Source organism: Xanthomonas fragariae, from assembly GCF_017603965.1.
GTDB classification, from domain to species: domain Bacteria; phylum Pseudomonadota; class Gammaproteobacteria; order Xanthomonadales; family Xanthomonadaceae; genus Xanthomonas; species Xanthomonas fragariae_A.
The window spans coordinates 3,910,171-3,992,500 of sequence record NZ_CP071955.1; the positions used below are offsets into that span (position 1 = coordinate 3,910,171).

55 protein-coding genes, 1 tRNA gene, 2 rRNA genes, 10 other RNA genes and 16 pseudogenes (2 of these 84 running past the window's edge) are annotated in these 82,330 nt (G+C 61.9%); 37 read left to right on the forward strand and 47 right to left on the reverse strand.

Annotated features, from left to right (window positions below):
- From J5I97_RS18645 to J5I97_RS18655, 3 genes and pseudogenes are all read right to left on the reverse strand, one after another.
- Positions 1-2,183, reverse strand: the 5' portion of a protein-coding gene (locus J5I97_RS18645; protein ID WP_238135586.1) for a type III effector. Its footprint begins 1,945 nt before the window's first position; 2,183 of the gene's 4,128 nt are visible here — the first part of the coding sequence; its start codon is at positions 2,181-2,183; its stop codon lies beyond the left edge, outside the window.
- Between the two features lie 681 nt (positions 2,184-2,864).
- A non-coding RNA gene (locus tag J5I97_RS18650) (sX9 sRNA) lies at positions 2,865-2,928 on the reverse strand.
- A 76-nt stretch (positions 2,929-3,004) separates the two neighbouring features.
- Positions 3,005-3,924: pseudogene (locus J5I97_RS18655) on the reverse strand (transposase).
- A 569-nt stretch (positions 3,925-4,493) separates the two neighbouring features.
- Between J5I97_RS18655 and J5I97_RS18660 the strand changes: the two are divergent.
- Both J5I97_RS18660 and J5I97_RS18665 read left to right on the forward strand, forming a co-directional pair.
- On the forward strand, positions 4,494-5,375 hold the full coding sequence (locus J5I97_RS18660; RefSeq protein WP_208588109.1) for a hypothetical protein: 882 nt from the start codon (positions 4,494-4,496) through the stop codon (positions 5,373-5,375).
- Entirely contained in the window at positions 5,372-6,301 is a 930-nt protein-coding gene (locus J5I97_RS18665) for a hypothetical protein (protein ID WP_208588110.1), read from the forward strand. Before J5I97_RS18660 ends, J5I97_RS18665 begins: the two co-directional genes overlap by 4 nt.
- A 24-nt stretch (positions 6,302-6,325) precedes the next feature.
- Here J5I97_RS18665 and J5I97_RS18670 read toward each other — a convergent pair.
- The 4 genes and pseudogenes from J5I97_RS18670 to J5I97_RS18685 form a co-directional block, all read right to left on the reverse strand.
- A pseudogene (locus J5I97_RS18670) lies at positions 6,326-6,463 on the reverse strand (IS5/IS1182 family transposase); the annotation flags it as partial.
- A 22-nt stretch (positions 6,464-6,485) separates the two neighbouring features.
- A pseudogene (locus tag J5I97_RS18675) lies at positions 6,486-7,836 on the reverse strand (IS5 family transposase).
- A 400-nt stretch (positions 7,837-8,236) separates the two neighbouring features.
- A complete protein-coding gene (locus tag J5I97_RS18680; RefSeq protein ID WP_208588112.1) occupies positions 8,237-12,094 on the reverse strand; it encodes a translocation/assembly module TamB domain-containing protein in 3,858 nt (1,285 codons plus the stop codon).
- Positions 12,091-13,872, reverse strand: coding sequence for an autotransporter assembly complex protein TamA (locus J5I97_RS18685; RefSeq protein WP_208588114.1), 1,782 nt, complete (start codon positions 13,870-13,872; stop codon positions 12,091-12,093). Before J5I97_RS18685 ends, J5I97_RS18680 begins: the two co-directional genes overlap by 4 nt.
- Before the next feature lie 245 nt (positions 13,873-14,117).
- Here J5I97_RS18685 and J5I97_RS18690 point away from each other — a divergent pair, with 245 nt between their 5' ends.
- From J5I97_RS18690 to J5I97_RS20235, 5 genes and pseudogenes are all read left to right on the forward strand, one after another.
- A complete protein-coding gene (locus tag J5I97_RS18690) occupies positions 14,118-16,808 on the forward strand; it encodes a TonB-dependent receptor plug domain-containing protein (protein ID WP_208591828.1) in 2,691 nt (896 codons plus the stop codon).
- A gap of 156 nt (positions 16,809-16,964) precedes the next feature.
- Positions 16,965-17,040, forward strand: a non-coding RNA gene (locus J5I97_RS18695) — sX9 sRNA.
- 21 nt (positions 17,041-17,061) lie between these two features.
- Positions 17,062-17,733, forward strand: coding sequence for a hypothetical protein (locus J5I97_RS18700; RefSeq protein ID WP_208591848.1), 672 nt, complete (start codon positions 17,062-17,064; stop codon positions 17,731-17,733).
- A gap of 218 nt (positions 17,734-17,951) precedes the next feature.
- Positions 17,952-19,067 (forward strand): annotated as a pseudogene (locus J5I97_RS18705) (IS3 family transposase).
- A 26-nt stretch (positions 19,068-19,093) separates the two neighbouring features.
- A pseudogene (locus tag J5I97_RS20235) lies at positions 19,094-19,342 on the forward strand (hypothetical protein); the annotation flags it as partial.
- A gap of 106 nt (positions 19,343-19,448) precedes the next feature.
- Here the strand turns inward: J5I97_RS20235 and J5I97_RS18710 are convergent.
- From J5I97_RS18710 to J5I97_RS18740, 7 genes are all read right to left on the reverse strand, one after another.
- Positions 19,449-20,099 carry a DUF4124 domain-containing protein gene (locus tag J5I97_RS18710; RefSeq protein WP_208588116.1) on the reverse strand — a complete coding sequence of 217 codons (651 nt, stop codon included), beginning with the start codon at positions 20,097-20,099 and terminating at the stop codon, positions 19,449-19,451.
- Entirely contained in the window at positions 20,096-20,839 is a 744-nt protein-coding gene (locus tag J5I97_RS18715) for a DUF4124 domain-containing protein (RefSeq protein ID WP_208588118.1), read from the reverse strand. Before J5I97_RS18715 ends, J5I97_RS18710 begins: the two co-directional genes overlap by 4 nt.
- A 91-nt stretch (positions 20,840-20,930) precedes the next feature.
- Complete coding sequence (locus tag J5I97_RS18720) at positions 20,931-21,494, reverse strand: Sua5/YciO/YrdC/YwlC family protein (RefSeq protein ID WP_208588120.1); 564 nt, start codon at positions 21,492-21,494, stop codon at positions 20,931-20,933.
- A gap of 8 nt (positions 21,495-21,502) precedes the next feature.
- On the reverse strand, positions 21,503-23,995 hold the full coding sequence (locus J5I97_RS18725) for a DNA topoisomerase I (RefSeq protein ID WP_208588122.1): 2,493 nt from the start codon (positions 23,993-23,995) through the stop codon (positions 21,503-21,505).
- A gap of 904 nt (positions 23,996-24,899) precedes the next feature.
- Entirely contained in the window at positions 24,900-25,373 is a 474-nt protein-coding gene (locus J5I97_RS18730) for a DUF494 family protein (protein ID WP_208588124.1), read from the reverse strand.
- A gap of 43 nt (positions 25,374-25,416) precedes the next feature.
- Positions 25,417-26,553, reverse strand: coding sequence for a DNA-processing protein DprA (gene dprA / locus J5I97_RS18735; protein ID WP_208588126.1), 1,137 nt, complete (start codon positions 26,551-26,553; stop codon positions 25,417-25,419).
- A 74-nt stretch (positions 26,554-26,627) separates the two neighbouring features.
- Entirely contained in the window at positions 26,628-27,764 is a 1,137-nt protein-coding gene (locus tag J5I97_RS18740; protein WP_208588128.1) for a LysM peptidoglycan-binding domain-containing protein, read from the reverse strand.
- Positions 27,765-27,895: 131 nt separating this feature from the next.
- On the opposite strand from J5I97_RS18740, the gene def reads away from it, so the two are divergent.
- From def to J5I97_RS18765, 5 genes are all read left to right on the forward strand, one after another.
- Entirely contained in the window at positions 27,896-28,408 is a 513-nt protein-coding gene (def, locus tag J5I97_RS18745; protein WP_208588129.1) for a peptide deformylase, read from the forward strand.
- A gap of 359 nt (positions 28,409-28,767) precedes the next feature.
- Positions 28,768-29,691, forward strand: coding sequence for a methionyl-tRNA formyltransferase (gene fmt, locus J5I97_RS18750; protein WP_208588131.1), 924 nt, complete (start codon positions 28,768-28,770; stop codon positions 29,689-29,691).
- Positions 29,691-31,001, forward strand: coding sequence for a 16S rRNA (cytosine(967)-C(5))-methyltransferase RsmB (gene rsmB, locus J5I97_RS18755; RefSeq protein WP_208588133.1), 1,311 nt, complete (start codon positions 29,691-29,693; stop codon positions 30,999-31,001). The genes fmt and rsmB overlap by 1 nt, the downstream gene beginning before the upstream one ends.
- A gap of 49 nt (positions 31,002-31,050) precedes the next feature.
- Positions 31,051-32,772, forward strand: a complete 1,722-nt coding sequence (locus J5I97_RS18760) for an ArnT family glycosyltransferase (protein WP_208588135.1) — start codon at positions 31,051-31,053, stop codon at positions 32,770-32,772.
- Positions 32,773-32,935: 163 nt separating this feature from the next.
- Entirely contained in the window at positions 32,936-34,213 is a 1,278-nt protein-coding gene (locus J5I97_RS18765; RefSeq protein WP_208588136.1) for an O-antigen ligase family protein, read from the forward strand.
- A gap of 124 nt (positions 34,214-34,337) precedes the next feature.
- On the opposite strand, the gene J5I97_RS18770 is transcribed toward J5I97_RS18765, so the two are convergent.
- Positions 34,338-35,162 (reverse strand): glycosyltransferase family 2 protein, encoded by an 825-nt coding sequence (locus J5I97_RS18770; protein ID WP_208588137.1) that lies wholly within the window; start codon positions 35,160-35,162, stop codon positions 34,338-34,340.
- Here J5I97_RS18770 and J5I97_RS18775 point away from each other — a divergent pair, their 5' ends adjacent.
- Positions 35,163-36,221: a CDP-glycerol glycerophosphotransferase family protein gene (locus J5I97_RS18775; protein WP_208588138.1), complete on the forward strand. Its 1,059-nt coding sequence runs from the start codon at positions 35,163-35,165 to the stop codon at positions 36,219-36,221. It abuts the gene before it with no gap.
- A 71-nt stretch (positions 36,222-36,292) separates the two neighbouring features.
- Here the strand turns inward: J5I97_RS18775 and J5I97_RS18780 are convergent, their stop codons facing one another.
- From J5I97_RS18780 to ribA, 3 genes are all read right to left on the reverse strand, one after another.
- Positions 36,293-37,795, reverse strand: a complete 1,503-nt coding sequence (locus J5I97_RS18780; protein WP_208588139.1) for a PH domain-containing protein — start codon at positions 37,793-37,795, stop codon at positions 36,293-36,295.
- Positions 37,792-38,268: a PH domain-containing protein gene (locus tag J5I97_RS18785; protein WP_208588140.1), complete on the reverse strand. Its 477-nt coding sequence runs from the start codon at positions 38,266-38,268 to the stop codon at positions 37,792-37,794. The genes J5I97_RS18780 and J5I97_RS18785 overlap by 4 nt, the downstream gene beginning before the upstream one ends.
- Before the next feature lie 362 nt (positions 38,269-38,630).
- Complete coding sequence (ribA, locus tag J5I97_RS18790; RefSeq protein ID WP_208588142.1) at positions 38,631-39,764, reverse strand: GTP cyclohydrolase II RibA; 1,134 nt, start codon at positions 39,762-39,764, stop codon at positions 38,631-38,633.
- 242 nt (positions 39,765-40,006) lie between these two features.
- On the opposite strand from ribA, the gene J5I97_RS18795 reads away from it, so the two are divergent.
- Positions 40,007-40,528, forward strand: a complete 522-nt coding sequence (locus tag J5I97_RS18795) for a GNAT family N-acetyltransferase (protein ID WP_208588144.1) — start codon at positions 40,007-40,009, stop codon at positions 40,526-40,528.
- Between the two features lie 66 nt (positions 40,529-40,594).
- Here the strand turns inward: J5I97_RS18795 and J5I97_RS18800 are convergent, their stop codons facing one another.
- Positions 40,595-41,611 (reverse strand): lauroyl acyltransferase, encoded by a 1,017-nt coding sequence (locus J5I97_RS18800; protein WP_208588146.1) that lies wholly within the window; start codon positions 41,609-41,611, stop codon positions 40,595-40,597.
- Between J5I97_RS18800 and dtd the strand changes: the two genes are divergently transcribed.
- The 3 genes and pseudogenes from dtd to J5I97_RS18815 all read left to right on the forward strand — a co-directional run bounded on the left by dtd (position 41,610) and on the right by J5I97_RS18815 (position 44,526).
- Positions 41,610-42,050, forward strand: a complete 441-nt coding sequence (gene dtd, locus J5I97_RS18805; protein ID WP_208588148.1) for a D-aminoacyl-tRNA deacylase — start codon at positions 41,610-41,612, stop codon at positions 42,048-42,050. The genes J5I97_RS18800 and dtd overlap by 2 nt on opposite strands.
- Before the next feature lie 105 nt (positions 42,051-42,155).
- Positions 42,156-44,030, forward strand: coding sequence for an RNA polymerase sigma factor RpoD (gene rpoD, locus J5I97_RS18810; RefSeq protein ID WP_208588150.1), 1,875 nt, complete (start codon positions 42,156-42,158; stop codon positions 44,028-44,030).
- 173 nt (positions 44,031-44,203) lie between these two features.
- Positions 44,204-44,526, forward strand: a pseudogene (locus J5I97_RS18815) (hypothetical protein).
- A gap of 119 nt (positions 44,527-44,645) precedes the next feature.
- On the opposite strand, the gene J5I97_RS18820 reads toward J5I97_RS18815, so the two are convergent.
- Positions 44,646-44,721, reverse strand: a non-coding RNA gene (locus tag J5I97_RS18820) — sX9 sRNA.
- Positions 44,722-44,957: 236 nt separating this feature from the next.
- Here J5I97_RS18820 and J5I97_RS18825 point away from each other — a divergent pair.
- Positions 44,958-45,033, forward strand: a tRNA-Ile gene (locus J5I97_RS18825).
- 159 nt (positions 45,034-45,192) lie between these two features.
- On the opposite strand, the gene J5I97_RS18830 is transcribed toward J5I97_RS18825, so the two are convergent.
- A non-coding RNA gene (locus J5I97_RS18830) (sX9 sRNA) lies at positions 45,193-45,268 on the reverse strand.
- Between the two features lie 59 nt (positions 45,269-45,327).
- Here J5I97_RS18830 and J5I97_RS18835 point away from each other — a divergent pair.
- The 3 genes and pseudogenes from J5I97_RS18835 to J5I97_RS18845 form a co-directional block, all read left to right on the forward strand.
- Positions 45,328-45,589: pseudogene (locus J5I97_RS18835) on the forward strand (cupin-like domain-containing protein); the annotation flags it as partial.
- A 2-nt stretch (positions 45,590-45,591) separates the two neighbouring features.
- Positions 45,592-46,400 (forward strand): annotated as a pseudogene (locus J5I97_RS18840) (tryptophan 7-halogenase); the annotation flags it as partial.
- Positions 46,401-46,506: 106 nt separating this feature from the next.
- Complete coding sequence (locus tag J5I97_RS18845) at positions 46,507-47,517, forward strand: energy transducer TonB (protein ID WP_208588151.1); 1,011 nt, start codon at positions 46,507-46,509, stop codon at positions 47,515-47,517.
- A 105-nt stretch (positions 47,518-47,622) separates the two neighbouring features.
- Here the strand turns inward: J5I97_RS18845 and J5I97_RS18850 are convergent, their stop codons facing one another.
- The 4 genes and pseudogenes from J5I97_RS18850 to J5I97_RS18865 form a co-directional block, all read right to left on the reverse strand.
- Entirely contained in the window at positions 47,623-48,816 is a 1,194-nt protein-coding gene (locus J5I97_RS18850) for an ABC transporter permease (protein WP_208588153.1), read from the reverse strand.
- Positions 48,813-49,559, reverse strand: a complete 747-nt coding sequence (locus tag J5I97_RS18855; RefSeq protein WP_208588154.1) for an ATP-binding cassette domain-containing protein — start codon at positions 49,557-49,559, stop codon at positions 48,813-48,815. Before J5I97_RS18855 ends, J5I97_RS18850 begins: the two co-directional genes overlap by 4 nt.
- 31 nt (positions 49,560-49,590) lie before the next feature.
- Positions 49,591-51,153 (reverse strand): alpha/beta hydrolase, encoded by a 1,563-nt coding sequence (locus tag J5I97_RS18860; protein WP_208591830.1) that lies wholly within the window; start codon positions 51,151-51,153, stop codon positions 49,591-49,593.
- Positions 51,154-51,215: 62 nt separating this feature from the next.
- Positions 51,216-51,314, reverse strand: a pseudogene (locus J5I97_RS18865) (helix-turn-helix transcriptional regulator); the annotation flags it as partial.
- On the opposite strand from J5I97_RS18865, the pseudogene J5I97_RS20715 reads away from it, so the two are divergent.
- A pseudogene (locus J5I97_RS20715) lies at positions 51,310-51,490 on the forward strand (GH39 family glycosyl hydrolase); the annotation flags it as partial. The pseudogenes J5I97_RS18865 and J5I97_RS20715 overlap by 5 nt on opposite strands.
- Positions 51,491-51,493: 3 nt before the next feature.
- Here J5I97_RS20715 and J5I97_RS18870 read toward each other — a convergent pair.
- A complete protein-coding gene (locus J5I97_RS18870; protein ID WP_208588155.1) occupies positions 51,494-52,327 on the reverse strand; it encodes a ferredoxin--NADP reductase in 834 nt (277 codons plus the stop codon).
- A gap of 74 nt (positions 52,328-52,401) precedes the next feature.
- On the opposite strand from J5I97_RS18870, the gene J5I97_RS18875 reads away from it, so the two are divergent.
- The 5 genes from J5I97_RS18875 to J5I97_RS18895 all read left to right on the forward strand — a co-directional run bounded on the left by J5I97_RS18875 (position 52,402) and on the right by J5I97_RS18895 (position 56,712).
- On the forward strand, positions 52,402-53,415 hold the full coding sequence (locus J5I97_RS18875) for an ABC transporter ATP-binding protein (RefSeq protein WP_238135746.1): 1,014 nt from the start codon (positions 52,402-52,404) through the stop codon (positions 53,413-53,415).
- Positions 53,412-54,221 carry an ABC transporter permease gene (locus J5I97_RS18880; protein ID WP_208588156.1) on the forward strand — a complete coding sequence of 270 codons (810 nt, stop codon included), beginning with the start codon at positions 53,412-53,414 and terminating at the stop codon, positions 54,219-54,221. Before J5I97_RS18875 ends, J5I97_RS18880 begins: the two co-directional genes overlap by 4 nt.
- Before the next feature lies 1 nt (position 54,222).
- Complete coding sequence (locus J5I97_RS18885) at positions 54,223-54,801, forward strand: hypothetical protein (protein ID WP_208588157.1); 579 nt, start codon at positions 54,223-54,225, stop codon at positions 54,799-54,801.
- Between the two features lie 122 nt (positions 54,802-54,923).
- Positions 54,924-55,862: a 2-dehydropantoate 2-reductase gene (gene panE / locus J5I97_RS18890; RefSeq protein WP_208588158.1), complete on the forward strand. Its 939-nt coding sequence runs from the start codon at positions 54,924-54,926 to the stop codon at positions 55,860-55,862.
- Positions 55,863-56,196: 334 nt separating this feature from the next.
- Entirely contained in the window at positions 56,197-56,712 is a 516-nt protein-coding gene (locus tag J5I97_RS18895) for a hypothetical protein (protein ID WP_208588159.1), read from the forward strand.
- A 221-nt stretch (positions 56,713-56,933) separates the two neighbouring features.
- Here the strand turns inward: J5I97_RS18895 and J5I97_RS18900 are convergent.
- The 6 genes and pseudogenes from J5I97_RS18900 to hppD all read right to left on the reverse strand — a co-directional run.
- A pseudogene (locus J5I97_RS18900) lies at positions 56,934-57,177 on the reverse strand (IS3 family transposase); the annotation flags it as partial.
- A 143-nt stretch (positions 57,178-57,320) separates the two neighbouring features.
- A complete protein-coding gene (gene hmgA, locus J5I97_RS18905; RefSeq protein ID WP_208588160.1) occupies positions 57,321-58,625 on the reverse strand; it encodes a homogentisate 1,2-dioxygenase in 1,305 nt (434 codons plus the stop codon).
- A gap of 242 nt (positions 58,626-58,867) precedes the next feature.
- Positions 58,868-59,722 (reverse strand): hypothetical protein, encoded by an 855-nt coding sequence (locus tag J5I97_RS18910; RefSeq protein ID WP_208588161.1) that lies wholly within the window; start codon positions 59,720-59,722, stop codon positions 58,868-58,870.
- A 32-nt stretch (positions 59,723-59,754) separates the two neighbouring features.
- Positions 59,755-60,207, reverse strand: coding sequence for an SDR family NAD(P)-dependent oxidoreductase (locus J5I97_RS18915; RefSeq protein WP_208588163.1), 453 nt, complete (start codon positions 60,205-60,207; stop codon positions 59,755-59,757).
- Between the two features lie 563 nt (positions 60,208-60,770).
- Positions 60,771-60,845, reverse strand: a non-coding RNA gene (locus J5I97_RS18920) — sX9 sRNA.
- Positions 60,846-61,088: 243 nt separating this feature from the next.
- A complete protein-coding gene (gene hppD, locus J5I97_RS18925) occupies positions 61,089-62,204 on the reverse strand; it encodes a 4-hydroxyphenylpyruvate dioxygenase (RefSeq protein ID WP_208588165.1) in 1,116 nt (371 codons plus the stop codon).
- A gap of 122 nt (positions 62,205-62,326) precedes the next feature.
- On the opposite strand from hppD, the gene J5I97_RS18930 reads away from it, so the two are divergent.
- Both J5I97_RS18930 and J5I97_RS18935 read left to right on the forward strand, forming a co-directional pair.
- Positions 62,327-62,815 carry a MarR family winged helix-turn-helix transcriptional regulator gene (locus J5I97_RS18930; RefSeq protein ID WP_208588167.1) on the forward strand — a complete coding sequence of 163 codons (489 nt, stop codon included), beginning with the start codon at positions 62,327-62,329 and terminating at the stop codon, positions 62,813-62,815.
- Between the two features lie 304 nt (positions 62,816-63,119).
- A pseudogene (locus tag J5I97_RS18935) lies at positions 63,120-63,266 on the forward strand (IS4 family transposase); the annotation flags it as partial.
- Between the two features lie 49 nt (positions 63,267-63,315).
- On the opposite strand, the gene J5I97_RS18940 reads toward J5I97_RS18935, so the two are convergent.
- The 3 genes from J5I97_RS18940 to J5I97_RS18950 all read right to left on the reverse strand — a co-directional run bounded on the left by J5I97_RS18940 (position 63,316) and on the right by J5I97_RS18950 (position 66,562).
- Positions 63,316-63,906, reverse strand: a complete 591-nt coding sequence (locus J5I97_RS18940; RefSeq protein WP_208588169.1) for a thioredoxin family protein — start codon at positions 63,904-63,906, stop codon at positions 63,316-63,318.
- A gap of 11 nt (positions 63,907-63,917) precedes the next feature.
- Positions 63,918-65,438 carry a peptide MFS transporter gene (locus tag J5I97_RS18945; RefSeq protein ID WP_208588171.1) on the reverse strand — a complete coding sequence of 507 codons (1,521 nt, stop codon included), beginning with the start codon at positions 65,436-65,438 and terminating at the stop codon, positions 63,918-63,920.
- Between the two features lie 260 nt (positions 65,439-65,698).
- Positions 65,699-66,562: a tryptophan 2,3-dioxygenase gene (locus J5I97_RS18950; RefSeq protein ID WP_208588173.1), complete on the reverse strand. Its 864-nt coding sequence runs from the start codon at positions 66,560-66,562 to the stop codon at positions 65,699-65,701.
- Between the two features lie 777 nt (positions 66,563-67,339).
- Between J5I97_RS18950 and pdhA the strand changes: the two genes are divergently transcribed.
- The 4 genes from pdhA to J5I97_RS18970 are packed head-to-tail and all read left to right on the forward strand — an operon-like array spanning position 67,340 to position 71,342.
- Positions 67,340-68,428, forward strand: coding sequence for a pyruvate dehydrogenase (acetyl-transferring) E1 component subunit alpha (gene pdhA / locus J5I97_RS18955; RefSeq protein WP_208588175.1), 1,089 nt, complete (start codon positions 67,340-67,342; stop codon positions 68,426-68,428).
- A complete protein-coding gene (locus J5I97_RS18960) occupies positions 68,421-69,491 on the forward strand; it encodes an alpha-ketoacid dehydrogenase subunit beta (RefSeq protein WP_208588176.1) in 1,071 nt (356 codons plus the stop codon). The genes pdhA and J5I97_RS18960 overlap by 8 nt, the downstream gene beginning before the upstream one ends.
- A gap of 1 nt (position 69,492) precedes the next feature.
- Positions 69,493-69,876 (forward strand): SH3 domain-containing protein, encoded by a 384-nt coding sequence (locus J5I97_RS18965; RefSeq protein ID WP_208588178.1) that lies wholly within the window; start codon positions 69,493-69,495, stop codon positions 69,874-69,876.
- Positions 69,873-71,342, forward strand: a complete 1,470-nt coding sequence (locus J5I97_RS18970) for a dihydrolipoamide acetyltransferase family protein (RefSeq protein WP_208588179.1) — start codon at positions 69,873-69,875, stop codon at positions 71,340-71,342. The genes J5I97_RS18965 and J5I97_RS18970 overlap by 4 nt, the downstream gene beginning before the upstream one ends.
- An 83-nt stretch (positions 71,343-71,425) precedes the next feature.
- On the opposite strand, the pseudogene J5I97_RS18975 reads toward J5I97_RS18970, so the two are convergent.
- Positions 71,426-72,366, reverse strand: a pseudogene (locus J5I97_RS18975) (IS481 family transposase).
- Positions 72,367-72,773: 407 nt separating this feature from the next.
- Positions 72,774-73,091 (reverse strand): hypothetical protein, encoded by a 318-nt coding sequence (locus J5I97_RS18980; protein ID WP_208588181.1) that lies wholly within the window; start codon positions 73,089-73,091, stop codon positions 72,774-72,776.
- A gap of 295 nt (positions 73,092-73,386) precedes the next feature.
- Here J5I97_RS18980 and J5I97_RS18985 point away from each other — a divergent pair.
- The 3 genes from J5I97_RS18985 (at position 73,387) to J5I97_RS18995 (ending at position 75,254) form a co-directional block, all read left to right on the forward strand.
- Positions 73,387-73,463, forward strand: a non-coding RNA gene (locus tag J5I97_RS18985) — sX9 sRNA.
- Positions 73,464-73,678: 215 nt separating this feature from the next.
- Positions 73,679-73,754, forward strand: a non-coding RNA gene (locus tag J5I97_RS18990) — sX9 sRNA.
- 207 nt (positions 73,755-73,961) lie between these two features.
- Positions 73,962-75,254, forward strand: coding sequence for a DEAD/DEAH box helicase (locus J5I97_RS18995; protein WP_208588182.1), 1,293 nt, complete (start codon positions 73,962-73,964; stop codon positions 75,252-75,254).
- Between the two features lie 113 nt (positions 75,255-75,367).
- Here the strand turns inward: J5I97_RS18995 and J5I97_RS19000 are convergent, their stop codons facing one another.
- From J5I97_RS19000 to J5I97_RS19030, 7 genes and pseudogenes are all read right to left on the reverse strand, one after another.
- The gene (locus tag J5I97_RS19000) at positions 75,368-75,700 is read right to left on the reverse strand and encodes a DUF6172 family protein (RefSeq protein WP_208588183.1); all 333 of its coding nucleotides are present in this window, start codon (positions 75,698-75,700) and stop codon (positions 75,368-75,370) included.
- A gap of 361 nt (positions 75,701-76,061) precedes the next feature.
- Positions 76,062-76,137, reverse strand: a non-coding RNA gene (locus J5I97_RS19005) — sX9 sRNA.
- 62 nt (positions 76,138-76,199) lie between these two features.
- Positions 76,200-76,388 (reverse strand): annotated as a pseudogene (locus J5I97_RS20240) (hypothetical protein); the annotation flags it as partial.
- A gap of 30 nt (positions 76,389-76,418) precedes the next feature.
- A non-coding RNA gene (locus J5I97_RS19015) (sX9 sRNA) lies at positions 76,419-76,492 on the reverse strand.
- A 62-nt stretch (positions 76,493-76,554) separates the two neighbouring features.
- Complete coding sequence (locus J5I97_RS19020; RefSeq protein ID WP_208591831.1) at positions 76,555-76,989, reverse strand: VirK family protein; 435 nt, start codon at positions 76,987-76,989, stop codon at positions 76,555-76,557.
- 210 nt (positions 76,990-77,199) lie between these two features.
- Positions 77,200-77,279, reverse strand: a non-coding RNA gene (locus J5I97_RS19025) — sX9 sRNA.
- A gap of 222 nt (positions 77,280-77,501) precedes the next feature.
- Positions 77,502-78,911, reverse strand: coding sequence for an FAD/NAD(P)-binding protein (locus J5I97_RS19030; RefSeq protein ID WP_208588184.1), 1,410 nt, complete (start codon positions 78,909-78,911; stop codon positions 77,502-77,504).
- 292 nt (positions 78,912-79,203) lie between these two features.
- On the opposite strand from J5I97_RS19030, the pseudogene J5I97_RS19035 reads away from it, so the two are divergent.
- Positions 79,204-79,314: pseudogene (locus J5I97_RS19035) on the forward strand (3-oxoacyl-ACP reductase); the annotation flags it as partial.
- Between the two features lie 10 nt (positions 79,315-79,324).
- On the opposite strand, the pseudogene J5I97_RS19040 reads toward J5I97_RS19035, so the two are convergent.
- The 3 genes and pseudogenes from J5I97_RS19040 to J5I97_RS19050 form a co-directional block, all read right to left on the reverse strand.
- Positions 79,325-79,444 (reverse strand): annotated as a pseudogene (locus J5I97_RS19040) (IS5/IS1182 family transposase); the annotation flags it as partial.
- Between the two features lie 207 nt (positions 79,445-79,651).
- A 5S ribosomal RNA gene (gene rrf / locus J5I97_RS19045) occupies positions 79,652-79,766 on the reverse strand.
- A gap of 170 nt (positions 79,767-79,936) precedes the next feature.
- Positions 79,937-82,330 (reverse strand): 23S ribosomal RNA (locus J5I97_RS19050); it runs 487 nt beyond the window's last position.

Consider the following 82,330-nt stretch of genomic DNA (forward strand, 5'->3'; position numbering starts at 1 on the left):
GCATAGGAACGATTCAGCGTGGATTTTCCGAAAGGCGTCTTCTCCAACGTGGGAATCATTCTGCGCGGCACTGGAGCTTTCTTTATGGCTGTCTCCGTCTTGTCTTGGGATGCACCGGACGCGGCGGCGCGCATCACCCAGTGAGTGGTCGCTTTTCTCAGGCGCCGGTCGTGCTGGTCATAGGGCGAGCCCGGAGCGTTGCTGAAGTATCCGTTACGAACTGCGTTGAAAGCAGCATGATGGACATCGTCGAAAGTCTGCTGGCGTCCAACCACCGTCGCAAGGGCAACTTTTTTGGCGGTCTGCAACCATGCTTTGACATTTGAGTCCGATTCGCTCAGTTGGGCGTCGTCGGCGTTCCAAAATACCCGCAGCGCCTGTGCATTATCTGCTGGCGCAGGCGTGTCGCCTTGGTTGGACAGCAGTTGCATGATCTCCACGCCACGCGGAATCTTGGCTAGCTTCCGGCAAAGCGCCACGATGTCGCGATGGGTGTTATTGGAACCTATCGGGCGCGTTCTCGACGATTTGGACAGATTCTCTGCGATACGCGGCCAATGCCCGGCACTGTGCTGATACAGCGCATCCAGAACGCTTTTCGCACGCGCCGCATCGTTGCCGGTGAGCTCTGTCAAGGCTGAGGTAAGGATGTCGATGACGGCAAATGCCGGTAATGGCGTTGGCGTGTCTGGACCGGACAGGCGGGTGGCGATGCGCTGCAGTGGAGCCTGCATGTCAGCCGCATCCCGTAGCGCGACGTCCTGCGTCGCTGCGATCTGATTGGCCAGATGGTGCTCGCGCACCTGCTTGACCGCCACCTGGTCGCACCGCTCTTCGGCAGCCAATTGCTCGGCGATGAGTTGCTGTCGCGTGCGATGCAACTGTCTTTCAGCTGCGTTGATCCCAACGCGCTCACCCGCGTCCGCAGCACGTTGCCGATGCAGTGTGCCGATCTCGTCATTGAGACCAGCACACTCGGCTTCCACATGCACCAGGAGCTGCGCCAGCTGCAGATGCGTCTGCAGATTGCGTGCGTGCATATCCTGCGTCTGCGCAATAGCCGCTTCCAGAACAGCTATTTGCGCTGGATCGTCGCAAGCTTGCAGTTGATTGCGCAAGGTCTGCAGACGTGTCTCGGCCTGCACCACGGCGCGCTCGGCGATGCTCCTGTCGCGTTCCTGGGACATCAACGCACGGGTCTGTGCGACCTTGGCTTCCAGGTTCTGCGTGGTGGCCGCTTGCCGGTCCATGATGCGTGCGTCCACTGCGCACAGGCCAGCTTGAAGATCGCCCAGCAATTGCCGGGAAAGGTCGGCCTGCTGCCTGGTCTGATCCTGTCGCTCGCTCAGCGCACACACCCGCATGACCTCTTTGCCCTGCACCGAATCACGTAATCGTTGCAGACTCAGGCGTGCATGCGTTTCGGCCGACTGCAGGCGAACCTGTGCCTGTTCCAGGCGCTGACGGTTGTTTCGTAATTGCGCTGGATTGGCCAGAGCGGTGGCAAGCGAGGTTGGCCGGGTCGCATGCCGAATCGCCTCAAACTCTGCACGTGCCTGGGCAAGCGCAGTGAGTGCGGCATCCAAGCCTTGGCGCTCATGATCCAGCCGCTCGATCAACCTAGCGGCCATGTCAGCAACGTTGGCGGGGTTATGCTGCTGGCTCGCAGCCTCGGGTTTGACCGGTTTTTTGCCCACAATGGTGCGCAGCGATGCAGGCTTGAGCCAAGAGCGCAGCTGGCCCCCAACACTTCGCTTGGCTGGAGGCGCCGGGCGATCCCATACTGCTGTCGGCGCTGCTTCCAGACTCGCCAGTGTCGAATCGGCGAGCTTTTTTAATTGACGGGCTTCTAGCACCAATGGATCCAGATCAGCACTGTGTGTATCTGCAGATGGCTGGCCATTTACTGGAACACCGCTGCGCAGCGGTCGATCGATCGTCCGTCCGGTGCCTGGAATGCCGAAGTTGAAGACCGTCTTTCGTGCGGACATCTTGCTGGCGATACGTTCTTTCAACGAACGCGGCCGATTGGCATCCGGCCTGGGTCGCAGCTCCGGCGGCGGGGCCGACGCGGTAAATTCAGACCGAATATCTTGGGCAGGTCGGGCAATCGGTTCCGATGTCGATCCAACGTCGAGAGAAGCCGAAGGTGCAGTGGAAGCAGGCCCGACTTTCGATTTCATGAAGTCTCCTTCGAACACGCGTTATTCCATTCATTGCATTCAGGTCAGTAAAGTGCGCAACGCACCTCAGACCGACATTATGTTGACTTGCAGAACTTGCAACCGGGCGCTCGTGTCGAATCGTCTGGCAGACCAATGCGATGCGCAAATGCGTTCGGCCGGGCTAATCCTTGTCGAAATAACCCGGGTTGAGAGCGCGCAACCAACCTTGCTGTCGGGCAGTGGCGCGGACTAGGGCAATGCTGGGAATTCTCAAATGTCGGCGTGCGTTGCGTTTCCCCGCGCCACGCGCTCCTGCGCGATCGCGACGTGCGCGATTTTGTCAGCAACAGTCGGGCAGCCGGAATTTTTTGAAACCGCAGACGTCAGGGTGCAATTCTGGAGCGTGCGCGTATGGCCGTTGAAATACCGCGTTAAAAGTGCATCTAACCAACGGACCAGACCGCAAGTTGGCAAGGACTGTCACGTTTGACTCCGCTCTAAGCTCTAAATGATGTGTGCAGCCACTGCGTTATCAATCAATCTGCACGCACAGATGCAATCTAACGACTGAAGTAACCCCTGCGGATCGATAAGCGAAGGAAATTTGCGCCAATGCGAAGTTCACTTCATGAGCAAAAGGTTTCAACTCATGCCAGAAGGTTTGGTATCGGTCATTGCCTGGACACCAACACTGAGAGTGGCTAACGCAGTCGCCAGGTGCGTGCGGACGGCGCGGAAGAACCGCAATGTACGAGTGGTACATGCCGATTCCAAGCACCGGCCGCGCCCGTCTGGCGGTGAGCACAGTAGTTTTGTTAGTCGTCCCTGAAAAACCCTTTTCAAGTGCCAAGTGCCGTCGGTGACAGCGGCACGGCGCTAAATGACGACCATCCCATCGCCCGCCTCCAGGCACGCAAAAACGCGATCCAGCGCAGCAGCCAGCGCAGGGTGTAGCCAGCGGCGCAGCCGAGCACGTGCAGCGCATCGCCTTGTGCACCTTTCAGCCTGCAGCGAGGCAACCTGCAGTCGTCTTTCAGATGTCCGATCACCGGCTCCACCGCCTGCCGTCGCTTGATCCAGCGCCATTGCCGTCGCGTCAGCGTCTTGGCCTTGCCGCGATGCAGGACCTGCACGCCATCGACTTCGCGCCCGCGATCGCCCAGGTCCACGATCGCCAACGTCGGTTCTACGCGCACATCCTGCAGCAACCCGCGTGTCTGCTCCAGCTGCTCGGCCAAGGTATCCCCGTCGTACGGGTTGCCCGGGAAGCTGCGCGCACCCACGCCAATCCCTTGCAGGCGGTGACCGCAATGCCGACCTTGACGCCCACCGCCTGCATCGCATGTGCGACGTTGATGGTGTGCGCCAGCAGCTCTTCCATCCCGGCCTCACCCAGGCGCTGCCGCCACCGCGTCAGCGAGCTGACATCGCACGGCAAGCGCGTCTGGAACACCACCTCGCCAGTGAAGAACTGCCAGTACGGATTTTCCAGCCAACGCTCGCACACCGCTTCATCGGACAGGTCGTCGGCGTGTTTGAGGTAGAGCAAACCGGCGATCAGCCGCACCGGCAGCGCGGGACGACCGCCACCGGCTGGCGTGGCCGGAAAATGTGGCAAAAGCGCCTGCTCCAACGCGGCCCACGGCATGCATTGGCTCAATTGCGCCAGCGGATGACGCAGATCGATCTGATTGTCCAGCCGCGAACGAAACAATTCGTCGGCGGGTCTGTCTTCGGCAGCAGGACGGCGTGTACGCATGAGTGGAAATTGCCAGAAACCAACCTTCAGCGTAGCGAAAACTGGTAGCTCTGGCACGCCGGTGCAGACATCAAGGCCTTGCGGTCGTTGGGTGGTTGGGGTTTTTCAGGGGCGACTATGTAACGCTTCGGACAGATAGAGCCGTATTCGGCCCAAGGCCTGAAAGTTGGTTGAGGCTAAGGGGCAATCAGAAGTTTTTTAAATTTCACACGGCTTTTCCGGAGCTATACGCATCGCGAAAAAGAACATAGCTGTAAATGCAGCGTTCGCAAAACGAGAAAATTTTTCGCAAGGGCCAGATGTTACACAAGGCGACATGATAGCGTGAGTTCTCCATAAGGCATTTGTCTATTGGCGCTCTGAAATAAAAGACCCAGTTTTTTCAACTACGAGGCTAATCATGAATATCGCTGAAGAAATTGAAAATATCGAAATCGAATCGGCTGTCGATAGCTGCGAGTCGGGCTTCCCCGTTATCATCATTCCCGTGTACATCTATACTCATAGCTGATTACAGCTGATTGAGGCGGGCGAACATAAAATCGCCTGCCTCTTTTGCTGGAGAACATATGCACTCGCTTTTCACCATCAGAGATGAGGTCATGGCAGTCTGCGATGACGATTCCGCGTTTATCGATTACTGTAATTATAAGTTCGACGCACTTGGAAACATCGATCACTGGCAATTAGTGGCAGATACAGCAGCCGCCATTCAAGCCGACGCGGGCTTGAGCTACTTGGTGACGCAGCAGGCGATACCTCTTGTGACAGGCGAAAACTACAAAGAAATATTTGTCTGCCTCTTTTTTGCCGGGTGCACATCTGCAAACATTCTCCACCTCGATCCATCGCTTGGCATGACACATTTACATGACTCAAACAATATCGTCTCGACGCCCAACTTTTCGATTGTGAGCAAGGTGCTGCAGGGCAGCCCATCGCATACGCGATACACATCAAACATTGAGTTTCCAAGCGAAATCAGGAGTCCGAACATCTATGAAGAAATTAAGTTGTCGGCGCCTGAAAATACAGAATTAAAAACAGGAGATATCATAGTGCATGACCGACGAAACACGATCATCGTGCATGACGATATTTATCCATCGGTGATGCTTGCGATCTGCAACCCAAAAAAGAGATCGAAATACCAATATGCCTTCCACAAGGAGACCCGACGACTCTCCAGCATCTCAGAATTCGAACCTAAAATCAGCAGGAAGGAGAAAGCGATTCGCATACTTGAAAAATATGGAAACGCATCTTCTCTGCCCGCCCTCATGGCCGCGTCAGAAAATGACCGTCATACGATTCGCTGGCTTGCCCTCAGAGCGATGATCTGCCTGGATCCAGACAAGAAAGACATCTACCTTCAGAAAGGCGCTTGCGATGACAACAAAAATATCCGCGAGACATGTGAAAAACTAATCGAAAAGTACAGGCGAGTATGAGCACGGAATTTTTTGAAGCAAAGGTGCACAATACGATTTCGCTGGAAGAATTATCCGAAATCATACAGACACATGGAGATGACTTGGATGTAGAAACAATAAAATCAATGAGCCACCTGCTGCAAGGCTTATGCTTGAATCCCCAGTGGTTCCTTGAATACCTGCACCAACAACTCAAGAGCAACTTCGATAGCGATGAAACGCATGGTAACTTATTCTCGTCGAATTCGTTTGTTCTCGATCGAAAATTGCTGAATAAAAAGTCAGGGCCATACTCGTTTTTGGTGAGAGCAAACGTTTGGCTACCGGTAGCGGATTCCTTACGAAAGAATACTAGGAAAAATTTATTCGCCGAAGACCTATGGCATGACCATTCATTTCATCTTCTTACCGCAGGATTGCTTGGGCCGGGATACGGAACCGAGATCTGCGAGTACGACTTCAACGCCTGCACCGGATTAAGAGATGAAGAAGTAGATACTTCAGCATACCGAGAGCTTCGGCTGACGCAGGGAAGCGCCTTGTTCATGGAAAAGAACAAGACAATTCACACACAGCTCCCTCCCGAGCAGCCTTCTGTTTCGCTCAACCTAATTTTTCAACCTTATTCAGCGCTCACAAGGCAATACATATTTGACAGGATCGACGCTCACAGGCTGAGAATAAAATCTATTCATTATACATCCCAGCTGAATTCAACAGCGACCCAAAATCTGGTGAATATATGCGGCTCATTTGCGAATGATAATACCAAACAGATAATGCTGGATCTTTATCGAAGACTGCTCGACCATGTCGACCAGAACGAGCCTAGTCTGCTCATTCTGCTGGGATGGTTCAAGCAACTCGGAATCGAGTATGAAGCGATTGACCACCGTAATCGGAAACTTTCTCCGCTTATGAAGCATGCGTTAGAAGTCCTCTGACTAGCGTCGATTGCTAATTATAAATCATCCGTAAACTATATTAACGCTCAAAAGCACCTTGCGGAACGCGATGATCGCCGCGGCGAGATGGTTGAGTGCGAGGAAACTGCGTTCGCGTTTTTCGAAGCGCACGAGCAGTTTGCGGAATCGTCTGAACCAATTAGTCGTCCCTGAAAAATCCCCTTCAAGCGCCAAGTGCCGTCGGTGACAGCGGCACGGCACTCAAGAATGACCATCCCATCGCCCGCCTCCAGGCACGCAAAAACGCGATCCAGCGCAGCAGCCAGCGCAGGGTGTAGCCAGCGGCGCAGCCGAGCACGTGCAGCGCATCGCCTTGTGCACCTTTCAACCTGCAGCGAGGCAACCTGCAGTCGTCTTTCAGATGTCCGATCACCGGCTCCACCGCCTGCCGTCGCTTGATCCAGCGCCATTGCCGTCGCGTCAGCGTCTTGGCCTTGCCGCGATGCAGGACCTGCACGCCATCGACCTCGCGCCCGCGATCGCCCAGGTCCACGATCGCCACCGTCGGTTCTACGCGCACATCCTGCAGCAACCCGCGTGTCTGCTCCAGCTGCTCGGCCAAGGTATCCCCGTCGTACGGGTTGCCCGGGAAGCTGCGCGCACCCACGACCAATCCCTTGCAGGCGGTGACCGCAATGCCGACCTTGACGCCAAATTCGTACGCTTGACGCGCCTTGCCCTTGCCGATGCATTCCACTTCCGGGGCATGCAATGCGTACAGTTTTTGTTTGTCCTTCGGACGCTGCGTGTACAGCCGTTGCGCACGTTCCAGCCAGACCGCGATGCGCTCGCGCACGCCGGTGTTTACCTGATCGAGTTTGCGTTGGATGTCGCGCATGAGCCGTCCCAGCACTGTGCGTTGACGTCGCAGCACGCGCCGCATGCGCTTGAACTGGCGCGCATGCGCATACCGGCCCGCCTTGCGGCTCAGGCCAGGCCTTGCCGCGCGTCGCTCTGCCGCAATCCGATGCCGTGCCGCTTGGCCAGTAACACCAGCTTCTTGCGTGCTACCTCCAGCAAACGGCTGTCGGTCGGATAGGCGATCGCCTTCTCTTGCACCGTGGTGTCCACGATCACCCGCGACAACTCGCGTGCGTCCACCGCCTGCATCGCATGCGCGGCGTTGATGGTGTGCGCCAGCAGCTCTTCCATCCCGGCCTCACCCAGGCGCTGCCGCCAGCGCGTCAGCGAGCTGGCATCGCACGGCAAGCGCGTCTGGAACACGACCTCGCCAGTGAAGAATTGCCAGTACGGATTCTCCAGCCAACGCTCGCACACCGCTTCATCGGACAGGTCGTCGGCGTGTTTGAGGTAGAGCAAACCGGCAATGCCGGCCGACCGCCACCGGCCTGGGTGGCCGGCAAGCGCGATGAAAGTGCTTGCTCCAACGCCGTCCACGGCATCCGTTGGCTCAGCTGCGCCAGCGGATGACGCAGATCGATCTGGTTCTCCAGGCGCGAACGCAACAACTCCTCGGCGGGCATGTGCTCGGCAGCAGGACGGCGTGTACGCATGAGTGAAAATTGCCAGAAACCAGCCTTCAGCGTAGCGAACACTGGTAGTTTTGGCACGCCGGTGCAGACATCAAGGCCTTGCGGTCGTTGGGCGGTTGGGGTTTTTCAGGGGCGACTTGTTAGCCACTCTAAAACGCAGCCCTACAACGTCAGGTCTGAGGCAACCAGCTGCGCCGAGTGATGTCATCGGCCGGATCGCCCAACGGCGTCGCTTGCCTGGACGCAAGCGCGCGCCAGCCAGCAGCCGCGCTGGCTGTGAGCGGCATGCCAGCGCAGTGTTCAAGCAGACGCCTGCGTCACGCCATGTCACGCCATGGAGACGTTGGGCGTCGTGGCAGTGCCACACACAGCACGCTCCGCTGGGTGACGAAGATAAGCGCTGCGGCCAATACGACCCGGGCTATTTCTCCCGCCGCCAGTTCACCGACCCCTTGGTCTCCACCGTGCTGGATTCGGCTTCGACATCGAAGCCGCGGCTGAGCAGGTATTTGAGTGTCAGTACCGATCCGCTGCCAACCATCGAGACGCCGTAGCCGACATAAAGTTTCGGCGAGAGATATTTACCGAAGCCCACGACAGATCCACCGAGCGTGCTGGATTCGCTGACGCCGGCTTCGTCCAGGCCGAGCTTGGCACCGATCTGCGAGGCGATCAGGCTGCTGCCTGCCGACAGTGCGGCCGAGGCGGCGCTGACCTGCTGGGTTTCGTCGCTGCTAGCGGTGGACAGACCGCGGCCAAGCACCAGGTACGACAGCGCTTCGGACTGCGACATGGCCGGCTCCGACCATACGTCCGCACGTGGCGATTCGGCGCGTCCGCTGACATCGATACCGGCGGTGACATCGCCGATCTTGCGCTCTGCGCGCAGGCTCACGCGCGGGTCGGAGACAATGTTGGAGTTCCAGGTCAGCTGACCGCGTCTGATGGTCAGATCTTGGCCGTACGCCTTGTAGCGACCACGCACATCCAGTCCGCCGTTTGCGGTCATTTCGCGGCCCGGGCGCGCGCGAATCTGCATTTGCCCGCTCAGCCCGCCCTTCAAGCCGAAGCCGCTCATGTTGACTTTGTCGCCGAGCACGATGGCCAGATCCATATCCAATGGCGAGGACGGCGTTGCTTCCGGATCCACCGGGTCAAGCACCACCACGTCTTCGGAGACGGAGGTGCCGCGATCCAGGCGTTCCAGGTCGATATCGGCTTCCGGCACGGTGACCTTGCCGCGCAGCTGCATGGTGTTGTCGGTGATGCCGAACTGCATGTCGGGGTTGGCGATGATGCGCAACTCGCTGGTGTTATAGGCCAGCACATTCTCGCCGCGGATATTCAACAGCAGTGGCGTGGTGGTCCCAAACCACGACAGGCCGCCATCGATCGTGAGCGTGCCCTCGCCCGACTTGGCCGCAGCGGTGATCTTGGCCGAGCCATCCGGCAATGCGTCGAAACGGCCTTTGCCTTCGCTCAGGGTCAAACCCATCGACGGATATTCGGCAGTGAAGTTACTCAAGGTCGCATCGCCACCGAGCAGCGGTTTGTCGCGGGTGCCGTGCAGGCTCACATGGCCTTCGACCAGGCCCTTGGGCCCCACCACATCGGCTACCACCAGCTCCAGCCAGTACAGCCGCGACATATTGAGATACAGCTCGCCGTTGAGCGGTGCGTACGCGTCCCAACCGGTGTTGAATTTGGCATCGACAAAGCCCGCACCCTGAAAGCCGATACCGAGCTTGGCCTGGATCTGCTGCGGGGTGAAATCGGCTTGCACACTGAATTGGTCGTAGCGCAGCAATTCGCCACGATTGGGATTGCCGGCGACCGCGGCGTAGCGCGTTTGACCGAGACGAATACCACCTTCGGGCGAGGCAATACGGAACGCGCCTTCCCACGCATTGCCGCGTGGCTTGAAGCTGCCATCCAGCGAGAGCTCGCCGCGCAAATAAATCTGTCGTCCTTCCTGCTTGGGCAGCCACGGTTGCACCAACGACAGCGGCAGTGCATCGGCGTGTACCACCATTCCCTCGCTCGGCCAATTGGCGCTGGCGCACAGCGCGCCACCAGTGGCGGAGCTCACACAGGTATCGGACAAGGTAAATGCCGCGCCGTCGGTGCTGAACTGCGCCGGCCGACGCAGTGCCCAGGCATCGCCCTTGGCCGGTGCGATCCGCAAGGTGCCGACCTGCCCCTGCCAACGCTCGCCATTGCGGCGTACATCGCCCTGCAACGCGACAGTGGCCATGCTGTTGGCGATGTCTGCATCCAGTCGCAACGCTTCCACTGCGCCGCGTGCCTGCACGCGGACGCTGTCCAGCACCAGGCCGGCTTCAATGGCGGTGCCTTGCAATGCCAGTTGTCCATCGCTGCCGCGCCACGGCAGCCGGCCGCGCAGGCTGATGCTTTGGGCGCTGTAGTCGTTCCAGCGCAGCCCGCTACCGGTGATGTCGGCGGTAATGTCGGGTGCGTCGCGACGGCCGCTGACCTGCAGTTGCCCACGCACGATACCGGTGGCGCCAGGCAGCAAGTCGTCCAGTTGCAACGGCTGCAACTGCGCGGCGATGTCGAGCTGGTTGCCGAGCTTGCCCTTCGCATCGATGCGGCTATTGCCCAACGCCAGCTGCAATTCACCCTCGCCTTGCTCGCCGCGCAACGCGAATTTGCCATTTGCAGAAAGCGCGCGCTGACGCAGTTGACCGGTCAAGCTCGGAATATCAGCAGTGGCCTCCAAGCCGGGCGACACGCCGCCGGCCGGCGCCGGCAGCTGGCGACCCTTGGAGGCGATCTTGCCGGACAGATTACCGTTCCAGCCCGGTGCGAAATAGCCCGGATCGAACTTGGACAGCTGCGCGTCGATATCCCATCGCAGCTCCGGCATCCAGCCCAACTCGCCGGTGAGATCCAGCGAGCCGCCCGGTGTTTTGGCTTGCACGTGTTTGAGCTGCGCGCGCTGATCGTTACCGCGGCTGTCGAACACCAACTCGGCCTGTTGCCCATCGCGTTCCAGCGTGGCGCGGCCGATCGCCGCCCACGCCTTCAAGGTGCCGGCCACGCCCAGACGCGCGTCGGTCAGCTTCACCGGCACCAGCGGCGCATCCGGAGTGGCCGGATCTGCAGTCGGAGTGAAACGCAAGCCACTGGCATTGACCGCGAAACGGAAGCTCGGATTCTGCGTGTCGCGGAAATCGGCGGTGCCGCGTAATTGGGTGCGGCCTTGGAAGGTATCGATCAGCAACGGTTCGACGGTCAGCACCTGATCTCGCAGGCTGATATGCGAGGGCTGCAGCGTGGCGCTCAATTTGCCCTGTTCGACACTGCCGTGCAGATCGGCGTTGCCGCCCTTGCCGGAGGCCTGCAGGTTCAGCGCGATCGGTATGGCCGGCGCAGTGGTCTGCCCGTCTGCGGCCGGGAGCAACAGGGAAGTCTCCAGCGCCTCAGTCACCGCCTTGAACACCCAGGTGGGGTCGTCGCGCCCGGTGAACACCAGGCTGGCGTGCAGCGGTGCCGGCGCGCGGCCGGCGATGGCCACTTCCATCTTGTCCAGATCGCCGCGTGCGACCAAACCGAGGCTGGCCGGCGTGCGCCCACGTGCGGCCGGCAACACGGCGGTAGCGGTGAGATCGGCGCGGTAATCGTCGTTGGGAAGATAATCGCCATGCAGGCGAAAATCGCCCATGTCGGTGTCGACTGCCAAATCGCGCGTGCGCAGCTCGCCGGTGGCTACCTCCAGCCCGCCCTGCACCTTGTGCAGGACGATCATCGGCTGCTGCAGTTGGGTGATGCGCAGATTCTCCACGTCGATCTTGTCGGCCTGGATCGCCAGCGGCACGTTGATCTGCGGCAGCGATTCGGGCCAGCTCGGCAGCGTGAACGGCTCTTCGCTCTTGCCCAGATTCAAGGTGGCATTGCTGACCTGCACCGCATCCAGTTGCAGCTTGCGACCAAGCAGCGGGCGCAGATCCGGTTCCAGATACACGCGCTCGGCAGTGAAGTGGATGTCCTGATAACGGAAATCGACATCGCGCAAGGTCAGCGGGCCGGCAACCGGGCCTTCGACCTTGCCGTAGGTAAATGTGGCGCCAACCGGCAAACGCGCCACCACCTGCGCCAGCAACACATCGCGGCCGGCCACGGTCTGCAGCAACCAATACACCGCGATCAAGGCAACCAACGCCAGGCCCAACACGGTCAGGCCGGAGCCCGCCCAGAACCGGCGTCGGCGATAGAAACGCGCGCGGCGCGGTGCGGGGGGCGGCGTGGGTGTGCTCACAGGTTGGCCCCGATATCGATGTAAAGCTGGATCTGCGAATCCGGGTCGTTCAGGCCATGCGCGATATCCACGCGCACCGGTCCCACCGGCGAGCGCCAGCGCAGACCCAAGCCGATGCCGGTATGCCAGTTGCGGGTGTCGTCGAAGGCACTGCCGCTATCGACGAACACCGCGCCGCCCCACGGGCCGCCGTTGAAGTAATGCTCGTATTCGGCGCTGGCGGTGACCACGTTCTTGGCACCGAGCGCGAATTCGTCCGGCTTGGGCGTGCGCGGGCCGACTTCGCGGAACGCATAGCCACGGATGCTGCTGGCGCCGCCGGCGAAGAAGCGCAGGCTCGGCGGTATCGCGACCAGATCACTGGTCCAGGTGGTGCCACCTTCGCCGCGCAGGATCACCCGGCCGTTGTCGCCGGCGCCCAGGAACCAACGCAGCTGGCCATAGACCTGGCCGAAGTTGGTATCCGAACCGACCCCTTTGGCGCCGCCACGGATGAACATCTGCCCCGACACGCCGCTGCGTGGAAACAGGCGGTCGTCGACATTGACGTAATTGGCCTGCAGCTGCGGATAGATCAGCGTGGAGGTCTGGTACACAGCATCGGTGAAATCGCTGCCGCTGCTGAAGCGCCAGCGCTCGCGCAACGCGTTGATGGAGGCGATCGCACTCCAGCGCTCGTTGATCTGGCCACTGCGGCTGCCGGTGAGTTTGACGTTGCGCAGGTCGATGTAGTCGGTCTGTTCGTCGTACAACCGCGCCGAGGCGGTGTACCAACCGTCCAGCCAACGGAACGCCGGCACGCGGTAGCTGGTGGTCAGGCTCTTGCGGTTCTGCGCGTAGTCCAGCTGGGTGTCCATCTTGTGGCCGCGCGAGTTCATGTAGCGCCGCTCCACGCCACCACGCACACCGGCCCCGCTCTCGCTGCCGTAGCTCAGACCGGAGGTATAGACGGTGCGCTTAGCGCGGGTGAGCTTCACATACACCGGCACACGGCCCTGGTCATCGGCTTGTTCCGGCTTGGGCTGGATATCGATGGTGCTGAAATAATCCAGCTTGGTCAGCGACTCGCGCAAACGATCCAGCTTGCCCTCGTGGTAATAGCTGCCCTCATCCCAGTACACCAACGGGTCGAACAGGCCCTGGCGAAAGTAGTCGTAGTCAAAGCGCACCTGGCCCATGTCGTAGCGGCGGCCGCTGTCCCAATTCAGATCGATATCGGCGGCATGCTCGGCACGCGTAACGGCGACGCGGCGCTGGGTGAAGTCGGCATCGAAGTAACCACGCTCGGCCAGACGACGCGTGATGCGCACCTTGCTGGCTTCGTACTGTGGATGACTGAAGACCTGCCCTTCGCGCGGTTCGAACCGCTTAAGGTCCTGGCCCAGGTAGCGATCTTGCTCGGCCCAGCCGGTGATCGAGATATGCGACTGCCGCACCCGCACCGGCTCGCCGCGGTCCACCGTGATCACCACGGTCACCTTGTCGCCAGTACGTGGCGCTGCCAGTTCGATGGTCGGCGAGTAATAGCCGAACGGTTCCAGCGCCTCGCGCGTCTGCCGCTCGGCCTGCGCCAGCAAATACTCCAGTCGCGACTCGCCCTGCTCCTTGCCAACGGCCTCATATAGAGACAGGGAGACCTCGATATTTTCGATCATCTCGGCGTCGTCGCCGTTGTCCAAGCCCTTGATCTCGATCTTGTCGATGGTTGCCCGGGCAACCGCTTGCAACGGAACGAACAGAGTGCACAGCAGGGAAAGAGCAAACGCGACTTTAAGCATCGGCGAAGGATACCTAGCCTAGGCGTGAAGGGACAAAAAATCTAAGCAATCTCGACTATACGGACGCGCAGACGCTGGTTAGAGTCAGGGTGTTGTTAACGTTTTGTTGACAGCGATTCCACGCGGCCCTCCCCGCCCCCGGTGGCCGCACTCCCTGTTTCACACCTTTGGAGAAAGAGGTCTTCATGAAGCGCCATTTATTGGTCAATGCCGTGTGCGCCGCCTTGGCAATACCGTCGCTTGCAATGGCACAGAGCCAGGACAACGTGACGCAATTGAACAAGGTCACCGTGACAGGCTCGTTGATTCCCAGGGCCCAGGTCGAAACCGCCACCCCGGTGCTCTCCATCACCGCCCAGGACATCCAGCGGCGCGGCTTCAAGGACGTCTACGACGTGCTGCGCTCGCAGCCAATGGCCACCGGCTCGGTGCAGGACGGCCAGTTCAGCAACGGCTTCACCGCTGGCGCCAAATCGCTGAGCCTGCTCGGCCTGGACCCTGGCTTCACCCTGGTGCTGATCGACGGCCGGCCGATGGCCGATTACCCGCTGCTCTACAACGGCCAGAGCAACTTCGTCGATCTGGCCAGCGTGCCGGTGGGCATGGTCGAACGCATCGATGTGGCGCCCGGCAACCAGTCCTCGATCTACGGATCCAGCGCGATTGCCGGTGTGGTCAACATCATCTTGAAAAAGCACATCGACGGTGTGCAGATGAATTACCGCATGAGCACCTACGACGGGGGTGGCGGCAACAACCAGCGCGTCCAGCTCACCGGCGGCAGCACCATCGGCAAGGCCGATATCGTCTGGGGCCTGCAGCTCAACAATCAGGACCCGATCTACGGCTACCAGCGGCGCCATTTCGATTCCACCTCCGACAACCCGGACCCGACCTTGCGTGATGGCTCGCGCATCGCGCTACACAGCACGCTGACCACCTACATCGACCCAGGTTCGGCAAACTGCGATGCGCTGGGCCCGCTGTTCAACGGCTCGGTGCAGTACGACAACGACAGCAATCGCGGCAACTTCTGCAGCAGCCGCACCGAGCCCGGCTACGCCAGCATCCTCAACAAGGAACGCAGTGCCAGCGGCTATGCAAATCTGTCCTACGCCTTCAACGACAACACCGAAGGCTACGCGACGCTGCTGCTCAATCGCACCAAGGTGGAGGTCAACAGCGGTCCGCGCTTCTGGCAGGCCTCGTCCGACGCCGGTGGCTTGTTCTACAACCAGGACAGCCAGCAGCTGGAAGGTTACCAGCGCGTCTTTGCGCCTGAAGAGACCGGCAACCTGAACTTCAACAACGATCGCCAAGCGGCCGATTCGTACAACATCGCCGCCGGCGTCAAGGGTGGGCTGGGCAGCAGCAACTGGACCTACGATGCGTACTACGCACGCGCCGAATACCGCATCGACAGTCGCCAGCAATGGCCATTGGCCGACCGCATCGAAGACTTCTTCCGCGAACAGTTCCTTGGCGCCCAACAAGGCGAGTACTCCGGCTACCCGATCTATTCGCCCAACGATGCCAACTTCTATCGCGCGCTGACGCCGGCGCAGTACCGCAGCTTCAACGACGAGATCCGCACCAAGTCCAGGACCTGGACCCAGAACCTCAATCTGCAGCTCACCAACACCGAGCTGTTCAACGTGCCGGCCGGTGCGGTCGGCGTGGCCGGCGTGCTGCAGGCCGGCAACCAGTATTGGGAAAACCCGACCGACCAGCGAGTGATCGCTGGCGACTTCTATCAGCTGACCGGCACCCAGGGCAGCGGCAAGCGCGACAACTGGGCGGCGGCGTTCGAGATGCGCGTGCCGATCCTCAGCACGCTGACCGCCAATTTGTCCGGTCGCTTCGACGACTACAAGAACCAGGGCGGCGGTGGCGATTCCAAGTTCACCTACAAGACCGCTCTGGAATTCCGTCCGATCGATTCGCTGTTGTTCCGCGGCAACTACGCCACAGCGTTCAAGGCCCCGGACATGGCGTTCTCCTTCGCTGGCGATGGCGGCTTCTTTCAGTACGTCAACGACTATTATCGCTGCGCGGTGGAAGAACCCGGTGTGCCGATTAACGACTGCACCTACAGCGGCACCAGCATTCAGGGCCGCAGAGCCGGTAACCCGGACCTGCAGTCGATCACTGCCAAATCCTGGGGCTATGGCGTGGTGTGGTCGCCCAGCGCACGCTTCAGCGTCAATGCCGACTACTACAACATCAAGATCCACCAGAAAGTCAGCGACCTGAGCACCGACAATCTGCTGCAGACCGAGTCGGCCTGCCGCCTGGGCAGCCTGAATATCAGCTCGCCCACCTGCGTGGACGCGCTGTCGCGTATCGATCGCACCGCAGCCGATACACCGGTGCCGAACCGTTTGAGCCGCATCCGCATCAACCCGGTCAACATCTCCAACGAGGAGATTTCCGGCCTGCTGGCCAAGGGCACCTACAACTGGGCCACCGAATCGTGGGGCCTGTTCGTGTTCGATGCGCAATACAACCTCACGCTCAAGCACGAAAGCCAGCAGTTCCCGCAAGACCCGGTGCGCGATCTGCTCAATGAGCCTTTCTTCTCCTCCGAGTTCCGCAGCATCGCCAATGCCTCGGTGACGTGGCAAAAGGGCGCCTGGACCACCACGCTGTTCGGTCAACGCAATGGCCGCACGCCCAATGTCGCGGCCCAGCAAAGCATCGATGGGTATGCAGCGGAAGACGCAGGCAAGCTCGGCGCATGGACCACCCTCAATGCAACGGTGGACTATGCGGTCAATGACGATATATCGCTGACCATGACGGTCGACAATGTGGCCGACACCCGGCCACCGCGCGACCGCACCAACACCAGCTACCCCTACTACAACATTTTCAACTACACCGGCTACGGCCGCTCCTACATGCTGGAATTGAACTGGCGCTTCGGCGCGCATTGAGCCACCCGGCGTCAGTATCCACCGGCAGCTGACATGGCTGCCGGTGGTGCTCTCGATGCGGGATGTTTGGATCAGGCGAGCGTGGTCAGGCTGAGAGCGGCTATCAAAACGACTGCGCTTACCGCCAGGCGGGCGCGGCCGGTGGTCGGAATCGGCATGTACCACGCGTACACTCCGGTTCCTCCGCGCCGTCCGCACCCACCCGACGACTGCTCGCTACGTTTTGTTAGCCGCTCTTAAGAACCGGATATTTATGAAGAGAATTCGTTGGGCTTTTCTAGTATTGGTAGCTATTTCATGGGTGACGAGTGCAGCTGATAAGAGTGTCTATATCGAATTTCTCTGGGATGCCCGGCCACCTCATTCGATCGCCCGCCAGCAGACCATCCAGTTCCTGACTGATAATAAGCACGATCATCAGGTCTGCGTCGCGACCGACCTTACAGATACCGACGTGCGTGGCTTGGTGTTGACGGTACTCGATGCGTCTGGAAATAAAGTGTCGAGCCACGAATACATCGACTATAGGGGCATCAAGCGTTGCTACAGCGCCGACCTGGGCGAGAAGGGCAAGCTTGGCCTCTGGACGTTCCAGGCAAAGACAGGCAATGGGCACGTTGGGGAAAGCACGATACAGGTCAATGCCAGACTTGAGGACTCACCACTTTCCAATGATCTTGGAACACCTTATGTCGTAGGCCGCCCGAACTATGATGCTTCGATTCCACCACGGGAATGGCTTGGCAGCCTTGTGTGGGACATGAAAGTCAACGCACAAGGCAAGGTAACCGAGGTGTCTATCGTGAAAGCAGAGGGGGTGGGTTTGAAAATCCGCGACCGAGCGGTCGCCGCAGGCTACCTTTCGCTTTTCTTCCCGGACAAGCGGAGAGAGATCAAACCACTGGTCTGGAGACGCGAGCTTTGATTTGCGCCCAATTAGCGTGGAGGGACTGAAGTTCCAATTGCAAGACTCCCGGTTGCCCAGAGCTTCTCGATTGATTTTTTAAGGAATGATAAGTGGAGCTTTTCCGTAGTGAAGTTTTGGCTGCGAAGAAGATAGACCAGCTAGCTAGCGCGACGTCCCCCCGATTTTGAGTAGCACCCCAGTGTGGAGTCCAATTCCCTACCCCGAGGAGATTGGACGTGAAGAAGCGTTTTACCGAAGAACAGATCATCGGCTTCCTGCGCGAAGCCGAAGCGGGCGTGGCGATCGAGGACCTGTGCCGTCGCCATGGCTTCCGCGAGGCCTCCTACTACCTATGGCGCAGCAAATTCGGCGGGATGAGCGTGCCCGATGCCAAACGGCTCAAGGACCTTGAGTCCGAAAACGCGCGTCTGAAGAAGTTGCTAGCCGAGCAATTGTTCGAGAACGACCTGATCTAAGGATGCGCTGCGAAAAAAGTGGTGAGCGCACCGGCGTGTCGTACGCTGGTGCGCGAGTGGATGGGGCGTGGCGCCAGCGAGCGCCGCGCCTTGGCGGCCATTGGCATGAGCGCTAGTGCGCTGCGGTACTGCCCGCGCGAAGACCGCAACGTTGAGCGACGCGAGCGCATTCTTGCGCTCGCGCATCGCCATCGTCGCTATGGCGTGGGGATGATCTATCTCAAAAGGGTGCATGGTGAACTACAAGCGGGTGGAGCGGCTGTACCGCGAGCAGCAGCTACAGGTCCGGCGTCGCAAACGCAAAAAGGTGCCAATAGGAGAGCGTCAGCCGCTGCTGCGGCCATCGCAGGCCAACCAGGTGTGGTCGATGGACGTCGTGTTCGACCGCACTGCCGAAGGGCGGGTACTCAAGTGTCTGGTGATCGTGGACGATGCAACCCACGAAGCGGTCGCCATCGACGTGGAGCGCGCAATCTCGGGCCACGGGGTGACGCGCGTGCTGGACCGACTGGCCCACAGTCGCGGTTTGCCGCAGGTGATCCGCACTGAGCGCGAAGCCTGCCCTCGGGGCACAACGGCAAGGAGTTTTGCGGTAAGGCAATGGTCGCCTGGGCGCATGCCCGTGGCGTGCAGTTGCGGCTGATCCAACCCGGCAAGCCAAACCAGAACGCCTACGTCGAATCGTTCAACGGCCGACTACGCGACGAATGCCTCAACGAGCACTGGTTCCCAACACTGCTGCATGCACGCACCGAGATCGAACGCTGGCGGCGCGAATACAACCAGGATCGACCCAAGAAAGCAATCGGCGGCATGACACCGGCTGCTTATGCCCAACATCTGGCAAACACCGATATCATTAGCACTGGACTCTAAACCCGGCCGCTACTCAGGACGGAGGGACGTGGCGGCAATGGCGCTGGATCAAACGACGTCAGGCAGTGGAACCGGTGATCGGACATCTTGACGACTGCGTCGTTGCAGGCGTAAAGGCGACCAGGACAATACGCTGCAAGTGACTTGGCTGCGCTGCGGGCTACAACCTGCGTTGGCTGATGTGCTGGATCGCGTTTTTGCGCGCCTGGATCCGGGCGACGGGATGGGCATCCTTGAGCACCGTGCATCGATCACCGCTGACGACTGCTGCTTGAAGGAGGTTTTTCAGGGAAGGCCAGTTATTGTGCCTTCGGTGCCTGACGTGACACTGCGCGCTGCCGTCACACGCATGGAAGTGCGCTGTCAAGTCTGCGACTGCACTCAAGGCGTGGTAGATGGATTTGCGCAGCGGCTCTCGTCCAGCACCCGCCGCATCTGCTCGTAGCGCCGCTTGCGCTCGGCCGATTGTGTTTCGTCGGAGAAGTGCCAGGTTGCTTCGGCTTGCTCGGCACGTTTGCGCCAAGCCTCGCACAGGCTTTGGTCCGGCACTGGGGCGCAGCGGTCGGTGACCACTTCGCACGCACTGCCGCCACCGGTCGCCGGCCCACCGGCCAGGTTGGTGGTCTGCATAAGCAGACAGCGCGTGGCCGGCTCGCGGTCTTCGGTAAGGTAGCGGCCGTTGTCGTGCGCAGTGCATTCGAATAACGGCGGCGGAGGCAGCGTGGATGCAGAGGTCATGGCCGGCGGCGTCGCGGCTGCTGGCGCTTGAGTCGCCAGCGAAGCCGCCGCAGGCATCGCAGCTTGCGTAGCAGGGCGCGGCCGCTCAGGCGATGGCGCACTCGATCCACCCGGCGCGAATGGCACCGACGCTGGCGCGGTCATCAACTTCTTTTGCTGCTGCATGCCTTTGGGGCACGGCATGTTTTGCACCGTAAGCGCACCGGCGGGATCGGTGCAGCGGTAGATGGCTACTTCCTGTGCGCCGGCCATCGAGGCACACGCTATCCATGGCACCAGCAGCCAGCGCCTCATGCGCCGCCACAATCGCGTTGCTGGCGCGCCTCGATGCCACGTTGTTCGCGGCTGAGATCCTCGCGCTCGCTCTGCAAGGCGCTGTTGTAGCGGCGGATCAGCTCCCAGCGACGGTCGGCCAGGCGCGCGCAGACTTCCTGTGCGGGCAGGGCATGGCATTGGTCGCGGATCTGCACATTGCCGTAGGGCAGGATCACCGTGCCGCCGTAGCCGCCGTCGCCGCCGCCGCCGTTGTCGCCATTGCCGGGATAGCCACCACCGTCGTAGTTGCCTCGGCCACCACCGATGCTGCCTTGTATCCCCTGGGCCGGACGTGGTTCCGGCTGGCGCGTTCCGTGCCGCAGGCCGCCGGACACGTAGGCCGAGACCCAGGTGGGCACCCAGCGCGGATTGCCCTCGGGGCTGTCGCTGGTGTAGCGACGGCCTTCTTCGGTCACGCATTCGTACATCGGCTGCGGCGGCTGCACGGTGATGATGCGCACCTCGCGCGGTGGCGGCTGCGACGGAGCTACAACAGCCGGTGCGGCGGAGCGCTGCGGTCGGGGCGGCGGATCCTGTGGGCGCTGCAGGTCCAGTATCTGCTGGCGGCCACTGCTGCATGGCGCATCCTGCAGCGCGACGGTGCCGGTGCTGCTCACGCAGCGATAGAGCCGCACATTCGGATCGGCTTTGCTTGCGGCGCTCGCCGTCGACGCAGGTAGCGCCGTGGCGAGCAACAGAAGGGTCAGGACGGAACGCATGGCCGCAGTTTGCGCGTCTGCCAAGCTACGGGCAAACGGACAACCGGCTTTTCGGGGTGAAGCGGACCGACAATCGGCGCGTGCCGACCGCTCAGTCGCGTAGGATCTGCCCGGTCCGTGCATCGCGGATCTGGGTCGGCTGCGCCAATGCGCCTACCTCGCCCTCCACCACGCCATCGATGCAGGCTAGCAGGGCGGGGTCCAGCGCCTGCCGGCTGCGCGCGGGCGGCTCACCGGCGAGGTTGGCGCTGGTGGATACCAGCGGGGCGCCCCAGGCCGCGCAGAGCGCCGCGACCACCGGGTGGGCGCTGATACGCACCGCCAGCCCATCATGTTCTCCAGTGACCCAGCGTGGGGCCTGGGCGATGACGGGCAGTATCCAGGTATGCGGGCCAGGCCAGCTGGCCAGAACCTCTCGCTTACGTGCAGGCTCCAGCGCATCGAAGTCCACCCAGTCGCGCAACGCCTCCACGCTGGAAGCCACCACGATCACACCTTTGTCGACCGGGCGGCGCTTGATCTCCAGCAGCCGCAACACGGCGACTTGCTGGCGCGGGTCGCAACCCAATCCCCACACCGCTTCGGTCGGATAGGCGATCACGCCGCCCTGGTTCAGGGCAGCGATGGCACTGTCCAAGCTGAGCGTGTGCTCCATGCTGCGCCTCAGCCCGCGGCGTTGCTGAGGGTCTTCTTGACCACGCGCTTGGTAGCTTTCTTGGCAGTAGTTTTCCTGGCCGTCGGCTTTTTATCAGCGGTCTTGGTCGTCGCAGTCTTGGTCGCGGTCTTCTTGACCGCAGGTTTCTTCGGCGAGGAATCCCTGACCGCGTTCTTGTTGAGCGTAGTCTTCTTCGCGCCAAAGCCCTTGCGCACCGGCTTGCCGGTGTCGGCCAGCAACTGCTGCACTTCTTCGAACGTCAACGAAGACGGCTCGCGATCCTTGGGAATCTTGCCATTGAGCTTGCCATCGCTAATGTATGGGCCGAAGCGGCCGTTGAGCACTTGAATGTCGCTGCCTTCGAAGTCCTTGATTACGCGGTTGCGCGCGATCTCTTCCTTCTCTTCGATCAGGAAAACCGCACGCTCCAGATCGATGGTGTATGGGTCGTCCTCTTTCTTCAGCGACGCATACACGCTGCCGCGGCGCACAAACGGGCCGAAGCGGCCAATGCCGACGCTGACGTCCTGCTCTTTGTCCTGACCCAGGGCGCGCGGCATCTTGAACAGTTCCAGCGCGTCTTCGATAGAGATCGAATAGATGCTCTGGCCGGGTCGCAGCGATGCGAAGGTGGGTTTTTCTTCGTCTTCGACGGTGCCGATCTGCACCATCGGACCGAAGCGGCCAATACGTGCGCTGACTTCCTTGCCGCTGACCGGATCGGCACCGAGCACGCGTACACTGCCGGCATCGGTCTTGTCCAGCGAATCCTTTTTGTCCTCGACCAGTTGCTTGAACGGGCCCCAGAACTTCTCCATCAACGGGATCCATTCCGCTTCGCCACGCGAGACTGCATCCAAATCGTCCTCGAGCTTGGCGGTGAAGTCGTAATCCACGTAGCGGGTGAAATGGCCGGACAGGAACTTGGACACCGCCCGGCCCACGTCGGTGGGGCGGAAGCTGCGGCCCTCCATGTCCACGTACTTGCGGAACTGCAGGGTCTGGATAATCGAGGCGTAGGTGGACGGGCGACCGATGCCGTATTCCTCCAGCGCCTTGACCAGTGCCGCTTCGGTGAAGCGCGGCGGCGGCTGGGTGAAATGTTGATCGGTGACGATGCGGTCCAACGGAATATTGTCGCCAGCCTTCATCAGCGGCAGCTTGCGGCCTTCGTCCTCGTCCTCGCTGCTCTTGGTGTCCTTGCCTTCTTCGTAGACTGCAAGAAAACCTGCGACCACCACGGTGGTGCCGCTGGCGCGGAACACGTGTTGACTGCCGGCCGACAGATCGACGCTGACGGTATTGAGCGTGGCCGGAATCATCTGGCAGGCGACCGCGCGGCGCCAGATCAGTTCATACAGGCGGCGCTCGTCGTCGGACAAAAAGCCCGCCACCTGTGCCGGCGTACGCAGTGCCGAGGTCGGGCGCACCGCTTCATGCGCTTCCTGCGCGTTCTTGGATTTGGTGGTGTAGGCGTTGGGCTGATCCGGCAACGAGGCGGTGCCGAAGTCGCGTGCGATGACGTCGCGGATTTCGGCCAGCGCGTCCTGCGACAGGTTCACCGAGTCGGTACGCATATAGCTGATCAGACCGACCGAGCCTTCATCGCCGAGCGCGACACCTTCGTACAATTTCTGCGCCACCTGCATGGTCTTGCGGGTGGTGAAGCCGAGCTTGCGCGAGGCTTCCTGCTGCAGCGTGGAGGTGGTGAACGGCGGTGCAGGGCGGCGCTTGCGCTCTTTGCTGGCCACATCGGTGACATGCAGCACGCCTTGTGCAGCCTGCTGGATGCGCAGCCGCGCCGCTTCGGCGGTGTCGCCGTCGGTGACGGTGAACTGCTCGAATTTCTGCCCGTCCAGCTTGATCAGACGCGCGTGGAACGGCTGCGACGGATGCCGGCAATGCGCATCGATGGACCAGTATTCGCGCGCAATGAAGGCTTCGATCTCTTCTTCGCGCTCGACGATCATGCGCAGCGCCGGCGACTGCACGCGGCCTGCGGACAGGCCGCGCTGTACCTTGCGCCACAGCACCGGCGACAGGTTGAAGCCCACCAGATAGTCGAGCGCGCGGCGCGCCTGCTGCGCATCGACCAGATCGGCAGCGATCGCGCGCGGCTTGAGCATCGCTTCCTTGATTGCGCGCGGGGTGATCTCGGTGAACACCACCCGCTGCATCGGCTTGCCCTTGAGCAGGCCGCGCTCTTTCAGGATCTCGGCGATGTGCCAGCTGATCGCCTCACCCTCGCGGTCCGGGTCGGTCGCCAGAAAGATGTCGTCGGCGCTCTTGGCGGCACGCGCAATGGCTTCGACATGTTTCTCGTTCTTTTCGATCAGGTCGTAACGCATCGCAAAGCCGTTGTCCGGATCGACCGCGCCCTCCTTGGGGACCAGGTCGCGCACGTGCCCATACGAGGCCAGGACGGTGAAGTCCTTGCCGAGGTATTTATTGATCGTCTTGGCCTTGGCGGGCGATTCGACGATGAGCAGGTGCTTGGGCATGGTGGCAAATTCTTTGGGCAGAGCCCGGGGGGCAGGTAGCGTGGCCTAATTGGCCGGTCGAGGGAAGCGGATCGGGCGTTTCCCACACGTTAACGCCCGGGAAGGTGGCCCGGGCGTTCAGTTCTGTTATTTAGAAAGATCACGGCGGACGCCGCCGTGTCAAGCGGGGGCGCCGCGAACCGCTTGTTCCGACTCATTCCGACGCGTCGAAATCCAGCCACAGCGCCTTGCCGTCGATCCTGGACGATTCCGGTGCATAAATCACCGCCTCGACGCCGCCCTCGATGGTCTCGAACCGGCCGATGCGCACGCTGGTCAGTGCCTCGTTCGCAGACTGTCAGAGCGCCTTGAAGCCGGAGTCGTCATTGACCGGACACGGGCCTTCCTGTGCGAGAAATTCGGCGATCCGCGGCTTCAATGGCGGTCACCGCAGTGACCGCCTGGGCGACCTTCGCGCGTGTTCAGGTAGTCTCCTTGAGTAGGTCGGAAGTGCGATCGCGTCGCGGATGCCGACTACCCCCGCGATCATTAAAGACGACGACCACAGTGCCCAGCACCACGACCAGCCACCAGCCTGAGCCTTCGCCGGCCTGGCAGTTCGGTGGCGCAGATGGATGATGAACAAGCGGAGTGCGGCCAGCCGATGGCTGCAACGGCGGACAGACCGCTGCGTGCTCAGATCAGTCGAGATAGATGGCCTGAGCGCTTCGGCGCAGGCGGACAACCGCAACCAGTTGGTCCAGACCTTCGCACCAGAAAGGTATCCGAGGCGATCACGTGATCGCGATACAGGCCCAGCAGGGCCTCTTACGCTACCGGATCGTGCCGATGGGGTTGCCATCGGCTAATACCAACTGCTTATCCCCGCCCCCTCGCGCGCGCTTTGCCGTGGCTTCTTCAAGCGTTAGTGTATGGGTTCAGGCTCGTCCAGGAACATCTGCGTTTCCATCCAGGCATAGGCCGCTTCTGCACCGGGCTGGTTAAACAACACCATCAACACCACCCACTTGAGGTCGTCCAAGTCAAGCTCGTCCTGGTCCAATGCCATGGCGCGGTCCAGCACCAACTCGCGCTGGTCGGCGTCGAGAATGCGGTATTGCTCGAGAAACAGCAGAAATCCGCGGCAGTCGACATCGAGCTTGTCCAGCTCGGGGCCGTGATAGATGCGGACAGGTCCATCAACATGCGGGCGCGCGACGCTTGGCCGCTGCTCGGAGAGCGCGTCCAGCCAATCGAAGGCTTTGCTAATTTCTGCGGGGCTGAAGCCGGCTTGGATCAAGCCGTTCTGAAGCGAGTCACGGTCACGGACCAAGTCCGCGTCCTCGCTGAAATAATGTTCGAACAGGTACAGCAGTACATCGAGAATGCTCTCTTTCATTGCTCCTCGGCCTGCGTCGCGCGACGCTGTGGAGGTGAAGAAACTAGGGATTGCGGGTATAGCGACCGTGCTCGGTGACCACGTCTCCCTCCAGTTCCATAATCAGTAGCATGGAGGACAGCGCGGCAGCCGTCAATCCGGTGCGTTGCACCAATGTATCCATAGGGGTTGGGTCGTAGCCCAGTGCTTGCCACAAGCGATGGTAGTCGGGGTCCGAACGCGAAGAAGTGGCTTTCGGCGTTGCTCTGGTCAACTCGGTGGGGGCGGCCAGACGCTCGCGCAAGGCGGCGGCCAATTCGCCTGACAGCAGGCCCAGGCCGTCGATGATTTGGGCAGGTTCCTGTGCAAGGGTGGCGCCTTGCCGGATCAAGTGATGGCAACCGCGCGCGAGCGGATTGTGCAGCGAGCCGGGCAAGGCGAATACCTCGCGCCCAGCCTCGGCCGCCAGACGCGCGGTGATCAGCGCACCCGAGCGCATCGCCGCTTCGACTACCAAGGTGCCCAAGGCCAGCCCGGCAATGATCCGGTTGCGGGCCGGGAAGTGCGCCGCAACCGGCTTGGTCCCGGGCAGGTACTCGCTAACCACTACCCCGCGTGCAGCGATGCGGTCGCGCAAGCGGTGATGGTTCGCGGGGTAGGCCACATCGGCGCCGGTGCCGACCACCGCTAAGGTGATGCCGTCAGGGCAAGAAAGTGCAGCCTCGTGTGCGACCGCATCCACGCCTGCCGCCATGCCGCTGACGATGCCCAGCCCGGCGCTCGCCAGACTGGAGGCGAACGCGCGGGTGTGGTCGCGACCTCCCGCGGTGGCCGTGCGGCTACCAACCACCGCGACGGCCGGATGCCACAGCGCATTTGGGTCGCCGTCGACGAACAACGCCAGTGGCGGATTGGCGATATGGCGCAGCAGGGCCGGGTAGTCCGGATCGTGCCAACCGATCACGTGATGCTGTGGCTGCTCGCACCAGCGCAACGCTGTGTCCAGCGTTTGTTCCTCAGGTGTTTGCAGGTTCGCCAATTGGACCTCGTTGCAGCCAGCGGCGCGCCAGACATCCGGCCCGGCCGCCAGGATCCCGGCTGGTGAAGCGAAAGACGTCAGTAGCGCACGGCGTGGCAGGGTACGGCCACCAGCCAGGAGCAGTATCAAAAGTGCACGCAAATCGGGAGCGGTCAGGGCCATGCATCCAGCCTAGGCTGCAAACGACGACGGCGCCCTCAGGCGCCGTCGCGTTACCACATCGGATTTTACCGCGCTTACCGCGCGTCTGGATGCTTGACGAAATAACCCAGGCCGGTCGGCTTGACGCTTTCCATCACCAACGCATAGCTGACCTTGTCGAAGGTGCGGAACACCATCGCATGCGAGGCGTATTCGTCGGGCAGCCCAACGGTGGAGCCGGCCGGGCCGCTGAAGTCATCATCGGTTCGCGAGAAGCGCGAGTGCTTGATCCGGTCGCTGACCGTGCGGCCTTTGCGCCAGATCGAGAACACCGTGCCGTTGTTGATGCCTTCGCGTGCGCCGCCGGAGATGGCGATCACGTCGCGCGTACCGCCGACGGTGAACGCATCGGAGATGGCCAGCACGCGCAACTCGGTCCGCAATGCCTGTTCCGACGGCGGATGCGGAATGAACTGCAGATCGTACGGCTGCGCTTCGACTGCGACGATGCGATCGCCGGCCCGCACTTCGCGACCGCTGTCCTGCAACAGCAGCGTTGCCGCCTTGGAGTTGCCGCCCGCTGCACTGCGGGTGATGGTGCCGACGTTGACCTGCGCCATTTCATAGCCGAGGAACTCGCCACGCGTGCTCGGCGCGATGTAGTCCTTCCAGACGTTGCCGGAGCCAGCAGTGATATCGCCGGCCGCATCCAGGTCCTCGTTGTGTTTGGGCAGGCTGAACTTCACCGTCGGGCGTACCACTGCAAAGCGCTGACCCGGCTGTGCGCCTTCCAGACCAACCACGTAGGCAACCTGGCCGGTGGTGGCACGCGAACGCCCGCCTTCCAGACCAACCACATACGGCAAGCCGTCGACGTTGTCGGTCACGCGCTGACTCTTCAAAAATGGCTCGACCTCTGCCAACGGAATCGCGTTGATCGGTGCTTCCTGACGCGGGCCGGGCTGAACAGTGCCCTTAGCGACGCGGTCCAGGTAGGCCAGGCTGATCACGTCACCCGGATAGATCAGATGCGGATTCTCGATCTGCGGATTGGCTTGCCAGATTTCCGGCCACAGCCACGGTTTTCGCATAAAACGCCCAGCGATGTCCCAAAGGGTATCCCCCTTGCGGACCACGTAAGTATCTGGATGTTCGCCCACCGCTTGCGCCGCAGCGTAGGTCGCGACGGTCAGCATCGCCACGGCGACGACCGTACGAAATCGGTTCAACATGAGTGCCTTCTTGCCTGATTCCCCAACAGGTCCTCGGACTATAGTCCAGAAACCGGGGTGCCACGCAAGCGTTGCGCTAGAATGGCACCGTCTTGCCGGCGCAGCGCCGGTGTTTCCAGACCGGTAATCCCATGGCTTTGCTCCCTATTCTCGAATTTCCCGACCCGCGGCTGCGTACCAAGGCAGTGCCTGTCGATGCTGCCGAGGTTACCAGCCCGGCGTTTCAGGCGTTGCTCGACGACATGTTCCAGACCATGTACGAGGCGCCCGGCATCGGCCTGGCTGCCAGTCAGGTGGACGTGCATAAGCGTTTCATGGTGATCGACGTCAGCGACGAGAAAAACCTCCCGCGAGTGTTCATCAATCCGGAAATCGTGAGCAAGCAAGGCGAGCAGCTGTATCAGGAAGGCTGCCTCTCGGTGCCGGGCATCTATGCCGATGTCAGCCGCGCCGATGCAATCACGGTGGGTTATTTCGACCGTCAGGGGCAGGCGCAGGAACTGAGCACCGACGGCCTGCTGGCGGTGTGCATCCAGCATGAAATCGACCATCTGGACGGCAAGTTGTTCGTGGATTATCTGTCGCCGCTCAAGCGCGAGATGGTGCGCAAGAAGCTGGCCAAACAGCGCAAGCATGTGGCCTGACGGCTGGGATTGGGGAGTCGGGATTGGAAAAGCGGGTTTTCTGACCGGTTACCGACTCCGTTGTTGCCAATCTCCAATCGGGAATCCCAATTCAATGTTGCGCGTGTCTTGAGGGGTATGGCGCATGCGTTCATTGCGACGCGCGGTCCGCGTGCCCAGATGGGTCTGAAAGCCGGCATTGATTCAGGATTGGACAAGCCATTTCCCGCAGAAAGCACCGGGTCTGGCGCCAATCGCGTCGGATCCGCCCTTGCGAATCCCAACTCCCGAATCCCGGCCTTACCGTTACGCCGAGTCTCACCCCGGTCGCCGCATCCGCCGTTGCGAATACCAAGTCTCCACTTTCGAATCCCCGCTCAATGAAAATCGTATTTTCCGGTACGCCGGATTTCGCCGTCGCTTCGTTGCGCGCTGCCGCGCTGCGGCATGAAGTGGTTGCTGTCTATACCCAACCGGATCGACCTGCCGGCCGCGGTCGTGGGCTGACGCCGTCGCCGGTCAAGCTGGAAGCAATCGCGCGTGGCATTCCGGTGTTCCAACCGCAGACCCTGCGTTCGCCCGAGGCGTTGGCCACACTGCGTGCGCTCAATGCCGATTTGATGGTGGTGGTTGCCTACGGTTTGATCCTGCCCAAGGCCGTGCTGGCCGCGCCAACCCATGGCTGCTGGAACGTGCATGCTTCGCTCCTGCCGCGCTGGCGTGGCGCCGCGCCGATCCAGCGCGCGATCGAGGCCGGCGATACCGAAACCGGGGTGTGCCTGATGCAGATGGAAGCCGGTTTGGATACCGGCCCGGTGCTGCTGTCGCAACGGCTGGAAATCGGCGAGCAGGAAACCGGCGGGCAGCTGCACGATCGCCTGGCCGCGCTGGGCGCGCAGGTGCTGTCCGATGGCCTGGGTTTGCTGCGTGCCGGCATTCGCCCGGTCGCGCAACCGCAGCCTGCCGAAGGCGTGACCTACGCGCACAAGTTGGACAAAGCGCAAGCACGCCTGGATTGGGCACAGCCGGCACAGGAACTGGCGCGGCGCGTGCGTGCATTCAATCCGTGGCCGGTGGCCGAGGCGATCCTGGCAGGCGAGCGCGTGCGCTTGCATGGCGCGGTGGCGCTGGATCTGGCCCACCAGCAGCCGCCGGGCAGGTTGCTCGCGGCCAGCAAGCAGGGCATCGACATCGCCTGCGGTGAGGGCGCGTTGCAGGTGCGCGTTTTGCAGCGCGAGGGCGGTAAGGCGATCACTGCTGCCGATTACCTCAACGCGCGTCGCGATCTCCCGGCGCTGCGCTGATGTCGGCCGATACCGCGACCGCTGGCGTTGCCTCGCGCCTGGCTGCGGCACGGGTGCTGACGGCAGTGTTCGATCAGGGTCGCTCGTTGAAGGCCGAACTGGCTGCGACCTTGCCCGGCGTGAGCGATCCGCGTGACCGCGCGTTAGTGGAGGCGATCTGTTTTGCGGTGATACGCCGCCACCCAGCCTACGACGTCGCATTGCGGCAGTGGCTGGAGCGCCCGTTGCCGCGACGCGATGCCGAACTCAAGGCGTTGCTGATGACCGGCTTCGCCCAGCTCGATGTGCTGCAACTACCCGCGCATGCGTCACTGTCGGCCACCGTGGACGCGTGCCGCGCGCTCGGCCGGCCGCGTCAGGCCGGCATGGTCAACGCGGTCCTGCGGCGCGCGCAGCGCGAAGGGTTTCCGGCGGTATCGGCCGATGCCGGCTGGCCATCGTGGCTTCGCAAGCAACTGCGTGCGGACTGGGGCGATCACGCCGAGACCATTTTTGTAGCGAGTGCGCAGGTAGCACCGATGTGGCTGCGTGTGCAGCGCTCGCGTACCGACCCCGCCGCTTACGTTGCACGTCTGGCCGAACTGGGTATCGGCGCGCAGACCGATACAACGTTGCCGGACGCGGTGCGCCTGCACAACGCGGTGCCGGTGAACCAGTTGCCGGGCTTTGCCCAAGGCGATGTCTCGGTGCAGGACGGTTCTGCGCAGCAGGTGGCCGATGCGCTGACGCTGACCCCATCGGCGCGCGTGCTCGATGCCTGCGCTGCGCCCGGCGGCAAAGCGGCGCATCTGTTGGAACGCCATCCCGGTTTGCAGCTCACCGCGCTGGACGTGGATGCGCGCCGACTGGAACGCGTGCAGCAGACCTTGCGGCGAACCGTACCGAGCGCGCAGGTGGCACTGCATGCCGCCGATACCGCCGATACAGAAGCTTGGTGGGACGGGCAGCGGTTTGATGCGGTGTTGCTGGACGCTCCCTGTTCGGCCACCGGTGTGGTGCGGCGTCAGCCCGACGTGTTGCTACATCGCCGCGCCGACGATATCGATGCCTTGTCTGGACTGCAGGCGCGCCTGCTCGATGCGACCTGGCGCACGCTACGGCCGGGCGGGCAGTTGCTCTACACCACCTGCTCGCTGCTTGCGCGCGAGAACAAAGCGCAGGTCGAGTCGTTTCTGCAGCGCACCCCGGATGCACAGGCGCGGCCGTTGGCTGCGCAGTTCGGTCATGCAGCAGGTCCGGGGCGTCAGCGGTTTCCAGGCGAGCAGCACTGCGACGGATTTTTCTACGCGCTTTTGCTAAAAGCCTCTTGATCGCGCGCTGAGTGTAGCGCTCCACCTTTTGCGTCCATTGCGGCCCGACATGCTCAAGACCCGTGCTTCCAAAGATTTCTGGCTGCTGGCCATCACCGCTGTGTTGGTGATCGGCGCAGGCCTGGGCTTGCGTGACCCGTGGCCGGCGGATGAGCCGCGCTTTGCGCTGGTCGCCAAGCAGATGGTGTCCAGTGGTGACTGGCTGTTCCCGCATCGCGGCAACGAGCTGTATTCGGACAAACCGCCGATGCTGATGTGGCTGCAGGCGCTGTGCTACACGCTGCTGGGCAATTGGCGGGTGGCCTTCCTGCTGCCGTCGCTGCTGGCCGCATTGGGCACGCTGGCCTGCGTGTACGACCTGGGGCGGCGGCTGTGGACCCGGCGCGTGGGTGCATATGCGGCCTGGATGCTGCTGTTTACGCTGCACTTCACCTTCCAGGCCAAGAAGGCGCAGATCGATCCGTTGGTGGTGTTCTGGATCACCCTGGCCAATTACGGGCTGCTGCGCCATCTGCTGATGGGGCCTGCCTGGCGCTGGTGGACGCTGGGATGGTTTGCCGCCGGGCTGGGCGTGATCACCAAGGGGGTGGGCGTGATCGCGCTGCTGATGCTGATTCCGGCCGGGATTGCCGCGGCGCGGCGCTGGCCAGGCGTGCGCGTGTATGTGCGCGATCGGCGCTTTTGGCTGGGGCCGCTGTTTTTCTCCGTCGCGATCGGGCTGTGGTTCGTGCCGATGATGGTGGCCGCACTGACCGCCGGCCAGCCCGAATACCGCGTGTATCTCAACGACATCCTGCTGCGCCAGACCGCCAAGCGCTATGCCAGTTCCTGGGATCACGCGCAGCCGATCTGGTACCACCTGCAGAGCATGGCCACGCTGTGGCTGCCGACCATTTTGTTGCTGCCTTGGGCGGTCCCGGCCTGGCGGCGCCGGCTGCGGCGGCGGGATCCGCGCTATCTGCTGCCGCTGGGGTGGTGGTTGCTGGTGCTGGTATTTTTCACCATTCCCAGCGGCAAGCGCGATGTCTATATCCTGCCGGCTCTGCCGATGTTCTGCCTGGCTCTGGCGCCGTTGGCGCCGGGCCTGCTGCGCCGGGTCGGCGTGCAGCGGCTGCTGTTCGGATTCGGATTGCTGCTGGCGGCGCTGTTCAGCGCCGGTGGCGCGGCGATGCTGATCGGGCATCCAGGCTTCGAGCAGAAGATCATGGATAGCCGCGGGGTCGGCAGCGAAGCGACCGGCCCGCTGGGTTGGCTGCTGCTGGCAGTCGGTCTGTGGGGTATCGCCAGCCTGCTGTTGTTGCAGGTGCGCCACTCCGCGCTTGCGCTGGTCTCGCTGCTTGGCGCGTGGTGGGTGGCGTTCGGTCTGGTCTGCTACCCCATCTTCAACGACTCCAGCTCGGCGAACGCGGTGATGCGCGAAGCCGGGCACCGCATCGGCCCGGATGCGCAGCTCGGGCTGGTGGCATGGAAGGAGCAGAACCTGCTGATGGCCGACCGCCCTGCGCAGACCTTCGGCTTCAAGGTGCCATGGGAAAAACAATTGCAGCAGGGTGTGGCTTGGCAGGCAGCGCAACCTGACCGGCGCTGGTTGATGGCGCAGGAGACCGCATTGCTGGCCTGTGTGGATCGCAGTCGCAGCCAATTGGTGGGTGTGGCCAATCGCCGCCGCTGGTGGCTGGTGCCGGCCGATGCAGTTCACGGCGACTGCGTGGCCGACTCCAATGAGCGCGCAGTTGAAGAAAAGGAGCAGGGCAACCTGGATTCCGAATGAGGCAGCGAACGAAGCGACCGAGCGCACGTCCGCGGTGCCATCTGTACTGCGTCAATGCCCGTGCTGGTTGCTGTCTGGCAAGGATTCATGCGGAGCATCGTTATCTTGGCAGGCTGCCGATGCCTGTCGCCTGCTTTGCCTCCCTTTCTCCACCGATGTTTCGATGAATTCCTTGCGCACTCAGCCCGCTTCTCTCCCGCAGTCTGCCCCTATCGCATCGCGGGTAGGCGTGGGTATCGCCGAGCTGGGCGTGTTCGCGTTGACCGCGCTGGTTGTCGGCATGCCGAGCGGGCTGCTGCCATTCGGCCTGTGCTTGTTGCTTGGCTCGCTGGTCGGTTGGCCCAGCCTGCGCGTGGGCATCGCCTCGTGTAGTTGGTCGCTACGCGCGCTGTGCTGGCTGACGGCAGCGGTGATCGCGATGTCGTTGCTGTCGATTGCGTTGTTCGAACACGGGCTGCGCGACGTCGACAACCGTTCGCGCTTTCTGGTGCTGCCATGGGCGGCTTTGTGGGCCTACGCATTGCAGCCGCGCCAAGTCTGGCTATGGCGCGGTGCGGTGGCCGGTGTGTTTGCGGCGATGCTGATTGCCATGCTGCAGGTGATGAACGGTGCCGACCGCGCGGAAGGTTGGACCAATGCGATTGTGTTTGCCGATATGGCGCTGATGTTGCTGGTGGTGGCGGTGTTCTGTCGCCCGGTCGGCAATGTGCGTTGGTTGGTTGGCGCCGCCATCGCCACGATGATGGTGATCGTGCTCAGCGGCAGCCGCGGTGTGTGGCTGTCGTTGCTGGTGACTTTGGGCGTGTTGATCTGGGGCGCGCCATGGCACAGCGCACGCATGCGCTTGCTGACTTTCGTGGGCAGCGCCGTACTGGGGGTGGGCGTGGTCGTCAGCGTGCCGGCGTTGACCGATCAGATGCGCTTTGGCGAGCTGCAAAGCGATTTGCAGCGCTACGAAGTCGGCGACAGCGATTCGTCTGCCGGTGCTCGTATCGAACGTTTGCATGTGGCGTGGGACACCTTGAAAGCGCATCCGTTGACCGGCGTGGGTGTCGGCCGTTTCGATGATGCGATGCGCGAACTGCCGGTATGCGCAGGCGATACTTGGTTGCTGCGCTGTCATCTTGGTCACGCGCACAACGATCTGGCCGAGTGGGGGGCGACCCAGGGCATCCCCGGGGTGCTTCTGCTGATCGCGGTCTATGGCGTGCCGCTGTTGGTCTTTGTACGTCTGCATCGACGCAGCGGGCAGCGTGAGTTCCGTGGCCCGGCAGCGGCCGGGGTGATGATCGTGATGAGTTACGCATTGTGCGGATTGACACAGTCGATGTTCGCGCACCAGGTATCGGCGAGTTTCTACACGGCGATGGTGGGTGTGCTGTCCGGCTTGGCGGCGCGCCAAGCGCAGCAGGCCGCAGCTGGCGCGGCTAACAAGGCCTAATCTGGTGGTTGCAGATCTCGTGCTGACAACCGGAATGTAGCCGGGTGCTGCGGATTGGAGGTACTGATCGCTGCCTGGCGTGAGTGCAGTGGTGGTGTTAGCCGCTCTTAGTCGTCGCACTGACTTAGTCGTCGCACTGATCGTCCGCCCGCGGCGGGTCCTGCACCGGTTGATCGTGCTGCAACAGCCACAGCACGATGGTCTTCTGGCGCACGTAATTGGCGCGCACATAGGCGTAGATCAGCCCGTGCCAGCCGTCGCGAAACCCACCGCGCAGCAGATAACCGCGCCAGAAACGCCAAGCCGGTGCTAGCACCAGCTTGCTCCAGGTCGCGCGTTTGCCGCGAGCGTACTCGTGCTCGGCCATCATCTGCGCGTAGCACTGGGTCTTGGCCAATTGCTGCGCCAGGGAGCGATACGGATAGTGGATCAAGTCGCCCGCCAGCGTCACCACGGCCCCATCGACACTGGCCGCCTCATGGATCTGGCGATTGCCGCGCCAGCCGCCACGGCGTCGATCGAACAATCGCAGCACCCGATCCGGATAAGCATTGCCATGGCGCAGAAATCGGCCGAAATAATCCGATAGCCGTGCGAACCGATAGCCGGCCGCATTGGCGAAGCCGGCATCGCGTGCGGCAACGATAGACGCGCGCAACGCGTCGCTCACGCGTTCGTCGGCATCCAGGCACAGCACCCAGTCGTGGCTGGCCTGCCCGACACAAAAGGCCTTCTGGCTGCGATAGCCGTCGAAGACGCGCTGCAGTACGCGTGCACCCTGCGCTGTCGCGATTGCCACGGTTGCGTCGGTGGAGCCGGAGTCCACCACCACGATCTCGTCGCAGAACGCCAGCGAGGTCAGACAGTCGCGTAGGCGATCGGCCTCGTTGAACGCGATAATGCAGGCGGAAATGCAAGGCCGTTCGTCGAGTGCGGTCGAAGAGGACATGTGATGGCCGAATACCTGCTGTTCGCAACGGAGCGTTACGCGTTGCCTATTCTGGCGCCATTGGCGCAGGCATTACAGGCCTCCGGTCACGCAGTGTCGGCCTGGTTCGAGGACGGTGCACGCGGGTTGGTGATGCCGGGTGTGCGCGAGGTCGGCCTGCGCGATGTGCTGGCCTTGCGTCCGCGCGCAGTGCTCAGCGCGGCCAACTGGGTGCCGCCGTTTATTTCGGGCGCCAAGGTGCAGCTCTTCCATGGTTTCAACGTGCAAAAACGCCAAGACAATCGCGGGCATTTCCGCGTGCGCGGCTTGTTCGATCTGTATTGCTCGCAAGGTCCGGCCACTACTGCGCCGTTCCGTGCGTTGGCGCAGCGCAAAGGGCATTTCGCGGTGGTCGAAACCGGCTGGCCCAAACTCGACCCGGTGTTCCGCGACGATGGCGGCCGTAGTGCCGCACTGCGCGCGCCAGCTAGCGGTCGCCCAGTGATACTGTTCGGCTCGACCTTCACCGAGCGCTTGAGCGCTGCGCCGACGCTCTACGATGACATCGCCGCCGATATCGCACGCGGTGCGCATTACTGGCTACTCACCTTGCACCCCAAGTGCGCACCGGAATTATTCGATCGCTATCGCGCGCTGGCCGGTGCCAACGCACGTTTTGTCGAGCCCGAACAAGTCATGGCCGCGCAGCGTGCGGCCGATGTGCTGGTCTCCGACACCTCATCGATCGTGTCCGAGTTCGTGGTGCAGCACAAACCGGTGGTGACCTTCCACAACCGCATGCCGCAGCCGCATATGCTGGATTTCCAGCAACCTGAGCAGTTGCCGCAGCAGCTGGCGCGCGCGCTGGCGCCGGATGCGAGGCTGCGCAGCGCGCTGGCCAGTTATGCCGACGCGATCCATCCGTATCGCGATGGGCAGTCTTCCGAGCGGGTGGTTGCAGCGACCGAGGATTTCATTGCCGGCAAACTCGGCATGCTGCGGCGCAAGCCGTTGGGTGCGCTATGGCGTGGGCTGCAGATCCGGCGCGAGCTTGGGTATTGGGGCCCGGCGCAGCGCTGAGCGTGATCGGCGACAACGCGCGTGTCGATATGTTCGCCCGCACTCATCGCCGACCTGATAGTGAACGCCGATCACCAAAGCAGCTTGCGGCGCGCCAGCGCCGCGTCCAGTTGCGCCTGCAGCGCCTGGGCCTGGGCAAACGGCACAAAGCGCAGCCGCAAGTTCGGCCCGGTCTGGCTCGCGCCGGCTGTGTCCAGCCAGAGCGTGGCGGTGCCTGACAGGCGATCCAAAGGCGAACGTTGCAGTTGCAGCGCCTGTAATTTGTCCAGCTCGGCCAGTCGCCACCAGCGCTTCCACCAGCCGCCACGCACGGCCACATAGCGCGCATCCACCGCATAGCCCATGTGCTGCATTTGGCGATGTGCCTTGAATACACTCCACGGCAGCCACAGCAGCAACCACAACGCTTGACTGCCCCAGTGCCAGGCCAGGCCGGCCACCAGCGGCGGCAGCAGTAACAGTGTTGGCAGACTCAATCGCCACCAGCAATGCGTGGCGATCGACTGCCACTGCGCGGGTGGCCAAGCAATGCCAGGCAGCAGGCGCTGCAACAAAGCATCGCAGCGTTGCGGATCGACGATCGGCGCGAGCTCTTTCAAGGCGCTGCCTTCGTTATCGCCGGAACCAACCACTGCGGTATCCACACGCAATCGGCGACGACCGAACAGGCGATGCAGGCGGCTTTCGTATAGCGTCCACGACTGGATACGACGCAACGCAACGCTGCTACGAATGCGCGTCAGCAGCCCGCGCTCCACGGTGAGGCGGCGCTCGGATTCGCTCAGACGAAAGCCGTAGTACTGCGCCGTCGCCAAGGCCACCGACAACACGCGCATCGCGATCAACAGTGCTAAAGAGCCGATTACCAGCAGCGCGGCAGTCACCGTGGCGCCCGGATGGATCTGGCTAACATAGTGATACGCCAGCTTGCCGTTGTGTTCGAGGAAGTTGGATACCGTGCGGCGCGGAATCATCTGGTAGCTCACACCGAAGCAGGCAGCCACCACCACCATACCGCGATTGGAAATCAGACCCAGCCGGATCACTTCGGCCATCGGCAAGCGCAGCAAGGTGCCGTCGTCGTCGATCTGCGGTGCAGTGGCATCGGCGTCATTGGCGCGGCGACGGATTAGATCTTCCAGCGCCAATGCCTGGTCCAGCCGCAGCACGCGCATTTGCGCTTCCGGCTTTTGGCCACCGGCCGATTCCAGCCGCACTTCGGCTACGCCAGCCAGCCGATGCAGCAGCGATTGATGCACCACCACGTTGTGGATGCGGGCGAACGGAATATCGCGCCGGCTGCGTTCCAGCAGGCCGCTACGAATCGCCACGCCATCGGTACCGATGCGGTAGCGATAGGTGAAGTAACGCAGCACCGAAATCGCCACCAGTACCGCGATGACCACACAGGTGACGATCTGATCGGCGAAATCGCGATTGCCGTCGCGGCTGCCGAACAGGATCAATGCCGCCAGCGGAATCAGGAATTGGCGGATCTGCTGCAGCAACACAAACACCCACGACAACGGATGCAGGCGCTGCTCGTCGCCCCCGCAATGTTCGATGGCACTCACAGCGCATCGTCGTCGTGATCGAGCTGGCGGGCCAGGCGGTCGCGTAACCGCTCGGCATCGCCCTGATCCAGCCCCGACAGCGCCACCGCGTTGAGCCGGCTGCCGGCGGTGTGCACCACCAGCGTGGTCAGCTGCGTGGCGCGTTCGATCGGGCCGCGGCGCAAATCCACGTGCTGCACGCGAGAGATCGGAATCCGCGTATCGCTTTGCCACAGGTGGCCGCGTTGCAGCGCTAGGCCGTGGGGGTCGAGTTTCCAATGGGTGAGCCGATGCCGTTTGACTGCGAACCAGGCACCCAGCAGTGCGGCGACCAGGGTCAGGCCGAGCATCACCGGCCAGTAGTGCCAGGCGTGCAGCACCGTGACCGTCACGCCGGCCGCGATCAGGCACGCGCATCCGCCGCCGAGCGCGCCGTTGACCGCCGCCACATAAGCGCCGCGTCGCGGTAGAGATTGCCAATGCGTGTGGTTCACAGCCTGCGCCTCTGCCGGAGCAGGGTGGACGATGACATCGGGGGGCGGCGGTGGAGCGTCGTGCACGAGGCGGGCCTGCAGAAGCGGTTCGCCGCAAGCATAGCCGGCTGCCAGGTGAGCGCGCATCCGGTGCAGGCAGGCTTGCTTCACCGATGCCCAGGTGTCGTGGACGCACACTGCTCGCTGTGCAAGCGGCGTAAGAAAACGCACGCAGGCAGGTGGTGAGCGGGCCTGACAGAGGCCGCACCATCATTCGGCACATGCACTCGCGCTGAAGAATGGCAACCACCACAGATGCGCTGCAGGTTGTGCAACTGGTCCGCGCTTATCGGCAAGGTGCTGACGACGATGCCGGAGCGAGCTTACCGAGCCGCCAGGAGCAGTGCGTCCACATCCAGCGCATGCCCGGCGCGCGCTGACTTTGTGCGCAGGTACTGTTCGTTTTCGGCGGTGACATCGCCGATGATCGGGATGCGGTCTTCGACCGCGATGCCGGCCGCGCGCAGGCGTTCGGCTTTGGCGGGGTTGTTGGTCAATAAACGGATTCGGCTGATGCCCAGGCCACGCAACATCGCGACCGCGCTGCCGTAGCGGCGCTCGTCAGGGCCGAAACCCAGTTGCGCATCGGCATCGATGGTATCCAGGCCTGCATGCTGATAACCGTAGGCACGCATCTTGGAGGCGATGCCGGTGCCGCGGCCTTCCTGGTCCAGATACAGCAGCACACCGCCGCCAAGCTCTTTCAACTTGGCCAGACCATGCCGTAGCTGGTCGCCGCAATCGCATTTGAGCGAGCCGAACAGATCGCCGGTCAGACATGACGAATGCACGCGCACCGGCACTGCGGCCGTCAGGTCCGGCTGGCCGACCACGATCGCTACTTGGTCGCGCTGCGCAACGCCGCCGCGGAACACCACGAATTCGCTCAAGCCCAGGCCGCGCAACGGCATCGATGTGCGGGTCACCAATTCGTAGCCGACCGCCGCGGATTTGGCGCAGCCGGTGCCCAGGTCGTCCAGCGCCAGCGATTGGCAGCCGGCGAAGGCGGCATGGTCGTCTGCGTCGCGCAGGTCAACTGCCAGCATCGCCGGCAGTAGCAATCCCAGCCGCGCGATCTCCACCGCGCCTGCGTCAAGCGCGTCGCCGGGCGTCCACTGCGTCAGTACCGGGGTATCGCGCAGATAGGCCAGCGCGGCAAGTTGCTCGTAGCTGTGGTCGACCAGGTCAACGCGCGCACCCTGCGGCGCGCTCAATCCCAGTACCTGGGCGCGGGTGGGCGTCACGAACAGGTAGTAGCGACCCTGCGCGGCGCATGCGAATGCCGCATACGACTGCGCCGTGCTGCTGTCCAACGCCAGCACCGCGCGCGCCTGCCCGTCGACCGCGGTCAGCAGCACTGGGCGGCCGGCGCGCAGTTCAAAAGCGGCGCGCTCGCAGCGTATTGCCGCCGGGTTGCCGAAGGCTTGTGCGCTGGGAGAGGGGACGGAGCTGCTCATGCATGACTCCAGATGGGGATTGCCACGGCCACTTCAAGGCGACCGCAGCCGCGGCCATGACGTGATCGCGCGTGCCATTGTCGCGTGGTTGGCAACAGGCAGTCGCCAGACCGGGTAGAACGCTGCATCCAGCCGCTGCAGATTGTGTGGCGGTGCAGATGCGAATTGGTTGCATGGCAGCCGCGTTGTTCATCGCCTGGCAATGCTTTTTAATCGGACGACTGCCATAGCTGATAGATCCCATGCATCTCATCGATTGCAGCCAAGCGCGTCATGCCAGTGCCATTCTGGACATCTTCAACGATGCCATCGCCAATTCGACCGCGCTCTACGACTACCGACCGCGGTCGCCGGAGAGCATGGTCGGCTGGTTTGCCACCAAGCGCGCGGCTGGCTTTCCGGTGATCGGGGTCGAGAACGCCGACGGCACCTTGATGGGCTTCGCCAGCTACGGTACGTTTCGCGCCTGGCCGGCGTTCAAGTACAGCGTCGAGCATTCGATCTACATACATCGCGATCATCGCGGCAAAGGGCTGGGGCGGACTTTGCTGCAGGGCTTGATCGCTGCGGCAGAAAAACATGGCGTGCACGTGCTGGTTGGCGGCATCGATACCAGCAATCAGGCGAGCATCGCCTTGCACGAACAGCTCGGCTTTACCCATGCCGGCACCGTGCGCGAGGTCGGTTTCAAGTTCGGTCGCTGGCTGGACCTGGCGTTTTATCAGCGGATTTTGACCACGCCGAGCGATCCGCACGACGATTGAATGTTCGGTGGTCGTTGCCGACGCCGACGCGGCGCTTTGCGTCATCGGACCTGCCTTCAACCGGAGTCAGTGAGGATGCCGCTCCGTTGCATAGGGATTGGCCTGGCCACTGCCCGGCGGGCGCAGCGTGTAGCGCTTGTAGGTCCACTGATATTGCGCCGGGTCGCGCCGGGCGATCTGCTCGATCCCCGCGTTGAGCGCGCTGGCCGCGCGCACCGGGTCCGGGTCGGCTACCGCCGGGTCGGCCGCTTGTACATGTAGTGCGAACTGCAGGTCTGCATCGGCACGTTCGCACCAGCCGTACAGCACGATCGCGCCGGTACGTTCGGCGAGCCGGTTGACCAGCGTCATCGTCAGGGCCGGAATGCCGAAAAACGGCGCGAACACGCCATCGCCCATCTTGGGCTGCTGGTCGGGCAAAATGCCGACCGCACCACCTTCTTTCAGCACTTTGAACAGCTGCCGCACCGCCGGGCCTTCGGCACGCACCTGGCGCACGTTGTCGCCACCGCGTGCCAGTTGCAGGAAGCCGTCCACCACCTCGGACTCTGGCGGGCGGTACACGATCGCGATCGGCCCGCGCTCGGACAGCCACTGATTGAGCAGTTCCCAATTGCCGAAGTGCGGCGCGGCCACGATCACCCCACGCCCGGAGGCCAGCGCCGCGTCGTAGAGCTCCTGGCCGTTGCGTTGCAGCCGCACCAGATTGTCGGCCGGCGGGCGGGTCCAGGTGCGCAGCACTTCCAGCGTCTGGCGCGCCGTCGATTGCAGGACTTGGGCATGCAACCGCGCACGCTGTTCGGCGCTCAGTTCCGGATACGCCAACTTCAGATTGCGACGTGCCACGCGTGCCTCGCGTGCATTGAGCTTGCGCCAGCTCCAGGCCAGTATGTCGGCCAAGCGTTTGAGCAGCGGCCACGGCAGGCGGCCTACGATGGCTGCGGAGGCGTAAAGCAGACGAGCGCGAACATCAGGTTTCATCGGCGCAATTCTAAACAGCGCGACCGGCGAAGGCCCGCGCGTGCCAAGGCCAGGAGCGCTGGGCATGCTGCGCGGCACAGTTTGCTCACTGGGAATGTCCATGCTTGCACTGATCCAACGCGTCACCCGGGCCTCGGTCACGGTCGATGCGCAGACCGTCGGTCAGATCGGCCCAGGGCTGCTGGCTCTGGTCGGCGTCGAACCTGGCGACAGCGGCGCGCAGATCAGGCGCCTGGCCGAGCGCATGCTCGGCTACCGCGTGTTCGCTGACGCCGCCGGCAAGATGAACCGCTCGCTCACCGACACCGCTGGTGGCCTGCTGTTGGTCAGTCAGTTCACTCTGGCCGCCGACACCAGCTCCGGCAACCGGCCTGGTTTCAGCACCGCCGCACCGCCGCAGGAGGCTGAACAGGTGTTCAATCAATTGGTGGCGATCTGTCGCGAAAAACATCGCGGCGGGGTGGAAACCGGGCGCTTCGGTGCCCATATGGTTATCGACTTGGCCAACGATGGCCCGGTGACCTTCCTTCTCAGACCCTAGCCAGCGCTTCACCAGCGGTCTCGTCTTGAACCCGGCAGACGGGGCTTCACGCTGGTATAATGCTAGGTCTTCTTTCCAATCTCAAAGCCGGTGGCGCGAGCACTCATGGCCAACGAACGTCCTGCCCAGCAATCCGACATCAAGCTACTGATCAGCAAGGGCCTGGAACAGGGCTATCTGACCTACGCCGAAGTCAATGACCATCTGCCCGACGACTTGGTCGACCCGGAGCAGATCGAAGACATCATCAGCATGATCAACGGCATGGGCATCGATGTCCATGAAGTTGCGCCCGATGCTGAAACTCTGTTGCTCAACGCTGGCAACAGCGGCAATCGCGAGGTTGACGATACCGCAGCCGAAGAAGCTGCAGCCGCGCTGACCGCGCTCGATACCGAAGGTGGCCGCACCACCGACCCGGTGCGCATGTACATGCGCGAGATGGGGACGGTCGAGCTGCTGACCCGCGAAGGCGAAATCGCCATCGCAAAGCGCATCGAAGAAGGCCTGAGCCAGGTCCAGGCAGCACTGGGCGTGTTCCCGCTGTCGACCGAAATGCTGCTGGCCCATTACGAAGCGCATAAGGAAGGTAAGAAGCGTCTGGCCGAGATCGTGGTCGGCTTCAACGACCTGATCGAAGAAGCTGATGCGGCCGCCACCGCACTGGCAGCCGCTGGCCCCGTCGCCGCTGCAGATGACGAAGCAGTGGAAGACGATGACGACGACGGCGATGACGACGCTGCCGAAGAAGAGGCCGGCCCGACCGGTCCGGACCCGGTGGAAGTCGCAACGCGCATGGAGAACTTGGCCAACGAATACGCCAAGTTCAAGAAGATCTATGCCAAGAACGGCACCGAGCACAAGCTGGTGGTCAAGGCGCGCGAAGACATGGCCGCCATTTTCACCACGCTCAAGCTGCCGCTGCCGCTGACCGACGCGCTGGTCACCCAGCTGCGTGGCGTGGTCAACGGCATCAAGGATCACGAGCGCAAGGTGCTACACCTGGCAACGACTGTGGCTCGCATGCCGCGCAAGGATTTCATTCGTTCCTGGGAAGGCAATCAGACCAACCTGGAATGGGTGGAGGACGCGCTCAAGCGCAAGCAGAAGTGGTCATCGGCACTGCGCGACGTCAAGGATCAGATCGTGTCCGACCAGCAGGGCTTGATCGAGATGGAGAACGCTAGCTACTTGACCCTGGCCGAGATCAAAGAGATTAGCCGCGCGATGGCCTATGGCGAAGCAAAGGCACGCAAAGCCAAGAAGGAAATGATCGAAGCCAACCTGCGTCTGGTCATCTCGATCTCCAAAAAGTACACCAACCGCGGCCTGCAGTTCCTCGACCTCATCCAGGAGGGCAACATCGGCCTGATGAAAGCCGTGGACAAGTTCGATTACCTTCGCGGTTTCAAGTTCTCGACGTATGCGACGTGGTGGATCCGTCAGGCCATCACACGTTCGATCGCCGATCAGGCGCGCACCATTCGTATTCCGGTGCACATGATCGAAACGATCAACAAGTTGAACCGCATTTCCCGTCAGATGCTCCAGCAGTTCGGCCGCGAGGCCACGCCGGAGGAACTGGCCAAGGAAATGGACATGCCCGAGGACAAGATCCGCAAGGTGATGAAAATCGCCAAGGAGCCGATCTCGATGGAAACCCCGATCGGCGACGACGAGGATTCACATCTGGGCGACTTCATCGAGGACACCAATGTGGAGTCCCCGATCGACAACACCACCAACATCAATCTCTCCGAGACGGTGCGTGACGTGTTGGCTGGTCTTACCCCGCGCGAAGCCAAGGTGCTGCGGATGCGCTTCGGTATCGATATGAATACCGATCACACGCTGGAAGAAGTCGGCAAGCAGTTCGACGTTACTCGCGAGCGGATTCGTCAGATAGAGGCCAAGGCGTTGCGCAAGCTGCGCCACCCGAGCCGTTCAGAACAACTGCGCTCGTTCCTGGATATCGACTGACCACAGTTTCAGTCGTGCAGCGATCACCCAGCAGCCCCGCACTCGCTGGGTTGTTGCGTTATGGGCGAAGCAGCTAGCTATGCTTGATCAGTCGTCACAGTAGGGCACGGCCGTCGGGGGCATGCGTGCTGCGGACTTTACGCATCGGCGACGAACCAACACCGCGCCGCAACATTGAACGGCGGTTTCTTCCAGGCTCACGTGGCGTTTTAGCCACGACTTCTAAGTTGGTGGACGAATGGAAACGGCATCGTCTTTATGAGTAGGCAAAGCCGCTTTGAAACCACCAAATACCGCGAGCATGAGATCCGCGTACGCGCCGCGCAAGTAGCGCCGGACGCCAAGTGGACGCTATGGGTCGACGTCTATGCCCTCAGCGGCAAGGGCGAGCTGCGCATCGGCGGCCAGTTGGGAGACCTATCAAGATGCCATTGCGCATGGGTTTCGTTTAGGTAAGCAGTTGATCGATGCGCAGCTTGAGATGGCGGATGCGTGAGGGGCTGCGATTTGAGATTCGTGGATTCGGGATTGCAGAGCTTAGATTTCTTGGCAAACTCGGGCCATGCACCGGAGGCAATGCGATACGCGAGTCCGCTTCGTTCGATGCTTTAGAGCGGCTAACAAAACGTAGCGAGCGGTCGTCGGGTGTGTGCGGACGGCGCGCAGGAACCGCAGTGTACGCGTGGTACATGCCGATTCCGAGCACCGGCCGCGCCCGCCTGGCGGTGAGCGTATTAGTTTTGTTAGCCACTCTAAGTGAACAGCATGACGGCATTGCCGGGCTTTTTACGCCCGCGCGGCGGGAGCGTTACCGTAGGACAGCGTGGCTACCTGATGCCACAGCAGACAACGATGCGCACAGACAGGTAAACTTTCGGGTCAGCTGGAAGATCCGAGATGCCCTCGCATCTCGCAACCAACCATGCCGGGCCTATAGCTCAACGGTTAGAGCAGAGGACTCATAATCCTTTGGTTCCAGGTTCGAATCCTGGTGGGCCCACCATATTGAATCTCCTATAGCGTCCTATGAAGGCTGCAATTCCTCAAGATATTAGGGATTCCGGCCTTCAGTGTATGCAATACAAGCTCGCGATCTGCTTGAAGCACTGCGGAAGATTGAGGCCCGTGGAGCCGTGTAAACCGCTCACCGCACCCTAAGAGCGGCTAACAAAACGTAGCGAGCAGTCGTCAGCTGGGTGCTCACGGCGCGGAGGAACCGGAGTGTACGTGTGGTACATACCGATTCCGAGCACCGGCCGCGCCCGCCTGGCGGTGAGCGCAGTCGTTTTATCAGCCGCTCTTACGCGGGTTGGTACGCGACTGGCCGCTCGCGCAGGCAGCGGCCGCATTATGTACTTGGCTTCGATCGCGGCGAGGCGATGATGGCGCAGGTCGGCACGCCGGAAATCGGTGGGCGCTTGTTCTACAACGCGGACATGAGCGGCTTGAATTTCCGCCCCGAGTGCGTGCCGCTGGGCGTGGTGCTGGAAACCTTGTTGCGCGATTTGAATGCTGCGCAGCCGCCGGCGATCTACATCGGCTCCACAACGCTGGACACCTAATCGAAGGCCGTATCGGCACTGTCCAAACGGATCCGCACAGCGGTCATCTCACCGCCTTGACGTTGCAAAACGGCACGCCGGTGGAAGGCGATCTGTTCCTGGATTGCACCGGCTTCCGCGGCCTGTTGATGGTCAGACGCTGGGCGTGGGCGCCGACGATTGGTCGCACTGGTTGTTTGCCGACAGCGCATTGGCGGTGCAGACCGAATCGGTCGGCGCACCGGTGGCTTACACCCGCATCCCGGTGCAGCACCGGGTCGGCAACGGCATCGTGTATTCCAGCCGCTACATGGATCACGACAGCGCCGCGCAGATGTTGCAACGCAATGCCGAGTACAACCGCCAGGCGACCGAGAAGATCACCCATATCCGCGATTTCGTGATCCTGCATTACCACCTCACCGATCGCCGCGACACGCCGTTCTGGCGCGACTGCGCAGCGACCGATATTCCTGACACGCTGCGGCATCGGGTGGAATCGTTTCGCCAGAGCGGGTGGGTGTTCCATCAGGCCAACAAGCTGTTTGCCGAGAACTCGTGGGTGCAGGTGATGCTGGGCCAGGGCATCACGCCCAGGCACCACCACCCGGTGGTCGACCTGATGGGCGATGCGGAGCTGCGCCACTTTTTGGAAAACCTCCGCACGCGGGTGGAAGCGGCGCTGCTACTGCCCGCGCATGCGGACTTCCTGCGTCGCTACTGCTCGGCCCCGTCGCTGCCCGATCCGGCAGCACGCGTGCCGGCCGATACGGCAATCGCCCCCTGGCGGGATGAAATCCGTCCCTACCCCGGCGCAGCCCTTGGCTGAGACCGCCCCAGCAATGCTAGATTGCCGCTTTGCCGTTCAGTGTGGGAACACTGGCCGGCGCTTGCTGCAGCAACGTTATCTTTCGCATTCGAGGTAATACAAACGCATGTTGGATCTGACACAGGGCCGTTTGGCACGCCGGATCGCGCCGGTCATGCTGCTGATTGGCCTGGCCGCCTGCTCCAGGCAAGAAGATAAGCCCGCTACCGGCGCCACGCCTGCGGCACCGGCTGCTGTGCCGACGCCCGCCACGGCGGTGTCGCCGCAGGTGCAGTCGATGGCCGCCGACCAGTTGCGCGCATCGGCCACCGAGGCGTTGCAGGACAACCGCATGTACGCCCCGGCCGGCGACAACGCGGTGGAGTACTACCTGGCCTTGCGTGAGAAGCAGCCGCAGGACGCCACCGTCAACAGCGCGTTGACCGATCTGCTGCCGTACACGCTGATCGCTGCCGAACAAAGCATCAGCCGCGAAGAATTTCCCGAAGCGCAGCGGCTGATCGCGCTGATCGAAAAGGTCGACCCCAAGGCACCGGCGCTGCCGCGCCTGAAGGCAGGCCTGAGCGCGGGCATGCAGTCCGCTGCCAACCGCACCGAGCACGATGTCGAGCAGGCCAGGAAGCTGGTCGAGGACAAAGCCAGGCAGGCCGCCGAGCAGAAACGTCTAGCCGAGCAGCACACCCGCGAAACCGCCGCTGCTGCTGCCCAGCAGCTCGCCGCGCAACAGGAAGCCGCTCGCCAGCAGACCGCAGAGACCGAACGCCAGGCCAAAACCCCGGCATCGGCATCGGTAACGACCCCGGCGACCCCGGCGACCCCGCGCCCGGCGCCGGCTGAAGCAGCGGCGGCTGCACCGCCTGCGCAGTCGCTGCGCCCGATCAGCACCCCGGCGCCGCGCTACCCACTCGAAGCCCTGCGCGATGGCACATCCGGCGAAGTGCTGATAGAGCTCACGGTCGGCACCGACGGCGCGATCACCTCCTCGCGCGTACTACGCGCCACCCCGCCGCGCGTGTTCGACCGCGAAGCCCTCAACGCGGTCAAGCACTGGCGCTTCGAACCAGTGGCTGCACCGGTGACGACGCGGCGTACGTTGTCGTTCAATTCGGGGGGGTGATCGGTTGATTGATTGCGCGGTTGCATCGTTGCAGGTGTCTGAGCCAAATGAACGTAAAGCACTCGCACAGACGACATAAAGCTCACCGTCCTTCGGCAAAGAAACTCACCCGGAAATCGCCAACCGCTCCTGATGATAACGCCGCACCGCCGCATACCACAACACGACAGCCACACCGAAGCCGGCACACAAATACACAGCCCAGGTCTGTGCGTTGATCTGCTCGTGGCGAATCACCTTGAGCAACATCTGGTTCTGCGCCAGGAACGGCACCGCGAACTGCCATAGCTGGGTCTTCAGCGGATACGCCATCAGCGCGTAGCCTGGCAGCATCGGCAGCAACAACAGCCAGGTCATGTGCGCCTGTGCTTCCTTCATGCTCCTGGCGGCGGCGGCGAGATAGGTCAGCAGCGAGGTGCCGACGAACAACATCGGCACCAGGATGAAGAGCATCTGCAGCATCGGCACGAAACCGACATTGAGCTGGCGTCCCAGATTCGATGTCGACAGCTGCGCACTCAGCTTGAACGCCAGCAGCGTGAGCAACAACGACACCATGCCGATCACGCAGGCGGCAGCGATCTTGCCGCTCACGATCGCACTGCGTGGCGCGGGCGTGGCCAGCAACGGTTCCAGCGACTGGCGTTCGCGCTCGCCTGCGGTGGCATCCAGAATCAACGACGCACCACCCAGGAATGAAGTGATCACCAGCAGCACCGGCAACAGCATCGCCATCATCTGGCCGCGCTTGGCTTCGGCGGTGGCCAGATCCTGCGCGGCGATTTCCAACGGCCTGCTCACCTGCGCATCGATGCCGCGTGCCAGCAGGCGCAGTGCACCGACCTGCTGGCTATAGCCGCTGAGCGCGGCCTGCAAGCGCATGCTGGGCACGTCGGCCTCGCGGCGGGTACTGTCCTTGATGATCTCCACCAACGCCGGACGGCCGGCGCGCCAATCGTCGGCGTAGCTGGCGCTGATACGCAGTGCCACATCTACATCCTGGTTGCGGATCGCAGCGGTCAGATCGGCCGGCGCATCCACCGCATCAAGCCCTTGCGCGGCCAGAAAACGCACAAGGTTGGGCGCGCGTTCGCGGCCAATCGTGGGGATGTCCAACGGCTTGTCGATCTGCGTGCGCACGCGGCTCTCGCTCAGTGCGCCCATGCCGAGAATCAAGATTGGATACAGCAATGGCGACAACAACAACGCCAATGCCAGGGTGCGACGGTCGCGCGAGATGTCGCGCAATTCCTTACGCAACACTGTCCACACGGTGGCGAACAACGATGTGGTGCTCATGCGTGCAGTCCCTCGTCCGAGCCGATCGCCTTGACGAAGGCGTCTTCCAGATTGTCTTCACCGGTGGCAGCGCGCAGTTCGTCGGCGCTGCCGCAGGCCACCACCGTGCCCTTGGCAACGATGACGATGCGATCGCACAACGCAGCCACCTCTTGCATGATGTGGCTGGAGAAAATCACGCAGCGCCCTTCCGCACGCAGTTGCTGCAGAAAACCACGCATCGCACGCGTGGTCATCACGTCCAGGCCGTTGGTGGGCTCGTCGAGAATCACATTGCGAGGTTCGTGCACCAGCGCGCGCGCAATCGCGGTTTTGGTGCGCTGGCCCTGGCTGAAGCCTTCGGTCTGGCGATCGAGAATGTCGTCCATGTCCAACGCGACCGACAGCAAGCGCGTGCGCTCTGCGATGTGCGTGTGCGACATGCCATGCAGCTCCCCGAAGTAAGCGATGTTTTCGCGTGCGGTCAGCCGCTTGTACACGCCGCGCGCATCCGGCAACACGCCGAGTGCGCGACGCACCGTCACAGGGTCGCGCGCGGCATCCACGCCATCGACGCTGACGCTGCCCTGGTCGGGCGACATCAACGTGTAGAGCATGCGCAAGGTGGTGGTCTTGCCGGCACCGTTTGGCCCGAGCAGGCCGGTGATCTGGCCATCGGCGGCACTGAAACCGACCCCATCGACCGCTTTCACCAGGCCGGTCTTGGTCTTGAACGATTTGTGCAGGTTGTCGACGACGATCATGCGAGCGCCTCCGTGGCGTGGTCGGTGCGGCTCATGGTTCCCATCCGTTGAACGAGGTAAACGCGGGCACGGTGTTGAGATCGGCAACGCAGTGCGCATCCAGCGCACTGGCATTGGCGGTTTCCATGAACTGGGCCATGAGCTTTGGTATGCAACCCAGCGCCATGACGCTGTGTCCCTGGCCGGGTGCAACCAGATGCCGTCCGTTTGGCAACCCCTTGAGCACCACGTCGGCATAGCGAGGTGGCGTGACCGGATCCAGTTGACCGGACAACAGCAGCGCCGGCACTTGCGAACGCAGCGGTGCGGTGAAGTCGTCGGCGCGCTTGCCGGCGGGCCACACCGGGCAAGCGGCAAAGACACTGCGCGGGACAGTTTCGCCCAGCAACAATGCCTGGTGCTCGGGCGCCGGACGATAGCGGTCGGCATCTTCGGCGCACACCACCGACCACTGCATGGGCTGGTTGATCTGCATGTCCATGTGCGACAACGCCATCAACGGCGCGTAGCGGCCCGCAGCGGCTTCATCCAGCACCAGCGGTAGCAAGGCAGCGCTCTGCGGTGCGTAGGAGAACGTAAACGCAAGACCGACCACGGCGTCGGCCGTCACCCGGTCGCGCTTGATGGCGTTGGTGCGCACATCGCGATACTCCACCTCCGGCGATTCGGTCTTCAGCCGGTCCATGACCGTGCGCAGTTGCGTGCGCACATCGCCTGGAAAACGTGCGCGGCAAGCGGGGATCGCTCGACATTGTTCGGATTGCAGTATCAGTGCGTCTTCGAACGTGCGTGCGAATTCTCCGCTGATTACCAGATCGCTTGACGCAACACCATCGAGCACGATGACGCGCGTGTGCGCGGGATAACGCTTGGCATAATGCTGCGCCACGCGCGTGCCGTAGGACACACCGACCAGGTCGATACGTGGCGCGCCCAACGCTGCTCTGACTGCATCCAGATCGCCAATGGCTTCGGCAGTGGTGTAGTAACGCGGGTCGGAATGGCCTTGCAAGCCTCGGGCACATTGGCGCGCGTAGGCCGTCAATTGCTCTGGACTGGAGGACATGGTGGCCTGCAGTGGCGCGCCATCGGCAGTCTCACAACGCAACGGGTGCGATCCGCCAGTGCCGCGCTGATCGACCAGAAAAATGTCGCGTTTCTTGCGAACTTCACGTAATGCGGCCGCTGCCATGACAGAAACTTCGGTTGCCGACTGCCCAGGCCCACCGGCGATAAAAAACACCGGGTCCGGCGCACTGCCTGCGCCTGCATCGCTTTCCAGCCAAGCGATTTTCAGCGCGATGCTGCGGCCTTTCGGCGCGTTTGGATTTTCCGGCACGCGCAAGCTTGCACACTGCGCTTGGATGTTGCCGGCAGCGCTACCGGAGCTCAGCGTGCATGGTGAAAATTGCAGAGTGCCGTAGCGATTTCCGACAGCGCTGCCGACCTGTGTTTTTGCAGCGGGCGGCGGCGTGGCGCGCGGCACCGCCGCACCGCTATTGTCTGCAGCAGGCGCATCGGCGCGCTGGCATCCGGTGGCCAGCAGCGCGATCAGCAGCGCTGTCGTCATTGTGGGTTGCTTCACCATGTTCACCATGTCTCTCCTGGTAGTCACTATCCCTTGACGCTGCGTCCGGTCGGTTGTGACCGACGCACCTACTGCCCGTCTTCGTAAAGAAAAACGTGTTCGATCGATTCCCCAAACAAACGTGCAATGCGAAACGCCAATGGCAGGCTGGGATCGTACTTGCCGGTCGATCGGTGTGACGATCTGCCGATAGGCCCGGATCTCCCGGGCAGCTTGATCGGCAGCGATACGCAGGCGCAGCCGGCTCCGGCTGTGCAAGAGCCTGGATTTGGCTAGCTCCGTTTCCACAATGTCTCCCACGATGTACTTGGCACCGTCCATTAAGGTCGACGGCAAACTCGTCAACTCACGCCGCAGGCTTGGACGGCGGTGAGCTGACGTACTTTTCGCGGCGGATCTGCGCGCTCGGCAGGCCGGCTTCTTTCAGGGCCTGTACGCAGGTGTCCACCATGTCCGGGTTGCCGCACAGATAAGCGATATCGCTTTCGGCATCGGGCGCGAATTCGGCCAGGTGCTGTTGCACGTAGCCGTGCCGCGCATCGGCGTGCGGCTGGTCGGGCAGCTCGCGCGAGAAGCACGGCACATAGCGGAACTGCGGATGGGCATCGGCAAACGCGCGGAAGTCCTCGCCGTACAGCAGCTCGGCCGGGGTACGCGCACCCTGCAGCAGCACCACCTGCACGCCGCGGGTGGCGATCGCCTGGGCCAGCAACGGCAGCATCGAGCGGTACGGGGTGACCCCGGTGCCGGTAGCGACCAGCACATAGCGCTGGTTGTGGTCGCCCGGCGGCAAGCAGAAGCGGCCGTAGGGGCCGCTGGCCTGCAACTGGTCGCCGATCTGCAAGCCTTCGAACAGGGCGGTTGCCGAGCCGCCGGACACGAAGCTCACCGCGATATCCACCGCCTCGCCCGGTCCCAATGCGTGGTCGTGGATGGTCGCCAGCGAATAGCTGCGCTTGGTTGCGGTGCCGTCGGCGTAGTCGAAATGGATCTGGATGAACTGCCCGGGCTGAAAATCCAGCGGCTGCCCGTCATCACGCACGAACTGGCAGTGGGCCACGGTGGGCGCAATCATGCGCCGGTCGACAAGCTTGAGTGGGAATTGAACGGGCACGAACGTATTCAGGACAGTCTGTGATCGGGGCAACCCCCAACGGGCTTCTATAATAACGGGCTGCAACTCGCTGCGCCGTCACCCTGGCGCGAAGGACCCTCTTGACTGCCCTCTCTTCAACCGCGGCACCCGCGCTGCGCGTGTACGATCTGCACAAGACCTACGACAACGGCACCGAGGCGCTCAAAGGCGTTTCGCTGGACGTGGCACCGGGCGATTTCTTCGCCCTGCTCGGCCCCAACGGCGCCGGCAAATCCACCCTGATCGGCATCATCAGCTCGCTGGTGAACCTGTCCAGCGGGCAGGTGGATGTGTTCGGCACCGACCTGGTCCGTCACCGCAGCGATGCGATGCGCCTGATCGGGCTGGTGCCGCAGGAAGTCAACTTCAACCTGTTCGAAAAGCCCTTCGACATCCTGGTCAACTACGCCGGTTTCTACGGCATGCCGCGTGCCGACGCCGAGCGTCTGGCCGCAATGGAGTTGCGCCGCGCGCACCTGTGGGAAAAAGCCCAGGTGATGAGCCGTACGCTGTCCGGCGGCATGAAGCGGCGATTGATGATCGCCCGCGCGATGATGACCCAACCACGCCTGCTGATCCTGGACGAACCTACCGCCGGCGTGGACATCGAGATCCGCCGCGACATGTGGCGCGTGCTCAAGGACATCAACGCGGCCGGCACCACCATTATTTTGACCACGCATTACCTGGAAGAAGCCGAGCACCTGTGCCGTAACCTGGCCATCATCAATCACGGCCAGATCGTCACCCAGGGGCCGATGCGCGAGTTGTTGGCCAAGCTCGATGTGGAAGGCTTCCTGTTGGATATCGATGGCGATTTGCCGGCGCAGCTGCCGGTGATCGAAGGCACCACGCTCACCGCCATCGGCGGACACACGCTGGATCTGGATATGCCGCGCGCGATGGACCTCAACCGCGTGTTCGCCACGCTCGGCAGTGCCGGCATCCGGGTGCGCTCGATGCGCACCAAGAGCAATCGCCTGGAAGAGCTGTTCATGCGGCTCACCGGGCCAAGCGATGCACGCGCGGCGGAAACCATTCACGCCTCTGCCGCGGCGCCGGGCGACCGACCGGCAATGGCCGGACCGGACACTCCCAAGCCACTGCCGCCGCGCCACGGGGGCCAGCCATGAACACCAACGAGATCCGCACCGTGAGCGAACCCACCAACGCGCGCCGCAACTGGATTGCGCTAGGCACCATCGTGCGCCGCGAAGTGCAGCGCATCCTGCGCATCTGGGGGCAAACCCTGGTGCCGCCGGCCATCACCATGACACTGTACTTTTTGATCTTCGGCGGGCTGATCGGCTCGCGCGTGGGCGACATGGGCGGCTACAGCTACATGCAATTCATCGTACCGGGCCTGGTGATGATGAGCGTGATCCAGAACAGCTACGGCAACATTTCCTCCAGCTTCTTCGGCGCCAAGTTCGGCCGCCACGTCGAAGAGCTGCTGGTCAGCCCGATGCCCAACTGGGTGATCCTGTGGGGCTATGTGTCCGGCGCGGTGCTACGCGGGGTGATGGTCGGCGCGCTGGTGCTGATCATCGCGATGTTCTTCACCCCGGTGCGCATCCCGCATCCGCTGGTCACGCTGACTACCGTGCTGCTGGGCGCGATCATCTTTTCGCTGGCCGGCTTCGTCAACGCGGTGTACGCCAAGAAGTTCGACGACGTCTCGATCGTGCCCACCTTCATCCTGACCCCGCTGACCTATCTGGGCGGCGTGTTCTATTCGGTGAAGCTGCTGCCCGGCTGGGCCGAGGCCGCAACGCATGCCAACCCGATCTTCTACATGGTCAACGCGTTCCGCTACGGCCTGCTCGGCAGCTCGGACGTACCGATCTGGGTAGCCTACGCGCTGATGCTGGGCTTTGTCGCGGTGCTCAGCGCACTGGCGCTTTGGTTGCTACGCCGTGGCGTGGGGTTGCGGAGCTGATATGGATCGCAAGCATGCGACGCAGAGCGTGGAGGGCTATTCGCATGCGCTTCTCGCGCAGGCAGCGCGTTCTTTTCTCGATAGAAGCGAAGATACTTCCGAGCAACAACCTAACCATTATGCGTTGGGCGCGATGATGATGTGCTGCTTCGCGTTGGAGGCCTACTTCAACCAACTCGGGCATGCGCTGCACCAACATCAAATGCTTCGACATTTTCAAGATATCAAGGATTTCGAGCGCCTTGCGCCTGATAAAAAACTTCTAAGTCTGATTAGCGCGCTGGATAGTCAGCTGCAAAACATCCCGCATGCATGGGTGAATGAGGTGTTCCGCTTTCGTAACGAGGTGGCGCACGCAAAGCCTTATTCGCGAGAAAATAAGAATAAAAATTGGAAAGAGCCAAGGCCACTTATCCCCAACACTGACCCACCCTGGGCTAGGCAGGCAAGACCGAACGAAGCGCGTAGATTCGTGGAAAATATGGAGAAAATCATAAGCCACATGAATCAAGCTAGCCTGCAAAAGATAAGGAAAGATTTCCCACTAGATATCTTTGGCACAGCTAGTCAGGTCTACTGATCCAAACAAAAGGCCCCGGCGATTCCGCCAGAGCCTGATGCCGACTCGAGAATCCCCGATCCGGTTCCGATCTTAACACACTGCCTGCCGCGCTCAAACTATCAAGCTGAACGGAGATTTCAATGCATATCCTCATACTCGGTGCCGGCGGCACCGGCGGCTATTTTGGCGGGCGCCTGGCGCAGGCCGGCGTGGATGTAACCTTCCTGGTGCGCGATATGCGCGCGGCGCAGCTGCAGGCCGATGGCTTGCGCATCCGCAGCCCGCTGGGCGATGCCGATCTGCAGGTGGCGCACGTCACCGCGCAGGGCTTGCCGGCGTTGGTGGCGCAGCAGCCGTTCGATCTGGTGGTGCTCAGCTGCAAGGCCTACGACCTCAGCAGCGCGATCGAGGCGATTGCGCCGGGCGTGGGCGAGCACACCACGGTGCTGCCGATCCTCAACGGTTTGCGGCATTACGCGGCATTGGATGAGCGTTTCGGCGCAGGGCGGGTGCTGGGCGGGCTGTGTTTCATCAGCGCGACCAAGGGCGAGCACGGCGAGATTTTGCATCTGGGCAAGCCGGCGGCACTGACCTTCGGCGAGCGCACTGGCAATGCGGCATCGGTGCGGGTGCAGGCGATTGCTGCCGTCTGCACGCAGGCCGGCATCGAGCATGTAGCCAGCGACCACATCGCGCAGGAGCATTGGATCAAGTACAGCTTCCTCACCGCCCTGGCGGCGGCCACCTGCCTGATGCGCGCGCCGCTCGGGGCGATCGTCGCCACCGACGACGGGCGTGCACTGATCAACGGTTTGTACAACGAGTGCTTGTGGGCCGCCGACGCGGCCGGGCAGCCGATCCCCGAGCCTGCACGGGCCAAGGCGCTGCAGACCTTGTTGCAGGTGGATTCGCCGTTGAAGGCGTCGATGCTGCGCGATCTGGAGGCCGGCCAGGATGTGGAAGCGGCGCAGATCGTCGGCGACATGCTGGCGCGCGTGCGCGAGACCGGACGCAATGCGCCGCTGCTGATGGCGGCCAATGTGCACCTGCAGGCGTATCAGGTGTTGCGGCAACGCTGAGGCTGTTGAGGTATGCGTATAAACAGTTGCCCATCCGCCCTTCGGGCACTTGCTCCGGTGGAGAAAGGGTTGCGCGTGCGTACAACTCCCACGCTTTAGCACCGAGTGGACCTTTGCAGGATTTTAGGCAAAGGCAGGCACGTGCTCACGCGCGTTTCGATCAGGTTGGATGCGCGGCACTGCCACCATGCATCGCCACGCGGGCAAGGGCCCGCAATTCAGAAAAATATGGTTGTGGCTGTGACTGCGCCGCCAACCTCAGCATTGCCGTGCATTCGCGCTGCAACGACGCGGTGCGCACGATGCTTTGCATCCCTCGCTCGTCGTGCTCGCCATGAAACTGCTCAGCCACTTGTTCCGTGCCGGTCACCTGGTGATTCTGGCGTTCTTCGTGCTGTGCGCGGCGGGTCTGGTGGCGATGGCCGGGTTGGAGTTGTGGCACGGGTTTACACCCGGCGGCGACATGGTGGTGCGCGATCGTTTCAATGTGGTGCTGGAGGCGATCGGCCTGCTCACGGTGGCGCTGGTGACGCTGGAACTGGGCCAGACTATTTTCGAAGAAGAGATTCTGCGCGATGTCAAAGTCAGCGGGCCCACGCGCGTGCGGCGTTATCTGTCGCGGTTTTTCGTAGTGATCGTGATTGCGCTGGCGATCGAGACGCTGGTGTCGATCTTCGAGCTAATGCACGACGACCCGGCCAAGCTGCCGTATGCGGCCGCAGTAGGTCTGTGCGCGGCGCTGCTGCTGATCGCCTGGGGCGTGTTCGTCAAACTTAATCGCAGTGCCGAGGAGCTGGAGCCCGAGGCGATGGAGGAGACCAAACGGGAGGACCGCCAGGTTCAGGAGTGAGCGCAGCCTGAAAACCCTCAATACCCAATCACCGCAACGCTTTATAGGCCGCACAGGCGTGCCAGAACTGCCGGTTTTCGCTACGCTAAAGATCAAGCGAAAACTCGACGCATTGCATGCGCCGGAAGAGGCCAAGACCGTGACGCGACGGCAATGGCGGTCGCTGACCGTGGTAACGAAACCGGTCATGGCTTGAAGCGGCGATCAAGCTCTGCCTGAGCGAAATACGCCGACGCCTTGCGCAAGATTTCGTTAGCCTGCCTCAGCTCCGGTACTTCGCGTTCCAGCGCCTTCATCCATGCGCGCTCGTCCGTCGTCAGGCCCGAACGCTGCCCCTCGATCACGCTCGGCTCGACGCAACCGCAACCGCAACCGCAACGTCTCGGCCGTGCAACCGATTTTCCCGGCAATCGAAGCGATCGCTGCCCACTGCGGGCCATGCTCATCCTGACGCTCCAGCACCATCCGAACCGCTCGTTACCGCACTTCTGGCGAATACTTCACTGGCTCGTTCATCACTCCATCCTCTCAAGAATTGGAGCCTCCAGGAATCCCAGGGCGGTAGTTGGTCCGGGTGCCGCGTTGCGCAGCGCACATGCAAAACAGCGTTACCGCGTGGCCGGTGGCGCGAACGCTGCACGCAATCCGGACCAGCACTGCTGATAGTCGGCTTGCCGATGCGCTGCTTGCAGTGCCTGCTGGGTGGGTCGCAGCACTGCACGCGTTTCGAACATGAAGGCCATGGTTTCGGTCATCACGTCCGGGCGCGACAGATCGGCCTGCGAGGCCTTGTCGAAGGTGGCCGCATCCGGGCCGTGCCCGCTCATGCAGTTGTGCAGCGAGGCACCGCCGGGCGCGAAGCCGTCGGCCTTGGCATCGTAGACGCCGTGCACCAGACCCATGAACTCGCTGGCCACATTGCGATGGAACCACGGTGGGCGGAAGGTGTGCTGCGCCACCAGCCAGCGTGGCGGGAAGATCGCAAAGTCCATATTCGCAGTGCCGTGCGTGTCGCTCGGCGAGGTCAGCACGGTGAAAATGCTCGGGTCCGGGTGATCGAAACTGATCGATCCGATGGTGTTGAAGCGGCGCAGGTCGTAACGGTATGGCGCGTTATTGCCGTGCCAAGCGACAACATCCAGCGGCGAGTGGCCGATGTCTGCGCGCCATAAATGGCCTTGAAACTTGGCCACCAGTTCGAATGTACCTTCACGCTGTTCGAAGGCCGCGTGCGGCGTTTGAAAATCGCGCGCGTTAGCCAACCCATTCGAGCCGATTGGCCCCAGGTCGGGCAAGCGCAGCAGGCCGCCGAAATTTTCGCAGACATAACCGCGCGCGGTGTCATCCAGCAGCTCGACACGGAAGCGCACACCGCGAGGAATCACCCCGATCTGCTGCGGTTCCAGCTCCAGCACGCCCAATTCGGTATGCACGCGCAGCCGGCCGAGTTGTGGCACCAACAACAACTCGCCATCGGCATCGTAGAAGAAGCGATCGTGCATCGATGCGTTGGCCGCATACAAATGCACCGCGACACCAGACATCGCCTCGGGCCCGCCATTGCCGGCCATGGTGTAGAGACCATCGACGAAATCCAGAGGCGTGGACGGTAGCGGCAACGGGCTCCAGCGCAGCTGATCCGGCGGCACCGGGGCGGTGCCGAAGTCGTTGTGGAACTGCGACTGCGTGATCAGCGAAAACGCGCCATGCACAGCTGCGGGGCGAATGCGGTATAGCCAGCTGCGCCGGTTCTCACCGCGCGGCGCGGTGAACGCCGTGCCGGACAACTGTTCGGCATACAGCCCATGCGCCACACGCTGCGGCGAGTTCTGCCCGACCGGCAAAGTGTCGGCCACCGCCTCGGTGGCGAACTCGTTGCCGAAACCGGTCATGTAACGCTGGTTGTTTTGCATGGGTACGTATCCGGACAGACCTCTGGCGAGGCGGAGACGGAACCCCTCTCCCACCGGGAAAGTGGTTGGGGTAAGGATACAGTGCCGCGCCATTCTTGAGGATCGCCTCGCTCACCACATCCGGCGAAAGCAAAAAGCAGCGATGTTCCAGAAACACAGCACCGTCCAGGACTGCACGAAGTTGCACAGGCAGATGGCCACCCGCAGCGGGCTGACGAGATAGGTCCTGCCATGCTCCCCGGTTAGACACCATCGGCGGCTGCGGCCGGTGTCGGCGCGCGCCCGCGCAGCCGCCTCCAGCGGTCTGCGCACCTCAGCAGGAAGTACTTCCAGAGGTGCGCGCGATATTCGGCAGCCGTCAGGCATTGGGCAATCAGCACGGCGTCGCCCGCATCCACATCGACATGCTCTGCCCAATACCGCGCCAACCCCGAGGCCTCGCTGCCGGCCTTGCTCAACGGCCGCCCATACAGGCGGCATGGGTAGGCCCGCTTGATCACCGATGTCTGCAGGTCATACTCGCGCCCGGGCAAGATCCGCGCCGCCATGGCCGTCAGCACCCGCTGGCTGCGCCCCGGGTCGCGCGGTTGTCCGCCGCGCAGCCGCGGTGCCACCGAATCCGGCTGCATGCTGAAGGCAAGGCGGTACACGTTCGGATTCTGCGTATGGAACACGAATGACATTGGCCGCCACCAGGGTGCCGCTGCGCGCCCCATTTCCAGCGTCAGCAATGCTCCCAGCGTTATCTGGCCCATCACCGGCCGTGCCGCCGGCCGCAGGTCCATCTCATCGATGTACAGCACGCGCTCACCGCCCTCATGGAAGTTGCGCGCAACACTGAAGCCAACCAACTCCTCGCCGAGAAACGCCAGCCAGACACCATGCACGCCGTCGAAGAAGTCCGGTAGGCTGGACCAATAGCACGAGGTGTCGACCTGATACAACTCATCGGTAACCGTAGCGAACGATTTCAGCAGGTGCTGCTGCAGGTCGCCGGGCAAGCGCCGATGCGGCTGGAGGATGACCACCAGGTGGTAACGTCCGCGGGGCAGGAACGGCAGCCCTTCCCGCTTCAGCGCTGTAGCAATGGATTCCACACGCAGCTCCTTAGTTATGTTGCGTCATTGATTCACCCTGCGGCGCGGACATTGCCGCGACGGCGACAACTGCCAATGTCGTGGTGCCAGTCGCGCACCAAGCGCCAGCAACCGGTTGCCCAGGCAATGGATATGCACGCGTTTTCCCGACTGCAACGCGCGATCAGCATGGGGCGCGACCTGCCCGGGTCGGCAAGGTCTCCCCGCAGCGTGAAGGTATCGGCCCCGTGCGCACGTATCGCCTGGGCGCGTTGTTCCAGCGCCGCCAGATCGCGGCTTACCAGCACCACATCACGGCTATCGCGCGCAAAGCAGTCGGCGCATGCGGCACCGATTCCCGAACAGGCCCGGGTGATCAAGGCAACCGGCCTGGAGCCCATCGTTGCGTCCGCCATCATGCCTGCTCCCACACCGATGAAGTCGGCGAACGTCTCGTGTGTGGTAACGGTGCCGTCGAAGTCGAACAGGGCAAGATCCATAGTCATCGGTGCGGATAAGGGCTACCCGCTGCCGGTGCGTGCACAGGCGGCGAAAAGAAGGACGGCCAGCAACAGTCGGCCGGAGATACCCCGTCAGTCACGCGCCGACCCTCTGCGCTGCATTCGCTGGTATGCAGTCATTTCCCGGCGACTTCCACTTGGAAGGGTCGCGGGAACACCAGCTGCACACGCTTGGCGCCGCTGCCGTCCACACGCACGCGCTCCTTGATGTCAATCATCGCCGAGCGTTAGATGCCACCTGGTACACCGACCTGATTGTGCTGCCACAACACCGAAAGCGCCGCTTCTCACGCGCGGCGTCGCTCTTGGTCTTGCTGGCGGCGTAACCGAGCTCGCCCATTGTAACAGAGCTCGCCCCCGTCACCGCCTCGGTGCCGGGATAGCTCTGCAGCAGGTCTTGCGCCGTACGAACACGCCATGTCCCGGTTACGTGCCGGCATCGCGCGGTCGTAGCGCTGCACCAGCTCGGTGACGGCGGCCTCCTTGCGCCAGGCCTCCGCGACCTGCCGACAGCCGCCGTCGTTGCATTGGCGGGCACACCTTAGAGCAGCTAACAAACGTAGCGAGCAGTCGCCAGGTGGGTGCGGACGGCGCGGAGGAACCGCAGCGTACGCGTGGTACATGCTGATTCCGAGCACCGGCCGCGCCCGCCCGGCGGTGAGCGCAGTAGTTTTGATAGCCGCTCTCAATTCTTGGCCGCACCAACTGTGCCTAGACCGAGCCTTACAACCAGCGGGACCAGATGCCGGTACCTAACTGAGGCGGCCTGCATTCTGCATTGGGGCTGACCTTTCAAAGCACCTTGCACTCAACTTCCCAAACGCACTGCGCTCAACCATCAAAGCGCCACGCACTCACCCAACGACTCAAAGCACCCCACGCCTCATCTGATCGCGTTCGATGCTCTCGAACAGCGCCTGAAAATTGCCTTCGCCAAAGCCTTCATTGCCCTTGCGCTGGATGATCTCGAAGAAAATCGGGCCGATGCAGTTCTGGGTGAATATCTGCAGCAACTTACGCTGCTTGGTGTCGACGTCGGCGTCGATCAAAATCTTGTTGCGACGCAAGCGTTCGACATCTTCACCGTGATCGGGAATGCGCAGATCCACCACGTCGAAATACGCATCCGGTGTATCGAGGAAGGCCACGCCGGCCGCGCGCATCTTTTCCACGCTTGTGTAGATGTCGTCGGTGAAGCAGGCGATGTGCTGGATGCCTTCGCCGTGGTAGGCGTCCAGGTACTCGTTGATCTGGCTCTTGGGGTCGGATGACTCGTTGAGCGGGATGCGTACGATGCCGTCCGGCGCCGTCATCGCCTTGGACACCAGCCCGGTCTTGGCGCCCTTGATGTCGAAGTAGCGGATCTCGCGGAAGTTGAACAGGCGCTCGTAGTAGTCCGACCAGCGCTGCATATTGCCGAAGTACAGATTGTGGGTCAGGTGGTCGATGAAAGTGAGTCCGAAACCAGTCGGGTGCTGATCGGCGCCCGCAATCGGCTCGAAGTCGGCGTCGTAGATGCTGCCCGCATCGCCATAGCGATCCACCAGATACAGCATGCAATCGCCGATGCCCTTGACCACCGGTGCAGGCACTGCGCGCGTATCGGCCTTGTCCTGGACCGCCTCGCCGCCGTTGTCCAGCACCGTCTGCAGCACGGTGTCGGCCGGGGTGCGGAAGCGGATTGCAAAACCGCAGGCACAGGGGCCATGCGCGGCGGCGAAGTCGGCGGCGAACGCATCGGGGTCTTCGTTGAGCAGGAAGTTGACCCCACCCTGGCGATAGACGGTAATGGCCCGGCTGCGGTGACGCAGCACTGCGCTGAAGCCCATCTTGCGGAAGTAGTCGTGCAGTTGCGCTACCTGGTCGGCCGGTGCGGCGAATTCGACGAATTCGAACCCGTCGATCCCCATCGGATTGTCGAAAGTGGTGACCTGCATGCCTGGATCTGGGCGGGTGACGCTGGTATTGGGTTGTGTACTCATCGTCGTTTCTCCACGCTGGACAGTCCGCAGGGCTATGCGGATTAGCAGAAGACCCGCGAAAATGCACAGGCCACTTTCAGCTTGTAGTTGCAAATGAAATCAAAATCAAGGCACAATGCAGCATGAGCGATCTCGACGCCCCCAGTCCGCCGCAACATCCTGTGCTGCTCGACCTCGAGCAGTTCCTGCCGTATCGTCTCAGCGTGCTATCCAACCGCATCAGCAGCAATATTGCCAAGGTCTACGGGGATCGTTATGGCATGGCCATTCCCGAGTGGCGGGTGATCACCATTCTGGCGCTGTATCCGGGTTCTTCGGCCAGTGAGGTCTCCGACCGCACGGCAATGGATAAAGTGGCAGTGAGCCGCGCCGTGGCGCGTCTGCTGGAGCGTGGCTTCATACGGCGCGAAACCCACGGCGATGACCGCCGTCGCTCGATGCTGGCGCTGTCGCCGGCCGGGCGCCAGGTCTACGAGACCGTCGCCCCGCTGGTCAACGAGATGGAGCAGCGGCTGATGTCGGTGTTCAGCGCAGAAGAACAGCAGATTCTGGAAAAGTTGATCGATCGCCTGGCCAAGGATGGGCTGCCGCGCATGGCCGGTAAGGACTAATTTTTTACGCACGGCGAGATGCCGCGTAGGCGGTCGGAAGTGCGTCGCGTTGGCACGTTGGGCGTACCAATGCACGCCGCGCGGCGAATCCGATGCTGTGGCGGCAGCGGGTCCCTTGTTTCGTTGCGCCTGCCGTTCGCACGCACTTCGAAGTCCCGATACGCTCCAACAAAAACCCCCGCATAGCGGTAATGCTGTTCACTTAAGCAAATGAGTCACCGAAAATCCGATACCAGACCTCTGGTATCGGATTTTTTTGTGTCCCTTCAACAGCAGCTGTTCGACCTTGGCGACCTGTCCGGCTTCCGCCACAGGAAGACGCCTATCCCAGCTTCGCTCAGGCATCGCGAGCCTGTTCCTCGATCACCGTCCAAGGCCTACGCGGCCAAGGACGGTGAAGATCTCGAAGACCCGCTATCCGGTAGATCGAAAGGCTGCTCCGCTTAAGTGAACAGCATTACCTCAGTGCGGGGGTTTTTGCATGACGCTGCAGCGAAGACTCACGCCTGCGGCGGCGCCCACTGCTTGAGGAAGTCGAACAGCTTCTTGCGATCGAAGCCCTCGCCTTTACGCAGTTCCGGGCCGGCCTGGGTGGTCAGCAGCTTGCCATCGTTGTCCAGCACCAGCAGCGACGGGTAGTCGTTGAGCTGAGCGAACTGCGACAGGAACGCGGCGTTTTCGTTGGCGGCATCGCGATTGATCTTGACCACCACGAAGTGCGCATCGCGGAAGCTGCGCAACTGCGCATCGCCGCCCATCAGTTCATCCAGCGCCTTGCACGGCTCGCAGGCCGCGTTGCCGACGTTGAGCACGATGCGCTTGCCACCACGCTTGGCCTCGACCTTGGCGGTTTCCAGATCGGCGGCGGGATCGCGCGAGGGATCGTACTGCGCGTTGAGCGCCGCGGCCGCCGCGATATCGGCTGCGGTCGGCGTATTGCCCGAGGACACCGGTTGGCTGGGATCTGCGCTCGGCGGCTTCTGCATCGAGGTGTCCAACGGCCGTGGCGCCTCCTGTGGGCTGGTGGTCTGCCCGCAGGCGCTTACCAGACCCGCCAGCAGCAGGCAACAGACAATGGGTTTGATCGACATTGCTGTTCTCCTCACTTCACGCCATGCATCAGTTTGTTGACCAACGGGGCAATCAGCAGAAGCAGCACACCCGCAGCGATCAACGACCAGAAGCCAAAAGTGTAGCCCTTCAGTGCAGAGGCCACGGTCATACCGGTTTCGCCACTGACCACCGAAGCGAAGATGCCCGACAGATTGTTGCCGATCGCGGTCGACAGAAACCAGCCACCCATCGCTAGGCCCACCACCTTGGCCGGCGCCAGCTTTGTCGTCATCGACAAGCCGATCGGCGACAAGCAAAGCTCGCCGACGGTTTGGATGACATAGACCATGAACAAGGTCCAGAAGGGAATCTTGCCGACTTCGTCAACCCGTTCGGACAACGCGTACATCAGTAGTGCAAAGGCCAGGCCGTTGAAGATCAGCCCTAAGCCGAACTTGCGCGGAATCGACGGATTGGCCGATTTCAGCGCGATCCACAGCCAGACAAACACCGGGCCAAGTACCAAGATTGCCAGCGTGTTGACCGATTGGAACCAGCCCACCGGGAACATCCAACCGCCCAGATCGCGTTCCACGATGTTCTGCGCGAGGAAATTGAATGAACTGCCCGCCTGCTCGAAAAACATGAAGAACATCACGTTGAACACAAAGACGATCAACATGGCGATGGCGCGGTCGCGGTGTACTTTACCCTCGCCAATGCCTTCGAACAGGATCAGCCCGCACAGGGCAAGGAACAAAATGGTCAGGATCCAACCGAGGATGCTGGCGTCGATCAGCAGCAGACCATAGGCGACCGGAATGGCAACAAGTGTGCCCACCAGTACCGCCAGGATTCGGCCCATGCCTTCTCCACCGGCCGGTGGCAAGCCGACCGGCCCGAGCTGGCGACGTCCCAACAAAAACCAGACAAGACTGATCAACATGCCTACGCCCGAAGCGATGAACACGTACTTGTAAGCCGGCATCGACTCTGTACCGAACAGCTTATCGGCAAGCAGGCCGGTCAGGATCGGCGCGAAGAAGCCACCGGCGTTGATACCCATGTAGAAGATCGTGAATCCGGAGTCCCGCCGCGGATCATTCAGCGGATACAACTTACCGACCATGGTCGAAACGTTCGGCTTGAACAGGCCGTTGCCGGCGATGATTGTCGCCAGGCCGAGTTTGAACACCTGATCGTTCGGTACCGCGATCAGGAATAGGCCAATCGACATGACCACCGCACCGATCAGCAGCGAGCGCTGGTAGCCGATAAGTCGATCGGCGACGAAGCCGCCGAACAGCGCCGAGGCATACACAAGTGCCAGATAAGCGCCGTAAAGTCGATTGGCCGGTGCTTCGCCAGCCCCAGAGCCCTGGCGGAACTCGGCCACGATATAAAGGGTCAGCGCCCAACGAATGCCGTAGAACGCAAAGCGTTCCCAGAATTCGGTCATGAACAGCATCCACAGCGGCCGGGGGTGGCCGAGCAATGTGGGGAACCCGGGAGGCGCAGACGGCTGCGGCGGAGTGGAAGCGGAAGTCGGCGCAGTAGCGTCAACACTCATGAGGTGCCCCTTGCGTATTCAGTGATGGCTGGGTGCAGCAGGGCGAGCCCTGGGCGACGCGCGAGGATCACTTAGACGTCACCTCGCGTCAAATTCGCCGGACTTGGAAACGTGACGGCGGCCGGTTGGATGCTGGGGGTTTTGGCTGGGTCTTAGCTGCCTTGGCTTCACCGACTTGCGCTTTCCCAGCCTCAAGCTCTACCAACGTCAGCTTTCTCTCCGTCTCTGCCTCGCGCAGCCTCGCCACTGCTGCCAACCGGCTAACGACTCTCTAAGCCCACCGACGTACGCACATCGAACAATTCCGGGAAGAACGTCAGCGCCAACGCCTGCTGCAAAAAGCCCACGCCACTCGACCCACCGGTGCCGCGCTTGAAGCCGATCACCCGCATCACCGTGCGCATATGGCGGAAGCGCCATAGCTGGAACTGGGTTTCCACATCGACCAGGTCCTCGCATAGCGCGTACTCGCGCCAGTAGCGATCAGTGTTCTCGTAGATGCGCTCGAACACCGGTCGCAGCGCATCATCGGCCACGTGCGCGCAGGTCCAGTCACGTGCTTGATACTGCTGCGGAATCGCATGCCCGAAGCGCGCCAGATAACGCAAAAATTCCTCGTAAAGGCTGGGCGCTTCCAGCACTTCGCGTAGCTGCGCCTGGCCCTGCGGGTCGTAGCCGAACACCTGCAGCATCTGCGGGTTCTTGTTGCCGAGCAGGAACTCGATGTAGCGGTATTGCAGCGACTGAAAGCCCGACGAAGGCCCAAGCACATCGCGAAAGCCCATGTACTCGCTCGGCGTGAGCGTCTCCAACACCGACCACTGTTCGGTCAGCTGGCGCAGCACCTGCTTGCTGCGCGCCAGCACCTTGCGGCACTGCCAGACCTGATCGTTCTGCAGATGCATCATCGCCGCGCGCAGCTCGTGTGCCAGCAGCTTCAGCCATAGCTCGGCGGTCTGGTGCTGGATGATGAACAGCATCTCGTCGTGGTGCGCCGGCTCCGATAGCGGCTGCTGCGCGGACAGCAATCGATCCAGCCGCAGATAGCCGCCGTAGGTCAGCCGCCCCTCCAGATCGGTGTGGATGCCGGGTTCCAGATCACGCAGGTTCTTGTCGACGGGCATAGCGTAGCGCTGACGATGGGGTCGGCCAGGGTAGCGCAGCAGCGGCCCGGCTTCAGCCGGCTGCCGCTGCTGCGGGATTGGTAATTGGGCAGCGGTTGAGGACCCAGGTTTCAACATAGATGCAGAAATTGGGGGCGAGGCATCAACCTTGGAAGTCGGAACTATTCGCGCGCAACAGACTGATGCGTGCGCCTGTATTGTGCCGCAGCTGCAGCGCCCGCTTTTCTCCAGGAACCTGCCAGCGTAGGCGACCGGTGCGTCAACCCTGAAAAACGCAGCCACTTCCAGCCAGGCAGTCGCAGCCGCTGCGAAAGTCTGCAAATTTATGCAGAGTCCAACCGCACTGCCGGCCAAGGACGTGGCCGGACCAGGGGAGCGTTTCAGTCTCAAGGATCAGGGGACTCTTATCTCGTGCATGTGTTGCAGCGTCGTGCACCTTGCTTATCTGTGCGCTGGCGGTTGCCAGCCGCACTGAGCGGCGTGCCCACCAGCAATGCCGATCCGGTCGGCTACGGCGGCAATGCCAGCGCGCCCAAGACAACGCGTCCACGCCGGCTCCCAGCAGCTGATCGTCGCCCTGAATCGGTGGAGGCACCGACCAGCTGATCGCAGCGCAACACGTCGTATTTTTTACTGCGACAAAGGGCGCGCCCTGGGCGCCCTTTTTTGTGCAACCCAGCATCATTGTGTGTTGCGGTGCAGAACGGCTTTTTGCATCGCCCTGCTTAACATCGCAACTCATATCATTTGCAACTTCCTGATGAAGGTATCGCAACAATGAGCGTAGCCGCGCAGTTCGAAATCGAATATCTGCACTACATGGACGCGGATGGCCAGTTGGTCCGCGACGACCTGCCGGCAGACGCCGCCAACTCGCAGCAGTTGCTCGCCCTGTTCAAGCGCATGGTGTTCGTGCGCACCTTCGACAGCAAAGCGGTCGCCTTGCAGCGCACCGGCAAGCTGGGCACCTATGCCGCGTGCATCGGCCATGAAGCCACGCATGTCGGCATCGGTGCCTCGATGCGCAGCGGCGATGTATTGGCACCCAGCTATCGCGAATACGGCACCATGTTCGAACGTGGCGTGCGTCCGCGCGATGTACTGCTGTACTGGGGCGGCGACGAGCGCGGCAGCGACTACCCGCGCGACGCCGATGCGGCGATCGACTTCCCGATCTGCGTGCCGATTTCCACCCAGTGCCTGCACGCGGCCGGTTCTGCGCTGTCATTCAAATTGCAGGGCAAGCCGCAAGTTGCGGTGGCCTGCTGCGGCGATGGTGGCAGTTCCAAGACCGACTTCTACGCTGCGCTCAATGCGGCCGGTGCGTACAAGCTGCCGCTGATCCTGTGCGTGATCAACAACGGTTGGGCCATCTCGGTGCCGCGCTCGGCGCAGACCGGCGCTCAAACGCTCGCACAGAAGGGCCTGGCCGGCGGCCTGCATTGCCTGCAGGTGGACGGCAACGATTTGATCGCGGTGCTTGAAGCGATGCGACAGGCACGCGCACGAGCATTGGCTGGCGACGGCGGCACGGTGATCGAGTTCCTGACCTATCGCTTGTCCGACCACACCACCGCCGACGACGCACGGCGCTATCGCGGCCAAGAAGAGGTCAAGCAAGGCTGGGCGCGCGAACCGCTGTTGCGCCTGCGCCGCTATCTCACTGCGCAAGGCCTGTGGGACGACGCCCAAGAAGCCGCCTGGAAAGCCGAGTGCGGCGCGCGCGTGGACCAAGAGATCGACGCCTATCTCAATACGCCGGTGCAACCGGTCAAAGCGATGTTCGATTACCTCTACGGCGACCCGCCGGCCGAACTGTTGGCACAGCGCGCCGAAGTGATGGCCATGGAGGCCCGTCATGGATGAGCTTAACCAGGTGCACGTCGCCGCTTCGCAGCACGCCAGCGCTCCCTACAACGCCGCGGCAACGCGCGGAGAGATCGCCATGAGTTCGCCCATTACCCTGATCGAAGCCATCACCCAGGCGCTGGCCTGGGAGCTGGAACACGACCCCGCGGTGCTGGTGCTGGGCGAGGATGTCGGCGTCAACGGCGGCGTGTTCCGCGCCACCGCCGGCCTGCAGCAGCGCTTCGGCAGCGACCGCGTACTGGACACGCCATTGGATGAAACCACCATCGCCGGCCTGAGCGTGGGCCTGGCCGCGCAAGGCATGAAGCCGGTGGCCGAAGCGCAGTTCGATGGCTTCGTGTATCCCATGGTCGATCATCTGATCTGCCACGCCGCACGCCTGCGCAACCGCACCCGTGGTCGCCTGCATTGCCCGATGGTGCTGCGCGTGCCGTGGGGCGGCGGCATCCGCGCGCCGGAACATCACAGCGAAGCCAACGAGGCCATCTTCACCAATGTGCCCGGCCTGCGCGTGGTGTTTGCGTCCTCGCCGCAGCGCGCCTATGGCCTGCTGCTGGCCGCGATCCGCGACCCGGATCCGGTGATCTACATGGAGCCCAAGCGCATCTATCGCCAGTATAGGGAAGTGGTCGCCAACGATGGCGAAGCACTGCCTCTGGATGTGTGTTTCGTGCTGCGCGACGGCACCGACGTCACGCTGGTCACCTGGGGGGCGCAGGTCAAGGAAGCGCTGGAAGCGGCCGACAAACTCGCCGGCGAAGGCATCAGTGCCGAGGTGATCGATGTGGCCACGCTGCGCCCGCTGGACTTCGACACGATTGCCGAATCGGTGGCAAAAACCGGCCGCTGCGTGATCGTGCAGGAAGCACCGCGCACGGCAGGCTTCGGTGCGGAAATCGCCGCGCGCCTGGCCGAGCAATCGATGTACGACCTGCTTGCGCCGGTCGAACGCGTCACCGGCTACGACACGCATATCCCGCTGTTCCGGCTGGAAATGAAGTATCTGCCAAGCGTGGAGCGCATCGTCACCGCCGCCCGTCGCGCGGTGGCCGCCGGCTGACATGCGCGCCCGTCTGCTCTGCGATTATGACGCCGCCTACGCCAACCCGATCCGCTTTCGCGCCGGTCAGGAAGTGACACTTGGCGTTCGCGATGAAGAGTGGCCAGCCTTTGCCTGGGTCAACACCGGCGCAGGCCATGCTGGCTGGGCGCCGGTGGCATGGCTACGCCCGTTGGGCCATGGCAAGGCCGAAGCCCTGCGCGACTACGACGCACGCGAACTCGATGTCAAACAGGGCGAGGACGTGTTGCTGCACTACGAACATGGCGGTTGGTGGTGGTCCGAGCGTGCCGATGGCATGCAGGGCTGGCTGCCGGCTGCCGACCTCGAACTCCTCGACGACGCCACGCCGCAGCTGCCTGCGGCGCAAGAGAATCTACAATGAGCAACAACAAGAATTTCCACCTGCCCGACCTCGGCGAAGGCCTGCCCGACGCCACCATCGTCGAGTGGTTCGTCAAGGAAGGCGACAACGTATGTCTGGACGACCCGCTGGTGTCGATGGAAACCGCCAAGGCGGTGGTCGAAGTGCCCTCGCCGTTCTCCGGCACCGTGGTCAAGCTCGCCGGTGCCGCCGGCGATGTGATCGTCACCGGCGGGGTGCTGGCGCAGTTCGCGCTGGATGGCTTGCAACCGCAGCGCGCCGATGGTCAGGACACCGGGCACTCGCACGGCCCTGCGCCGACGCACACGCCCAGCACGGGTGACAGCGCCGCCGGGAATACGACGCGCGTGGTCGCCTCCGATAACGGCGGCGAGATTGCCGATGCCAATTCCAGTGGCGAGAGCGAGCGTGACGACGCCGGCACTGTCGTCGGCGCGATGCAAAGTTCCAATGCCGTGCAGAGCGAGCAGGCAATTGCCGTCGGTGGCGTGCGCGCGATGCCAGCGGTGCGTGCGTTGGCCCGTAAACTGCGCGTGGACCTGAGTCAGGTGCGTGCTAGTGGCCCGGACGGCACGGTCACCATGGCCGATGTAAAGCAGGCCGCCGCTAACGGCACCGCGCAGCGCGCGCCGACCTTCCCTGCAAGCGGGGGAGATGATGGTGTCAGCGGTGCCACACACGCACACCAAGGCGCACCCCGCGCAGACTACGGTTACCTTCCTCCGCCTGTCCGACAAGGTACGCGAAGGGCGGATGAGGGCCAATCCCGCTCCACACTTTCGGCAGCCGGCAAACCGATGCGCACCCAGTCGCCGGGGGTAGCCGTCACGGGCCAGCCGGAACAGCTCAAGGGCGTGCGTCGAAACATGGCCCGCGTCATGGCCGATGCGCATAGCAAGGTGGTGCCGACCACACTCAACGACGATGCCGACATCCATGCCTGGCAGCCCGGCAACGACGTCACCGTGCGGCTGGTGCGCGGCATCGTGCGCGCCTGCCAGGCGGTGCCTGCGCTCAACGCCTGGTTCGATGGCCACGCACTGAGCCGCACCCTGCACACCCAGGTGGATATCGGCATCGCAGTGGATACCGAAGAAGGCCTGTTCGTGCCGGCGCTGCGCAATGCCGACATGCTGGATGCGCATGGCATTCGCGAAAGCGTCAACCGGCTGCGCCAGCAGGTCGAAAGCCGCAGCATCGCGGCTTCAGAACTCAGCGGCTACACCATTTCGCTGTCCAATTTCGGCGTGTTCGCCGGCCGTTATGCGACCCCGGTGGTGGTGCCACCATGTGTGGCCATCGTGGCCGCCGGCCGCGCGCGCTACCAGCTCACCCCGGTGATGGGCGGCGTAGAAACCCACAAGGTGATGCCGCTGTCGCTGACCTTCGACCACCGCGCCGCCACCGGCGGTGAAGCCGCACGTTTCCTGCGTGCGATGCTCGACGACTTGGCAGCTCCAAACTAGACGCCTTCCGCGGTGGCATCCCAAGACGCCACAACGCGGCGTGGAAGGGCAGCAGCAAGCGCTTCGCAGGCTACTCCGTTTGCCTAGGTGTTCAGTCCCGGCATTAGATGGATCGGATTCACCTTGAACCGCTCGGGCTCGGATGTCCACTGTTTGCAGATGAATTCGTACGGTGTCAGACCCTTCAGGGCTTTGAGTCTGCGAGCGAAGTTGTAGGCGTCGATGAAGTTGGCCAAATGCTGTTGCAGTTGTGCGTGGTCGTCGTAATGGAAGCGTTTGACAGTGGCTTGCTTGATCGTCCGATTCATCCGCTCGACCTGCCCGTTGGTCCAGGGATGCTTGACCTTGGTCAGGCGATGTTCGATGCCGTGCTCCTCGCAGAGGCGACTGAAGAGATGCACGAAGGCGTAGCGGTCGGAACTGCGGTTGGTGAACTGGATGCCGTTATCCGTCAGAACCGTATGCAGGGTGTAGGGCACCGCCTGAATCACATTGCGCAGGAACTCAGCTTGTTGGCCGAGGGATGAAGCTCGGTGAGCGCAAACTTGGACGTTCTGTCGATGGCCACGAACAGATAGAGCTTGCCCTGGGCCGTCTGCAGCTCTGCGATGTCGATGTGGAAGTAGCCAATCGGATAGTGCTTGAACTGCTTTTTGGCAGGTTTGTTGCCTTTGATGTCTGGCAGTCGCGAGATGTCATGGCGCTGCAGGCAGCGGTGCAATGATGAGCGCGTCAGATGCCGGATGCTCGGCTGCAGTGCGTGGAGACAGTCGTCCAGCGGCAGCAATGTGTGCCTGCGGAAGGCGACGATCGCCGCCTCATCCTCAATGGACAACACCGTGGAACGTGGGTGCGTCGGCCCAGTTGGCAGATCCGCAACCGAACTGCGCTTCTTCCACTTCGCCACCGTCTTTTGATTGATGCCGTAGCGCTTGGAAAGCGCTCTCAGGCTCTCTTGACTCTGTTGTATCGCTCGACGGATCGCCTCTGTCGTGGTGGCGCTCCCATGCAGAACCTGGCCCATAGTGCTTCCTTCCATTCGAGGGAAAATAATGCACCATCAAAGCCTGGGATCAAACACCTAGTTCAGTCGCGTGGACACGATGCAGACGCGAACATGATCATCAGGGCTCGCAGTTTACAGGCTGTCCCATTGGGCTCCTGGTGCTGATGGAAAAGGGATCGCCCCGTTTCTGACGCTACTCCTAGCTAGCCTTCTGACTTTGGCTTGTAGTTCTGCCAGATATTCGACTCTTGCTCCCAGGGCGGCGCGCACTGTTCAAATTCAAGTGATGCCTCGTGGGCGATTCTACAGCATGTTGCACTTCGCTATAGAACTGAACACGCTGCTGGTAGCCGGAATCGTCGCGATTGCGATAAAGGTGCCTTAGCTCCGAGCCGGTGACGCTTGTCCCAACGTAGTATCCATTTTTATAGAATGGGTTTTTGGCTGGCGCCGAGGTCATCTCGCCATGACCACACAGGCCACAAGGCGACATCGCGACCGGTCTCAACAGCGAAAGAAAGGGCACCTTTGGATTTTTTCTTGAAAACGTTGGTTTCATTGAGGGCCGCCTGCTTCTCTATCTCGCGGTAGTTTCTACCTGCCAAGGCTACTTGATCATCAAGCATCGACATCGCCCTGCTCATGTCAGGCGTTTCGTTGCTGAAGTTCTCTCTGTTGTGATCATTCACGGCGGACGCCCACTTCGGATTTGATCGCAAATGATCCGCAAAATTCTGATCCAATTCCGGACAGCGCTCCTCCGGGTCGAATGATAGATGACCACCCAATAACTGACGTCCAGTAATCGGGATATTTTACAAGCTATGCATCATGGCGGCTTCGTCGCCGTCATGTGCCCATAACACGAGTTTATCCTGTATCTCCTGGCGGCCAAAGAAAAGCGTATTTTCAGTCTCTCCAACAAGGCGACGCTTGGAGCTTTCTGGCGCTTGCGATCGCTTTGGCGCGGGCCTAAGAGCGGCTAACAAAACGACTGCGCTCACCGCCAGGCGGGCGCGGCCGGTGCTCCGAATCGGCATGTACCACGCGCGTACACTCCGTTCCTCCGCGCCGTCCGCACCCACCTGACGACTGCTCGCTACGTTTTGTTAGCCGCTCTAAGACCCTCGAATCTTCCGGATGAAGCTGTAGTAGAACTGATAGAATCGCGACTAGGGCATTCTTCTTGGTAATGTAACGAATTCACAGTGTTTGTTGCCGGAGATTTCGGCAAGCCACTGCACTTGGAGATACATCAACCCATCTTGGCTACCTCGCATTAAGAGCGGCTAACAAAACTACTGCGCCGCCGCCAGTGCTCGGAATCTGCATGTACCACGCGTACACTCCGATTCCTCCGCGCCGTCCGCACCCACCTGACGACTGCTCGCTACGTTTTGCTAGCCGCTTCTAAATTCTGGTCTGGCGTGGCGTTGAGCATCGTAGTGGCGAATAATCCAATCACCACTGCCCCTCACTTTCTGCGCAAATACGAATTGGCTCGCAAGAATACGAACGGGCCTCGACACTGAAGGAGCAGCAGAGCCTGCCATCCACCGCGATTGCAACACCCATGAATGCAATTGGCGCCACCAATCATAGATAATGTCCGCATGTCATTTACCCATCTCTCGCTGTTGCCGCAGCTGCAGCCATTTTTCGACACCGCGCTGGCACGCGCCGGTCACCACACTCCCACGCCGATCCAGGAGCAGGCGATTCCATCGATGCTGCAGGGGCGCGATCTGATAACGATGGCGCAAACCGGTTCGGGCAAGACGCTAGCCTATGCACTGCCGCTGCTGCAACAACGCTGCCTAGCGCCCGACACCGCGCCACGCATGCTCGGCGCACTGGTACTGGTACCCACCCGCGAACTCGCCGCGCAGGTCGAAGACACGTTGCGTCAACTGGCCGCACATCTGCCGCGGCGGCTCAAGATCGTTGCGGCCACAGGCGGCAGTTCGATCAATCCGCAGCTGCTCGCCTTGCGCGGAGGTGCCGACATCGTGGTGGCCACGCCCGGCCGGCTGCTGGATCTGGTCGATCACAACGCACTGCGCTTGAGCGATGTCGCCACGCTGGTACTCGACGAAGCCGATCACCTGTTGGAGTTGGGCTTCGGTGCCGAGCTCGATCGCATCCTCGCCTTGCTGCCCGCGCAACGCCAAAGCGTGCTGTTTTCGGCCACTTTTCCACCCGGCATCGCCTCGTTGGCCAAGCGTCGTCTGCGCGATCCGCTGCGCATTAACATCGTCGCCACACCGCAGGATGCGCCAGCGATCGAGCAACGCGCGATCGCTGTCGATGCCCGCCAACGCACGCAGCTGCTGCGCCACCTGCTGCAGGAACACGGCTGGCAGCATGTACTGGTGTTCGTCGCCAGCCGACATACCGCCGAGAAAGTGGCCGAAAAACTGACCAAGACTGGCATCAACGCGCAACCGCTGCATGGCGCATTGAGCCAGGGCCGCCGTGATCGCACGTTGCAGGGCTTCAAGCAGCACGACGTGCAGGTGCTGGTCGCCACCGATCTGGCCGGACGCGGTATCGACATCCAGGCGCTGCCGGCAGTGCTCAATTACGACCTGCCGCGCTCCACCGTGGACTACACCCACCGCATCGGCCGCACCGCACGTGCCGGCGCCAGCGGCATCGCGATCAGCTTCGTCACCGCAGAGAACCGACACCAATGGCGCCTGATCGAGAAACGTCAGCGCCTGCGCGTACCGACGCGTATGATTGCCGGTTTTGAACCGACACCGGCGACGGATGCGCCTGCCAGCGAGGCGCCGAATGCGGATGTGTGCGCACCGGACAACAACGGCGGCGTCAAGGGCAAGCGGCCGAGCAAGAAGGACAAACAACGCGCGACAGCTGCGGCACAGGCGGCACAGCCCGACTGAAAGCGGCCAATTCCGGGGGATGAGTCGTTGTCGGGAAGGTAGACGGCGCGCAAACAGCGTCTGGACAGTAGCAACGTAGCGGCGACAGGCCGCCACGTCTGTGCGGCAACTACTCAGTCCTGCTCCAAATCCAGCTCGCTACCAACGTTGGCGTTGGCGTCTACGCGCGGTGTGCGCTTGCCAGGCTTGCGCAGGATTTCCACGAAGAACTGGTCGTCACCTTCGGCGGCGAGCGCAGTGATCGAGCGTATCAGCTCGGCCGACGGCAGCGGCGCAGCGCTGGCCTCGTCCACACCCAAACGCATGTCGAAGTCCCAATAATCCGCCCCTTCCGGCAAGTCCTTGCGGCGCTCGCGGCGGATGTACTTGCGGATATCGTTCTTGCTGGACTCCAGCAGACGATCGCGGTTCTTGCCTTCGAGGTTGAGCTGGTAGGTCTTGCGCATGGCGACATCGGTGGGAACTGGCCGCCTAGTGTGGGGCCACATGGCCGTTGTGGGTGAATCGTCGGCTATTGCGGGCCTGCCGGGCGACAGATCCCTGGCAACGCCGGCTTGGAAGCGCTTGAGTGCTGCCATCGCCGGTGCAGCGCCAACTACTTATCCAATGTCACCAGGGACCACCCGCCGTTATCGCAGCTGTATCCGGCGCGCTCGATGCGCGTTGCAATTCCCGCTTGGAACACATCAATACACTCCGCAGCACCTCAGCCCATCGCCGCCGCCGACGTCTTGCCAAGTCGCTGAGTTTGTTCGAATCGCTTGTCGGCTACGATCACTTTATCGGCGTGATCCTAGAACTAAGAGCGGCTAACAAAATGTAGCGAGCAGTCGTCAAGTGGGTGCTCACGGCGCGGAGGAACCGGAGTGTACGCGTGGTACATGCCGATTTCGAGCACCGGCGCCGCGCCGGCCTGACGGCGGCGCAGTCGTTTTGTTAGCCGCTCTAAGTAGGCCATCCGGCCAGATCGTTTTGCTGATGCAACGACTTGATCGGCGGTGCTCTAGAACCGCTAAAACCAGATGATGAAGCAAGCGAACGCAGCGCCAGGTGGATATCTGTATCTCTGCGGCGTTCAAAGCCGATGCGCAACTTGTCCATCCCTGTAAACCAGGCATGTGTGCGCTTGACTACCAAGTGGCTTTGTTAGCCACTCGTAAGAATGGCTAACAAAACGTAGAGCAGTTGTCAGATAGGAACGGACGACGCGGAGGTACAGCAGCATAGGCGCGGTATATGTCGCACCGAGCACCGGCGGGCACCCGCCTGGCAGCGAGAACAGTGGTTTTAGAAGTCGTGCTCAATCGGCGTGGAAACGAATACCATGATTGATCGCACATTGATACGCCAGCACCGACCCACGTTGCCGCAGACCCGGCAGGTCGTACATGTAAGTGGTGAAGCGCACACTGCCATCGGCACCCAGTTGGTAACGCATGAATTGCTGGATCGGTTTGCCGTCATTGGCCACGGTGAAGTGCGAGTCAGAAAACGCGGCGGTGCCGTCTTTGGTGATGCGATACGCATCGATATGGAGGCCGCCGCGGGTCTGACTTAGTGGCGTACCTTGTTCGGGTGTGCAACGGCTGAGATCGATGCTCAGGCTGACATCGTCACCGGCTTCAAGGGCCGCGAGCACTTCAGCACGGGTGTTAAGCGATGTGCTGGCCCAGGCGGGCAGCGCACACCCGCAGAAGAGCGTGGCAACCAAAGCGGCGGGAGCAAGACGGGGCATGGCGGACTCCAGGCAGATAGGGAATGAAGCGACGTCGACTTTAGTGACTAGCAGGGCGAGCAACATGACCTGATCCTGTCTGGACCGATGCATTGAGCTGCGCATCACGCTGCATGATTGCGCTGTTTGGCGAAGGCACTGCGTGCGTGCCGAATGTTGGCTATGCCTGCGCGCAGAGGCTGATGATTGAGCGATCGAAGTCTCATTAGTGGCTAAACACAACAACGTAGCGAGCAGTGGCCAGGTGGATGCGGACGGCGCGGAGGAACCAGAGTGTACGCGTGGTACATGCCGATTCCGAGCACCGGCCGCGCCAGCCTGGCGGTGAGCGCAGTCGTTTTGTTAGCCGCTCTTAGAGTGCAAGTGCAGACGACACGGATATTGGATGCATCACGCGAGCGCTTGACGCACGCAATAGGACAGTGGCCGGCGTGCACCAACCGGGATCAACATGCATCGGCGAGAAAGGATAAAGCCGCCCTCCCAGCGGGAGAGGGTCACGCTACAACGAGCTACAAACGCGCATTAACCTCGCTCGGCACATGCTCAGCCTCCGGCTGTAAAGCCGGTGTTGCACCTGGCAACAACCGTTCGGCCAGCGCCCGTGTGGCCACGCGCAACTCGGGCACGGCAGTGATTTCCCAATAGCGCCCTCGTAGTAGCGGGCCTACGCAATACAGCCCCGGTACGATCTGCCCGGTGCCATCGCGCACGCGCAGTTGTGCATCGGTGTCCACGCCAAGACCCAGTGAGTCGGCACACAACAAGCCCGCTTCGCGCATGCCGGCGATCAACGGATCGCTGGTGCGATCAATGTCGGTATCCAAACCCGTCGCGCGAATCACCGCGTCGTAATGGCCGGTCTGCGCATCGGCAGCGCCGCGCGGGCGCAGTACCGCTTCGACGCCATCGGGCACCCAACGCGCACGCAGTAACCGCGCTGCGACGATCTGCAGTTGCCCGGATTCCTGCAATTGCGCGAGCTGTTCCGCTGCGCGCGGTGCCACACGATGTCGCGCCACTTCCCAATACGGGCGCAGATGACGTAGGAAGCCTGCACGCTGCTGCAACTCCAGCCGCTGCCAGAGTGGTTGCAGATGCGGGCGTAACGCATCCACCACACGCCGCCAATCGTCGACCACGGCACTTAGCTGACGCACGCCGCGCAGCAGGCTAAGCAGGTCGGCATCCTTGAGCGCGCGTTGCAGATGCGGCGGCAATTCAAGCGCCGCACCGGGCTGGCGCAGATGCGCTTGCGGTACCAGCCCGCGTCGCGAAATTGCCAGCAAACGACCACGATGACCGCGCGCATGCAGGGTCAATGCGACGTCCACCATGGTCAGCCCGGTGCCGACAATCAGCACGTCGTCGCCCGGCGACAACCGCGCCAAGGCATCGCCTTGCCACGGCCAACCGATGTAACGCGGATGCACACTCAAGCGCGGGCCGATGCCGGCCAGTGCCTGCGGTTGCAACGCGCCCACTGCCAACACCACGCGGTCGCTATGGAACGCATCGCCATTGGCGAGAAACACGCGAAACCCCTTGCGCACGCGCTCTACCGCCACCGCTTCCTGCGACAACCGCATGATCGACGCCTGCGCGCCGCTTACCGCGGCATCCAGCTCGCTGCGCAGATAATCGCCATAGGCCAGCCGCGGCAGAAACTCTAGCCGCCCGCTATCGCCCAAATGCAGACTGTCGGCGAATGCACCCGGCGCCTGCACATCGATGCCCAGATCCTTCGCACGCACGTTGAGCAAATGCTCCGGTCGCGCCGCCCCATATGCAATGCCGCTGCCGAAGGTCTCGGCTACGCCGACCAAGGTGATGCGAACCTGTGCATCTGCCATCTGCGCCAGCGCACGGACCAACGCAGTGCCGCAGAAGCCAGCCCCAATGATGGTGATATGGGTTTCCATATACAATTTTCCGCTAAATTGAACTGCACGTTGTGCCCGCGGCGCGCCGCAGGTGTGTAAACAAATAGTTAGCGACCAGCAACTCTAAATGCATCAGCTGATCGCTGTTAGTGATGAGGCTTGCGTTGCAGGCCAGGCGCGCAGCGCATTGCAGAACCATGACAGCGTACGCAACCGCAGCAGAGTGCTGTCGCCGGCCTTCCACGACTTCAGGCAACGCAGCTTTGCGCAGCAGGCGCGGTGGCATGATCGACACCAGCGTGAACTCGCTGTTCGATAATGCGGGTTCGCGCAGATCGAAGCCTATGTGCAGGCCGCCGCACATGCGCTTGATGGTTTGGATTTGGTGATCAACAACGGCTCCGGACACGGCAACGCAAGCTGGCAGGCCCGGATGTCGATGTGATGGCCGCGATGCGCTCGCGCACGCCCGTATTTACCTGATCGAGCTTGCGTTGGATGTCGCGCACGCCCCGTGCCAGCCCTGTGCGTTGACGTCGCAGGATGCGCCGCATCCGCTTGAACTGGCGTGCATCCACAGATACAGCAGGCCAGCCATGAAGCACACTGGCAGTGCTGGCACGCCTGTGCGGCCTATAAAGCGTTGCGGTGATTGGATGTTGAGGGTTTTTCAGGGACGACGACTTATCGGGTTCTCGGCCTGGTCCATCGATGGCGACATGACCTTTCGGTCAAGAAGAAACCCTCCATCGTTACGGATGGAGGGTTTCGGGTAAAGCCCCTGGCGATGACCTACTCTCGCATGGCTTGAGCCACACTACCATCGGCGCAGCTGCGTTTCACTTCCGAGTTCGGGATGGGATCGGGTGGTTCCACAGCGCTAATTTCACCAGGGAGACGTTTGGAGAGTCGCCAGTTTTTGCTTCGCAACAAGCGTTTGCACATTAGGTGCAAGCGTTTGCGTTGAAGCGCATACGGCGCTCGTCTCGCATAGTTAACTCGTGACGTAGCTTGCATTTGATGATCTACCAACGTTCGTTGGGACCAAGGCAACTTGAGGTTATATGGTCAAGCCGCACGGATCATTAGTATCAGTTAGCTCAATACATTGCTGTACTTACACACCTGACCTATCAACCACGTAGTCTACATGGTTCCTTTAGGGGGCTTGTGCCCCGGGAAGTCTCATCTTGAGGCGCGCTTCCCGCTTAGATGCTTTCAGCGGTTATCGCTTCCGAACATAGCTACCCGGCAATGCCACTGGCGTGACAACCGGAACACCAGAGGTTCGTCCACTCCGGTCCTCTCGTACTAGGAGCAGCCCCTCTCAAACTTCCAACGCCCATGGCAGATAGGGACCGAACTGTCTCACGACGTTCTGAACCCAGCTCGCGTACCACTTTAAATGGCGAACAGCCATACCCTTGGGACCGACTACAGCCCCAGGATGTGATGAGCCGACATCGAGGTGCCAAACACCGCCGTCGATATGAACTCTTGGGCGGTATCAGCCTGTTATCCCCGGAGTACCTTTTATCCGTTGAGCGATGGCCCTTCCATACAGAACCACCGGATCACTAAGACCTACTTTCGTACCTGCTTGATCCGTCGATCTTGCAGTCAAGCACGCTTATGCCTTTGCACACAGTGCGCGATGTCCGACCGCGCTGAGCGTACCTTCGTGCTCCTCCGTTACTCTTTAGGAGGAGACCGCCCCAGTCAAACTACCCACCATACACGGTCCCTGATCCGGATAACGGATCTAGGTTAGAACGTCAAGCACGACAGGGTGGTATTTCAAGGATGGCTCCACTACAGCTAGCGCCACAGCTTCATAGCCTCCCACCTATCCTACACAGACGAACTCAACGTTCAGTGTAAAGCTATAGTAAAGGTTCACGGGGTCTTTCCGTCTTGCCACGGGAACGCTGCATCTTCACAGCGATTTCAATTTCACTGAGTCTCGGGTGGAGACAGCGCCGCTGTCGTTACGCCATTCGTGCAGGTCGGAACTTACCCGACAAGGAATTTCGCTACCTTAGGACCGTTATAGTTACGGCCGCCGTTTACTGGGGCTTCGATCAAGAGCTTCGCCTTGCGGCTGACCCCATCAATTAACCTTCCAGCACCGGGCAGGCGTCACACCCTATACGTCCACTTTCGTGTTTGCAGAGTGCTGTGTTTTTGATAAACAGTCGCAGCGGCCTGGTTTCTGCGACCCTCTTCAGCTATAGCTCGCATGAGCCACCAAAAAGGGTGCACCTTCTCCCGAAGTTACGGTGCCATGTTGCCTAGTTCCTTCACCCGAGTTCTCTCAAGCGCCTGAGAATTCTCATCCTACCCACCTGTGTCGGTTTACGGTACGGTCTTCGTGAGCTGAAGCTTAGAAGCTTTTCCTGGAAGCGTGGTATCAGTGACTTTGCCATAAAGGCTCGTCTCGGTGCTCGGTCTTGAAGAATCCCGGATTTGCCAAAGATTCAAACCTACTGCCTTTCCCCGGGACAACCAACGCCCGGTACACCTAACCTTCTCCGTCCCTCCATCGCACTCACGCGAGGTGCAGGAATATTAACCTGCTTCCCATCGACTACGGCTTTCGCCCTCGCCTTAGGGACCGACTAACCCTGCGTCGATTAACGTTGCGCAAGGAAACCTTGGGCTTTCGGCGTGCGGGCTTTTCACCCGCATTATCGTTACTCATGTCAGCATTCGCACTTCCGATACCTCCAGCAGACTTCTCAATCTACCTTCACAGGCTTACGGAACGCTCCTCTACCGCGCATAAAACAAGTTTTATGCACCCCAAGCTTCGGTTCACTGCTTAGCCCCGTTAAATCTTCCGCGCAGACCGACTCGACCAGTGAGCTATTACGCTTTCTTTAAAGGGTGGCTGCTTCTAAGCCAACCTCCTGGCTGTCTGTGCCTTTCCACATCGTTTTCCACTTAGCAGTGAATTTGGGACCTTAGCTGTGGGTCTGGGTTGTTTCCCTTTTCACGACGGACGTTAGCACCCGCCGTGTGTCTCCCGGATAGTACGTACTGGTATTCGGAGTTTGCAATGGTTTGGTAAGTCGCGATGACCCCCTAGCCATAACAGTGCTCTACCCCCAGTAGTATTCGTCCGAGGCGCTACCTAAATAGCTTTCGAGGAGAACCAGCTATCTCCGGGTTCGATTAGCTTTTCACTCCTAATCACAGCTCATCCCCGTCTTTTGCAACAGACGTGGGTTCGGGCCTCCAGTACCTGTTACGGCACCTTCACCCTGGCCATGACTAGATCACCCGGTTTCGGGTCTACTGCCCGCGACTATGCGCCCTTATCAGACTCGGTTTCCCTTCGCCTCCCCTATACGGTTAAGCTTGCCACGAACAGTAAGTCGCTGACCCATTATACAAAAGGTACGCAGTCACTCTTGCGAGCTCCTACTGCTTGTACGCACACGGTTTCAGGATCTATT

Bases quoted from the DNA above. Each gene is read 5' to 3' on its own strand.
- J5I97_RS18885 (WP_208588157.1), top strand. From the start codon at position 54,223: ATGGATCGCAAGCATGCGACGCAGAGCGTGGAGGGCTATTCGCATGCG.
- J5I97_RS18730 (WP_208588124.1), bottom strand. From the start codon at position 25,373: ATGAAAGAGAGCATTCTCGATGTACTGCTGTACCTGTTCGAACATTAT.
- J5I97_RS19000 (WP_208588183.1), bottom strand. From the start codon at position 75,700: ATGCGCAAGACCTACCAGCTCAACCTCGAAGGCAAGAACCGCGATCGT.
- rpoD (WP_208588150.1), top strand. From the start codon at position 42,156: ATGGCCAACGAACGTCCTGCCCAGCAATCCGACATCAAGCTACTGATC.
- pdhA (WP_208588175.1), top strand. From the start codon at position 67,340: ATGAGCGTAGCCGCGCAGTTCGAAATCGAATATCTGCACTACATGGAC.
- J5I97_RS18945 (WP_208588171.1), bottom strand. From the start codon at position 65,438: ATGAGTGTTGACGCTACTGCGCCGACTTCCGCTTCCACTCCGCCGCAG.
- J5I97_RS18685 (WP_208588114.1), bottom strand. From the start codon at position 13,872: ATGCTTAAAGTCGCGTTTGCTCTTTCCCTGCTGTGCACTCTGTTCGTT.
- ribA (WP_208588142.1), bottom strand. From the start codon at position 39,764: ATGAGCAGCTCCGTCCCCTCTCCCAGCGCACAAGCCTTCGGCAACCCG.
- J5I97_RS18855 (WP_208588154.1), bottom strand. From the start codon at position 49,559: ATGATCGTCGTCGACAACCTGCACAAATCGTTCAAGACCAAGACCGGC.
- J5I97_RS18765 (WP_208588136.1), top strand. From the start codon at position 32,936: ATGAATTCCTTGCGCACTCAGCCCGCTTCTCTCCCGCAGTCTGCCCCT.
- J5I97_RS18930 (WP_208588167.1), top strand. From the start codon at position 62,327: ATGAGCGATCTCGACGCCCCCAGTCCGCCGCAACATCCTGTGCTGCTC.
- J5I97_RS18770 (WP_208588137.1), bottom strand. From the start codon at position 35,162: ATGTCCTCTTCGACCGCACTCGACGAACGGCCTTGCATTTCCGCCTGC.
- J5I97_RS18950 (WP_208588173.1), bottom strand. From the start codon at position 66,562: ATGCCCGTCGACAAGAACCTGCGTGATCTGGAACCCGGCATCCACACC.
- J5I97_RS18995 (WP_208588182.1), top strand. From the start codon at position 73,962: ATGTCATTTACCCATCTCTCGCTGTTGCCGCAGCTGCAGCCATTTTTC.
- J5I97_RS18665 (WP_208588110.1), top strand. From the start codon at position 5,372: ATGAGCACGGAATTTTTTGAAGCAAAGGTGCACAATACGATTTCGCTG.
- panE (WP_208588158.1), top strand. From the start codon at position 54,924: ATGCATATCCTCATACTCGGTGCCGGCGGCACCGGCGGCTATTTTGGC.
- def (WP_208588129.1), top strand. From the start codon at position 27,896: ATGGCTTTGCTCCCTATTCTCGAATTTCCCGACCCGCGGCTGCGTACC.
- J5I97_RS18940 (WP_208588169.1), bottom strand. From the start codon at position 63,906: ATGTCGATCAAACCCATTGTCTGTTGCCTGCTGCTGGCGGGTCTGGTA.
- hppD (WP_208588165.1), bottom strand. From the start codon at position 62,204: ATGAGTACACAACCCAATACCAGCGTCACCCGCCCAGATCCAGGCATG.
- J5I97_RS19030 (WP_208588184.1), bottom strand. From the start codon at position 78,911: ATGGAAACCCATATCACCATCATTGGGGCTGGCTTCTGCGGCACTGCG.
- J5I97_RS19020 (WP_208591831.1), bottom strand. From the start codon at position 76,989: ATGCCCCGTCTTGCTCCCGCCGCTTTGGTTGCCACGCTCTTCTGCGGG.
- J5I97_RS18965 (WP_208588178.1), top strand. From the start codon at position 69,493: ATGCGCGCCCGTCTGCTCTGCGATTATGACGCCGCCTACGCCAACCCG.
- J5I97_RS18725 (WP_208588122.1), bottom strand. From the start codon at position 23,995: ATGCCCAAGCACCTGCTCATCGTCGAATCGCCCGCCAAGGCCAAGACG.
- fmt (WP_208588131.1), top strand. From the start codon at position 28,768: ATGAAAATCGTATTTTCCGGTACGCCGGATTTCGCCGTCGCTTCGTTG.
- J5I97_RS18795 (WP_208588144.1), top strand. From the start codon at position 40,007: ATGCATCTCATCGATTGCAGCCAAGCGCGTCATGCCAGTGCCATTCTG.
- J5I97_RS18720 (WP_208588120.1), bottom strand. From the start codon at position 21,494: ATGGAGCACACGCTCAGCTTGGACAGTGCCATCGCTGCCCTGAACCAG.
- J5I97_RS18960 (WP_208588176.1), top strand. From the start codon at position 68,421: ATGGATGAGCTTAACCAGGTGCACGTCGCCGCTTCGCAGCACGCCAGC.
- J5I97_RS18850 (WP_208588153.1), bottom strand. From the start codon at position 48,816: ATGAGCACCACATCGTTGTTCGCCACCGTGTGGACAGTGTTGCGTAAG.
- J5I97_RS18700 (WP_208591848.1), top strand. From the start codon at position 17,062: ATGAAGAGAATTCGTTGGGCTTTTCTAGTATTGGTAGCTATTTCATGG.
- J5I97_RS18740 (WP_208588128.1), bottom strand. From the start codon at position 27,764: ATGTTGAACCGATTTCGTACGGTCGTCGCCGTGGCGATGCTGACCGTC.
- J5I97_RS18710 (WP_208588116.1), bottom strand. From the start codon at position 20,099: ATGAGGCGCTGGCTGCTGGTGCCATGGATAGCGTGTGCCTCGATGGCC.
- J5I97_RS18660 (WP_208588109.1), top strand. From the start codon at position 4,494: ATGCACTCGCTTTTCACCATCAGAGATGAGGTCATGGCAGTCTGCGAT.
- J5I97_RS18690 (WP_208591828.1), top strand. From the start codon at position 14,118: ATGGCACAGAGCCAGGACAACGTGACGCAATTGAACAAGGTCACCGTG.
- J5I97_RS18895 (WP_208588159.1), top strand. From the start codon at position 56,197: ATGAAACTGCTCAGCCACTTGTTCCGTGCCGGTCACCTGGTGATTCTG.
- J5I97_RS18715 (WP_208588118.1), bottom strand. From the start codon at position 20,839: ATGCGTTCCGTCCTGACCCTTCTGTTGCTCGCCACGGCGCTACCTGCG.
- J5I97_RS18760 (WP_208588135.1), top strand. From the start codon at position 31,051: ATGCTCAAGACCCGTGCTTCCAAAGATTTCTGGCTGCTGGCCATCACC.
- dtd (WP_208588148.1), top strand. From the start codon at position 41,610: ATGCTTGCACTGATCCAACGCGTCACCCGGGCCTCGGTCACGGTCGAT.
- J5I97_RS18970 (WP_208588179.1), top strand. From the start codon at position 69,873: ATGAGCAACAACAAGAATTTCCACCTGCCCGACCTCGGCGAAGGCCTG.
- J5I97_RS18845 (WP_208588151.1), top strand. From the start codon at position 46,507: ATGTTGGATCTGACACAGGGCCGTTTGGCACGCCGGATCGCGCCGGTC.
- J5I97_RS18800 (WP_208588146.1), bottom strand. From the start codon at position 41,611: ATGGACATTCCCAGTGAGCAAACTGTGCCGCGCAGCATGCCCAGCGCT.
- hmgA (WP_208588160.1), bottom strand. From the start codon at position 58,625: ATGCAAAACAACCAGCGTTACATGACCGGTTTCGGCAACGAGTTCGCC.
- rsmB (WP_208588133.1), top strand. From the start codon at position 29,691: ATGTCGGCCGATACCGCGACCGCTGGCGTTGCCTCGCGCCTGGCTGCG.
- dprA (WP_208588126.1), bottom strand. From the start codon at position 26,553: ATGGCCCTGACCGCTCCCGATTTGCGTGCACTTTTGATACTGCTCCTG.
- J5I97_RS18915 (WP_208588163.1), bottom strand. From the start codon at position 60,207: ATGACTATGGATCTTGCCCTGTTCGACTTCGACGGCACCGTTACCACA.
- J5I97_RS18880 (WP_208588156.1), top strand. From the start codon at position 53,412: ATGAACACCAACGAGATCCGCACCGTGAGCGAACCCACCAACGCGCGC.